Genomic DNA, 115343 nt, shown 5'->3' on the forward strand with positions numbered 1-115343 from the left:
TCGATTTCCCGGCGACGGGCGCGGCGGCCCTCCCTATCGCCAGGGTGGGCGAGCGCCGAGTGATGCTGTTCATGCGGCCCGTCCACCTGCTCGGCGGGCTTGACGGGGCAGTCCGCGCGGCCGGCGTCCCGGCGGACGGCCTGACCACCCGCCGGGACGCCCGGTCACGCCGGCGCCACCAGGACGGTCACCAGCGTGTCTCCGTCGCAGCCGGGGACCTCCCGCAGCGTCCACCGGCCGACCAGCCTGTCGCCGCTGAAGTTCGACTCGGCGTCGCGGTCCTCGACCTCGCCCCCGGCCAGGCTGAGCCCGGCCGCCGGATACGCCCGCTGCATGAAGCCGAGGGTGTCGCGGAAGCGCTGGGCCGTCACCGCCGTGACGATCAGCCGCTTCCCCTCGCGCAGTTCGGTGCCGGTGACGACCGCGTCCGGCGGCAACGGGACCTGCGTCGGTAGCGCGCTCGGCCGCGGAACTGCCCGCGCCGCCTCGGCGCAGACCGCAGCGGCGGTCGGGGGCACCGCCAGGTCCGGCTCGTCCGGGCCGCTCGGCTTCGCCCCGTCGGCGCAGCCGACGAGCATGCCAAGCAGGACGGCGGCGGCAACCGCCCGGATCACTTCTTCTTCGCCTTCGCCGTGGTGACCGGGTCGTACGCGGCAAACAGCGTCCTGCCGCCGCTCTGCCTGGCGATGGTGGCCAGCGCGTCGAAGTTCTGCGCCCCACCGGTAGCGCAGGCGCCGGTGCACCCGTCGGCGTATCCGACGAGGACCCGGCCCTGCTTGTCGATCTGGACGTCCATGAAGTCGAGCAGGTTCCGGTCCGTGCCGCAGGTGGTGCCGCCGGTGCAGATCGAGCCCTTCTGCACCGGATCCTGTGGAGTCGCGTCGGTCAGCGACCACGTGACGCCGCCGTCGTAGGTGACGGCGACGTACAGGTGCCACTCGCCGGTGAAGTTCTGCGGGTCCTGGTAGTTGCCGCCGGTGGTGGTGCCGAGGAACGCGAATGCGGCGCGGTCCGGGTCGCCGGCGACCACCGCCGGGAAGACCACGTTCTTCACCCCGAGCGCGGCGCCGACGTCCTGGTCGCTGTCCCAGGTTCGGCCATGATCGTGGGAGACCGCCACATGGGCGTGGCCGTCGGCGTTCTGGTAGCCGAAGTACACCGTGCCGTCGGCGGCGACGCCCACCGACGGGTCGCTGTCGGCCGGCAGGCTGCTCGGCACCGGACGTACCTGCCAGGTCAGGCCGTTGTCCTCGGAGACCGCCACCGCCTGGCTACCGCCGCAGCCCTTGTTGGGCACGTACACGGTGCCGTCCTTGGGCGAGACCTTCACGTGACCGTGCAGGCCACCGCAGTCCAGCAGGGTGTACATCGGCACGGCCGGGCCGAAGGTGAGGCCGCCGTCGCGGCTGCCGGCACAGAGCGCATCGGCGATGTCCTGCGAGCAGTAGTAGACGGCGTTCGGGTAGAGACCGACGCCGCCGACACCGTTGGGCGACCAGCGCCCACCGCCGACGGTCTGATGGTCGACGCCGGAGTTGATGCCCCCGCCCTGCGACAGCGTCCACGTCTCGCCGTCGTCGTCCGTGAAGCACATCAGCGAGGTCTTGCCGGCGAGCTGGGACTCGAAGGTACGACCGGTGTCGTGGTCGGTGTACAGGATCGGGTCCAGCGAGGCGTTGGCGGTGCAGCTGGGCAGGTGGGCACTCTTGTCCTCCCACACCGACGTGGCTGGGGCGCTGCTGTCGTCGAAGCTCACCCGGTAGGTGTCGGTGTACGCCTGGTACATGACCTTGCCGGTCTTCCAGTTGATGCCGATCGAGGGCTCCCCGGCGTCATGGGCCCGGGGCAGCGTCCCGGGCGCCGGGTAGGTGGCGAACGAGGCGGCGCCGACCGGCCCGGGCGTTGACGCCGGCTTCGCCACCAGCTCCGCGGTGGCCGAGTAGGTGTCACCCAGCGGGGTGAACGGCACGACCCGCACCCGGTACGTCCCGCCCACCGGCGGCACCACCAGGGTTTCCGGGTCGGAGGTGGTGGCCGCCTGGCCCACCTCCGCGCCGGACGCGTCGTACAGGTAGATGTCGAAGTCGGCGGCGGTGTCCGGCCAACTGACCTTGACCTTGAGATCGTGGTCGGTGTCGTAGCCGGCCGGGACGTCGACGGTGAGCGCGTAATCGTCGCAGGGGGTTGCGGCGCCGCAGGTGAGGCTGCCAGTGGCCGCGCTGACGTTGGGCAGTGCGAAGGGACCACCGGTCCAGGAGGCGCCCGAACTGGTGGTGGAGACGGTTCCGGCGCCGGGGCTGGCCGCACGGGCCGCGGTCGTCGCGCCGCCGACCGTCGCCAGCAGCATGGCGGCGACCAGCGCCATCGGACGACGTATCCATGATCTCGATGGGTGTAGCTTCATCACATCCCTGCCTTCCTCGGCCCGCTTCCGAGCACGCCGACATTGACGACATCGCTCATCTGAACGGGGATGCAACCCTCAGGGTCGATGAGGGTTGTGGTACGCCAGGCGGACCGCCGCAGGCGGGCCTACAGTGTGGGCATGTGGGAGCCGCTGGCCGCGTCGATGGTGGGCCTGACCGCCGCCGCGATGCTGATCGCCCCGACGCCGGCGCCTCCGGTCGACGCGACGCCGGTGCTGACCACCACGCCGTTCGGCGCCCTGCCGGGACAGCAGGTCACCCACACGGTGACGATCTCCGGTACGGCGACCCTGACCGCCGGACGGATCACCTTCACCACCACGGCCGACCTGGACGACGTCACCGTGCACGCCACGCCCGGCCAGTGCGAGGTCTCCCCCCGTACCGTGACCTGCGACCTGGGTGACGTGCGGCTGGCCGCCGGTGCGGCACCGCCCCGGATCACGATCACCGGCCGCATCCGCGCCGGCGCGGACCCGGGCGGCCTGGTCCGCAACCGGGTCACCCTCACCGCGGCGGAGTTCGCCGACGACGACGCGCAGGTCGCCAGCAACGCGTACCTGCTGCCGGGATCGGAGCCCACCAGCGGCGAGGTGTCCCGTCAGGCGGCGACGCTGCCGTCCGACCCGCCGCACCGCCGGTCGGCCGTGGTCGCGGCGCTGGCGGTGCTGCTGGCCGGCGCCCTCGTCGTGGCCGCGGTGCTGCTGGCACGTCGCCGCCGGCCTCCGGGAGAGGGTCCGCCGCCGCAGGTCCCGCCGCCTGTTGCGGCGGGACGGCCCGACCCGATGTAGCAGGTGACGGGAACGGCGGCAGGAGTGCGGCAATGGGGCGACGGCGGCGACGGGCGACGTTGACGGCGGCCACCGCGGCGATGACGGTGACGGTGACGGCGCTGAGCCTGCCGGCCTCGACGGGCAGCGCGGCGGCCGGAACCGTGGGCCCCCTCCCCCTGCCCAGCGTTTCGCTGTCCGTGTCGCTGCCGCTGCCCCTGCCGTCGGTCACGCTGTCCCCGATCAAGCCCCCGCCACTGCCGCCGCTGCCGCCGCCGATCCTGCCGTCACCGACCTCCGCACCGACCAGCCGGCCCGGCACACCGCCCCCCACCGCCCCCTCGACCGCCACCGGCGCGCCTCCCTCGGCCGCCCCGGTCCCGCCCGGCGGCCCGCTGGTGAGTCCCGGTAACGCCGCCGGGCTGATCACCGCCGACCCCGGGGCCGACCTGTATCCCCAACCGCCCGTCGACGCCGCCACCACCCCACAGGCCCGGCAGGTCGCCGCGCTGGCCGAGGTCCAGCACCGGATCCAGTACCTGCAGAACATCCTCGCCCGCACCCGCGACGACCTCGACCGGGTGCGGCGGGAACCGGATCCGGTGCTGCAGTTGCTGACCGCGCTCACGGCCGGCGGGGATCCTGGCGTGGCACCGCCCATCGCCGTGGCGGACTCCGCGAACCTGGTGGACACGCCCACCGGGCGGGCCGCCGCGCTGTCCGCCGCGATCGCCTCCGGCCAGGCGGAACTCGCCCGCCGCCAGCGGGAGGAGGCGACGGTCCGGCAGGAGATCGATCGCTGGCCCGGCACCGTCCAGGCGGCGGCTCCGGGCCGCGAGGTCACCACGCGGGGCGGCGGGCGGCTGGGCCGTCCGCTGGCGGGCCGGCTCACCAGCAGGTTCGGGGTCCGGCTGGACCCGTACTACCACGTGTGGCAGCTGCACCCCGGCGTGGACCTGGCCGCCCCGACCGGCACGCCGATCGTCGCGGCGGCGGACGGGCGGGTCACCCGGGCCGGGTGGTACGGCGGCTACGGCAACTACACCTGCATCGACCACGGCCGAACGGACGGCCAGCGGCTCTCCACCTGCTACGGCCACCAGTCACGACTGCTGGTGTCGCCGGGACAGCGGGTCCGGGCCGGCCAGGTGATCGGCCTCGTCGGGTCCACCGGTGCGTCCACCGGCCCCCACCTGCACTTCGAGGTACGCCTCGGCGGCCGGCCGGTGGATCCGCTCTCCTGGCTGTCAACTACCCGCCCATGAATGGGCAGGCTTGCGGATCACTGTCCTCGCTGGCTGCGAGGTTAGGCCGCGTGCGGGCGATTGACTGCGCCCCAGCTCACGACACCACGTGAAGCGATGTTGCGAGCCGCATTGTGGTCGGCGTGGGCAACGACCCCGCACGACCGACAGATGAAGGTTTCCTGGTTGGGTCGGTTCCGTTTGTCCCGATACCCGCAAGCTGCACAGGTCTGGGAGGTGTACCGAGGGTCGATCTCGACCAGCGGAACACCGGCCCGGCGCGCCTTGTAGATCAGGAACGCGCCGAGTTGCTGGAACGCCCAAGAGTGCAGCGTGACCCGTTGGGGCTTCCTCAGCCGGACCCGGTCGCGGATCCCCGTCAGTTTCTCGACGGCAATTCCGCGGCCGGTGCGTGCAGCCTCGGTCACGATGCTCTTGGCGATGGTGTGGTTGATGTCCGCGGCGTGCCGCGTTTCCTTCCGGCGGCGGCGGGCCAGGAGCCGTTTCGCCGACTTGGTGCCTTTCTCCTGCAACCGCTTCCGGAGCCGCTGCTGGCGGCGCCGGTAGCCGTTGAGCTTGGTTCCGGCGTAACGGGTGTCGTCGGAGTCGTAGGCGATGTTCGCGATCCCCATGTCGACACCGAGGAATCCGTCCGGCTCATAGACCTGCGGCTCGTCCACCTCAACCGTGGCGTACAGGAACCACATGCCGTCCCGGTGCACCAGGTCGGACTCGCCGACCGGATGGGTTTCGACGGCCTTGATCTGGTCGGGGGAACCGGTGAACGCGACCTGTTTGAGCCGCCCTTGCACGGTCCAGATGGAGACGACGCGGGCGTCGTGCTGCCACGACAGCATTCTTGCGTCGTAGGGCTGGGCGGCGTCCCAGCGGAACATGATGGGGTTGGTCTCGACCTTGCGCCGGCGCGTCGATCCGGGCTTGCCATAGTTGCCGGCCTTGAGGTTGCCCGCGAGCGTCTTGTAGACGTCGGCGACCTTCTTGATGACGTGCTGGGCGGCCTGCGCGCCGAGCCCGTAGTCGTCCTTGATGCCGTGGTAGGCGTGCCGGCGCAGGTCGTAGTTGCGGTAGCAGTCGATCTCCCGTGCCATCACCGCGACGTCGGATGCTGCGGCGTTGCAGGCGCGCAGGGTCGCCTCCAGCGCCGCAGCCTCGTCAGGCGTCGGCAGGAGCTTCACCTGCACCACCAACTTCACACCATCATCATATCGTTTGGTCTATGTCACCACGATGGACCCCAGACCCGGACGTTCGCCGGGGACGCACGGTTGTCCACAACCTTCACGCGCACTTGGTCTTCACCACGAAGTACCGGCGCGGGGCGCTCACGGATCCGATCCTCACCCGCTGCCAGCAGGTCATGGCCGACGTGTGCCGGGACTTCGGCGCCGAACTGCGGGAGTTCAACGGCGAGGACGACCACGTGCATCTGCTCGTCCACTACCCGCCGAGCGTCGCCCTGTCGCGGCTGGTCAACAGTCTCAAGGGCGTCTCATCTCGATACCTGCGCCGCGAGTTCGCCGGACACCTGCGCAAATATCTGTGGGGCGAGCATCTGTGGTCGCCCTCGTACTTCGCCGGGTCATGCGCCGGCGCGCCCCTCACGATGGTCAAGGAGTACATCGAGAACCAGAAACGCCCCGGTCCGTGACGGCCTTCCTCCCGACCGTAAACGGCCAGGGTTCCCGCCTTCTCAACCGCTGAACGTCCCAGCCGGGCTCAGTGCGCGGCCACGGCGACGGCGCTCGCCTCGACGTCGGTCAGCCGGGCCGGCCCGACGACGGTAAGCAGCACGGCCATCGCCGCGAGCATGCCGCCGGCCACCACGGCGGCCATCGCCATGCTGCCGGTGCCGAGCACCCCGACCAGCGGCGCCGCCACCGCACCGACCCCGAACTGCACCGCGCCGAGCAGCGCTGCCGCCGTACCGGCCGCCTCCCCGTGCCGGGACAGCGCCAGGGCGGGCGCGTTCGGCAGCGCGAGCCCGGCGGCGGCGAGCACCACCCACAGCGACGCCAGGATGGCGGCGAGGCCACCGAAGCCGGTGGCGGCGAAGGTGACCAGCACCAGACCGGCCGCCGCCCCCACGCCGAGCGCGGTGACCAGGATCCGCTGCGGAGAGTACCGGCGCAGCAGCCGCACGTTCCACTGGGTGGCGCCGATCAGGCCGACGGCGCCCGCGCCGAAGGCCAGCCCGAACTGCTGCTCGTCCAGCCCGTACCGCTGCTGGAAGACGAACGACGAGCCGGACACGTACGCGAACAGCGCCGCCATGGCCAGCCCGGCGACCAGGACGAGCCCGACGAACGTCCGGTCCCGCAGCAGGGCCCGGTAGTCCCGGAGGATGGTGGCCACGCCGCCGTGGCGGCGCCGGTCCGGCGGCAGGGTCTCGGCGAGCCCGAACACGGCGACCGTGACCAGCAGGACGCCGAACACCGCCAGGGCGGCGAACACGCCCCGCCAGTCGGACCAGCGCAGCAACCCGCTGCCCAGGGTGGGGGCGAGGATCGGCGCCGCGCCCATCACCAGCATCAGGCGGGAGAAGAGCCTGGCGAAGGCGGCGCCGCTGAACAGGTCGCGGACGACCGCCATGGCCACCACCGAGGCGGCCGCGACGCCGAGCCCCTGCAGCACCCGCAGCACCCCGATGACCGCGATGTTCGGCGCGAGGACGCAGAGCACCGAGGCGAGGATGTGCAGCGCGATGCCGGCGAGCAGGGGCAGGCGACGGCCGACCGCGTCGGAGAGCGGGCCGATCAGCAGCTGGCCGAGGGCGAGGCCGGCGAGGGTGCCGGTCAGGGTGAGCTGCACGGCCGCCGAGGTGGTGTGCAGGTCGAGGGCGATGGCGGGCAGCGCCGGCAGGTACATGTCGATGGTCAGCGGCCCGATCGCGATCAGCGAGCCGAGGACGAGGACGAGCCGCAGCCGTTGCCGCGCGCTCATCAGGTCACCTGGTGTGTCGATCGGCTCGGCGGCGGTCACGTCCGTGGCGGGGATTTCTGCAACGCTCACACCTGGCAGCAAATCCCCATCGGGTGATCTGATTCCACGGACCGGGGAAACGTGCCCCAGGTCACACCGCCGCTGGTCCGCCGACGACCCTCCCGCCGCGCCGATCGTTGAACCGATGCCCCGATCAACGAGTGGAGGAGCCGGTGCCGGACTATCCGAAGGCGATCGCCACGGTCGACCGTGTCGAGCCGGTGCCCCGCCGGATCCGCGCGTACCTCGCCGGCGAGCCGGTGCTGGACACCACCCGGGCGCACTACGTGTGGGAATGGCCGTTCTACCCGCAGTACTACGTCCCGGTCGCCGACGTGCGCCGCGACCTCCTCGTCGACGAGGGCCGCGCCGAGCAGTCGCGGCGCGGCACCGCCCACGTGCACGGCCTGCGGGTCGGCGACACCGCCCGGGACTCCTGCGCCCGCTGGTACGCCGACGACGCGCTGCCCGGGCTCGCCGACACCGTCCGCTTCGAGTGGGCCGCCCTGGACGCCTGGTTCGAGGAGGACGAGGAGGTCTTCGTCCACCCCCGCAACCCGTACGCCCGGGTGGACGCGCTGCGCTCCACCCGCCGAGTGCGGGTGGAGCTCGACGGCACGGTGCTGGCCGAGTCCAGCTCGCCGGTGCTGGTCTTCGAGACCGGCCTGCCCACCCGCTACTACCTCAACCGCACCGACGTGGACTTCGCCCACCTCGTACCGTCGCAGACCCGCACCGCCTGCCCGTACAAGGGCCGGACCAGCGCCTGGTGGTCGGTCCGCGCCGGCGACGCCGTCCACCCGGACCTGGCCTGGTCGTACGACTTCCCCACCGCGGCACTGCTGCCGATCGCCGGGCTGGTCGCCTTCTACAACGAGAAGGTGGACCTGATCGTCGACGGGGAACGACTGCCCCGACCGAAGACGCACTTCTCCTGATCGGCCGGCGCGGCAGGGCCACGCGTGTCGCCCGGCGTGCCTAGGGTGAGGCGGACACCCCCATTCGGAGCACCAGCGAGGACGGGAGGAACGCCACCGTGACCGCCACTGACTGGACCACCGACGTCGAGGGCACCGGCCAGTACGCCGACGTCAACGGCATCAACCTCTACTACGAGGTGCACGGCACCGGACGGCCGCTGATCCTGCTGCACGGCGGCCTCGGCGCCGGCGAGATGTTCGGGCCGGTCCTGCCCCAGCTGGCCGAGCACCACCAGGTCGTCGCGGTCGACCTGCAGGGGCACGGCCGCACCGCCGACATCGACAGGCCGCTCGACCTGCAGTTCATGGCCGACGACATCGCCGCGCTCATCGACCACCTCGACCTGGCCAGGCCCGACCTGGTGGGCTACTCGCTCGGCGGCGGCGTCGCGCTGCGCGCCGCCGTGAAGTACCCGGACAAGATCCGTCGGCTGGTCGCCGCCTCGGCGCACGTACGCTCCGACGCGATCTATCCGGAGATGCGCGCGCAGCAGGGCCAGGTGGGCGCGGCGGCCGCCGAGTTCATGAAGGACACCCCGATGTACCAGCTCTACCAGCGGGTGGCGCCCCGCCCGGAGGACTTCCCCCGGCTGCTGGACAAGATCGGCGAGCTGATGGCGCAGGACTTCGACCTCACCGAGGACGTCCGCGGCCTGCGGGTGCCGACGCTGATCATGGCCGCCGACGCGGACATGGCCCCGCCGAGCCACTACGTCGAGGTCTTCAAGCTGCTCGACGGCGGCCTGCGCGACGGCGGCTGGATGAACGAGGGCCGGCCGAAGGGCGGCCACGCCCTGGCGATCCTGCCCGGGCTGACCCACTACAGCATCTTCAGCTCGCCACTGTTCGCCGCCGCCACCGTCGCCTTCCTCGACGACCAACCGAGCTGACCGGGCCGGCCCTGGTCCACCCGTGCCGACCCCCGGCCCGCCCCGCCGTCGCCGGGGCGGGCCGGACGGTTCACGGGATGCTCAGGCCGTACGCGGCGAGGACCTCGGTGATCGGCTGGTAGTAGGTGGTGCCCCCGGTCGTGCAGTTCCCGCTGCCGCCGGAGAGGATGCCGATGACCGTGCCGGTCGAGGCCACGTAGAGCGGGCCGCCGCTGTCGCCGGGCTCCGCGCAGATGTTGGTCCGGATCAGCCCGGACACCGAACCCTCGGCGTAGTTGACGGTCTGGTTCAGGCCGGTGACCGAGCCGCACCGCACGCCGGTGGTGGCGCCGCTGCGGCAGACCGCCTGTCCGACGTACGCGTTGCCGGCCCCGTAGACGGTGAGCAGGCCCGGGTAGGTGTAGATCGCGCTGGGATGGGCGACCGTGCCGGTGTAGCGCACGAGGCCGTAGTCGTTGCCGGGAAAGCTGCTGCCGGTCCGGGTGCCGAGGACGGTGGTGTAGCCGCTGTCGGCGTACCAGGTGGCGGCGACGCTGGTGCAGTGCCCGGAGGTGACGAAGTAGTACGTGGTGCCGCTGCGGACGTTGGCGCCGAGCGAACAGCGACCGCCGCCGCCGTAGATCGCCTGGCCGCCGGCGATCAGGGTGCGCAGCCGGCCGGGCTCGCGGCGCAGCACGGCGCCGGCCCGGGCCGCCGTGTCGCGCAGCGCCGCCAACTCGGCGCCGGTGACGGTGTCGTCGACGGTGAGGGTCATCCGGCCGGTGGCGGGGTCGAAGCCCCATCCGGTGCCGGGCGTACGCACCTGGGCGAGCACGGCGCTCGCCCGGTCGGGCCCGGCCTGCGCGGCGGCCGGGGTGCCGGTGAGCAGAGCGATCAGCACGAGGACGACGAGCGAGGGACGGCGCATCACACCCCTCCTTCAATCGCTGGATGTCGATGCATTTCCAGCATCCACCCATGCCGTCCCGCTGCTCAAGGCCCTGGCTGCCACCGGTGAGGAAAGTACAGTTGTCAAGGTCCTGGCCCCACGACCCCGGCAGGTCGCGGTCGCACCGTCCAGTGGAGACCGTCCTGACGACCGGAAGGAGCACAGTGAACCGACGACTCAGCAAGGCACTCGGAGTCGCCCTGACCGCCACCCTCGTCGCCACCGTCCCCCTCGCCCCGGCCCGCGCGGACGACCGGCTCGGCCAGCCCGCCGTCGTCGCCCTGCCGGCCGGCTTCCAGCCCGAAGGCATCGCCGCCTCCGGCCGGTACGCCTGGTTCGGCTCCCGCGCCACGGGCGCCATCTACCGGGCGGATCTGATCACCGGCCAGGGCGACCAGCTCAGCCCCGCCACCGGCACCCCGTCACTCGGCCTCAAGATCGACCCGCGCGGCCGGCTCTTCGTCTCCGGCGGCACCGCCGGCGACGCCCGCGTCATCGACGGCGGCACCGGGGAGGTCCTCGCCCGGTACCAGTTCGCGAGCGCGCCGACCTTCGTCAACGACGTCGTCCTCACCGGGGAAGCCGCCTGGTTCACCGACTCCAACAAGCCGGTGCTGTACCGCCTGCCACTCGACCCGTCCGGCGCGCTGCCGCCCGCCGACGGCTTCACCACACTGCCGCTGAGCGGGGCCTACCAGCAGGTCGACACCGGAGTGAACCTCAACGGCATCGCGCGAACGCCGGACGGCGAAGCCCTCATCGTCATCCAGTCCAACACCGGGACGCTGTTCCGGGTCGACCCGGCCACCGGCGTCACCACCGTCGTGGACGTACCCGGCCACACCTTCGTCAACGGCGACGGGCTGCTGCTCCTCGACCGCACGCTGTACGTGGTGCAGAACCGGCTCAACCAGATCGCGGTGGTGGAGCTGAACGACGCGGGCACGGCCGGCACCCTGACCGGGACCATCACCGACCCGGGCTTCGACGTCCCGACCACGGTCGCCAAGGCCCTCGGTCGCCTCTACCTGCCCAACGCCCGCTTCACCACGCCGCCCACGGCCACCACGCCGTACACCGTGGTCACGGTCGACCCGCGCTGACCGCACCATCCGCCCGGGGTACGCGCGGCCCCCGCGTACCCCGGGCGCCCTTGGCGCCACCGCCGCCGGTTCCTCCGGGGGAGCCGCTGGACGACATCGCCGCCGGATATGCCGAGTTCCTTCATCTTGCGGACGGGCTCACCTGTGGCGGCACCGGCGAGATCGGGTTGTGGTCCGCGGCTTCTCTTAGGCAGCAGCGATGGCTGGCGGATGATCTGCCGGCGGTGCCGCACGGTGGTGGTACGGCTGGCCTCGTCGCTACCCTCACCGGCGGCCACGCGCAGCCTAGGGCCGGATGTCGAGGGCGCCGATCAGGCCGTCGCGAAGGGTGAAGCGGTGACGCAGCCGGACCGGGCTGCCCGGGAAGGTGCCCGACACGAGCGCCGTCACGACGATGTTGCCGCCCGCCTCCTCCTCGACCGCCTCCGGAACGGCCTGGTAGTCGTAGTCGGCCACGGTCCGCTCGCGCCAGGCCCGGATCGCCGCCGGGCCCTCGTGGGTGCGGTTCTCGTCGGCGACGATCGCGTCGTCGGTGAAACACGCGACGAAGGCGTCCACGTCGGGTCCGCCGATCAGCTGGTAGTAGCGGGCGATCACGTCGGGAATCGTGACGGTCATGTGTCTCTCCTCAGGTCGGAGCCCGGTCGTCGGGCTGACTACCACGAACGCGCCGGGGTAGGCGTCGGGGCGCGCGCCACCCTCAGCCACCCCGCGCGGCGGAGATCGGCGGTGCGGCGGTGCGGCGCAGCGCCACCGTGACGGTCGAGCCGGGGGCGAGCGGGAAGGATTCGTCCCGGACGGCCACCGGGACCGGCTGGTCCGCTCCGGGGGCGGCGGTGATCCGCAACTGTTCGCGGTCCACGTGCAGGGAGATCATCTGGTGGCGGTACCGGATCACGAAGTCGAGGCGGTCGAGCCCGTCGGGCAGTAGCGGGTTGAGCCGGAGCACGTCGCCGCGGATCTCCAGGCCGGTGTAGCACCGTTGCAGAATGTCCAGCGTGCCGGCGGTGGCACCGAGGTGGATGCCGTTGCGGGTCGAGCTGTGCTGCGGATCGGCGAGGTCGGTGCCGAGCGCGCTCATCAGCATCTCCGCGGAGCGGCGGCGGTCCGTGCGGGCCAGCACCCAGGCGTGCGCGACCCGGCTCAGGGTCGAGCCGTGGCTCGTGCGGGACAGGTAGTAGTCGACGGTGGCGGGGATCCGGGCGGGGTCGAAGTCGTAGCCCATGCTGCGGATCAGCGTGGTGAGTTCCTCCGCGCTGAACAGGTAGAGCAGCATCAGCACGTCGGCCTGCTTGGAGATCTTGTAGCGGTTCGGATGGTCCCCCTCGGCCTGCAGCAGCGGCCCCAGCTGCCGCAGGTCGCCGTACTTGCGCCGGTAGCGGTCCCAGTCCAGCTCCGCAAGGTCGTCGTACCCTTCGAACTGGGCGAGGATCCCGTCGTCGAGGAAGGCCAGCCGCAGCCGGCGGGCGACGTGCGCCCACCGGCGCCGCTCGTCGTCGGTGAGGACGACCTCCCGCCACGGCGCCACTCCGGGGTGCCGGCCGACGATCGCGCAGGCCTCCTCGGCACGGCCGAGCACCCACGCGACCATCACGTTGAGGTACGCGCAGTTGTCCAGCCCCTGGCCCGGCCGGCCCGGGTACCCGTCGTGGAACTCGTCCGGCCCCATCACCCCGCGGATGTCGTACCGGTCGTCGGCCGGGTCGTAGGTGGCCAGACCGGCCCAGAACCGGGCCGTCTCGACCAGCAGCTCCAGCCCGCTCTGGGCGAGGAACGACAGGTCTCCCGTCGTCTCCCAGTGCCGCCACACGCTGTGCGCCACCGCCAGGTTGACGTGCCGCTGCCGGCCGGTCCAGTCCTCCATCCACTCCCCCGTCACCGGGGAGGGCGAGCGGGACGGGCTCTCGTCCCGGCCGCTGTCGCCGCTCTGCCAGGGAAACAGGGCACCCGGCAGGCCCGCCGCGGCCGCCTGCCGCCGCGCCCAGGTCAAGCGCCGGTGCCGGTACGCCAGCAGGGCCCGGGTCAGTTCCGGCATCCGCAGATCCAGGTACGGGTAGACGAACAGCTCGTCCCAGAAGATGTGCCCGTGGTAGCCCTCGCCGTGCAACCCCCGGGCGGGCACCCCCGCGTCCAGGCCGCTCACGTGCGGCGACAACGTCTGCAGCAGATGGAAGGTGTCCACCCGTACCGGCAGCTGCCAGGCGTGCTCCTCGCCGACGTCGAGCCGGAACCGCGCCCACAGCCGGTCCCACGCGGCGACGTGGTCGGCCAGCGTCATGTCGAAGGGTCCCGCCTGTCGCAGCTCCTCCCGGGCGGCGGTCAGCGGGTCGGACACCACCAGGTCGCGGTTGGAGAAGATCGCGACGGCCTTGTCCACCACCACCCGGTCCCCTGGCCGCACGTCGATCCGGAGCAGCTGGCTCACGTCCTTCTGCCCGTGGACCGGCTCACTGCTGTGCGCCACACCGTCGGTGATCCTGGTGCGGGCCGCCACGGCCACCTCGTGTCGTGACGTGGTCGTCACCGCCGTCAGCCAGACGACCTCGGCGTCGTCCCCACCGGTCACCACGTCGGTGAGGTGACAGCCGCAGCTGCCGGCGTCCGCGGGCGCGTTCGCGTTGACCACCCCGCCGTCGATTCCGGACCTGATCTCCAGCCGGCCGGACCAGTTCTCCGGGAGGATGCTCGTCTCCAGCGCCGCCAGGTGAGGGCTCGCCATCGACACCAGCCGCCGCTGCCGGATCCGCGTCCGGCGCCCGTCACGGTCGACCACCACCAGCTCCCGCAGGTACAGCCCGCGCCGCAGGTCCAGCATCCGGTGCTCGTGCAGCCGTCGCCCCCGCCCGGGGGCGAACCAGTCGCCGCCGGCGGGGCGGAAGGTCATCGGCAGCCAGTTGGGCAGGTTGACGATGCTCTCCTCACCCTGCGGCGAGAGCCGGTTGTGGAAGCCGGCCAGGTAGGTGCCCGGGTAGTGCGTGTCGTCGGCCGACGCCTCGGGAGCCGCCCCACGGGTGGCCAGGTACCCGTTGCCCAGGGCCAGCATGGTCTCCCGCGTGCCTTCCTCGCCCGGCGCCTCAGCGGCCGGGTACGCCAGCACCCAGCCGGCCGGCGGCGGCCTGCTGCACAGCTCGCACCCCGGGTCCACGTCCGCCGGCGCCCCGTACTCCTCGTTCACGGCGCGGTGCCGTTTCCCCGTTCCGGGCTCGACAAACCTCAGGCGGAGGGTGGGCGTGGTGCGGTGATCAGGTGCGCGAAGAGGTCGGCGACGTCGTCGAGGAGCTGCCGGTCGTCGGTGATCAGCAGGTCCAGCAGCAGGCCGCGGGTCGCGGCGAGGCCCAGCCGGGCTCGCTGGCGGGCTTCGGCGGGGTCGTAGCCGAGCTGGACGAACATCTCCTCGACGGGGCCCGTCCAGGCGGCGATCACCGAGGCACGGAACGACTCGGTCCAGGCGCGGCCGAACAGCGCGTGGGCGTAGATCTCGAAGAACAGCCGCTCCGCCGGGGCCAGGGCCGGGTCGGCCAGGCGCTGCCAGAAGCGCCGGCTCACCTCGACCGGGTCATCCGTCTGCGTGGCGAGCGCGGCGAGTGCGGCGCGTTGCTCGGCCTCGATCCGCCGGACCACCTCGGCGAGCAGGCCCTCCCGGCTGCCGAAGTGGTAGATCAGCATGCGGTGGCTGGTGCCGGCGCCGGCGGCGATCTCGCGGAGGCTGAGCTGGCTGAACCCGCCCTCTTTCAGGAGGGTGACGCAGCGGTCGAGCAGCGCCTCGCGGGCGTCACCGGCCACCGGTGGAGGCGGCGCCGTCGTCCGCCGCCGCCGCGGCGGCGCCGGCCTCGGCGGCCGCCTTGAGCCCGGCCGCCTCCATCCGCAGGTAGCGTCGGGTCCGCGCCGTGAGGAGCAGCGCGGCCAGCCAGGCCAGGGCGCCGCTCTGCCGGATCCCGATGCGGATCCGCGTTGTCCCGTCCGGCTCGCGGTCCACCCGGTGATAGCCGACCGTGTGCACTCCCGGAGCATGCGCGTCCCAGGCGAAGGACACTCCCCGGCGTACGTCGCAGACGCGCCACACGGTCGGCGGCAGGCCGGGCTGCCGGATGCGGAACCGGTTGCCCAGCTCCAGAGCCGGGCCGTCCAGCGGCTCCACCGTCGACATGGACGCGGTCCACTGGGGATAGGTGGTGACGCCCTCCAGCGCGGCCCAGGCGTGATCGAGACCGGCCGTGGTGGTGATCGTCTCGTCGTAGTTCATGTACCAGATGGTACACAGCCGGTGGCCGCACAGCCGGTGGCGGTGTCAGTAGGTGCGCACGCCGCCCAGCTGTGCGGCCACCCGGTCGTGGAGCGCGGTCAGCGCCGGGCTCACCGTGGCGGTCAGCGGGACCGGATCCGCCAGGCGGCGCGCCGCGTCGGGCAGCCAGGCGAGATCCGCCGCGAACCGGTCCCGGGCGGCGCGCACCTCGCCCGCCGGATCGGCCGCCTCGAGGCGACGGCCGCCGCGCATGACCGGCACGAGCAGCGGTTCCCGGCCCGCCGCCGGCGGCGGCTCGTCCCGCAGTCCGACGACGTCACCGCTGGCCCCGGTGGGATCCCGGAACACCTGCTTCGGGCCGGGCAGGGTGGCCTTGCCGGGCGACAGCTTGAGCACCGGTCGCTCGCCGTAGGCGACCAGCTTGTAGGCACTGTCCAGGGAGGGCGCGTCGTAGGAGACACCCATCCTGGTGCCCACGCCGTATCCGTCGATCGGCGCGCCCTGGGCGACGATGCCCGCGATGACGTCCTCGTCCAGGCTGCCGCTGGCGACGATGCGGGCGTGCCGCAACCCGGCCTCGTCCAGGATCGCGCGGGCCTGCCGGGCCAGTGCCGCGAGGTCCCCGGAGTCGAGCCGGACCGCGACCGGCCCGGTCAGCCCGAGCTCGGCGATGACGTCGACGGCCGCCCGGACGCCGGCAGGCGTGTCGTAGGTGTCGACCAGAAAGATCGGGTTCGCCGGGAAGTCGGCGGCGAACGCCCGGAACGCCGCCCGCTCGTCGGGGAACGCCTCGACGTACGAGTGGGCCATCGTCCCGGACGGCTGCAGGCCGTAACGCCGGGCGGCCTCGACGTGACTGGTCGCCGCGAAGCCGGCGATGGCCGACGCCCGCGCCACCCCCGCCCCCGCCTCGATGCCGTGGGTACGGCGGAACGCGAAGTCGATCAGCTGCGCGTCGCCGGCGGCGAGCCGGCAGCGGGCCGCCTTGCTGGCCACCGTGGTGTGGAAGGTGATCAGGTTCAGCACGCCGGTCTCCACCAGCTGCGCCTCCGCGATCGGCGCGGTGACCTCCAGCAACGGCTCGTCGGCGAAGACCACGCGGCCTTCCGGAACCGCCTGGACGTCGCCGGTGAACCGCAGCCCGGCCAGCGCCGTCAGGGTCGGCTCGTCGAGCCCGACCTCGTCACGCAGGTAGCCCAGCTCGTCGTCGTCGAAGGCGAAGCTCTCCAGGAAGTCCAGCGCCTCGGCCAGGCCGGCCGCGACCAGGAAGCCCCGCCGGTGCGGCAGGCGGCGGACGAAGAGGCTGAACGTGGCCGGCTCGGTCATCCCGCGGCGCAGGTAGCTGGCGGCCATCCGCAGCTCGTACAGGTCGGTGCGCAGTCCGGTCATGCCGCCTCCTCGGTCGCCATCATGGTGGTCGGCCGGCAGACGCCACCCGGTCTCGTGCCGTACTCCCCGGAAAGGTGGACCGGCGGTCAGTCCTCCGGCTCCGGACCGAGCAGCCGGACCTCCTCGATGTCGATGGCGGCCTGCACCTGCCGGTGCACCGCGTCGTCGATCTCGTTGCGGTCCCGCAGCCGGGTGATCTCCCGCCGCTTGTGTTCCAGCACCCCGAGGCGCAACTGCCGCTCCAGTTCGCCCTGCCGTTCCTTCTCCTCGGTACGCGGCGCGCGGACGTCGTCCAGATGGTCCTGGTAGTCGGCGCGGAGCCGGTCCACCGCGTCCGGCGACACGCCGAGTTCGGCGGCCACCTGCGGCAGCGCGTTGAGGCCTGCCTCGGTGGCCCGGATCCGCGCGCAGCGCACCTCGTCCTCACGCTCCCGGTCGCCCCGCAGGCCGGCCCAGTTCGCCACGAGGGGCAGGGTGGTGCCCTGCACCAGCATGATCAGCACGATCACCACGACGGTGACGAAGATGATCAGGTCGCGCTCCCGTACGGGAGTGCCGGCGTGGGTGGTGACGGGTACGGCGAGCGCGGCGGCGAGGGAGACCGCCCCACGGAAGCCGGCCCAGCCGGCGGCGGTGCGCACCCGGAAGTCGAACCGGCGGGCCTGGCGGGACTCCCGCCGGTCGATGCCCTGCAGGGTGGACACGGACAGCTGCACCCAGGCGAGCCGGACGAGCACCACGACCAGGGCGACCAGCGCCGCGATGCCCAGCGACTGCAGCGGCCCGTGGCTGGTGATGGCCCGCAGCGAGCGGGGCACCTGCATGCCGAGCAGCACGAAGAGGCTGCCGTTGAGCATGAAGGTGGAGATGTCCCAGAACGCGTACGCGGTGATCCGGGAGCGGGCCCGGATCACCCGGGGCCCGGCGTACGTCAGCAGCAGGCCGGCCACCACGACGGCCAGGACGCCGCTGGCGTGCACCACCTCGGCGAGCAGGAACGCCACGAACGGGGTGAGGATGCTCAACCCGCCCTCGCGCAGCGGGTCGTCGACGTGCTTGCGGATCAGGATGACCGCCCCGCCGACCAGCAGCCCGGCCGCGATCCCGCCGAGGGACTTGCCGACGAACTGGCCGCCCAGGATGAGCGGCCCGGGGACCATCCCACCGGCGATCACCCCGACGGCGACGGTGAAGAGCACCAGGGCCGTACCATCGTTGATCAGGCTCTCCGCGCGCAGCGTGGTGAGGATGCCGCGCGGCATCCGCTTGGCCAGGCCGGCGACGGCGGCGGCGTCGGTGGGCGCGAGGACCGCGCCGAGCACCCAGGCCGCCGCCGGGTCCACCCCGAGGGCCCTCGCCGCGTACGCGACGGCGACCATCGTGATGATCACCAGCGCGACGGCGAGCAGGGCGATCACCGCGAGGTTGGCCCGGATCTCGCGGAGGCTGATGACCAGGCTCTCCCGGTAGAGGATCGCGGGCAGGAAGAGCAGCAGCACCACCTCGGGTTCGAGGATCACGTGCTGGAACGGCGGCAGCAGGCCGAGCAGGGCGCCCATGGCGATGAGCAGCACGGGCGGGGCGACCCGGTACCGGCCGCCGATGGTGGTGCCGATGAGCACGGTGGCACCCAGCACCGCGATCAGCACGAGTGCGCCCACGCCGTACCCCCGTCAGCCGCCCGCCGCGTTCCACCGTGCCCCACCGCGACGGCGCGGCGGGGCCGAACGGCCCAAGGACTACTCGAAGCGGGACGGGTCGCCGGCGCCCCGGCGCAGGATCTCCGTCTCCGGGCCGGACAGGTCGACCACGGTGGTGGGCTCCAGGCCGCAGTCGCCGGCGTCGACCACCGCGTCGACCTGATGGTCGAGGCGTTCCTTGATCTCCCAGCCCTGGGTCATCGGCTCCTCCTCGCCGGGGAGCAGCAGGGTGCTGGACAGCAGCGGCTCGCCGAGTTCGGCGAGCAGCGCCTGGGTCACGGTGTGCTTCGGCACCCGCACCCCGACGGTGCGGCGGCGCGGGTCCTGCAACCGGCGAGGCACCTCGGCGGTGGCCGGCAGGATGAACGTGTACCGGCCCGGGATTGCGGCCTTGACCTGCCGGAACACCGAGTTGCTGAGCTTGACGAACTGGCCGAGCTGGGCGAAGTCCGCGCAGACCAGGGTGAACGGGTGCCGGTCGTCGAGCTTGCGGATCTCCCGGATCCGCTCGACGCCGGACCGGTTTCCGAGCTGGCAGCCCAGGGCGTAGCAGGAGTCCGTCGGGTAGGCGACGACGCCGTCGTCGCGCAGCAGGTCGACGATCTGCCGGAGCACCCGGGGTTGCGGGTTGTCCGGATGCAGGTCGTAGTACCTCGCCACGTCGGAAAGCCTATGCCGCAGCCGGCCGGGCCGCGAGTGGCGAAAAAAGTCGGCGGGACGGGGTTTGGCGCGCCGGCGTACTGGAAAAGGTGGGGCCGCTCGAAGAGGGGGGACACATTCATGTCCGAAGCCAGCACAGACCGCGCCGATCGTCCGGCCGAGGTGACCGACCCGCTGCTGTGGGGCCTGGCCGCCGCGGTGGCCGACGCCCACCAGCCCGACGACGGCGTGTGCGTCAGCCCGAGCTGCGTCGGCGCGGCCTGGCCGTGCGCCGCCTGGAACAGCGCCCAGGAGGGCCTGCGCGCCGCCCGGGCCCCGCAGTCCGCCCCGGCGGCGCCCGCCGGGGTCACCGACGAGCGCCGCGACGACCCGGCGACCGGGTGGTCCACCGACCCGGCCGCCGGGGCGGAGGCGGCGGTGCCGGCCCCGCGGGACCAGCTGGCCGTCACCTCCGCCGCCTGAGGTCACCCGACCGGTTGCGGCCGGACGATCAGGCGTGGGTGCACTGGCGCAGGCTGTCGAGGTTGTTCGGGGACGCCGCGTCGGCGGCGGTCCGCAGGTACGGGCGGCCCCGGCGCGGCCGGACCACCCGGAGGGGGGTACGGCTGGTGCCGGGTTCCTCCACGAAGAACGCGAACCGTCCGCTGCTCATCAGCTCGATCGCCTCGGGCACGGGGATGAGGAAGTGCGTGCCGTCGCCGTTGAACCCGCCGACGGCCACCACGGTCCCGTTCACGCTGCGCACGCAGCTGACCCGCACCGGCACCGCCTCGTCCTGGTACTCGGTGTCCGCGACCAGCGCCACCTGCAACCAGCCCTCGCTGGCCATCGACGGCTCGTTGGGCAGCAACGCGTCCGCCGTGGCGGGCGCCACGGCGTCGGAGCGCCACTGACCGGGCCGGTCCCGGCGGTGCCAGTACCAGGAGCCGCGCACGTCCTGCGGCAACGGCAGCCGGGTGGTCTCCAGGTCGTGCAGCACCGGGCCGTACCGCAGGGCCGGGGAGAGCCGGGACAGCGCCCGGGCCGTCCACTCGCGGACCAGCCCCACCGCCTTCTGCGGCACCAGGCCGGCCGTGACGTGCACGTCCGAGCCGGGCACCATGAGCAGCGTCAACGGCACCGGCACCCCCGGGTTCACCGTGAACACCCCGGAGGTGTCGACGTACGGGGAGGTCAGCGGGTCCGCGCCGGGCGCCGAGCTGACGCCGCTGTCGTCGGGCAACCCGGGCGCGAGCAGGGCCACGGCCGGGTCGACGATGTGCAGCCGGTCCATGTCGTCACCCACGCAGTAGGCCAGCAGCCCGTCCTGCGCCCGGGAGAGCGTGCCCAGCCGGACCGGGATGCCGGTGGTGGCGTTCTCCGGGGGCTGACGCGGATCCTCCACCTCGACCTTCAGGTACGCCCGGACCACAACCACCGGGCGGCCGAGCAGCAGCGCCAGGTGCTCGTCGCCGGCCCGGCCGGTCACGTCGACCGTCCACCGCGTGGTGTCCAGCACCCGCAGCAGGGATTCCAGCGCGCTCTGCGCGGCGCCGGCCGGGTGCCCACCGGCCCGGGCCACGGCGAGGGCCTGGTCGGCGGCGAGCATCCGGTCGGCGAACCGGGCCAGCAGCGGGTTCGGCAGGAACCGGCTCGGCGGCGCGCCGAGGGTCGCCGGCCGCCCCGGGTCCTCCTCCCAGGCGGTCACCGTCTCCGGGTCCGGGCGCAGCCGCCCGTAGCCGGCGCCCTTGTCGTCGAAGAACTCCAGCGTCCGGTCCACCAGTGACGGCACCAGGTAGCCGCAGACCGGGCTGACGCCCGCGTCGGCGTCCCGGGGCGCGCCGGAGGCGTCGGCGAAGCGCAGCAGCACCCGGGCCGGGGCGGTGAACCGGGGGCGCAGCGCCGCCAGGTCCGGGTGGCCGGGCACGGCCAGGGTCACTCCGTGCGTCACCGGCGCGGGCTGCGCCACGTCGGGGCCGAGCACCTCCAGGTAGCGGCCGTAGCCGTCGACCAGGCGGGCCCGGTCCAGCCGCAGGAAGCCGGCCCGCAGGGCGACGAAGTCGGCGGCGCGGGGCGGCTGCGGCGGCTGGGCGGAGTCGCTGGCGGTCGGGGCGTCCACGATGAGGCCGGTCGCGTCGCGGCGCAACTGTTCGGCGATGCCGACCAGCTCACCGGAGAGCAGGTCCCGTTCGGCGTCCTCGCCGCCGACGGTCCCGTCGAGCAGCGCCGCCGTAGACGCGGACAGCATCACCCGGCCGCGCAGGTTCCGGCCGGTGTCCGGGGCCGGCTCGGTCACCACCGGCGGCAGCCCGAAGTCGATCTCCCCCAGCGGCCAGTCGTGCGCGCCTCGCGGGCAGGGCAGATAGGTGGCCGACCATTCCAGCAGCAGCGGGTTCCACGGCCGGCTCGGCGGGGTGACCCCCACCGGGCTGGGCAGCGCGCCCTCGACGACGGCCCCGGCCGGCGGCACGGTCGGGTCGGCCACGCCCGGGTCGAACGACGCCCACCAGGCGGCGCGGGCCGCGGCCACCGGCGACGGCTGGGTGGCCGTGGACCGGTCCAGGTCGGGGGCCGAGCCGGGGTCGATGCTGGCCAGTTCGACGAGCAGGTCGGTGGCGACGGCGGGCACGCCGTACTCGGGGCGCAGCCCGGCCAGCGGGGTCGGTGGCAGCACCGCGGCGCCGCGGCCGGGGTCGCCGCCGGCGACGCCGAAGCCGCGTACGGTCTGCCCGTCCAGCCGGCACAGCAGGTGGCCGAGGGTGGAGTAGCGGCCGTCCGCGCCGTGCTTCGGGCTGCGCCCACCGCCGGCCACCACCAGTGCCGGCTCCAGCGCGTGCCACACCCGCGGCCGGGTCCGCTCGACCTGCACGAACGACCCGCCGCCGGCGGCGCCGGCCGCACCGGTCGCCGGCTGCCAGATGTACTCGTTGCCGGCGGCGGCCGGCGCCGACCCGAACCGGCTCTGGTGCAGCGTGGCGTCGAGCCGGGCGGGGCCGTCGGGTCCGGTGACGTCGGCCAGGGCGTTCTGCAGCAGCGCCTCCACCATCCGGGCGGCGTCGGCGGGGTCCTCGGGTTCGGCGGCGACCGCCGCGAGCGCCTCGGCGAGGGTCTCCCCCAGGGCGAGCGCCACCGTGTCCGGGGTCGGCCGGTAGTCGATCTCCCGGCCGAGCAGGCCGCCGTCGCCCGTCCACCGCGGCTCGGGCCAGCCGATGGAGACCGCGGCGGCGTGGTAGACGGACCGGTCGGGCAGCGGCTGGCTGGGCAGCCGGGGCGGGAAGATCTCCCAGCCGAGCTGCTCCATCCGGTCCTGGTGCGCCACCTCGCCGACCGCGTCGTGCAGCGGGTCGCGGGTGAGGTCGGTGTACCAGCCGAGCACCAGGTAGGCCACCGGCCCGGTCACCCCGGTCAGCTCGTCGTGCAGGGCGAACCGGTTGGTCACGTTGTCGTAGTAGCCGGCCCAGCCCAGGTCGCCGTGCCCGAGCGCGGTGAGCGGGGACCGCGGCGCGGCGCCGGGCGCCGGCAGGGTCGGACCGGTCAGCGCCCGGTCCACCCGGACCGGCTCGATCAGCCCCGCGTACGGCAGCAGCCACGCCTCCACCGCGCGGGGCCCCGGCCCGGCCGGGCCGGACAACCGGACCACCAGCCACCGGTCGGGTACGGGCGGGAAGGTGGTCGCCCCGCTGTCGTCGGCGACGCCCCGGGTCAGCCCGTCGGGCAGGCTCCAGTGCAGGTGGGCGCCGGGCGGCCGGGCGTCCTCCCGGGCGCTGAACGGGGCGGGCAGCAGGTCCTGCCGTACCCGGCCGCTGGCCGGCGGGGTGGGCCGGGTCAGGGCGGTACGGGCCCAGTCGTCGGGGACGCCCGGCTCCCGCACCATCAGCACGTCGAGCGCGACCGGGACCAGAAGAGTTGTCACGCAGGGGCTCCCTTGCTCGGGGCGGGCCTGACGGCAGGCCCGGGGACGGTCGGCGGCGCGGCGGTCACGGCGTCGGCGGGGTGGAGGCGCCGAACCGTTGCCGGGACGGCGCCTGCAGCAGGGACAGGGCGACGGCGGCGCCGCCGCGCGGGTGGGGCAACGGACGCGCGGCGTCCAGCGCGTGGGCCAGCCCGGTGACGTCGACGACGCCCGCGCCCCGCATCGGCACCGGGACGCTGGCCACCTCGCGGCCCGCGGCGTCCCGGATCGGCACCCGCCATCCGGCGCCGTCCTCCTCGAGGCCGAACTGGACGCTCTGCGGCGGCTCCTCCAGCCACACCAGCCGCGGCACGCCCCGGAAGAGGGCCAGCAGCACCGACGGCGACAGCCGCTCCAGTCGCAGCAGCTCGACCACCAGGTCGGGCCGGGTGCGGGCCAGTTCGTCCGGGTCGGCCCCGGACGGCACGTCGGCCAGCGAGTCGCTGGTCCAGGCCCGTACCTCCATGGCGGGCCAGCCGCTGACCAGCGCCGAGCGCAGCAGGAATCCGGTGACCGGAACCTCCGCCTCGGCCGCGGTCAGCTCCCCGGTCGCCCGGGCCTGCGCGAGCAGGTCGGCCGCCACCGGGATCGACATGCGGGTCCGCTGCACCTCGCGCACCAGCGGCAGCTGCTCGGTCACCGCGGCGGTGACCTGCGGCAGCAGCGTACGGACCCCGGCGCGCTCGCGGCTGCCGTCGCCGCCGACGGCGAGCGCCCCGGCCCGCAACTGCGCCAGCCAGGCGGTGTCGAGGCGGAAGAACCGGATGGACTCGGCCGGCAGCAGCCGGGCGTCGGGCACGAGGTACCGGAACGGCAGGTCGTGCAGGAGGCTCCAGCGGGCCAGCAGGTGCTCGACGTACGCGGGCAGCGGCGGCGCCGTGGCGTCGGTCGCCGTGACCGTGGCGGTCGCGGTCAGGGTACGCGCCCGCGGGCCTGGCCCGGCCGGGCCGAGCAGCGCGCCCAGCCGCTCGGCGAGCAGCCGGCCACCGGAGGACAGCTCGGTCGTCACGACTCTTCTCCTTCTCGACGCAACTGGCGGGGGACGAGCCCGGCCCCGCCCGGGTGGGCCTGCCACAGGTCGGCGCGGGTGGTCCGGGTCAGCAGCCGCTGGGCGAACGTCACGCCCAGTTCCGCCAGCGGGTCCTCGTCGACGGGGGCGGCGGCGGCCCGGCGCAGGGTCGGGCCGGTGGCGGCGTACGAGCGGACGCTGTCGGTGCGGACGCCGGCCGCGTCGGCGGAGCGGGCGGCCTCGTCGGTGGCGCGGTGCCAGGCGACCACCTCGCGGATGAACCGGCCGTCGGCGGCGGCGAGCAGCCGCCCGAGCTCGAACGCCGCGTCGGCGGTCACGTCGCCCGGCCCGTCGGGGAGCGGGTCGGGCGCCGCGCCCAGCAGCGGTGAGCGGTAGCCCATCGTGGTGGGCGTGCCGTCGCGGCGGGTGCCGGCCAGGCCGAGGGCGCCCGCGGCGTCCACGAGAGCCGGCTGGCCGGCCGGCGGCGCGCCGAACCCGCCCAGGTCCAGGTGGGCGGCGAGGTGTTCGAAGGTGCCCCCGGCGGTGCTGGTGGTGAACGGCCAGGAGGCGAGGACCAGCAACGTGGGCGGGCTGCCCGTCGTGGTCGACCAGGCGTCGTCGCGGGCCTCCAGGGAGACCAGGCAGGCGGTGTACGTCACCGGCGCCGCCCCGCCCAGCGGCAGCCGGTTGGCGGTGACCACGGCGAACCAGCCGTCGTCGTCGCGGCCGGCCAGCGCGGTGTCGGCGACGTTGACCTGGCGGACGTGGGTGAGCAACCCGACGTCGGTGCGGCTGGGCAGCAGCGCCCGGAAGGTGGGCAGGTCCTTGGCCCGCAGCCCGACGACCGTCCGGTTGCCGTCGACCGGCTCGGTGGCGTTGAGCTTGTTGTAGACCGGGTCGCCGACGACGGTGCGCAGCGGCCCGGTGACCAGGGTCGCCTCGTCGGCGCGGACGAGCAGCAGCGCCAGCCACGGCGTGCCGTCGCTCAGCCGCCGTTCCCACGGCAGCGTCCGCCGGCCGAGCACCACGTGCGGCAGCCGGTCACCGAACGCGCCGACCGCGTCGCGGGGCGGGTGCTGCGCGGTGACCTCGCTCGCGTCCAGGGTGAGCCGCGGCGCGCCGACCTGCACATGGGTGACGTGTTCCGGCGGGGCGGTCTGGGCGGTGCCCAGCGTGACCTTGCGCACGTCCAGGCTGCTGCGGAAGCGGTAGACGCCCGCCGTCAGCGACGGCGTCACCTTGTCGTGCAGCCGGATCGAACCGGCAGCGATGGGACCCTCGGGCATCACGCCTCCGTCTCGTCGTCGTCGAAGGCGACGTACGCCGCCGGTGGTGCCGGTGCCGCCGGCTCGGGTTCGGCCTCGGCGACCGCCGCCCGCCGGGCCGGGCGGGCCGCGGCGTGCGCCGCCCGGGGCGCCGCGGTGGGGGCGGCGACCCGGGCCAGTTCGAGTCGGGCCGCCGGGTCGTACGGGTCGGCGACGTCGTCCGGCGTGCCGATCACCCCGGAGACCTGCCAGCCCTCCCCCGCGACGACCTGCACCGACACCGCGCGGGCCGTCTTCTCCGCCTCGACGGTGAGCACGATGCGGTGCCCGGCGCCGTCCTCGGCGACGTCCTCCCGGCTGTCGACCCGCACCCCGTCCAGCTCGACGCGGACGTCGTCGAGGCGCGCCCCGGCGGTGACCGGCTCCAGCGACACCACGACCGTGCGGGTACCGGCCGGCAGCTCGGTGACCAGCCCGTCCACGGCGGCGGTGAGCAGCGCCGCCGGCACCGGCACGTGCTCACCGGCCCGGCGGTAGCGGGCCGGCGGGGACCACGGCCGCGGCAGCAGCACCGTGGCGCCCGGCGCGACCAGCACGCCGTCGGTGACCGGGACCAGCGGGGTGTCGGCGGCCCAACCGGCGGCGGCCCCGACGGCCGGGGTCACCACCACGCGGGCCGCCTCGGCCGGCACCCGGGCCCCCGGCCGGGCCGGTCCGTCGCTGACCGGCGCGCCGGTGCTGGTGAAGGTGACCAGCCGCAGCGGCGTACGGCCCTCGTCGAGGCGCAGCCGCAGCCCGCCCGTACCGGAGGTGTCCCAGATCTGGGTGCTGCCCACCGGCAGCGCCGTACCGGTGTCCCGGGCGGCGCGGGCCCGGGCGACGGACGCCCGCGCGGCCGCGCCGCGCCGCTGCTCCGCCGAGACGGTCGCCCGCAGCGTCGGCGCCATCGCGACCGCCGCGCGCAGGCCCGCCTCGACGGTGTCCGACGGCGGCGGTTCGGCCGCGGCCATGCGGCGCAGGACGGACGGCGCGACCGTCGGCGTCCCCGGGACCGACAGCGGCAGGTGCCGCTGGGCCTCCTCCTCGATCATGGTGGCCAGCGCCACGTCCGGCAGCGCGCCGGTGGCCTCGGAGACGGTGACCGGGGCGGCCAGGCTCACCGACGACAGCGCGCGGATCATCGTGGGCCGCGACCCGCTGGTGTTGCCGCCGGCGAGGGTGCCGTCCCACAGGGCGGCCGGGAACCCGGTGGTGGCGGTCGCGGGTCGCAGCGTCTGCAGCTGCGCCGTGGGCACCGCCACCCAGCCGGTGCCGCTGCGCTGCTCGACGGTGACCACCAGGGCGGCGCGGACGAAGCCCACCTTGTTGCCGGTGGGCACCGCCTCCACGTTCCGCCCGTCGGTGCCGTCGTCGGCACGGCCGCTGCCGGTCAGGCGCCACGCCGCCAGCGGCATCAACGACTCGACCCGTACCGCGAACTCCGGCGCCACCGACCAGGGACGCTCCAGCGAGCCGTCCGGGCGGGTGCCCAGGGCCGGCGGGAGGGTGCCGGCGGTCACCGTGGCGGCCGTCGCCGGCTTGGCCGCGTCGCCGCCGCTGAGGTACTTGGTGGTGAACTGCGCCCAGTCGAGGTAGTTCTGCGACTCCGTCCGGCCGAAGCGCACGGTGACCGACGCGATGGCCAGGTCGACGGTGACCGTGCCGCGCAGCGGCGGCCCCTCCAGGTGCACGTACGCGCCGAGCGAGACGCTGACGTTGATCCGGGCACAGGCGAAGAAGCAGACCTTGATGGTGAACCGGGCGCCGACGCTGACGCTGACGTCGACCGAGTAGGCCAGCGGGTCCCAGCGCACGATCATGTCCAGGGCGGCGGTGAACCAGACCCGGACCGGCGAGCGGTCGTACGACGCCTCCAGCCGGCCGCCGAGCATGACCGCCGCCGGGGTCAGCGTGAAGTACGCGTCCCCCTTGACGACCACGCCACCGCCGACCGACCAGTGGAACCCGACCCGCGGCACGTCCGGGTAGTGCGCCGGCTTGGCGAACCGGGGGTGGTAGCCGCCGATGGACAGCAGCACCTCCGGCCGGTCGAACCACACCACGAACGCGAACCCGCCGGTGAGCTGGCAGTCCCGGCTCAGCAGCCACGAGTTGCGGGTCAGCGCGGCCCGCACCGACAGCACCTTGTCCACTGTGCTGTAGCGGGCGGCGAGCGCCAGCTCGACGTTCAGCACGGCGGCCTGCGAGTCCGGCAGCGCCATCCGCATCAGGCCGAGCAGCCCGACCTCCAGGCCCCGGTCGGCCGTGACGTACGCGAGCGCCGTGGTGTGCAGCAGCTGGAAGGTGGTGAACTTGACCCCGGCGGCCAGCCAGAACGCGCCCCGGGCCGGCGGGATGTCCTTCGACATCCGGGCCAGCGCGCCCATCGGCCCGCCGGCCCCGCCGAACCCGCCGTCGTCGATCGCCTTGACCAGCGGGAACGCCGGCACGCCCTGCGGATCGCGCGGCACCAGCAGCTTCCGGTTGTAGCCGGCGCCACCGCCGAGACCGAGCACGTACAGGTACGGCGGGCCGCCGAGCGGGAACCCGACGGACAGGAACACGAACAGGGAGGTGTACTCGCCGAGGTCGTCGCGCGGCCGGGCGTACGAGCCGACCGCGGTCAGGCCGCGACCGGCCAGGTCGACCGAGAGCATGCCGTCGTACTGGACGCCGTTGGCGCCGGTGACCTTGACCAGCCCGCCCGCGACCGACACCCCGGGCGAGGTGAACGACAGCGACAGGCCGGTCAGGTCCACCTCCCAGGCACTCAGGTCGGTGGGGTTGCGCAGCGGCACCAGCAGCGACAGGTCGTCGACGTCGACGGTGAGCCCGGCGATGGCGACCCCGCCGTCGACGGCCACCCCGACCTTGCCCGGCCCGCCGGTGGCCGCCTTGTACAGCAGCGCCAGCTCGGCGATGTGCAGCGGCCCGTACGTCCGGTTGATCTCGAACCGGGCCTCCGTCTTCCCGCCGAACAGCACCACCCAGCGGCCCCCGCCGCGGGCCACCAGCACGTCGATCGGCGGGTTCGCCGGGGTGCCGTCGCCACCGCCCCCGGTCTGCAGCAGCGACGCCGCGACCGGGTTCGACCCGCCCCCGCCCGGGGCCATCGGGAACCCGAGCCCCTCCACGGTGACCGCGCCGTCGACCACGGCCGGCCGGGTCAGCGCCCCGCTGCCGGTCAACGCCAGGTCCACCCGGACGTGGGCGCTGGCCGCCCCGAGGCGGAACCCGCCGGTCTCCACCAACGCCTTGCCGGACGCGGCGGCCGCCACCCGCAGGCCCAGCCCGCCGAGGCGCAGCACCGGACGCAGCTGCGGGGTGGCCGGGTCCGTCAGGTCCAGCAGCAGCAGGCCGACGCCCCGCCCGGCCGCGCCCCAGCCGAAGTCCTGCCCCCCGGGCAGCCCGAACCGCAGCTGCACGGCGGTGTCCCCGGCCGGCAGCGTCATCTCGCCACCGAGGACGATGCCGTACCGGGCGCCGTCGGCGACGACGGACAGGGCCAGCCCGCCGGGCACCGGCACGGCCACCCCGGCGACCGCGTCCAGCGCCCCGCGCAGCAGCCCGACCGGGGTGGGCAGCGCGGGCGCCATCCGGATCCCGTCCGCGGCCTCGACCGCCACGCCGGCGCCGGTGAGGATCTGCGCGGCGGTACGCCCACCGGACCACAGCGGCCGGCGCAGCCAGGGCTCGGCGGCCCGCAACGCGAGGGTGCCCGCCATCGGCACGACCAGCCGCTGGGCCAGCTGCGCCAGCTCCGCCGGCCCGGGCAGCCGCACCACCGGGGCGAGCTGGACGGACAGTTCCCCGGTGCCGGCGTCGTCGGCGCCGAGCAGCCCGAGCCGCACGGCCAGCCCGGCCGCGGTGGCCTGCACGGACAGCCGGGCGCGCAGCGCCACCCCGAGGCCGGTGTCCACGTACGCCCGGGCGGCCAGTTCGGCGGTGACGTCCGGGTGGGCGTAGCCGACCACCACGTCGGCGGTGAGCGCGCCGGCGGTCACGTCCCGTACCGCCAGCCGCAGCGCCGGTCGCGTCGCCGCCAGGTCGGCCCGCAGCTCCACGGTGCCGCCGAGCACGGCGACCCGGACCAGCACCTCGCCGGGGCTGGTCGGCGCGGGCACCTGGGCGGCGCCCAGGACGCGGCGCAGCAGCGCCACGGCGGCGGAGGCGATGGCCGGCCCCGCGGCGGCGAGCCGTCCGGCGGCCAGGTCCTGGACCAGGTTCGCCAGCGCACCGGCGCGGGCGGCGAAGCCGTGCGGGGCGGCGGCCGGATCGTAGACGCCCAGCGCCCCGGCCACGGACAGCGCGTCGTCCAGCGCCGCCGGACGCGGAACCCGCGCACCGACCCCCTCGACCAGCCGGTCCAGGACCTCCGGCAGCAGCCGCGCCCCGGCCGCCTCGACCAGGGCGTCCATGCCGGACACCGTCGGCAGCAGGGTGAGCGTGGCCCCCAGCGCCGCGGGGGTCACCGCCACCGACAGGCCGCTGGCGTCCGCGCCCAGCCGCACGTCGAGCGCACCCCAGTCGCCGGGCAGCGGCAGGTGCAGGGTCAGCTCGCCGCCGGGCCTGACCTGCCGTGCGCCGTCCACGTCCAGGTGCAGCGCCAGGTCCAGGGTCGCCGGGGCGGCACCGTCCTCCCACAGCACGATCGGCTCGTCGGTGGCGAGCAGCACCCGCAGCGTCCGCGCGTCGGCGGGACCCACGTCGAGCAGGTCGACCGCGATGCCACCGGGCAGGGTGAGCGGGTGTGCCGGATCGGCGCTCAGGCCCAGCGGGGCCGCGGCCAGGCGCAGCAGGTCGGCCAGGGGCGCCGCCTGCGGGGGCGCGCCGGGGGTGCCGGCGAAGGTGCGCCGCAGCCAGCCCGCCGGGTCGGTCAGCAGCCCGTCGAGGGAGGCCACCCGGATGTTCCCGCCCGCCACCTGTTCCAGCAGCACGCCCAGGGCCGCGCTGGTGAGCAGCCGGGGCAGCAGCGGAGCCAGCCGCGCGGGCAGGTCCGGGGCGGCCGGCGACAGCCGGACCGGCTCGGTCAGCCACGGGGCGACCAGCGACACCGCCCCGCCGACCCGGCTGAGGGTGACCCCGCCGACGGTGAGCGCCGCCTGCACCTGGGGTGCCGGGTCCGCCAGCGGGACCGTCGACGAGCCGGTCAGCGTCACCCCGTGGCCGAGCCGCAGGCCGGCGCCGGTGGTGCGGGCGGTGAACCGCCACGGTTGCGCCTCCAGCACCAGCTCCACCGGAAGCCCGGCGAAGCGCCGCCGCCAGGGGCCGCCGCCAGCGGCGGCGCCCGCGTCGCGCACCAGGCCGAGCAGCCCGGCGGCCCGGTCGACCAGCGCCGGCAGCCGCGGCGCCAGCCACGCCGTGGCGTCGCTCCGCAGCGCGGTCACCGCGTCGGCCAGCACGGCGGCCGGCCGGTCGGCGCTCGCGCGGTTGATGACGCCGAGGGCGGCGAGCTCGTTCAGCAGCCGGGTCAGCCGGCCGCCCGGGGCCGCCACCCGGTCCAGCTCCCGCACCAGCGCGTCGAGCAGTTCCGGCGCCCGGGGGTCGAGCAGGTCGACGGCCGCCGACGCCTCGCCGCGCAGGGCCGCGTCGTGCAGCACCACGTCGACGTCGGTGACCGGGCCGGCGGCACCGGGGTGGACGCTGGCCCGGACGGTGAACGCGCGCACCCGGGCGGCCAGCGGGGCGCCGGTCCCGGGGCCGCCGAGCAGCCACCCGTCGGGCCGGCCGACCCGGATCCGCAGCTGCGCCGACGGCGCGCCGGCCGAGGACGCCGGGTCCAGCGACACGGCGCCGAGGCCCAGCCGGACGTCCACGTCGACGTCCGGGTCACCGGCCACCGGGGCGCCCAGGTCGAGGGCGAGCCGTACCGCGGCGACCGCCCGGGTGGGCAGCTCGGCCGGGCCGGCCTCGGCGACGGTGTGGCTGGTCAGCGCGGCGACGAGGGCCGCGTGCAGGTCACCGGCTCCCCCGCTGCCGTCGACGTCGCCGAGGCTGCCGAACAGCGCGAGCGCCGGCACCCCCGACAGATCCACCGGGGTGGCCGGCCAGCGGGTGAACGCGGCGGCCGGCAGCGGGGCGGGGAGGGGCTGCTGACCGGGTTCGACGGCGGCGTACCCGTCAAGCAGCCGGCGGTGCAGGGCCAGGGCCGTGTCCAGCAGCGGCGCGTCCGGCAGCCCGGCCGGGGCCAGCAGTCCGGCCAGCCGGACCCCGTCGGCGATCGTGGGCGCGTCCAGCGGCAGCAGGGCGCCGTCGAACGCGGTGCCGACCGTGACCAGGCCCAACACCTGGCTGGGCACGGCCGCGGCGAGCTGCCGGGCGACCAGGCCGAGGTACGAGTGTCCGACCAGGACGGTGCGGACACCCGGACGGGCGGCGCGGACGGCGTCGTGCACGTGCCGCAGCGCGGCCAGCGCCGTCGCCGTGGGGAGGGTGCCGTCGTCGGCGAGGTCCACCACGTACCACCGGGCGGCCGGCAGGGTGCCGAGGTCGACCAGGTTCGGTGGGGTGCCGGGCACCCGCAGGTCCACCGTGGCGACCTGCTCGGCGGGTACGTCGGCGAGCAGGTCGGCCCACGGCTGGGGGCCGGCCAGCGGGGGCGCGAGCAGCAGCACCGCCCACTGGTCCCCGGCCGCGGCGGTCCGCGCCGTCACCTCGTCGCGGATCTGCGCGACCGTGCCCGGCGCGACGGTGAGCGTGTCGTGGGTGGCGGCGACCGGGGCGCCGACGCGCCAGCCGGGCTCCGGTGGCGGGGCCGCGCCGGCGGGCACCAGTCCGTCGCCCTCGACCAGCAGGGTGGACAGGGCCCCCAGCGCCGCCGCCGCGTGGCCGGGGTCCACCCCGTCCAGCGCGTCGGCGAGGTCGGGCAGGTACGCCCCGGCGACCTCGGCCACCTCCAGCACGTCGGCGCCGGTGACGGAGACGGCGTCCACGTCGTCGGAGTCGGCCGCGCCGTACCGCTCGGCCAGCGGGGCGACCGCCCACTGGGCCGGCGGGCCCTGCGGTTCCAGCCAGGCGACCAGTTCCACCGCGTCGTCCCCGGCACGCTGCACCGGCACCCGCCACGGCACGCCCGGGGTGCCGCCGCCGGTGACCGGCAGGTCCACCGGGGGCAGGTCCTGCCCGGGCAGGGCGGGCAGCCGGTCGGTCAGCGCGGCCTGGAGCAGCTGCAACAACGCCCGCAGGTACGGCACGCCGCTGTCGGTGCGCGCGTTCTCGTCCCGGGCCAGGTCGGCCAGCCAGCGCCGCACCGCGGCGGCCGGGTCGGCCAGCAGGGTGGACAGGTCGGCGGGGTCCGGCGGGGTGAGCGGCGGCAGCCCGGCGAGCGGGCCGGTGGTGGCCGGGCCGGCGATGCCGACCAGCGCCAGCAGGTCCCGGACGGTCGGGCCGGCCCACGACTCGGCGACCCGGGCGAGCAGGCCGCGGGCCGCACCCCACAGGGCGGCCGGGTCGACGCCGAGGCCGAGGTCGGCGGCGGTGGGGTCGAGCGGGCCGGCGGGCGGCAGCGTCAGGTCGCCGAGGACGTGGGACACCCCGTCGACGGTGACCGCGAGGTCGTCGACGGTGGCGGTGACGGTGACCGGCGACCCGAGCGACCAGCCGACGTCGACGCGTACCCCGGCGGTGGCGACCCGGACCGGCGCCTCGGTGGCCAGGGCCGGCGGTGCGAACGCGACGGTGGCGCCGACCCCGCCCAGCCAGGCCGGACCGGTGACGCCGTCGAGCGGGATCGACGCCAGGGCGGCCCGGACGTCCGCCCGCCAGGGCAGGTCCACGTCGAGGTGCCCGCCGGCGCGCAGACCGAGCCCCAGCTCGAGGACGGGTTGGGCGCTGCTGCCCGAGTCCCACAACAGCAGCTCCAGCACCAGCGGGGCGCCGTCGGCGGCGGCCAGTGCCGGCAGCGCGACCCGCCACGGCTCGGCCGCGCTGCCGGTCCCGGTCACCTCCGGGATGGCGCTGCCCGCCAGCCGCGCCACGTCCCGCAGGACGCCCGGCCAGCCGTCGGGCTCCTGCCGCAGCCGCCGGTAGTAGGCGGCCAGTGCGCGGGTCGGCGCGGTGGTCAGCAGGCCGACGTCGATGCCGGGGGTGGTGCCCAGCCCGAGCAGGCGGCGCAGCGCGGCGACCGGGCCGGCGGCCGGGCCGAGGCCCGCCTCGATCGCCTCGGTCAGCAGCGACTGGGCCGCGGCGGTCAGCGAGCGGGCGTCGGTGAGGTCCACCAGGGCCAGGTGGTTCGGCTGCCCGCCGATGGCGACGGTGACATCCCGCAGCTCCAGCAGCGGGGTGATCTGGCCGGTCGAGGCCAGGTAGCGCAGACCGGCGCGCAGCCCGCCGACCTGCACGGCGCCGGCCGGCTCGCCGGCGGCCGGGTAGAGCCGTCCCGCCGAGGCGGGCGCGGCGACCAGCACGTCGAGGCGTTCGAAGAGGGTGGCCGGCGCGGTCCCGCTCAGCGGCACCACCAGCAGCACGGCGTCGCCGAGCACCGTGGCGTCCAGCGCGGCGCCACCCGCGTACGCCACCCGGGCGCCGACCACGAGGGCGGGCGCGCCGGTCGCCGGGTCGGTGCGCACGGCCACCGTGAGGTCGACCGACGGCGGCCCGGCCACCACCGGGATCAGCAGCGGGTCGGCGTCGGTGGGCAGGTCGGCGCGCTTGGACGGGTCGGCGCCGAGCAGGCCGGCGATCGAGTCGAGCCAGCCGACGAGGCCCGGCACCCCTTCGGGGGTACGCGCGGCGACCAGCGCGGCCAGCCACGACCGGAACGCCGCGGGGTCGGCGGCAAGGTCCCCCAACGGCAGCGGCACCGACCCGGGGGTCAGCCCCAGCAGCCCCGGCAGGTTCGCCGCGACCAGCTGCACCGGGACGGGCACGTCGTCGCCCACCTCGGCGAGGACGTACCGCAGCAGCGCCGTGACCAGCAGGGCCAGCTGCGCGCTGCCGGCGGCGGGGTCGAGCACCAGCGGCTCCGTGGTGCCGGGCAGCCCGCGTACGGTCACCGTGATCCGGCTCAGCGCCTCGTCCGGCGGGGCGACCAGCAGGACGGCGGCCTCCACGGTGGCGCCGGTGTCGCCGAGCGGGGCGCGCGCCCGCAGCCGGACCGGGTGGTCCTTGCTGGCGGCGACCGGGGTGACGGTGCCCCCGGCGGCCACCAGCAGGTCCAGCCGGGCGGTGACGGCGGGGCCGCCGGCGACCGGCCCGGCCTCGGCGGCGACGGCCAGGGTCAGCGGCGCGGACGCGGCCAGCCCGCTCCGCTCGACGACCAGGAACACCTGTCCCTTGCCGCCCTCCTCCAGCAGCGGCACGTACCGGGCGGGCCGGCCGAGCGGACCGCCGCCGTCGGCGAAGCGGGGCCGGGCCTCGGGCAGCAGCCCCTCGATGGCCCGCACCAGCGCGGCGCGCTGCACGTCGTTGGCGACCAGCTTGCCGACCCGGCTCCACGGGTCGGCGAAGAACTCCTCGACCAGCCGCACGCCGCCGCTCGACGGAGCGAGCAGGCCCAGTGCGATGCCGAGGTCCTGGACCTCGGCGGGAAGTCCGGCAACGTTGATCATGGCCCCACCCACCCCGCGAAGCTGCCGGGTTCGGGGTCGAGCCCGGTCCAGTTGTGGTTCTTGTCGAAACGGTCGTGCAGGCCGGTGATCCGCATGTCCCGCTCGGCCTTGCCGACGAGGTCGCGTTCGGCCAGATAGTTGATCTGGAACAGCCGCAGCCACTGGGCGCGCAACGGCCCCGAGGTGCCCTCGTCGAACGGCCGCAGCTCGCTGCGGACCGGTTCGGGCATCCGGGCGATCGCCCGCTCGGTACGGTCGATCGCCCGGTCGATGGCCGCGGTCACCCAGAACGGCGCGTTGATGTGCTGGTCGATCATGAGCGCGGCCGCGTACTCCGAGGTGGCGAAGTCGCGGATGCGGTACGACCGGCCGCGAACCACCAGCGTGGCCTTGTCCAGCGGTTGCCGGGCCAGCCGTTCGAAGCGCCACACGGCGGTCCACACCTGCACCACGTTGTACGGCACCGAGCAGAGCGAGGCGAGGCGGATCCGCCCGCACCACTCGGGGCCGATCGTGTACGCCTTGCCCTTAGCGGTCACCCCGAAGAACGCGTGCCGGGGCAGCACCTCGACGACGCTGTCCGGCGGCTCGGCGAGCCGCTGCCGGCCGCCACCCGGCGGTACCCGGAACAGGGTGGCGTACCGCAGCGCGTACTCCTTGCCCTGCTTGGCGGCACCGCCGGCGTCGAACGCTTCGGGGTTGGCGGCGCGGACCGCCGCCGGGTCGGCGACCTCGGCCGCCGCCTCCTTGCCGCCGACCCGCCACCACGGCTCGGGCTGGAGCCCGTACATGCCGAAGAAGAGGTCGTAGTGGTCCGGTGCCGCCCGCTTGAACCGGGCGAGCAGCACGGGCAGTTCCTCGTTGAGGTGCGCCGACCACTGCTGGATGCCGGTGGAGAGCGTGCCCTTGTCCGCGCCCCGGGCCGCGTCCAGCCGCCCCTCGTTGGGGGCGATCAGCTCGACCACCCGCAGCCGGGCCCGCTCCGCGTCGCTGGTGAACCCGATCGCCGCGGCGTTGGCCTGGATGAACTGGGCGGGATCCAGCCGCCCGACGTACGCCGGTCCGGTCCAGCTGGTCCCGTTCTTCTGGGTGTAGCTGTCGGTGACTCCGATGCACAGGTCGCGGCCGAGCACCATGGTGTGCCGGCCGCCCGGGTTCTCCGCGGCCACCTTCCACGGCACCACCAGGCCCTGCGGGGCGGGCTTCTTGCCCTTCACCGGCGGGGCCGGGGGAAGCGCGGTCAGCTCGTCGGGGAGCACGGTCGGGCCCAGCACGTCCGGTGCCTGCCAGGCGCCGGAACCGGTCCGGGTCAGGCCGAGCGTGGGACCGAGCAGGTCGCGGGCGTCCTCGGCGTCCCCGTCGTCGCTGGGCCCGACGAGGGACCAGAGCCGGCGCAGCAGGGCGTGCCCGGCGGTCACCCCGGCCAGGGTGGACAGTTCCCACTGTGCCAGCCGGCTGGTCACCTCGGCGGCCAGGTCGACGGCGTCGCCGGCGTCGTCCGCCACCACCTGGCGGAGGATCTCGACGATCCGGAACACCGCCTCGAACGGGTTGCCCACCAGGTCCCGTTCGACGGCGTCGGCCACCTCGTCGAGGTCCCGGCCGGCCAGCCAGGCCGCCACCTCGGTGGTCAGCGCGGCCGGCTCGGGCAGCGGCAGGTGCTGGGCGGGGGTGTCCAGCGCCACCCCGAGCGGGGCGGGCAGCTGGTCGGCCCACCCGCCGACGGTCTCCCAGTCGGTGACCCACTGCGCGCCGTCCGCCGCGACCTCCACCGGCACCGGCAGCCACAGCCCGGTGCGCCACGCCGCCTGGCCGCCGAGCGCCGTCAGGTAGTCGCGGTTCCACGCCCACAGGGCCGTGGCCACCCGCATCTCGTCGTACGGCGTGGCGTCCGGCGTCCCGCTCGGCCTGACCGTCCGCAGCAGCCAGTACGCGATACCGCGCAGCGTCGCGCCCGGGCACAGGAACAGTGACAGCGTCGGCCGCTGCGTTGCGGTGCGCCGGCCGCCGACGGTGTTCTGCAGGGCACCCCGCACCACCGTCGGCGTGCCGGCGGCCGCGCCGGCGGGCACGCGCAGCAGCACGTTGTACGTCATCGGCGGGGTCGCCCCCGGCTGGTCGGTCACCAGCCCGGCGGCGGCCACCGCCTCCGCGACCCCGGTCACGACCCGACCATCCGGCCGCCGCGATCGGCACGCCGTTCACCCGAAACCATGGTCCCCCCTCGTCTCCCGCCCTCCTGTGGGATCTGGCGCGGGAGTTCCCGGAGGCTACGAGTGATCGACCACGGCGAACTGTCGTCCACCGGACGGTACGCCCCGTAGCGCGACCGAGACGGACCGAAGCTCCACTCACGATCAACCATTGGCTGTCCGACGTCGACGGACGCCGGGCGGGCCGACACACGATTGCCCGACGGCAAGCACCGATCGGACGGTGCCGGCACCCGGTCGGTCAGCGATGACGCCAAAAGCCGACTCTCCCCTTGCCGAGACGGACCCCCGGTCCCGAAGGTGTGCCCACCACAGCCGTTGGCGACCGCGACCACTGACGGTGCGACGCCGCGCCACACCGAGGCGGGGAGCTCATGACCCAGACCATCGACGAACCGGGCGTGCTGGGCGCGGTCCTCGCCACCGTCGGATCCCGACGACCGGTCGAGACCACCGCGCCGCAGGACCTCACCTGTCGGATGCCGCACGACCTGCTGCTGCCGGAGCTGCTGGCGGCCGTCGACGAGCTGGTGCCGTACGCGACCGAACTGAAGCCCGTCCGGCGCCGGCTGTACGCGATGCACAATCCCTCCCCCGACGACCCGGTGCCCACGCCCGCGCAGATGGCGAGTCGGGTCCGCGGCGTCGAACGGGCCTGGGTGATGACCGTGACGCTCGGGCCGGCGCTGCGGCAGCTCGCCGAACTGGCCCGCCCCGGCCGGTACCTGCCACCGTTCGACCTGGCCCTGCGCGGCATGCTGTGGCAGGCCCGCGCGGCGTACTGCGCCGCGATCGCCGAGGCGCTCGCCGACCGGCCGCCGGCGCGGATCGAGTTCCGGCAGGACACCGGCGACCAGCTGGTCGGCGCCTTCCGCGTCGAGATGCCGCGCCTCTACCTGTACGACCGCCGCGGCCTCGAGACGACCATCGGTCAGCTGGCCGCCGAGGTGACGGACCTGCTGGCACTGCGCGCCGAACGGGGCTCGGACGCGCTGGCGACCCGGGCCGCGGACGCCGAGGCGGGCGTGACCATGACCACCACCGGCGCCGACTGGTTCCTGCGCCGTCCCCTGCTGGCCGAACTGCAACGGGTACGGGACTACCCGTTCCACGACTACCTGGACCCGTACGTCCGCTTCAGCCAGAAGCTGCAGATCATCGGCCTCCTGGTCCTGCTGCTGTCCCGACGGGAGCAGCTGTCCTGGCTCGCCGACCAGCCGGTGCTGCCCAGCGCCGCCGCCGACCGGCTCGACGGGTACGTGATCGAGCTGGCCGTCGCGCTCAGCCACGCCGAGGCGAGCATCAGCCGGTTCAAGCAGGGCCGGTACGTCGAGGCCGCGGAGGCGTACCGGCTGGCGGTCGCCGTGCTGGAGGGGGTCACCGGCCGCCGCGAGTACCAGGACGACGTCACGGCGCTCACGAAGATCGTCGAGGTCCAGAAGATTGCCAAGGCCGTGGCGGCCGGGGTCCTCGTCGGCCTGGTCAGCGCGGTCACCGCCGGGGCGGCGGGCGCCGCCGCCGGGATGGTCCTCGCCACGGTCATCGACACCACGACGGTGGCCGGCTCGCTGGTCGTCGCGGCCGGCACGGTCGGCGCCCGGCTGATGTGGGAGACGGTGGTCGCCCGGGCCGGGACCGAGCTGCTGCTCGGACCGGACGCCATCACCGGCTCCTCGTTCCTGGAGGACCTCGGCTGGCAGGCCGCGCAGACCGCCGCGGTCCGGGTCGTGCTCAGCGGCTCCGCGGGGATCTTCACGGCCGCGGCCCGCTCCGGCGAACGGACCGAGCAGGTCGCCCGACTCGCCGTCGAGCAGATCGCCACGTTCGGCTTCGGCGAGGTGCAACACCTGATCAAGACGGGCGAGCTGCGCAGCCTGCGGGACAGTCTGGTGGCCGCGGTGCAGCAGGTCGCCACCACCGGCGTCGTGCTGACCGCCGGGCTGGTGGCGACCTCGTTCGTCGAACGCTTCGGCGACGCCCGGGGCGGCCTCACACCCGCCGACCAGCAGGCGCTGGCCACCCTCGACCAGACCCGCGCCGCCGTGCACGCCGACTTCGCCGCGGTGCGGGACGGGACCGCCACCCCGGCCCAGGTCCAGTCGTGGCTCAGCCGCGCCGCGGACGCCTGGAACGGCTTCGTGACACTGCTCGACAGACTCCCGATGGGCGCCGAGCGGGACGCCGCGTTCGCCCGCGCCACCGCCGCGAAGGCGGAGATAGAGCTGCGCCTGGCCGAGGTGGGCATCACGGCGACCCTGACCCTGCCGGACGGCCCGCCCACCTTCCAGTCCCTGCTGCCCGGCCTGGTGGCGGTCAGCGGGGACGGCGCGCCCACCCTCGACACCGTCCACCCGCCCGCCACCCGCGCGCCCGGCGCCAGCTCCGACACGACGATCGTCACCGGTACGGGCGGTCGGCGGTTGCTGTTCCTGCCGGCGAGCGCGCTGCCGGACCGGCCGGCCACGCCGGACCGGCTGGTGCACGTCCCCGAGGTCGCCACCCGGCTCGGGCCGCCCCCGGAGCCGGTGGTGCTGCCCGGCGCGCCGAGGGTCGGCCTGTCTCGGCTGCAGACCGCGTTCGGCGCGGACAAGGTCGCCGAGATCCTGGGTAATGCCGCCCGGGGACGGGAGCAGGTCCTGAGCCTCGTGGCCCACCCGGAGTTGGAGAACGTCGGCCGCCTCCGGGCCTACGCCACGGAGCTGCGCGGGCTGGCCGCGGATCCGCACTCGGTCGCCTTCGGCCGCCGGTGGGGTCCGGTGCTGGTCTTCCAGGTGCGCCGGAAGCTGGGCACCGACGGGCTGAGGAACGCCCTCGACCGGTTCGCCGCGCTGCTGGAACAGGTGCCGCCCGCCGAGCGGCCCGCGCTCATCGCCCGGCTGCTGGGCTTCCACGCCAGCCGGCTCCGCCGGGAGCTGGAGCTCGCCCCGCCGCTGCGCCCACCGGGCCCCCGGCCTTCGCCGCGCAACATGGGCGTCGACCGCGGCGACCCGGTGTGGCCGGCGATCCTCGACGAGGTGATCCGGTCCTTCGGTGACCTGACCGAACCCCAGCAGCAGGTGATGGCCGACTGCCGGCAGGTTATCGAGCGCGCCGAGGGCGGCGCGTTCCACCGGTACCAGCCGCAGACCCGGCTCGGCATGATCGACAGTTTCGAGCAGATGATGGTCGCCGGCCAGATCCGTGGCCTCACGGCGGTCGCCAACGGGATGCGCGGCCGGCTCGCCGAGCACCTCTTCCTCGGGCCGCTGCCCGTCCTGCAACAGACCATGTGGCTCGGCGGCCGGCGCACCTACACATGGCTGAAGGACCGGTCCAACATGGACGGGCACTGGATGACCGGCACGGTGCCGGAGTTCCTGGAGCTGAAGTCCGACGAGATCCACCTGCAGAGCGCCGCGGAGCAGCGCGCCACCGCGCAGCTCTACCTCCAGCACGCGCGGTTGGACTTCACGAACATCCCCGCCGGCTCCCGGTACCATCTCTGGTTCATCCGGGACCCGGGCGCGGACGGGCGGAGCCGGATGCTGGAGGTCCTGATGCCGTCCGGCGGGCCGATCACCGGGGTGTACTTCGGGCCGCAACCGCCACCGCCGGCGCCGCAGCGCTGACCGCCTCCCCCGCCGCCGGACGGGCCGTCCGGCGGCGGGAGCCCCTCAGTGCTGCGTGCCGCGGGTGTTCAGCACGATGGCGGTGGTGATCAGCCCGGCACCGACGAGCCCGGTCACGCCGAGGCGATCACCGAGGAACAGCGTCGCCAGGAGGGTGGCGACGAGCGGTTCCAGCAGCGCGATCAGCGCTGCCGTACCGGCCTGGGTGGTACGCAGGCCCCGGAAGTACAGCGCGTAAGCCACCGCGGTGGGCGCGGTGCCCAGCAGGAGCAGCAACCCCAGGGCAGCGGGAGTCGGGACGAAGCCCATGCCCGAGGTCACGATGGCCGCGGGGGCGAGCACGGCCGCGCCGATCGCGAAGCTCACCCCGGTGGCGGCGAGGTCGTCGAGACCGGCGACGGGCCGGGTGCCGATGAAGGTCATGGTGGCGAAGCCGGCCGCCGACAGCAGCGCCAGTCCGGCACCGGCGAGCGTGTCCGCGGCGGTGCGGCCGCCGGACGGCGTGCCGACGAGCAGGGCCAGACCGCTGACGGCCAGCGCCAGCGTGGCGAGCGTCAGCGGGCCGACCCGTCGCCGTCCGCTGATCCATTCGGCGGACAGCACCAGGGCAGGTGAGGCCCCGATGGTGAGCAGGGTGGCGAGGCTGACGTTGGTGACGGACACCGCGGCGAAGAAGCAGGCCTGGAAAAGGGCGGCGAGCAGCCCGTTCACGACCATCCGGGCCCAGGCGCGCCGGCCCCGGGGCAGCGGTTGCCGGGTCAGACAGACCACGGCGATGAGGAGGCTGCCGCCGGCGGCGAGCCGGTAGGCGGCCACCGCCAGCGGTGACAGCCCCGCTTCGTGGGCGAGCAGGCTGCCGGTGGGGCCACCGGTGCCCCACAGCACGCCGGCGAGGACGAGCAACCACAGGCCGGTGGCGGAGCGTCGGGCGGTCGCCACCGGTTGTTCGGAGACAAGCATGAAGAAATCGCTCCTGCGACGAGAGGAATGGGGTCGCGGAAGCGGGGCGTACCGGACTCAGCGCTGCACGGACCGCGCGTCCAGCCGGCACAGGCTGGACACGATGAGCAGCGGCGCCCCGCTCAGGAGCGCGGCGGGGAGATGATGTCGAAGGTCCGGCCCATGATCCGATCCTAACCACAGCCCGGGGTACGACACCAACCGTTCCCACGAGCGCCGCGGAAGCGGTTCAGGGGAGCCTGGTTGACCTAGCCGGCGCCGGAAACTGATCATCGCCCTTGGCTGCCGAACCGCGAGTGCAGCCGGGCCAGTCCGGCTTCGCTGCCGATGTGGCGCCGTTCATCGGGCTGCTCCACGTAGTCGCGGATCACGTTCGCGAAGAACGCGGAATCCACCTGGAACGAACCCACCGGAATCCTGACGGGTCGTAGTCGACGGCCGGGGGCGACAGCGCGCTGCAGGATCAGGTCGTTCGCCCGACGTCCGGCGGGCGGCGGCGGGCCGCCGGGCGCCAGCTCGTCCCAGGAGACGCGCTGCCTGGTCGTCGTTAGCTGCACCGTGAGCCCGTCCGGGTCCAGTGCGACGCGCGGCCGGTCGCTGAGCACCAGCACGACGGCGACCACGAAAAGCAGTCCCACCAGGAGGGCCGACGTCAACGCGGCGAAGTCGAACTCGGCGAGGCGTATCCCGTCACCGCCGGGCACCCGCTCGGTCAGCAGCGATCCGCCCGCGACCCACAGCACGATGATGGCGAAATCGCCGATGAAGTGCGGTGCGGCGGGGACGACGAAGCCGCCGTGTCGGTCGTCGAGCCGCAGCGACGCGGGCCGGCGCGGGACGGAACTGAGGACGGTCAGGTGGTACAGGCCGACCGGAACCGCCGCGCTGACCGCAAGAGCCGTGACTGCGGCCAGCACCCCCATCGGCCCCGAGTGCAGCTGCCAGGTCAGCGGAGTCACCCAGAACGTCTCCACCACCCGTAGCGCGAACGCCAGCAACCCGAAGGGCAGCGCGAGGACCCGAGTCCGATTCACCGACACGCCGGCAGTGTAGGGCCGCCGTACTACCGCGACGGCTGCCCGCTTCGGACTCAGTCCCAGCGGCGGGCGGTGGCGGCGAACAGCTCGGGATCGCTGGCCACCGGGATGACGCAGAGCAGGTGCCCGCCGGGCGCGCGGAGCACCTGGCAGTCCTGCCAGCGGGAGACCGGCGTGGCACCGAGCCGGACCAGCCGGTCGACCTCGGCGGCCGGGTCGTCGGTCTCGATGTCCAGGTGGTAGCGGGGTGCGTCGTCCACCGACTGGATCGCGGTGACCAGGCCGGGTACGACGTCGGGCAGGCCGGTGAACTCCGGCTCGGCGGGGTCGACCCGCGGCGACGTGCCGAGCGCCGCCGACCAGAAGGCGACGGCGTCCGGCGCGGACCGCTCGGAGGCGTCGACGATCAGGGCAAAGAGGCGGGACCGGTGCATCCGGCGAGTCTAGCCACGATCACCGTCGATGGCAGTCCGGCACGGTCAGGAGGGGTGCAGGTGGACGCGGCGCGCCTTGCGGCCCGTCTCGTACGCCTCGCGGGCCGCCCGCGTCGCCGCCACCGTGGACACCTCGGCCACCGGCACGTCCCACCAGGCCCCGCCGTCCGGCCCCGGCTCCATCGGGTCCGTCGCCACGTACACGACGGTGGTGCGGTCGGCCGCCTTCGCCGCGGCCAGCCCGGCGCGCAACTCGGCCATGGTGCCCGCCCGGATCACCTCGGCGCCCAGGCTCGCCGCGTTCGTCGCCAGGTCGACCGGCAGCGGATCACCGGCGCGGTCGCGGTAGGCGGTGCCGAGCCGCTGCGCGCCAACGCTCTCCGACAGCCGGCCGATCGAGGCGAACCCCTGGTTGTCGACCAGCACCACGATCAGTTTGACGCCCTCGGCCACGGCGGTGACGAGTTCGCTCGGCAGCATCAGGTAGGAGCCGTCGCCGACCAGGACGAAGACCTCCCGGTCCGGCGCGGCCAGCTTCACCCCGATGCCGCCGGCGATCTCGTAGCCCATGCAGGAGTAGCCGTACTCGACGTGGTAGCTCTTGGGGTCGGTGCTGCGCCACAGCTTGTGCAGGTCGCCCGGCATCGACCCGGCCGCGCAGACCACCACGTCGCGGGGGCCGGCGGCGTCGTTGACCGCGCCGATCACCGCCGCCTGGGTCGGCGCGGCGTCCGGCGCGGCGTGCCGGGCACGATCCACCACGGCCGTCCACCGGGCGGCCAGGTCCGCGACCGTCGACCGGTACGCGGCCGGGGTGGCCCAGTCACCGCAGGCGGCGTCCAGCGCGGCGAGGCTCTCCCGGGCGTCGCCGACCACCTGGGTGCCCGACAGCTTGGCCGCGTCGAAGCCGGTCACGTTGAGGTTGACGAAGCGGGCGTCGCCGAAGAGGGTGCCGGAGGCGGTGGTGAAGTCGCTGTAGCGGGTGCCGATCCCGACCACCACGTCGGCCTCCGCGGCGACCGCGTTCGCCGCGGACGTCCCGGTCACCCCGACCGCGCCGAGGCAGAGCGGGTGGTCGTCGGGCAGCGCGCCCTTGCCTGCCTGGGTCTCCACCACGGGTACGCCGTGCCGCTCGGCGAACTCGCGCAGCGCCTCCGTGGCGCCGCTGTAGATCACCCCACCGCCGGCCACCAGCACCGGCCGCCGAGCCGCGGTGACGATCTCCGCCGCCCGCCGGACCGCCGCCGCGTCGGGGCGCGGGCGGGGCACGTGCCAGACCCGGTCGACGAACAGCTCCTCCGGCCAGTCGTACGCCTCGGCCTGCACGTCCTGCGGCAGCGCGAGGGTGACCGCCCCGGTCTCCACCGGGTCGGTGAGCACCCGCATCGCCGCCAGCAGCGCCGCCGGCAGTTGCTCGGGCCGGTTGATCCGGTCCCAGTAGCGGGAGACCGGGCGCAGCGCGTCGGTGACGCTGACGTCGTAAGAGCGGACGTCCTCCAGCTCCTGGAGCACCGGGCTGGCCGGCCGGGTGGCGAAGATGTCGCCGGGCAGCAGCAGCACCGGCAGCCGGTTGATCGTCGCCCCGGCGGCGCCGGTGACCAGGTTCGTGGCGCCCGGCCCGATGGAGGTGGTGCAGGCCAGGGTGCTGAGCCGGTCGGTCATCCGGGCGTACGCGGCGGCCGTGTGCACCATGCCCTGCTCGTTGCGGCACAACCGGTACGGCAGGTCGACGCCCGCGGCGGCGGCGCCGGCGAGGGCCTCGCCGAGCCCGGCGACGTTGCCGTGCCCGAAGATGCCGAAGCAGGCCGGGATGAGCCGGCGGCGCCGGCCGTCGCGTTCGGACCACTGCCGAGCGAGGAACGCCACCAACGCCTGCGCCACGGTCATCCTGGTCATCGGCCGCCTCCCGCCCGGGTCAGCGGCAGCCGGGGATCGGCCGGCTGCCCGGCCCAGCTGTCCCGGATCCAGCCGTGCCGCGGATCGTCCACGAACGCCATCGTGCGGGCCGGACCGGGGCCGGCCAGCACGTTGAGGTAGTAGAGGTGGTAGCCGGGTGGGGCCATCGACGGCCCGTGGTAGCCGTGCGGGACGAGCACCACGTCACCGGTGCGCACCTCGGCGAGGACGTCGACGGGACGCTCGCCGGTGCCGTAGACCCGCTGGTAGCCGACCGGCCCGCCGTCGCCGGGCGCCCCACCGGCCACCTCGAAGTAGTAGATCTCCTCCAGCCGCGCCTCGATGCGGCCGTCGTCGTGCACCCGGTCGTCCTCGTGCTTGTGCGGCGGGTACGACGACCAGTTCCCGTCGGGGGTGAGCACCTCGACGGCCACCAGGCGGTCGCAGTCGAAGACCTCCGGGGCGCAGAAGTTGTTGACCTGCCGGCTGGCCGACCCGGCGCCGCGCAGCTCCACCGGCACGTCCCGGGCCGCGCCGTAGCGGGGCGAGAGCCGGCGGCGGGCCCGGGCGGACGGCAGCGCGAAGCGTCCCTCGCCGGTGACGGTGACGGTGGCGTCGCGGGGCAGGTACGCGAAGTCGGTGACCGCCGCGAAGACCGACGACCGGCCGGCCAGCTCCATCCGCAGCCCGTCGCAGTGCACGGTGGCGGACCCGGCGAGGGGCAGGACCAGCATCTCCTCCTCGCCGGTGGCGAACGTGACCTCCCCGGCCGCCGGCAGCACCAGCACCCGCAGTCCCGCGTACGTCCAGCCGGCCCGCTCGGGGGTGACCTCCAGCGCCCACGGCTCCCGTGCGGCCGACCCCCACGGCAGGTGGAAGCTCATGCTTCCTGCCTCGTGGGCAGCAGGGAGTGGGCCAGGTCCACCGCGGCGGCCACGTCGTCGTCCGGCGGGTACAGCAGCGCCCGGCCGACCACCAGGCCGCGCACGCCGGGCACCCGCAGCGCCCGCTGCCACCGGGCGTAGACCACGTCCGGGGCCTCGGTCGGGTCGCCGCCGAGCAGCAGCACGGGCAGCGTCGTCGCCGCCATCACCCGGTCCATCTCGTCGATCGCTGGCAGCTTCAACCAGGTGTACGCCGAGGTCGTGCCGAGCGCCTGCCCGACGCTCACGCTCTTGATCACTGCCTCGGGGCTCAGGTCGACGGTGACCCGGCCGCCGGCGCGGCCCACCCACAGCGGCTCCACCATGGCCACCGTGTGACGGGCGGCGAGCGCGCTGACCGCCCGGGCACACGCCTGCAGGGTGGAGGCGGTGCCGTGGTCGTCGGGGTCGATGCGGCAGAGCATCTTGCCGCCGTCGTAGCCCATCGCGGCGATGGTGTCCGCGTCGTACGCGGTGAACCGGTCGTCCAGCTCGAACGCGGCGCCGGAGAGGCCGCCCCGGTTCATCGAGCCGATCGCCAGCCGGTCCTCCAGTGCGCCGAGCAGCAGCAGGTCCTCGAGGATGTCCGGGGTGCCGAGCACCCCGTCGACCCCGGGGCGGGACAGGGCGAGGCGCAGCCGGTCGAGCAGGTCCGCCCGCCCGGCCATGGCCATCGGCCGGTCCCGTACGCCGAGGGCGGCCCGCGCCGGGTGGTCGGCGGCGATGACGAACAGCGGCCGGTCGTGGTCGGGCCACGGTCGGCGGGTACGCCCGGCGGCGGCCTCGGCGATCGCCTGTGGCCGGTGCGCGCGGGTGAGGGTCAGTGCCTCGTACTCGGTGCTCACCGGTCTCCTTCCGTGGCTGGGGCCGGCTGTGTGCGGGCCGCCAGCGCCTCGGTCTCGGCCTCGTCGGGCATGGCGGACGAGCAGGCCAGCCGGGAGGCGACGACGGCCCCGGCGGCGTTGGCGAACCGGAGCGTGCGCTCCAGCGGCCAGCCGCGCAGCAGGCCCAGGCAGAGCGCGCCGCCGAAGGCGTCCCCGGCGCCCAGGCCGTTGACCACCTCCACCGGCACCGGGGGTACCCGCACCGTCTCCTCGGCGGTGCGGGCCAGCACGCCGTCCGGCCCGAGCTTGACCACGGCCAGCCGGGGGCCCCGGTCGAGCAGCAGCCGGGCGGCGTGTTCCGGGTCCCGGCTGCCGACCGCCACCTCCACCTCGTCGAGGTTGCCGACGGCGACGGTGACGTGGGGCAGCGCCTCGGCGTACGCGGCCGTTGCGGCGGCCGGTTCCGGCCAGAACATCGGCCGGTGGTCCAGGTCCAGGATGGTGTGGGGACGCCCGCCGCGGGCGGTCAGCGCGGCCATGTGCGTGTCCCGGCTGGGCTGCTGGCACAGCCCGGTGCCGGTGAGCCAGAAGATCCGCGCCGCCGTGATCGCGTCGAGGTCCAGCTCGTCGGGGTGGATCTGCAGGTCCGGCGCGGTGGGGGTGCGGTAGAACCAGATCGGGAAGTGGTCCGGCGGGAAGATCTCGCAGAAGGTAACCGGGGTGGGCAGCCCGGCGACGGGGCGGACCTGGCTGTCGTCGACGCCGAAGTCGCGCAGCGCCCGGTGCACGTACTCGCCGAAGGCGTCGGCGCCGGTGCGGGTGACCACCCCGGCGCGCAGGCCGTACCGGGCGGCGGCGACCGCGACGTTGGTGGGGCTGCCGCCGAGGAACTTGCCGAAGGTCTCGACCTCGGCCAGCGGCGTGCCGATCTGCAGTGGATAGATGTCCACCCCGACCCGGCCGATGGTGAGCACGTCGAGCATGCGGCGTCCTTCCGCCGGCCGGCGACGGCGTCACCGCCGGCTCGAACCTGGTCATTGATTGGTAACAGTGGCCGAGAGTTGTGTCAATGTGTTGTCCTGACATCCGGAGACTCTGTTCGGTGACCGCTTCGGTACAGTGACGCCCAACCACCGTGCCCCGACCCCCGGGCATCCGTGACGAGGAGGTCCCGTGTGACCGGCCCCGAGATCGTCGTCGACCGGAGCAGCCCGGTCCCCCTCTACTTCCAGGTGGCCGAGCAGTTCGCCGCCGCGATCCAGCGCGGCGACCTGGTGCCTGGCGACCGGCTGGACAGCGAGCTGCAGCTCGCCGACCGGCTGGGACTGTCCCGGCCCACCGTCCGGCAGGCCATCCAGCACCTGGTCGACAAGGGGCTGATCGTGCGCCGCCGGGGCGTCGGCACCCAGGTCGTCCGCGGTGAGGTACGCCGCGGGGTCGAGCTGACCAGCCTGCACGACGACCTGGCCCGGGCCGGGCGGCAACCGTCCACCTCGGTGCTGGAGCTGGCCACCGTGGAGTGCCCGGCGAAGGTGGCCGCCGCGCTCGGGCTGGCCGCCGGCAGCCCGGTGCAGCACCTGCGCCGGCTGCGGTTCGCCGACGGCGAGCCCCTCGCGGTGATGGAGAACTGGCTGCCGCCGGCCCCGGTGCGGCTCTCCCTGGAGGCCCTGCAGGCCCGCGGCCTGTACGCGATCCTGCGCGCGACCGGGGTGCGGGTCCGCAGTGCCCACCAGCGGATCGGCGCGCGGGCGGCCACCGCGGCCGAGGCGCAGATGCTCGGCGAGCGGCGCAACGCCCCGCTGCTGACCATGTCCCGCACCGCCTACGACGACGAGGGCCGCCACGTCGAGCACGGTGAGCACATCTACCGCGCCTCCCGGTACGCGCTGGAGGTGACCGTCGCGGAGCGGTGACGGTGGATGTTTCGCGCCGATTTCAGTGACAGGTATTTACGTCGTCAGGCTGTCATGACATTGTGGCCGACAAGCAGCGCCGGCACCGACCTGCGGCCGGCCGGCGACCCGCGAGTCTCTTCGAAGTCACCTCTTGCGAAGGGAACAGCCCATGTCAGTCACGCCGAGACGCGTCACAGGCGTGCTCGCCGCGCTCACCGCCGTCACCCTCACCGCCACGGCCTGCGGTGGCTCCGACGGTCCCGCCGGCAAGGACGCCAAGAACATCACCCTCACCATCGCCGCCAACTCCATCGTGGGCGGCAAGAACTCGACCGGTGCGGAATGGATCCAGAACTGGGTCATCCCCAAGTTCGTCGAGGCCCAGAAGGCCAAGGGCGTCACCGCCAAGGTGACGTTCGTGCCCAGCGGCGTCGACGACGAGCAGTACAAGACCAAACTGGCCCTGGACCTGCGGTCCAAGGGCGGCGCCGACGTGATGTCGATCGACGGCATCTGGGTCGGCGAGTTCGTCCAGGCCGGCTACCTCAAGCCGCTGTCCGAGGTGGCCGGTGACCAGGCCGACAAGTGGGACGGCTGGTCGCAGATCCCGGAGAGCGTGCAGGGCCTCGGCACGTTCGAGAACAAGAAGTACGGCATCCCGCAGGGCACCGACGGCCGGGTGCTCTACTACAACAAGAAGCTCTTCGCCCAGGCCGGCCTGCCCGCCGACTGGCAGCCCAAGAGCTGGCAGGAGATCCTCGACGCCGGCACCAAGCTGAAGGCGCTGCCCGGGGTGACCCCGATCCAGATCAACGCCGGCACGGCGATGGGCGAGGCGACCACCATGCAGGGCGCGCTGCCGCTGCTGGTCGGCGCCGGCGGGGAGATCTGGAAGGACGGCAAGTGGGCCGGCGCCAACCAGCCGGTCAAGGACGTCCTCGACTTCTACACCAAGATCTACGGTGGCGGCCTCGGCGACCCGAAGCTGCAGCAGGAGGCCAAGGGGCGGGACAAGTCCTTCGAGGAGTTCGCCGCCGGCAAGATCGGCATCCTGGCCGAGGGCGACTACTTCTGGCGCAGCGTCATCAACCCCAAGGACGGCACCGCCAAGATGGCCGACCGGGACAGCACCGTCGGGTACGCGATGATCCCGGCCAAGCAGCCCGGCGCGGGCATCCGCGGGCAGGACTTCGTGAGCATGTCCGGCGGTGGCGTCGACGTGCTGAACCCCAACTCGAAGTACCCGTCCCAGGCGTTCGAGCTGCTGGCGTTCATGCACTCGGCGGAGGCCACCAAGGCTCAGCTGGCCGGGGCGGCGCGGATCACCTCCCGCACGGACGTCAACAAGGAGGTCCTCGCGGGCGACCCGATGCTCAACTTCGTCGCCGAGAAGGTGCTGCCGCTGACCGCGTACCGGCCGCCGCTGGCGGTCTACCCGCAGGTCTCGGTGGCCCTGCAGGAGGCGACCGCGGCCGCGGCGTCGGGCAAGAGCGTCGACGAGGCGGCCTCGGCGTACCAGAAGAAGGTCGAGGGGATCGTCGGTGGTCCAGGTAACGTCTCGTCCTGACGAGACGGTCGAGGGAGCGCGCCCGGAAACGGGCGCCTCCCCGGCCCCCGACGCGGCCGGGCTGGGCCGGGCCCGGGCCGCCGGGTTCCTCGTCCCGAGCATGGTGCTGATCCTGCTCTTCCTGGTGCTGCCGGCCGCCTGGACGATCTACCTCGGCACCACCAACTACCGGCTCACCGGCCTGGCCGCGGCCCACCCGGAGTTCGTCGGCCTGGACAACTACACCACCGCGCTGGGCGACGAGCGGTTCCGCACCTCTCTGCTGCTGACCCTGCAGTTCGTGCTCGGCTCGGCGGTGATCGGGCAGGCCGGCCTCGGCTTCACGATCGCCTTCGCGCTGCGCGACCGGCGCGGGCCGCTGCGCCGGGTGGTCGAGGCGTTCGTGCTGCTGTCCTGGATCCTGCCCAGCTCGGTGGTCGCCTTCCTGTGGATCGCCCTGCTCGACCGGGACGCCGGCACCCTCAACGCCCTGCTGGGCACGCCCGGCGCCGCCTGGCTGCTCGACCACCCGATGCTGTCGATCATCATCTTCAACACCTGGCGGGGCACGGCGTTCTCGATGATGTTGTACGCCGCCGCGCTGGAGAACGTGCCGCGCTCGCACCTGGAGACCGCCCGGCTGGCCGGCGCGTCCACCTGGCAGCAGCTGCGCGACGTGGTGTTCCCGCGCATCCGCGGCCACGTGCTGACCAACCTGCTGCTGATCAGCCTCTGGACGTTCAACGACTTCACGCCGTTCCTGATCACCGCCGGCGGCCCCGAGCAGCGCTCGGAGATTCTGGCGGTCTACGTCTACAAGGTGGCGCTCTCCGGCGGCGAGCTGGGCTTCGGCGCCGCCATCTCGTTCATCATGCTGCTGATCAACCTGGTCATCGCGCTGATCTACCTGCGCATGCTGGGCCGCCGGAAGGAGCGGGCATGAGCGAGCGTCAGCGAGTGATTCATCAGAACGGCGCCGACATGAGCACCGTGACGGGCGGGGCCCGCACCGACCAGGCGGCCCGGGCGGCCGCACGACACGCGCTGGCCCGCATCGGCCGGTACGTCTTCCTCTGCCTGGTGCTGGCCTTCTTCGCGCTGCCGCTGCTGTGGCTGGCCACCGCCCCGTTCGACGACACCCCGACGATCGGCGTCTCGCTGCCGCGCTTCACCCTGGACAACTTCCGCACCCTGCTGGACAACCCGTACGCGCTGACCTCGCTGGTCAACTCGGTCTGGCTGGCCGGCGGCACCGCGCTGCTGGTGGTGGTGTTCGCCGCGCTGGCCGCGTACGCGCTGAGCCGGGTCCGGGTGCCCGGCCGCGACGCGCTGCTGTACGGCCTGCTGCTGCTGTCGTCGATCGTGACCGGCACCGCCACCATGGTGCCGCTGTTCGAGCTGGCGTTCCGGCTCAACCTGATCGACTCCCGGCTCGGGGTGATCCTCGTCCTCACCGGCGGCCTGCTCCCGGCGGCGATCTTCATCCTCAAGGACTTCATGGACGCCACCCCGACCTCGTACGAGGAGTCGGCCCGGGTGTTCGGTGCCAGCCCGTTGCAGATCATGCGGCACATCGTGGTGCCGGTCGTGCGGCCCGGCCTGGCCACCGTCGGGGTGTGGGCGGTGGCCAACGTGTGGGGCAACTTCCTGGTGCCGTTCCTGCTGCTGCGCGGCCCGGACAAGGCCCCCGCCGCGGTGATCATGTACACCCTCTACACCGAGGGCGGCCAGGCCGACCTGCGGCTGCTCTCCACCTTCTCGCTGCTCTACTCGCTGCCGGTGGCGCTGATGTTCGTCTTCGTCAGCAGCAGGTACGGCTTCCGCTTCCACGGAGGGATCAAGCGCTGATGTCCGCCATCACCCTGCGCGAGCTGACCAAGGTCTACCCCAACGGGGTACGCGCCCTGGACGCCCTCGACCTGGAGATCGCCGACGGCGAGTTCTTCGCCCTGCTCGGCCCGTCCGGCTGCGGTAAGACCACCCTGCTGCGCACCATCGCCGGCCTGGAACTCGCCTCCGCCGGCAGCGTGCACATCGGTGAGCGGGCGGTGACCAACCTGCCGCCGGGGCAGCGCGACGTGGCGATGGTCTTCCAGGACTACGCGCTCTTCCCGCACATGACCGTGCGGGACAACATCGCCTACCCGCTGCGGATCAAGAAGGTCGGCCGGGCGGCCCGGCAGGACAAGGCCGCCGCCACCGCCGACGAGCTGGGCCTGTCCGCGCTGCTGGAGCGGCGGCCCGGGCAGCTCTCCGGCGGCCAGCAGCAGCGGGTCGCGCTGGCCCGGGCGATGGCCTGCCACCCGCAGGTCTTCCTGCTCGACGAGCCGTTGTCCAACCTGGACGCCCGGCTGCGGCTGGAGGCCCGCACCTTCCTCAAGCGGCTGCAACGCGAACTCGGCGTCACCACCGTCTTCGTCACCCACGACCAGGCCGAGGCTCTCGCCCTCGCCGACCGGATCGCGGTGATGGAGGGCGGCCGGATCCGCCAGGTCGGCACCCCCACCGAGGTGTTCCGCCGCCCCGCCAACACGTTCGTCGCCGGGTTCATCGGCTCCACCCCGATGAACCTCGTCCCGGCCCGGGTGCACGGCGACGAGCTCGCCGTGGCCGGGGTGCGGCTGGCGGTGCCCGAGGAGGTACGCGGCCAGCTCGCCGAGACGGAGGACGTGGTCTACGGCGTGCGGCCCGAATACCTCGACTACTCCCCCGAGCCGGTGCCCGGCGCGCTCACCGGCCGGGTCGTCGTGGTGGAGAACCTCGGCAGCTTCTCCCTGGTGTCGCTGGACCTGCCCGCCGAGGACGACGCGACGACCAGCGTGCAGGTGGTGGTGCCGGAGGGCCGGGAACCGCAGCCCGGCGACACCGGCTGGGTGCTCCCCCGCCCCGGCCGCTCCCTGGTCTACCGCGACGGCGAACTGGTCACCGGCACGGCCGCGCCACCGGTGCCGGCCCCGCGTACCGGCGTCGGCGCGGAAGCCTGACCATGGTCACCCACCGGGGCACCTGGACGCTGCGGGACCGCGCCGAGAGCATCATGCGGGCCCTGCCGGTCACCGTGGCCCCGGGCGCCGCCGCGCTCACCGTACGCCTCGACCACCCCCGCGACGCCGGGGTGCTGGACCTCGGCTGCCTCGGGCCGGCCGGCTTCCGCGGCTGGTCCGGCGGCGCCCGCGACGAGTACACCATCACCGGCGACTGGGCCACCCCCGGCTACCTGCCGGGGGAACTGGAGCCCGGCGAGTGGCAGGTGCTGCTGCGGCTGCACCGCATCCCACCCGACAGGCTGCCGTACGAGGTCACCGCCACCACCAGCACCACCCCGCCCGCGCCGCCGGCTGCCGCGCCCGCGCCGCCCCGGCCGGACCGCCCGCCGCGCCGGGACCTGCCCGCGGTGGACGGGCGGCGCTGGCTCGCGGGTGACCTGCACGCGCACACCCTGCACAGCGACGGGGTGTCCACCGTCGACGAGCTGGCCGCCCTCGCCGTCTCGCGCGGCCTGGACTTCCTCGCCGTCACCGACCACAACACGGTCAGCCACCACCCCCACCTGCCCGCGTCCGCCGGCCGGTACGGCATCACCCTGCTGCCCGGGCAGGAGGTCACCACCGACCGGGGCCACGCCAACGTGTTCGGGCCGGTCGGCTGGATCGACTTCCGCGAGCCGCCCGACCACTGGCTCGCCGCGGCGGAACGGGCCGGCGGGCTGATGTCGGTCAACCACCCGCTCGGCGGCGACTGCGCCTGGCGGCAGCCGCTGGCCACCCGGACCCGGCTCGCCGAGGTGTGGCACTCCGGCTGGTGGGACCGCACCTGGGGCGCCCCGCTCGCCTGGGCGCAGGCGTGGCGGCCGGACGTCGTACCGATCGGGGGCAGCGACTTCCACCGGCCCGGCGCGGACGCGCTGCCCGGCGCCCCGACCACCTGGATCCTCGCCGACGGCGACCCGACCGACGAGGCCACCGTCCGCGCCGCCCTCGCGGCCGGTCGTACCGCCATCTCCGCCGGCCCTGACGCGCCGCTGCTGCTGCGGCTGGGCGACGAGCTGCTGGCCCTGGACGCGGACGGCGCGCTGCTGGGCTACCCCGACGGCCGGCACCGGGTCGTCCGGGGCGGCCGGTGCCTGCTGCCGGCCGCCGACGGACTGCACGTCCTGGAGTCCCACCGCATGGAGGTGATCGCACTGTGCAGCTGAGCGGACGTACCAGAGTGGCCGGCGCCCCGGTCAACTACGGCATCTACCAGCCGACCGACCCCGAGGTCGGTCCCGAGGACCTGCTCGCCTCGCTCGCCGCGGACGGCTACACCGGCGTGGACTCCGGCCCGATCGGCTACCTCGGCACCGGCGACCTGCTCGACCGCCGGCTCGCCGCGACCGGGATCGGGCTGGCCGGCGGCTGGGTCGACCTGCGCTTCACCGACCCGGACGGCTTCGCCGCCGACCTGGCCCAGCTCGACGCGGCGCTGGACGTGTTCACCGCGGTCACCGTCGACGACCCCCGGTTCGCGCCCCGCCCGACCCTGGCCTGCCCGGGCGACCCGGCCCGGATGGCCCGCCCCGGCACCCCGCCGGACCTGACCACCGCGCTGCCGGCCACCGAATGGCCCGGCTTCGCCGCCCGGGTGCAGCAGGCCGTCGACCGCTGCCGCGACCGCGGCCTGGAACCGGTGTTCCACTACCACCTGGGCACCCTGGTGGAGACCGAGGCGGAGGCCGACCGGCTGCTGGAACTCACCGACGTGGCGATCTGCCTGGACACCGGGCACCTGACCCTGGCCGGCGGCGACCCGGTCGCGGCGGCCCGCAGGTGGGCCGGGCGGATCGGCCAGGTGCACCTCAAGGGCGCCGACCTGGGCGTACACCGGCGGGTGCGGGACGCCGGGGGCGGCCTCACCGACGTCGTCGCGGCCGGCGGGTTCTGCCCGCTGGGCACCGGCGACGTGGACCTCGCCGCCGTGCTGCGCGAGCTGGACCAGACCGGCTACACCGGCTGGCTGGTGATCGAGCAGGACGCGCCCGCGCAGGGCCGGGACCTGGACCGGATCCGCGCCGACCAGCACGCCAACCTGCGCCGGCTGCAGGAGGCCCTGCGATGACCGAGCCGGGGAAGCGGATCCGGATCGCGGTGGCCGGGCTGGGCGTCATCGCCCGTACCGTGCACCTGCCGCTGCTGCAACGCCGCGCCGACCTGTTCGACGTGGTCGCGCTGAGCGACCTGTCCCCGACCCGGCTGGCCGAACTCGGCGACCGGTACGGCGTCGAACCGGACCGCCGGCACACCGACGCGGCCGGGATGCTCGGCGCGGGCGGCTGCGACGCCGTCCTGCTGGCCACCTCCGGCTCGCACGGCGACCTCGCCGCGACCGCGCTGCGCCACGGCCTGCCGGTGCTCTGCGAGAAACCGCTGGCCTACACCCTCGCCGAGACCGACCGGCTGGCCGGGGCCGACGCCGGCCTGATGGTCGGCTACATGAAGCAGTACGACCCGGCGGTGGCCGAGGCCGCCCGGCTGCTGGACGGCATCGGCGGCGCGGAGGCGGTGCACGCGGTCGAGGTGACCGTCCTGCACGCCGCCGGGGAGCAGCAGCTCACCTTCGCCAACCTGCCCCCGGCGCCCCGCGACCTGCCCGCCGAGGCGGTGGCCCGGCTGCGCGCGGCCGACGAACGGCTGCTGGACGCCGCCGTGGGCACCGACCCCGGCGCCCGCGCCCTCTACCAGATCCTGATCAACAGCATCTCGCACGACCTGTCGCTGCTGCGGCTGTTCACGGGGGCGCCGGCCACCGTGGACCACGCGGCGACCTGGCCGCTCCCCGACGGCCCGGCCGAGCCGTCGGTGGAGATCTCCGGCCGGCTCCCGTCCGGCGGCCGGTACGGCATCCGCTGGCTCAACCTGCCCGACGTCCCCGCCTACCGGGAGACGGTGACCCTGCACCACGCCCGGGGCGCCCTGGAACTGGTCTTCCCGTCGCCGTACCTGCTGAACGCGCCGACCACGCTGACCGTGGTGGACCGGCACGACGGCGGCGAGCGGCGGTCCGCGTTCCGGTCGGTGACCGAGGCGTTCGAGCAGGAACTGGTCGCCTTCCACGCGATGGTGACCGCGGGCGCGCGCCCGCTGACCGGCGTCGCCGAGGGCGCCGCCGACCTACGCACCAGCCAACAGGTGGTACGCCGCTACGGCGAGCTGACCGGCGCGGCGATCGGCGGAGAGGCGGGCAACTGATGCCGACGGAGATCATCGTGGTGCCGCACACCCACTGGGATCGGGAGTGGTACGAGCCGTTCCAGCGGTTCCGGCTGCGGCTGGTGGCGCTGCTCGACGAGGTGTTCGACCGGATGGCGACCGACGAGCGCCAGCGCTTCACCCTGGACGGCCAGCTCGCCGCGGTCGACGACTACCTGGAGGTCCGTCCCGAACGCCGGGCGCAGGTCGAGGCGCTGGTGCGGGCCGGCCGGCTGGCGATCGGGCCGTGGCAGATCCTGCTCGACGAGTTCCTCTGCTCCGGCGAGAACATCGTCCGCAACCTGGAACGCGGGCTGGCCCGTAGCACGGAACTCGGTGGGGCGATGCCGGTCGGCTACCTGCCCGACATGTTCGGCCACATCGCGCAGATGCCGCAGCTGCTGGCCGGCGCGGGCCTGGCCCACGCCTGCGTGTTCCGGGGGGTACCGGAGCGGGTGCGCTCGCACAGCTTCGCCTGGCGCTCCCCGGACGGCACCACGATCCGCACCGAGTACCTGCCCGGCGGCTACGGCAACGCGGCCGGGCTGATGGACGACCCTCGGCTGGTCACCCGCCGGGCCGCCGACCTGGCCGAACGGCTCACCGCCTGGCGGCCCGACGGGGTGGACACCCCGGTGCTGGCGATGTACGGCACCGACCACGCCGCGCCCGCGCCGGACGCCCCGGACCGGCTCGCCGCCGCCGACGTCGACGGGGTACGCCTGCGGCTGGGCACCCTCGCCGAGTACTTCGCCACCCAACCGACCACGGTGGACGGGCTGCCCGTGGTGGCCGGCGAGCTGCGCTCGCACGCCCGGGCCAACATCCTGCCCGGCGTGATCTCCGTACGCGCCCACCTGAAGCAGGCGATGGGCCGGGCCGAGCGGCGCGTCGAACGGTACGCCGAACCCCTCGCCGCGCTCTTCGGCGACCCGTCCACGCAGCGGTTCCTGGACATGGCGTGGACCCGGCTGATCGACGCGAGCTGCCACGACTCGGTGACCGGGTGCGGCTGCGACGAGACCGCCGAGCAGGTGGCCGCCCGGCTGGCCGAGGCGGACCAGCTCGGCCGGGCCGTCTGCGACCTCGTCGGGGCGCGGCTGGCCGCCGACGTGCCCCGCGACGGGTACCTGCTGTTCAACCCCACCCCGGCGCCCCGGACCGCCCTGGTCCGGCTGGACGTCGAGGCGCCGGCGGACGGGCCCGTCGGCCTGGTCGACGCGGCCGGCGCCGTCGCCCCGGCCCAGGTCCTCGACCGGGCCCGCACGCTGCTCGCCGACGACCTGGTGCCGGCGGCCGACCTGCCGGCGATCCTCACCCGGGTGCACGGCACCGAGCTGTACGGGCAGGAGATCACCGCCTGGTCGGTGTCGCCCGCCGACGCCACCCTCACCTTCGAGGTGGCCCGGCACGGCGACCCCACCTTCGACGTCGAGGACGTCCGGCTGGCCCTGGCCGACGCGGCCGGCCCGGACCGCTGGCGGGTCCGCATCGTCGCCGCCCCCCGGATGACCGTCGCGGCGCGGGTCACGGTGCCGCCGCTCGGTCTCGCCGGTTTCCGGCCGGTGGCCCTGCCCCACGCGGCGGCGCTGCCGGGACCGGCCGCCGGGCCGGCACTCGCCGACCCGTCGCGGGATGACGCCCCGCCGGTGACGGTGACCGGCCGGACCGTCGACAACGGCCTGCTGCGGGTCGAGGTCGCCGAGGACGGCACGCTGCGGCTGTCCACCCCGGACGGGCTGAGCGTCGACGGGATCGGCCGGCTCGTCGACGGCGGCGACGTGGGCGACAGCTACAACTACGCCCCGCCGGCCGCCGACGAACTGGTCGACAAGCCCCGGGCGGTGCGCACCGTCGTGGTGCACGACGGCCCGGTGGTCGCCGTGCTCGACGTGGTCCGCGAGTACCGCTGGCCGGTCGGCGCCGACATCGACGCCGGCTCGCGCCGGGTGGAACGGGAGACCACCCTCGTCACCACCCGGGTCGAGGTCCGCGCCGGCGAGCCCTTCGCCCGGCTGCGGCTGCACTTCGACAACCGCTGCGACGACCACCGGGTACGCCTGCACCTGCCGCTGCCGTCCCCGGCCCGCTCGTCGTACGCGGAGGGTCAGTTCGCGGTCGTGGAACGCGGGTTGACCGCCGAGGGCGGCGGTGGTGAGATGCCGCTGCCGACGTTCCCGGCCAACGGGTTCGTCGCCGCCGGGGGCGCGGACGGGTCCCTCGCGGTCCTGCTGACCCAGCCGACCGAGTACGAGCTGACCGACTCCGGTCGGGAGCTGGCGGTCACCGTGCTGCGCGCGATCGGGATGCTGTCGCGCAACCGGCACGCCCTGCGCGACGAGCCCGCCGGCCCGCAGTTGCCCACCCCGCAGGCGCAGTGCCGGGGCGGGCGCAGCGTCGACCTCGCCGTGCTGCCGTTCCGGGGCGACTGGGACTCCGCCGGGGTGGCGACGGCGGCCGAGGCGTACCGGCACGAGCTGCTGGCCTTCCCGGGCGGCGGCGACCCGTCGACGGCGCTGCCGGCGCCGGTGACCGGGCTGACCGTCGAGGGGGACGGCGTCACGCTGACCAGCGTCCGGGAGCGGGACGGCCGGATCGAGGCACGGGTGGTGGCGAGCCGGGACACCGCGGCGGTCATCGGCGCCGGCCGGCCCGTACGCGCCGGGTGCCGCGCCGACCTGCGCGGCCGGCCGGGCGAGGCGCTGCCGGTCGCCGACGGCGGGCTGGTCCGGCTGCCGTTGCGGGCCTGGGAGATCGCCACCGTCCAGCTCGATCTGGCCGGGTGAGGGGGCGGGGGTCGGGCGCGGCCCGACCCCGTCAGGCCGCCGGGGTGACCGCCCGCAACCACGCCTGGGCGATCAGCGCGTGCCCGAACGGGGTCGGGTGCACCCCGTCCCGGGTCCACACCCGCTCGTCCACGCCGGCGGCCTGGAACAGCTCGTCCACCGCGACCAGCGTCGCGTCGAACTCGGCGGCGAGCCGGCGCACCACGTCGACCTTCGGGTCCAGATCCTCCCGCCAGCGGCGCTGCTCGTCGTCGAGCGGAACCAGGAAGGGCTCGACCAGGACAATCCGCGCGCCCAGCCGGCGGGTGGACTCCAGGATGTGCCGGTAGTCGCGGGCGAAGTCGGCGGCGCTGGTGGGGTCGTCCCGGTCGTACCGCCGCCACATGTCGTTGACGCCGATCAGGATCGACACCACGTTCGGGGTGAGGGCCAGGCAGTCGCTCTCCCAGCGCGCGCGCAGGTCGCGTACCCGGTCACCGCTGACGCCCCGGTTGAGGAAGCCGACCCGGTGGCGGGGATGGCGGGCGGTGAACCAGGCGCCGGCCATCATCGCGTACCCGGTGCCGAGGTCGTCGCCGCAGGTCCGGTCCCGTCCGGCGTCGGTGATGCTGTCGCCGATGAACAGCACTCTGCCGCCGCGCGGCACCTCCACGGTCATCCGCCGTCTCCTCCCCACTGGACGCTGCTGCCATGATCATGCCGCAGCCGCCGGAGTCGTGCCGCACCACCCACGCGGGCAGCCGGTGACCGTCCCGCCGGCCCGCTCCCGACCGGTACGCCGGGAAAATTTCTCCGTCCGGCTGTTGCGTTCCGCCGGCCGGCACCGATGAAGCATTCGTGGCAAGGCGGCGGGCAGGGCGGAAAATTCACCCGAAGTTGACCTTGGCCGTTGCAATCAGCCCACAAACGGTGGTTGACTGCTCCACCATGCCAGAGCCGATCATCACGGACAGGCCGGTTATTTCGTGAGAAGCACCGACATCACCCCAGCAGCCTCGGCAGGTCGACGCCGGGCCACCTGGCGGCAGCGGGCGGCACGCTGGTTGGATCCCACCGTCGCCCAGTGGGCCGTCGCCCCACCGGAGCCCACCGAACCGCCACCCCCGGCCGACGAGCGCCCCAGCCCCTGGCCGGCCATCTGCGAGCAGTTCGCGATGCGGATCATGGCCTCGGCGTACCAGATGGGCTCCCACCTGGAGGCCGTCGAGGCCGACGAGCAGGACCCCGAACGGCTCGAGCGGCTCTACCGCATCGACCACGCGAACACCCGGATCCGCCGGCACGCGGAGAACCTCCAGGTGCTGCTGGGCCGCCGGGTCGAGGACGCCGACCCGCAGACCGTCACCCTGGTCGACGTGGTCCGGTCGGCCACCTCGGCCGTCGAGCACTACCCCCGGATCCGGGTCGGCCAGGTGGTGAACCTGGCGGTGGTCGAGTTCGCCGCCGACGACGTCATCCGGGTGCTCACCGAACTGCTCGACAACGCCACCCGGTTCTCCCCGCCCACCTCCCCGGTCATCGTCTCCGGCTTCATCACCGAGGACGGCAGCGTCCTGCTGCGCATCGAGGACGCCGGCGTCGGCATCCACCCCGACCACCTGACCCAGCTCAACCTCCTGCTCGGCGGCGCCCCGCACACCCCGGTCACCCTCGACCCGGCCGCCCACCTCGGCCTCGCCGTCGTGGCCCACCTGGCCGTCGCCCACCGGCTGCGGGTCACCCTCACCAACCGGCCCTCCGGCGGCACCACGGCCACCGTGCTGGTCCCCGGCGCGCTGCTCTGCGAGATCCCGGACCCGGCCGCCGCAGCCGCCTGGCCACCGTCGCCCGATCCGAACCCGGCCGCCGCCGCGCCACCCGCGCCCCGGTCGCCACGCCCCGGTCCGGTCCCAACCGGCACGCCACCGGCCTGGCCACCCCCCGCCACGCGCCGCACCGACCCCTGGAGCACGCCGATGCCCGCCGCGCAGGACAGCACGCACTCCCCGACCGTGCGCCTGCACACCGTCAACGGCACGGCCACCCCGTCCGAGCCCGCCACCGGCCTGCCCCGCAGGGTGCCCGAAAGCGTCCGCGACCACACCCCGATGCCCCGCCCCCCGGCCGAGCCCGGCGCCGGATCCCCGCCCGAGGCGTGGCCGGACGAGACGGCCGCGTTCGCCGCCGGGGTCAGCGACGCCCGCACCCCCACCGACCACGAAGGACGGCAGCAATGACCCACACGTACCCGGGCAACGGTACGGCCACCGCCGGCCAGGGGCTGCCGGACTGCGCCTGGCTGATCCGGCAGTTCGCCGAGGACGTACCCGGGGTCAGCCACGCGATGCTGGTGTCCCTCGACGGCCTCCAGCTCGCCGCCTCCCACGGCGTCGGCCGCGACCTCGGCGACCAGCTCGCCGCGCTGACCGCCGGCCTGCTCAGCATGGCCGACCGCAGCGCCGCCCTGCTCGACCTCGGCGCCTCCGAGTACCTGACCGTCCGGCTGCCGCGCGGGCACCTGCTGTTCATGCGGGTCGGCGAGTCCGCCGGCCTGGCGGTGGTCGCCGCCCCCGGCTGCGACCTGCGGATCGTCTCCTACCGGATGACCCAGTTCGTCGGTGCGGTGTGGCACGCCCTCACCCCGGCCGTCCGGCACGAGCTGCACCGGATGACCGCCAGCCAACCCCGCTGACCCGGCCGAAGGAAGCTGATCATGCCGATGAGGTACTGGAAGGTACGGCCGTACGTGCTGACCGCCGGACGCACCCGTACCCGCCAGCCGCTGCTGGTGCACACCCTGGTCTCGGTGCCCTACTACGACGCCGTGTTCGCCTCCGGCCTGCTGCCCGAGGCCCGCTCGCTGTACGAGCACGCCCGCCGGGCCGCGCGCTCGGTCGCCGAACTCTCCGCCGTCTGCGGGATGTCGCTGGGGGTGACCCGGGTCGTGGTGGACGACCTGGCCGCCACCGACCGGCTGCTCGTCCACCACGACCACGACAACGTCGACTTCCGCCTCCTGGAGAGACTGCGCGATGGCCTCCGCAAGCTTGCCTGACAATCCGCTGCTGACCTCGGCGAAGATCGTCATTGCCGGCGGCTTCGGGGTCGGCAAGACGACCTGCGTCGGGTCCATCTCGGAGATCCCGCCGATCAACACCGAGGCGTGGATGACCGCGGCCAGCGAGACCGTGGACCGGCTGGACCCGGGGATCGACAAGACGACCACCACCGTGGCGATGGACTTCGGCCGGCTGACCATCGGCCCCGACCTGGTGCTGTACCTGTTCGGCACGCCCGGCCAGCCCCGGTTCTGGCCGATGTGGGACGACCTGTGCCGGGGCGCGGTCGGCGCGCTGGTGCTCGTCGACACCCGCAACCTGGCCGCCTCCTTCCCGGCGGTCAACTACTTCGAGCAGGACAGCGACGTGCCGTTCGTGGTGTGTGTGAACCTCTTCGACGGACAGCTGCACCACCCGCTCGAGGACGTCCGCGCGGCGCTCGCGCTGCCCGCCCACGTACCCCTGACCGCCTGCGACGCCCGCGACCAGGCGTCGGTGGCCCGCGCGCTGCTGACGGTCGTGGAACACACCATGTCCCGCACCCCCCGGCCCACCGCGGGCGCCCTCGCGGCGCGGTAGCTCAACCTGGAGGAACCATGCGCAAGATCCTTGTCGTCGGGGCCGGACAGTCCGGTCTCCAGCTCGCCCTCAGCCTGCTCGCCGAGGGCTACGACGTGACCGTCATGTCCGCCCGCACGCCGGACGAGATCCGCCGGGGCTGGGTGATGAGCACGCAGGCGATGTTCGCCACGGCGCTGGGCACCGAACGTCGGTACGGGCTGGACCTGTGGGCGGACAAGGCGCCCCGGATCGAGGGACTGCACGTGTCGCTGTCCGCGCCGCCCGGCGAGCGGGCGCTGCGGATCGCCGCCCCGCTCGACGAACCGGCGCAGAGCACCGACCAGCGGATCAAGATGGCCGACTGGCTGGAACTGTTCGAACAGCGCGGCGGCACCGTCCTCTACCAGACCGTCACCACCTCCGACCTGGACGGGCTGACCCGGCTCGGCCGCTACGACCTGACCGTGGTCGCCGCCGGCAAGGGGGACCTGGTGGGCGTCTTCGACCGGGACCCGCAGCGCTCGGTGTATGACACGCCGCAGCGCGGGCTGGCCGTGGCGTACGTGCACGGCATGGCCCCGGACCCGCTGCTGCCGGTGCCGCACGTCGGCTTCAACGCCGTACCGGGCCTCGGCGAGCTGTTCGTCATCCCCGCGCTCACCCACTCCGGACCGTGCGAGATCCTCTTCTGGGAGGCGGTGCCGGGCGGTCCGCTGGACCTGTGGACCGAGCGGCGGGACCCCGCCGAGCACCTGAAACTCACCCTGGACCTGGTCCACCGCTACACCCCGTGGGTCTACGAGCGCTGCGCCGACGTCGAGCTCACCGACGGGCGGGCCACCCTCTCCGGCCGGTACACCCCGACCGTGCGCCACCCGGTGGCCGAACTGCCCTCCGGCGGGCTGGTGCTGGGCATGGCCGACGTGGTGGTGGCCAACGACCCGATCACCGGGCAGGGCAGCAACACCGCCGCGAAGTGCGCGTACTCCTACCTCGGGTCCATCCTGGAGCGCGGCGACCAGCCCTTCGACCGGGAGTGGATGACGCAGACCTTCGAACGGTTCTGGGCGGGCGCGGGCGAGGCCGTCACTGGCTGGACGAACGCCATGCTGCAACCGCTGCCGCCGCACGTGCAGCAACTGCTCGGCGCGGCCGCGCAGAACCCGACGGTCGCCCGCCGCTTCGCCAACGGGTTCAGCGACCCCAACGACTTCCGGGACTGGTTCATGACGCCGGACGCGGCCGAGCGGTACCTGGCCAGCGTCAGCGGCTGACCGGTCGGACCGGTATCGAGCCGCCCGCCGGGATCCCCCGCCCGGCGGGCACCCTCCGTGGCGGGCGGTCGGACCCACGTCCGGCTGCCCGCCGCGCCGGCACCGCGCGGAAACCCCGGTCCCGGGCCGGAACGATCGGCCACCCGCACTGCCGTTCATCAGGCGAAACAGTCCGTTCGGCCATGGTGGATGGACGCCGCACCTGCTGCCCTGGAGGACAGGACCAGTCGGTTGGTCACCAGGCCAGAATCGAGACCGGCATGGACAGCAACCACCTCCCGCGCGCCCGGCGCCACCCCATCCGTGCCCTCCTGGTCTGCGCCGGCACGGCGCTGGCGCTCACCGCGGCGGCGCCGGCCTCCGCCCACACCGCCACCGCCCCGGCCACCACCGCCCGCACGGCAGCCGTCGCGGCCACCGACCCCTCCCCCGGCAGCTTCACCGGGCTGGGCTTCGACGCGTGCACCGCCCCGTCCACCGCGACCATGCAGGCGTGGCTGGACGCCTCGCCCTACCGGGCGATCGGCATCTACTTCGGCGGCATCAACCGGGCGTGCACCCAGCCCAACCTGACCCCCTCATGGGTCGCCACCCAGCAGGCCGCGGGCTGGCACCTGATGCCGATCTACCTCGGACTGCAGGCGCCCTGCACGACGTCCACCAAGCGCTATCTCATCGACCCGGCGACCGCGTCGGCACAGGGACGCGCCCAGGCCGAGGACGCGGCCGCCCAGGCGAAGGCGCTCGGCCTGGCGCCGGAGAGCGTCCTCATCTTCGACATGGAGGCGTACCGGACCGACGATCCGGCCTGCCGCACCGCGGTGCTCGCGTTCATGAGCGCGTGGACGGGGCGGCTGCACGACCTCGGTTACCTCTCCGGCTTCTACAGCAGCCTGGCCTCGGGCGTCGCCGACCAGGTCGCCGCCTACCAGACGCCCGGCTACGTCCACCCCGACTACCTGGACTTCGCCCGCTGGGACGGCGTCGCGACGGTGTCCGACCCGGCCATCCCCGGCGCGTACTGGGCCCCGCAGCGGCGGATGAAGCAGTACCGGGGCGGCCACAACGAGACCTGGGGCGGCGTGACCATCAACATCGACAACGACTACCTGGACGTCGCGCCCATCCCGGCCACGCCCTTCGGCGACTTCACCGACAACGGCTGGTCCGACCTGCTGAGCCGCGAGACCGCCACCGGCAACCTGCGTCTCTACCACGGCAACGGGACGTCCCTGGTCAACCGCACCACGATCGGCACCGGGTGGAACGGCATGGACCTCATCATCCGCACCGACCTCACCCGGGACGGCCACGAGGACGTCATCGCCCGGAACAAGGCGACCGGCGACCTGTGGCTGTATCCGCACAGCCCGTCCGGGTGGGCCACCCGGATCCGCATCGGCACCGCCTGGAACACCATGCGCGAGATCACCCCCGCCCAGGACGTCGACGGGGACGGCTACCGGGACCTGCTGGCCGTGCAGACCTCCACCGGATACCTGTACCTCTACCCGGGCCGCGGCACGTCGTTCGCCTCCCGGATCGTGGTCGGCGCCGGCTGGAACAGCATGGACGAGCTCGCCGGGATCGGCGACGTCAACCGCGACGGCTACCAGGACCTGCTGGCCCGGCAGAAGTCCACCGGCTACCTCTTCCTCTACCCGGGACGGGCCGGCGGGTTCGGCGCCAGGCTGTCGGTCGGCGCCGGCTGGAACAGCATGCGCGACCTGGTCGCCGCCGGCGACTTCGACCGGGACGGCAACCCGGATCTGCTCGCCGTCGAGAAGGCCACCGGCTACCTGTACCGCTACCCGGGTCAGGGCACGAGCTTCCCCACCAGGATCCGCAGCGGCGCGGGCTGGAGCGGGATGCAACCCCTGCTGTGAGCTGACCTCGCTCAGGCCGTGACGTGGGCGCTGTCGCCGGCGGTCGCGGCGAACGAGGTGCCGCTGACCATCCGCGCCGCGTCGGAGGCGAGGAAGACCACCAGCGGCGCGACGTCCTCGGGCTGCACCCAGGGCACCCCGAGCGGGGTCTTCGCCCGCAGCGCCTCGACCGCGGTGCGCTCGTCGGCGGCGGCATCCCCGGACGGCGTCCGTCCGGCCTCGGCGATGGCCTGCGCGTACCGGTCCTGGTGCCGGGTCAGGGCGGTGTCGACCAGCCCGGGGATGACCGCATTCACCGTGATCCCGTGCGCGCCCAGCTCCAGCGCCGCCGACTTCACCAGCCCGATCAGCCCCCACTTCGACGCCGAGTACGCCGCCCCGTTCTTCGTGCCGTGCTGGCCCTGGGTGGACGAGGTGACGACGATCCGTCCGCCACCCCGGCGTACGAGCAGCGGGGCGAAGGTACGCAGCACGTTCGCGGTGCCGGTCAGGTTGACGTCGATCTGGTCGTGCCAGTCCGCGTCGGCCATCTCCAGCAGCGGCTTGAACGCCTGGATGCCGGCGTTGGCGAAGAGCACGTCGACGCCGCCGAGGTCCCGCTCGACCGCCTCGGCCACGGCCCGGACGGCGGCGATGTCCCGCTGGTCGGCGACGTGCGCGGACCAGCGCACGCCGGCCGCGGTGACCAGCCGGCCGGTCTCGGCCAGGTCCTCCGGGGTGGCGGGCGGGAAGTCGAGGATCGGGCTGACCGGACCGGCGACGTCCATGCCGGCCACGTCCGCGCCGGCCGCCGCCAGGGCCACGGCGGCGGCCCGGCCGATGCCGCGCGCGGCGCCGGTGACCACGGCGACCCGCCCGGCCAGCGGGCGCGCCGACGGCGTGCCTGAGGACATCGGCCCCTCACCTCCACACCGCCGTCGCGTCCGTCCACTCCCCTGGGTCGCCGCCTCGGCCGGTTCCCCGGGATGTCCGGACCGGGTCACCAGCTCTAGGGCGTCCTAGGAGGCTGGGTGGCACCGTCGGCCGGCCGTCCGGGCCCTTCTGCACCGTAGACCGCCCGGCCCGTCGCCGCCGGAGATCCGCCCGCACCGCAGGAGCCCGCACCATCGAGCCGGCGACCACAGGGCGCCACCGGGCGGACGGCGCCAGGCGGCGCACGGCAGACTGGGGGCATGGACAGGCGACGCCAGGAACTGCTCGGGGTGGACGTACCGGTCGCCGCCGCGCCGATGGCCGGCGGACCCACCACCGGCACGCTGGTCGCCGCGGTGGGCGCGGCCGGCGCGTTCGCGTTCCTGGCGGCCGGCTACAAGACCCCGGAGGCGGTGGCTGACGAGATCGCCGCGGCACGGGTGGGCGGCCTGCCGTTCGGCGTGAACGTCTTCGTGCCCACCCCGGTGCCCGTCGGCGAGGCCGACTTCCGCCGGTACGCCGGCCGGATCGCCGCCGAGGGCGCGCCCTACGGGCTGGACCTGGCGTCGGCCGCCCCCGTCGAGGACGACGACCACTGGGCGGCGAAGCTCGACCTGCTCGTCCGCGACCCGGTGCCGGTGGTCAGCTTCACCTTCGGGCTCCCGCCGGCCGCCGTCGTCCGGGACCTGCGCCGGGCCGGCAGCCGGGTCCTGGTCACGGTGACCGACCCGGCCGAGGCCGCGGCCGCAGCCGACCTCGGGGTGGACGGGCTGGTCGCGCAGAGCGGCCACGGCGGCGGCCACTACGGGACGTTCACCCCGGCCGCCCCGCCGCCCCTGCGGCCGCTGCCCGACGTGGTCGGCCTCGTCGCCGACCGGACCGGGCTGCCCGTCCTCGCCGCCGGCGGCGTCGCCGGGCCGGCCGACGTGCGGGAAGCGCTGACCGCCGGCGCGACCGCCGTGCTGGTCGGCACGCTGCTGCTGCGGGCGGCGGAGAGCGGCACCAGCCGCACCCACCGCGACGCGCTGGCCGACCCACGGCGGGACGGGACCGTGGTCACCCGCGCGTTCACCGGGCGACCGGCCCGCGGGCTGCGCAACGCCTTCATCGACCGGTACGACGCGGAAGCCCCGCTGGGCTACCCCGCGCTGCACCACCTGACCCGGCCGCTGCGCACCGCCGCCGCCCAGGCCGGCGACGCCGACCGCCTGCACCTGTGGGCCGGCACCGGCTGGCGGGCCGCCCGGGCCGCCCCGGCGGCAGAGATCATCGCCGACGTCACCCGCGATCTCTGACCCGCGGAAGCCGTCGTCTTCTCGCCCGAACACTCCATCGGACTGCCCAACCTCGGTCACCTCGGCTGCGCTTACCGCGAAGCCCTCGTCATCAGTGGGCCCGCTGGCGGTCAGATGCGGGCGGACGACACAGCCGGTGACGGCGGGTTCCGAACTCTGCAGGAGTCCGACGGGAGCCCTATGGGTTTCACTCGCTGGCACCGAGGCCGGCTCGAACAGGCGGAAGAGCAAACCCAGTCCCGAGCGAGCCGGGATTCGCCGTAGCGCATGGACGGCGGCATAGAGTTCGTGAAAACCACTGCGACTGCCGCCGTTCAGACGTCCATGCGGTCTAGCTCCGCGCAGCCGAGTCATCGTCGGTCAGGGCGGTTGCCCATTCGTCGGACCATCGGACGAGTGGACGTAACGCGCGATAGGCGCCATGGCCTAGCTCGGTGAGGTGGTAGGCGGCGTCTGGTTGCTGTTCGACGATTCGGGCGTCGAGTAGTTCGGTCAGCCGCTGTCGCAGGACGCTGGACGACATGTCGTCACAGCGCTGCTGAAGTGCCCGGAAGCCGAGCGCGCCGTGCTGCAGTTCCCAGACGATGCGCAGGTTCCATCGGCGTCCGAACAGGTCGAGCGCCGCCATCAGGGGTCGCCCAGTGCTTGACCCCCGAACCCGCCGTCCCGGCCTCGGCACTGCCATGGTTGCCACCTTCCGCTCCCCCTGGCGCTTCGGTTTCCGATACAGTATCGTCCCGCCCGGTGCTTCTGTTTCAGAAGCACGAGAGAGAGCGGAGGAAGTCGAGGATGATCATGCTACGCACTCCGCTGTGCGAGCGGCTGGGCATTGACGTGCCGATTGTCCAGGCGCCGATCGGCTCCGCCGCGGCACCACAACTAGTCGCAGCGGTCGCCGACGCCGGTGGTCTTGGCATGCTGGCATTGACCTGGCGGGGCCCTGAGCAAGCGCGCCGCGACATCGGCCTGGTGCGCCGCCTGACCGCGCAGCCGTTCGCAGCGAACCTGGTGCTGGACTTTCCGATGGCTGACACGTTGTCTGTCTGCTTGGACGAGGGCGTGCCGATCATCTCCACCTTTTGGGGTGACCCCTCACGCGTCAGCCGGCAGATTCATCAGGCCGGAGCACTGCACATGCACACGGTGGGCAGCGTGCCGGAGGCTGTCGATGCCGCCGATTGCGGCGTCGACATCATCGTGGCTCAAGGTTGGGAGGCCGGCGGCCACGTTCGCGGCACGACGACCACCATGGTCTTGGTGCCGGCCGTGGTCGACGCGGTGGATCCGGTTCCAGTCATGGCCGCGGGGGGAATCGGCGATGGTCGCGGTGTCGCCGCGGCGCTGACTCTCGGCGCGCAGGGCGTGTGGCTCGGCACGCGTTTTCTGGCAACCACCGAGGCATTCACCCACGACGTCTACCGGCAGCATCTCCTTGACGCCGCAGCCGAGGACGCCGTGTACACCCACTGTTTCGACGGAGGATGGCCGCAGGCGGCGCATCGCGCCGTGCGAAACGCGACCCTGCAGCGGTGGGAGGAGGCCGGATCACCCCCGGCGCCGCGACGGCCCGGCGAAGGCGACATCGTGGCCGTCGACGCTGCCGGTCATGCTCACCACAGGTACGAGGATCTGATGCCGCTGCCCGGCATGACGGGTGACGTTGGCGATATGGCTCTTTACGCCGGGCAGTCAGTCCAGTTCGTCCACGATGTTCCCCCAGCGGCGCGGGCAGTCCGCGACGTCGCGGCGCAGGCCGCCGCCACCCTCGAGCAGCTGGGTTACGCGACGCGGCACGTCGCAGATCGGACGCGGCAGCGATGATCGGTGAACGGGTCCGCCGGAAGGCTGTGCCCGTTTCCGATCAGCATCGTCAACACCTGTGTCCGCGACGATCGCGGTCGCCGCCCTCGGTGTCGCCCCGGACCTGCTCGCCCCCGGCGCCTGCGTCGCCTCACCTGACCGACCGCGGCGTCACCGACCTCAGCGTCGATATGGTCGACGCTCTCGGCAGCCCTGCCATCACCACCTCCACCGCCAAAGCCCGACCGGTCCGACGATTCTGGTAGGCGGCACGGCAACCATCACCCGCACCGCCATCCTCTGACCCGGCCAGTCCCGCCGCCGGCCGTCGCCGCCCTGCGCGAGCCGCAACTCCTCCGACGCTGCCGGCCACCAGTCGCAATGCCCTCACATCGGCGCCCGCCGCCATCCGTGGACAGCCGGCCGCGCTCCGTGACGCGCGGTCTGCGGCAGATGAGCGCAGGCCTGCCGGAGCGTCGACGACAAGCGCCGGAGGCGTTGGGGGCCGGCATACTTGGCCGGTGTTCGACTTCGGGATCGCCGGGTATCAGCCGCGTTGGTTGAACGGGAAAGACAAGGTCGCGAAGCATCACGGACGGCGTCTGGGCAGGCTTGTCGGCCGCGGGCTGACGGGCCCGTGGGTAGTGTGGGACACCGAGAGCGACGAGTGGTTTGCCGACTGCCCGGTGGTGCTCGACTTCGCCGGGGAGCGTCTGGAAGTCAATCACCAGAAGTTCGATGACCTGTCGATCACATGGAACTCGGTGGACGTGACCCGGCCACCGGTGTGGCCGACATCGGACGGCTTCCGGCTGGTCTGGCGCGATGACGTTCCCGCCGTGTTGGCTGCCCGGCCGGATCGTGCACCACCCGGTGCCCGTCGCTGATGACTCGGCGGGTGCCCGGGTCGACCGGGTCAGTGCCCGCCCAGCTCACCGGGGTCACGCCCAACTCCACCTCGAACCCGGACCGCCGGCGTACGCGGACCTCCCGCAGCGGTCCCCAGTCCGCCGACCGGACGACCTCGCCAGCGAGCAGGCCGGTCCAGACCTCCGGCTCGGCGTACCCCGCGTTGTCGGTGAGGACCACGACGTCGACATCGGAGTCCATCCGCGCGGTCCCGCGGGCCCACGAGCCGACGACGACCACCCCGCGGACGTCCTCGTGCCCAGCCGCCCACCCGGCCACCAGGTCGACCACCGATAGGGCTTCCCGGGATCGCTCCTCCGTCACCATCCGGCGAGTCTCACACGCACCCGAGACTTCGGGAACCGGTCGTACGTCCGGGCGGTCGAAGGATCTCGTGAAGGTCCGGCGGCGTCGCCTGCTCATCTGCGGAGCCCTTGCAGTTGTCCTGGTGGGAATCCTCGGCGTGGGCCACCACTTCACCTGGTGGGGCCCGGAGCCACCACGCGACCCGGCCGCGCTCGTGCTGCGGATCGAGTTCGTCAAGGGCATGTCGCTTTCCGATCGCCTCCACCTTGCCGTCCCCGACATCTCCGTGTACGGCGACGGGCGGGTGGTGACCACGGCGACCGATCTGACCCGGATGCCTGCCCGGAACGTGGTGCACGATCAGCGACTCACCCGCCTCGCGTACCGCCAGGTCTATCGCGACGCCCACCTTGCCGGGTTGGCCCTCTCCCGCACCTTCCACAGCGAGGAGCAGATCAGCGACGGTGGAACCACCGTCATCACGCTCCTAGCCGGCGAGCGGCGGCAGATCTCCACCGTGCACGTGGGGGCCGGTGGTGCCCGGGTCTGGCTGATCGACCGGCTTATTGCCCGGTTGCGGTCCCTGCCACGCGGTGATCTGGCCGCAGCGCCGGTGCCGTACCGTCCGGCGCGGATGGCGATCGTGGCGTGGCGCGCTCCGGAGAGTTCGACCGGCAGCTCGCCCGATATGGGGAACCCGACCCTGCCGTGGCCACTGCGGCCGCTCCAGGCCGGCCAGCAGGAGACCTGCGCCGTCCTGGCCGGGGTCGAGGCCGAAGCCGCGACGGGACTCGCCAGCGCCGCCTCGCCCAACACGCGGTGGCGCAGCGGCCCCGACCTGTTCACCGTGGTGTTCCGGCCATTGCTCCCGGACGAGAAGGACTGTACGTCGGTGACCCGATGAGCCCGACCGTTGCCGTATCCGGCAGCCCGCCGGACGGAGGGGCGTCGAGCCACCGGCTCCGCAGGGTCATCCGCCGAGGTTGGTCAGCAGTCGTCCCGGTCAGGGGGTGAGGCGGTGCAGCAGCCAACCCGCGTCCGGGTTCACCACGGCCTCGCCGCCGGCCACCACCGTGGGGACCGTCTCGTCGCCGCCGGTGACCGCCCGGACCGCCGCCGCCCCGTCCGGGTCACGCCAGATGTTCACCCAGTGCACCCGACCGGCGCGGCGGCCGAGCCGGCGGCGCAGCCGCAGGCAGTACCGGCAACCAGGCCGCCAGTACACGATCGGTCGGCCGTCGCGGGCGCTGCGTTCCTGGGCCTGCGCGGCGGTCACCGACCTCGGGAAGACCAGCGGCGAAAGCAGCACGGCCAGCACCGCGAAGACGACGAACTCCGCACCGGCCACCCACGGCTCGTCCTGGCTGGCCGCGACGAGCACCCCGCAGGCCAGCATCAGACCGGCGAACCACCAACTCCGTAGCACGCCGCGGAATGCTACGCGGCGGCGTGGCCGGTTCCGCCGGGCGGCTGCGGAAACCGGATGTCCGACGAAACCGGCACGGCCGGTCAGGCGGTGGCGTCGGCCAGGAGTTCCAGCAGGTGGCGGTAGGGCTGGCCGGTCGCCCGGGCCATCCCGATCTCGCAGGTGCGGTTCACCGACGCGTACCCGTCGAAGTGCCGCCCGGCGACCGCGGCGGCCTCGGCGCGGGTGGCCGAGGCGGTCAGCTCCGGGTGCAGCAGGCCCCGGTCGCCGGCGAAGCCGCAGCACTGCCAGCCGTCCGGCACCACCACCTCGTCGGCGACCGCCCGGGCCACGGTGAGCAGCGCCTCGTCCAGCCCCAGCCGGGTGGACGAGCAGGTGGGGTGCAGGGCCAGCGAGCCGAGCCGGTGCCGGACGGTGAGCCGGGGCAGCAGCTCGTCGGCGACGTACGCGACGGCGTCGACGACCCGCAGCCCACCGGCGTCGGCGACCAGCTTGGCGAAGCCCTCGGTGCAGGAGGCGGCGTCGCTGACCACCGGCAGCGCGCCGTCGCGGCTGGCCGCCCGCAGCGCCGGCGGCACCCGGTCCCGCATCGCCCGGTAGCCGGCGGTGAGGCCCTTGGAGGACCACGGGGTGCCGCAGCACATGCCGGCCACCCCGTCCGGCACGAGCAGGCGTACCCCGGCCCGGTCGGCGAGGGTGAGCAGCGCGGTGGCGACGCCGGAGCCGCCCTCGGCCGGGGCGAAGAGGGTGCCGAGGCAGGACGGGACGAAGACCGCGTCCGGGTCGTCGACCGGCCGGGGCCGGCGGACCGCGCCGCCCCGCGGCAGGTCGCGCCGCCACTGCGGGACCCGCTCGTCGCCGAGGGCCGCGCGGGCGGCCCGGGTGGCCGCCTCGGGCAGCGCGGGCGGCAGCGCGCCGGCCAGGTCGAGGCCGCGCGCCATCCCCCGGGTGGCCGCGCCCCACCGGTTCGCGGCGCCCCGCCAGCCGGACTGGGCGAGGCCGCCGTTGGCCTCCGTACGCAGCCGTTTCACCAGGTCACCGGTGTTGATGAGGACCGGGCAGGCGGTGGCGCACATGCCGTCGACGGCGCAGGTCTGCACCGCGTCGTAGTCGTACGCCGATTCCAGCTCGCGGGCCAGGGCGAGGTCGCCGCCGGCGCGGGCGGCGGCGATCTCCCGGCGCAGCACGATCCGCTGCCGGGGCGTGGTGGTCAGGTCCCGGCTGGGGCAGACCGGCTCGCAGTAGCCGCACTCGACGCAGCGGTCCACCTCCTCCTCCACGGTCGGCACGGTCTTCAGGTGCCGCATGTGGATCTCGGGGTCGTCGCTGAGCAGCACGCCCGGGTTGAGCACCCCGTCGGGGTCGCAGAGCGTCTTCAGCTCGCGCATCACCGCGTACAGCTCGTCGCCGAACTGGCGGCGGACGTACGGGGCCATCACCCGGCCGGTGCCGTGCTCGGCCTTCAGCGTGCCGCCGTGGCCGAGGACCAGGTCCACCATCTCCTCGGTGAACTCGGCGTACCGGGCCGGGGCCTCACCGTGGGAGAAGCGCTCGTTGAGCATGAAGTGCAGGTTGCCGTCCTTGGCGTGGCCGAAGATGACGCTCTCCTCGTACCGGTGCCGGGCGAACAGGTCGGCGAGGGCGGCGCAGGTGTCGGCGAGCGCGTCCACCGGGACGGCGATGTCCTCCAGCAGCGCCGTCGTGCCGGAGGGGCGGGCGCCGGCGACGGCCGCGTACAGGCCCTTGCGGATGTGCCAGAACGCGGCGCGGGCCGCGGCCTCGCCGCTGAGCCGGGCCGGGGCGGTCAGCGGCAGCTCGGCCAGCACCGGCCGGGCCTGCGCCACCCGCGCGGCCAGGGCGTCCGGGTCGGACTCCTGCCACTCCACCAGCAGCGCCGCGTGCTCCCGCACGGCGAGTCCGCGCAGCGCGGCGTCCGCCTTCGGGTCGGCCTGGGCGACGCGCAGGGCGGCGGCGTCGAGCAGCTCGACCGCCGCCGGCCCGGCGGCCACCAGCGCCGGCATCGCGGCCATCGCCGCGCCCAGGGTGTCGAAGACGAGCAGGCCGGTCGCGGCGTGCCGGTGCACGGGTACGGTGCGGAAGGTCGCCGCCGCGACGAAGGCGAGGGTGCCCTCGCTGCCCACCACGAGCCGGGTGAGCAGGTCGGCGGGCGAGTCGTGGTCGAGGAACGGGTTCACCCCGTAGCCCATGGTGTTCTTCATGGCGTACTGGGCGCGGATCCGGCGCACCGAGTCGGGGTTGCCGCGCACCCGGTCGCGCAGCCGCAGCAGGCCGGCGTGCAGGTCGGGTTCGGTGGCCCGCAGCCGGTCGTCGGCGTCCGGGGCGCCGGTGTCCAGCACGGTGCCGCTGGGCAGCACCAGCTGCACCGACTCCAGGGTGCGGTAGGTGTTGTACTCGGTGCCGCAGGTCATGCCGCTGGAGTTGTTGGCCACCACGCCGCCGACGGTGCAGGCCGACTCGCTGGCCGGGTCCGGGCCGAGCTTGCGGCCGTACGGGGCGAGCCGGGCGTTGACCTGCCGCAGCACCACCCCGGGCTGCACCCGGACCCGCCGGCCGTCGTCGAGGACGGCCAGGTCGCGGAAGTGCCGCCGGGTGTCGACGAGGAGCTGGTCGGTGACGGCCTGCCCGCTGAGGCTGGTGCCACCGGAGCGGAAGGTCAGCGGGGTCCCGGTGCGGCGGCTGTGCCGCAGCAGCGCCGCCACCTGCTCGGCGTCGGCCGGGGTGACCACCGCGCTCGGGTGCAGCAGGTAGTGGGAGGCGTCGTGGGCGAGCCGGAACCGGTCCGCCGCACCCGTCCGGACCCCGCCGGGCACCGCCGCCTCCAGTCCGGCCCGCGCGCTCGTGCTCAGCTGCACCATGGTCGCCGCACCTCCCCCGCCCACACCCTAGTCAGCTCCGCCGGCGCCCCGCCGACCCCTTGCCCTCCGCATCGACCCTGATAGATACTCGCGGCTACAGCGTCCGCCGAGGTCACACCCCGAACCGACCCCGGCGGGTACGGCAGGGACGCCGACGCAACCGGCGGCCTTCACCGTCCTAGGAGGAGACCGTGAGAATCCGCCGCAGTCGACTGACCCCCCTGCTCGCCGCGGCCGTCGGCCTGGTGGCCGCCGGCGCCTTCACCGTCCCGGCCTCGGCCGCCCCGGCCGGCTACACCGCCGCCCAGCTCGCCCAGGTCGACGCCGCCGTGGCGGCCTCCGGGGTCGACGGCATCGCCTGGCACGTGGACGCGGCGGCGAACCGGGTCGTGGTGACCGCCGACGAGAGCGTCTCCGCCGCCGAACTCGCCACGCTCAAGAAGAGCGCCGGCGCCCAGGCCGGCGCGATCCGGGTCGACCGGGCCAAGGGCACCTTCCGCCCGCTGCTCTCCGCCGGTGACGCCATCTACGGCGGCCAGTACCGCTGCTCGCTCGGCTTCAACGTCGTCAAGTCCGGCGTCTACTACTTCCTCACCGCCGGGCACTGCGGCGACGTCGCCAACACCTGGTACACCAATTCCAGCCACACCACGCTCATCGGCCCGACCATCGGCTCCAGCTTCCCGGGCAACGACTACGCGCTGGTGCGCTACGACAACACCGGGCTGACCCACCCCGGCGGCTACACCGCGGCCAACGCGTTCGTGGGTGAGGCGGTCAAGCGGACCGGCTCCACCACCGGCACCCACAGCGGCACGGTCACCGCGCTCAACGTCACGGTCCGCTACGTCGGCAGCGGCACCGTCAAAGGCATGATCCAGACCACCGTCTGCGCCGAGCCGGGCGACTCCGGCGGTCCGCTCTACGACGGCACCAAGGCGCTCGGCATCACCTCCGGCGGCAGCGGTGACTGCCGGTCCGGCGGCACCACCTTCTACCAGCCCGTCCCGGAGGCGGCCAGCGCGTACGGCGTGACCGTCTACTGATCCACCGCCGGCCCGCGCCGGCACCGGGGACCCGCATCCCACCCGGGGTGCGGGTCCCTTCCGTGTGCGGACCGGCCGGACGGGGCGCCGGGCGGCGGAGCCCGGCCGCCACCTGATCCGGCAGGCCGTGCCGTCGATCGGTCAGCCGACCCACCGCCCCGCGGCGGGGTGCGCCTCCACCGATCCTTACGGCCACCCCGCCGGTCGGCGGGCGCGCGTCCCGATCGGCGCGCCGCGCCCGCCACCCGGGCACCCCGAACGCTGATTGCCGACTCACACCTTGCCGCCGCTGTCCCCGCTTTCGACAGTGGATCCAGGCTGCGCCGCAGGTCAGCCGCGGCGGCCGAGGTGACGGCACGCCGGCGTGACGCCGAGCGCCGGCCCGAGCAGAGAGCGGAGGCACCGGGGATGGACACCGCCGTTGTGGACCCCGACTACCAGGTGACCGACTTCGAGGAGGACGACGACCCCGAGTCGCTGGTCGGGGACGAGATCGAGTTCGACCTGTCGGCGGACGAGGAGCAGTGACGTGAGCGCGCACCTGGCCCCCGCCCTGCGCGTCCTGCGCGACGAGATCAACACCCGGTGGCCGCACCGGGACCGCAGCTCGGACGGCTGGATCGGCGACGCCGCCCACCAGGCCCGCCGCTCGGACCACAACCCGGACGCCGACGACCGCTCGGTCAACGCCCTGGACGTGGACGTCGACGGCATCGACCCGCTGCTGGTGGTCCGGCACGCCATCACCCACCCGTCCTGCCAGTACGTCATTTACAACCGGGTGATCTGGAGCCGCACCCGCGGCTTCACCGCCGCCCGCTACACCGGCCCCAACCCGCACAACAAGCACCTGCACGTCAGCGTCAGCCACCAGCGGGCGCTCGAGGACAGCACGCGGCCCTGGGGCATCGTCACCGCGCGGACGACCAGGCTCGGCGACCGGGTGCTGCGGGACGGCTGCCGGGGCAGCGACGTACGCGAGCTGCAGACCCTGGCCAACCGGCTCGGCGCCGGCCTCGCGGTGGACGGCTCCTTCGGCCCGAAGACCACGGCCTGGGTGCGCACCTTCCAGAAGGCCCGGTCGCTGGCCGTGGACGGCGTGGTCGGCCCGGCCACCGTCGCCGCCCTGCGCAAGGCCACCACCACGCCGCCCCGGCCGCCGTCGGGGCACCGCCCGGGCTCCCGTACCGTCCGCTGCGGCTGCGCGGGCGAGGACGTCGCCTTCGTCCGGCGGTTCATCGGCAGCCGGTGCGGTGGGCCGGGCACCGACTTCGACGCCGGCACCGAGGCGGGTGTCCGCTGGTACCAGCGGATGCGCGGGCTCACCGCCGACGGGATCGTCGGCCCGCTCACCTGGAAGCAGATGGGCGTCCGGGTCACCTACTGACCCGGACGCCCGCGGCTCAGCTCTGGCGCAGCGCCGGCATCGGCACCGGGACGGCGAGGGCGGTCGCCCCGGCGCCGGCCCCCCGCTCGCAGGTGTTCGGCGGCACCGTGCCGATGCCCCGGGTCGAGGGACGCTCGGCGGCCCAGAACATGAAGCCGAGCATGCCGGCGGTGGCGCCCGCGCCGTTGGGCGCGACGCTCTGCACGTACGGGGCGGCGGCCTTCTGCACCGAGTTGGCGTAGTCGACGCACTCCGGCAGCGGCTTGCCGCCGTAGGCGATATAGACGCCGCCGGTGAACTTCGCCGGGGCGAGCGGCGGCACCGGGGGGCTGTACTGCGGCTTGCCGTCGACGTGCTCCTGCCAGCTGGCCTGCGAGGTGCTGGCCGAGACGGGGCGGGCGGACACCATCGCGTTGGCGTAGTCCAGGACCGGGGCGTCGGTGCGCAGCCAGTCGGCGGTGGCCTTGCGGTTGAGGTCGATCAGCCAGCGGTCGCCGGCGGCGACGTCGATGGTGAGCCGCGCCTCGGGCCGGGCGCCGGTCGCGTCGTACGGGTGGACCGCCCGGTAGGCGGTGATGAAGGACTGCAGTCCGGCGAGGTTCGGGCCGGTGTTCTGCTCGTAGTCGATCTCGATACCGACGCCGAGTTGGGTGGCGACCGCGGCGGCCCGCTGACCGAGCAGGGTGGGGTTGTCCGCGAGTGCGGCGTCCCAGTCGTCGGTGTAGGTGATGCCGCCGATGGAGAGCATCACCCGGACGCCGCGCGCGGTGAAGTACTGCACGATCTCGGCGGTCATGCCGCGCGGCACGCCGCCCAGGGTGGTGGCGTCGGTGGTCTGGTGCAGCAGGTCCAGCGGGTTGACGAAGCTCAGCACCACCAGGTTGACCGAGGGCCGCCCGTCGCCGCGGTCGATCAGCCAGTGGTTCTGGCTGTCGAACTCGGCGACCGTACGCGGGGTGGTCCAGGTGCAGTAGTCGTTGCCGCAGTGCCAGGCGCCGTAGATCTGGACGGGCGTGGCGGCCAGCGGCGTGGGGGCCGGTCGGGCCGGGGGCGCGGCGGCGGCCGGGGTGGCGGTGGCGAGGGTGAGCAGGAGCGCGGCCAAGGGTACCGAGCGTCGCATTGGGGACCTCCCCGATCGATCAGTACGCCTTGTTTACAGTAGGGCGCTGATCCACGTCAATGCATGGCGGCGACTTCGGCGCGCACCCACCGTTGGAAGGCCCGGGCCTCGGGTCCACTCGGCGCCGGGCCGCCCCGCCGGGCCGCGACCGCCCGGCCGATCAGGTCGGCGTGCCAGCCCCGCTCGACCAGCCACCGCCCGGCGTCCACCTTGCCCAGCCAGGTCCCGGTACGCGCCCGGACCAGCGAGCGGCAGGCGCCCAGCACGGCGTCCTCGGTGCCGGGCGCCGGGGCGTCGCCCTCCGGTGTGGGCAGCGCCAGCCACCAGTCCAGCGCGGTCACCAGCAGCCGGCGCAGGTCCGCCGGGGCGGGGTCGGCGAACACCTCGGACGCGGGCGGGCCGAGCAGAGCCAGCCCGGACTGGCGCAGGATGCTGCGGTCGAGGGCGTACCAGAACCGCCCGTCCGCGGCCGGCCGGTCGGCCGGGTCGTACGTGGCGCGGAACGGCATGGTCGCGCCGGTGTTGAGTTCGACCTCGAACCCCGGATCGGGCGTGCCGGAGGCGGCCACCTCCCGCCGGTAGACGACCAGTTCGAGGCCGCGCGCCGGGCAGCGGAGCGACTCATGCCGCAGCCGCGCCACCAGCGCCCGCTTCGCCGGCCCGGCCACCGGCCGGTCGACCACCAGGGCCACGTCCACGTCGCTGCGCCCCGGCTGGTACGCGCCCAGCCCCACCGAGCCGGCCGCGTACGCGCCGACCAGGTCGTCGCCGAGCACCGCCCGGGCGGTGTCGACCAGCGCGGCCAGGTAGTCGCGTACCTCCTCGTCCATGCCCGCCATCCTGCCCGCCGTCGCGGCGCCCGGTCAGTCCGCCCCGGCGTACGCCCGGACCGAGCCGCGCACGGTCACCCCGACCTGCGCCCCGGCGGGCAGCGCCGCGCCCTCGTCGAGGGTGCGGGCGGTGAGCAGGGTGCCGTCGGCCAGCCGCAACGTGGTCAGCGCGTCGTGCCCGTGGAAGGCCTGCCGGACCACCGTGGCGGCCGACCCGCCGGCGGGGGCGAGGCGGAGCTGTTCGGGGCGGATCAGCACGGTGGCGGCGCCGCCGACGGCCCGGCCGCGCAGCGGGAGCCGGCCGAGCGGCGTGACCGCCCCGTCGGCGTCGACGGTGGCCGGCAGCAGCACCGCGTCGCCGACGAACCGGGCCACCCAGGGGGTCGCCGGGTCCCGGTAGACCTCGGCGGGCGCGCCGTGCTGGACGATCCGGCCGGCGTCCATCACCGCCACGGCGTCGGCCATGGACAGCGCCTCGGCCTGGTCGTGGGTGACCAGCACGGCGGTCGCCCCGTCGGCCCGCAGCGCCTGCCGGACGTCGGCGCGCAGCTCGGCCCGCAGCTGGGCGTCGAGCGCGCTGAACGGCTCGTCGAGCAGGACCAGCGGCGGGCGGGGCGCGAGCGCGCGGGCAACGGCGACCCGCTGCTGCTGGCCGCCCGAGAGCTGGTGCGGCATCCGGGCGCCGTACCCGGACAGCCCGACCAGGTCCAGCACCTCCTCGACCCGGCCGCCGCGGCGCTCGGCCCGGTCCAGGCCGTAGCCGACGTTGTCGGCGACGGACAGGTGGGGGAAGAGCGCGCCGTCCTGTGGCACCACGGCCACCCGGCGCCGGTGCGGTGGAAGGTGGGCGTGCCCGTCGGCCACCTGCCGGCCGGCGACCCGGACCGTCCCCGAGTCGACCCGCTCGAAACCGGCGACGCAGCGCAGCAGGGTGGTCTTGCCGCAGCCGGACGGGCCGAGCACCGCGACCAGGTCACCCCGGGGGACGTCGAGGTCGACGCCGGCCAGCGCCGCCACCGCGCCGTACGCCTTGGTGACCCCGGCCAGGGCCAGCATGGGCTCGGTCATCGGGCGCCTCCGGTGAGTCCGGTTCGGACGGCGAGCAGCCAGGTCGGCACGGCCGCGAGCGCCACCAGGATCGCGGCGTACGGGGCGGCGGCCGCGTACGCCGAGGAGTTGGTGTGGGTCCACAGCTCGGTGGCGAGGGTGTCCATGCCGGTGGGGCGCAGCAGCAGCGTGGCGGGCAGTTCCTTCATGCAGGTGAGGAACGTCAGCGCCGCGCCCGCGCCGATGCCGGGGAGGGTCAGCGGCAGGGTGACCGTGCGGAACACGGTGAACGGGCCCCGGCCCAGCGACCGGGCGGCCTCCTCGACGGCGGGTGGGCTCTGCGCCGCGGCGGAGGCCACCGCGCCGACCGCGAGGGGCAGGAACAACGTGGCGTACGCCAGGGCGAGCAGCCAGACGCTCTGGTAGAGCGGGTACACGACGTTGACGGCGAAGAACACCAGGGACAGGCCGATCACCACGCCGGGCAGCGCGTGAGCCACGTAGGTGAGACGGTCGAGCGCGGTGGCGACCCGGCCGGGTGCCCGCGCGGTGAGCAGCCCCAACGGCAGCGCGAGCAGCATCGAGAGCGCGGCGCCGGCGAGGGAGACCGACAGCGACGCGCCGGCCGCGGTGGCGACCTCGGCGAGCGAGCCGGGGCGGGACACCCCGGCCGCGAGCCAGCGGGCCAGGCCGGCCGCCGGCACGCCCAGCGCGAGCCCGCTGACCGCGAGCACGCCGAGCAGCGCCGGCCCACGCCAGCGGGCCAGCCGCAGCCGTACGGGCGGTCGGGTGGTGCCGCTGGCGTACCGGGCGTCGCGGGTCCGGGTGCTCAGCTCGCCGCCGATGAGCAGGACGCTGAGCAGCACCAGGACGGTGGAGAGCACGAGCGCCCCGGTGCGGTCGAAGCCGAGGTTGAACGCGGTGAAGATGGCCCGGGTGAAGGTGTCGACCCGGACGATGGAGACGGCGCCGAAGTCGCTGAGCACGTAGAGGGCGACCAGCAGCGCGCCGGCGGCGACGGCCGGACGGATCTGCCGCAGGGTCACCCCGAACAGGGTGGCCCACGGCCCGCGGCCCAGCGACCGGGACACCTCCTCCTGGCCGGGGTCGGCCCGGTGCAGCGCCGCCACGGTGGGCAGGAAGACGTACGGGTAGGAGCAGAGGGTGAGCAGCAGCGCGGCGGCCCAGAAGCCCTCGAAGCCGGTGACCGTGGCGGTCCACGCGAACCCGGCGACGTACGTCGGCACGGCCAGCGGCAGCGCGGCGAGCAGGCCGACGGCCCGCCGGGCGGGCAGATCGGTGCGGGCGACCAGCAGCCCGGTGGCGACGCCGAGCACCGTGCAGGCGGCGGTGACCACGGCGGCGAGGGCCAGGCTCCGTCCGGCCAGCACGGCGACCCGCGCGGTGAACAGCTCGGCGACGATCCGGTCCGGGCCCGCCTCGGCGGCCCGTACGCCCAGGTAGACCAGGGGCAGCAGGGCGACCGCCACGGCGGCGGCCGAGGCGGCGGTGAGGGCGGGCCGGCGGATCAGCCGGCGCGCCGACCGCCGGGCGGATGCCCGACGGCCGCCGGCCAGGAGGGTGCTCAGGCCAGCCCCGCTTCCTTGATCATGGTGACGGTGGCGTCGAGGGTGTCCAGGTCGTTCAGGTCGATCTTCGGCGCCTCGAGGGTGGCCAGCTGCGGCAGGCCCGGCGCGGCGGGCACCCCCGCCGCCAGGGGGTACTCGAAGGTCTGCGTGGCGAAGTAGGTCTGCGCCTCGGTACCGAGCAGGTAGTCGACCAGCGCCTTGGCGTCCGGGTCCTTTTCGGACCGCGCGAGCACGCCGATGCCGGCCGCGTTGACCAGGCCACCGGTGTCGCCGTCGGGGAAGAAGTGCAGCTTGGCCTTCAGCGTGTCGGGGCTGCCGCCGCGTTCCTTGGCCAGCTCGTACACGTAGTAGTGGTTGACCAGGCCGACGGCGAGGGTGCCGGCGTCGATGTCGGCGACGATCTGGACGTTGTTCTCGCGGATCTGCGGCTGGTTGGCCTTGAGCCCGGTGAGGAACTCGCGGGCCTTGGCGTCGCCGTGCTGCACCCGCAGCGCGGTGACGAACGCCTGGAACGAGCCGTTGGTGGGGGCGACGCCGACCCTGCCCTTCCACTTCGGATCGGTCAGCTCGAACACCGACGTCGGCAGCTGGGCGGCGGTGACCTGGTCGGTGTTGTAGGCGAGGACGCGGGAGCGGCCGCTGACGCCGACCCACCGCCCCGCGTGGTCCCGGTACGCCGCGGGCACCCGGTCGAGCTGCTCGGCGGAGAGGGGCGCGAAGAGGCCGGCCTTGCCGACCGCGCCGAGCGCCCCGGCGTCCTGGGCGAGGAAGGCGTCGGCGGGGCTGCGCTTCCCCTCCTCCAGCAGCTGCGCGGCCATCTGGGCCGTGGTGCCGTAGCGCACGTCGACGTCGATGCCGGTGGCCTTCTCGAACTTCTCCAACACCGGCTTGACGAGGGCTTCGCTGCGGCCGCTGTAGACGGTGAGCCGCTTGTCGCGGGGCTTGCCCGGGTCGCCGTCGGAACCGCCGCAGGCGGTCAGGGACACGAGTCCGGCCAGGGTGCTGGCCAGGACGAGACTGAGACGCGTTCGCACAGGTAAGGCTTACCTTACTCATGCGGATCGAAGCAAGCCACCCCCCATTGGATGTTAGGTGAGGCTCCCCTAACCTGTCGCCATGCGCCCGCACCCCCGCACCGAGCCGGCGCCGTTCGTCCGCGCCCTGGCCGGGCACGGCGACCGGCCGGCACTGATCACCGCCGACGGCCGGCTCAGCTACGCCGAGCTGGCCGATCGGGTCGACGCGTTCGCCGCCCGGCTCGGCCCGGAACGCCGGCTGGTGCTGCTCGCCGGCGCGAACCGGGTCGAGGAGCTGGTCGCGTACCTGGCGGCGCTGGCCGGCGGGCACCCGCTGCTGCTGGTCCCCGGCGACTCCGGCGCCGCGACCGCCGAGCTGACCCAGGCGTACGACCCCGACGTGGTGATCCGGCGGGTCGACGGCGACCTCGTCGTCGACGAGCGCCGCCCCGGCACCCGGCACGAGCTGCACCCGGAGCTGGCGCTGCTGCTCAGCACCTCGGGGTCGACCGGCTCCCCCAAGCTGGTCCGGCTCTCCTCGGCCAACCTCCAGGCCAACGCCGAGTCCATCGCCGGTTACCTCGACATCCGCGACACCGACCGGGCCGCCACCACCCTGCCGCTGCACTACTGCTACGGCCTGTCGGTGGTGAACAGCCACCTGCTGCGCGGGGCGGCGCTGCTGCTCACCGGGCTCTCGGTCACCGACGGCCGCTTCTGGGAGCTGTTCCGGGCCGAGCGCGGCACCAGCCTGGCCGGCGTGCCGTACACCTTCGACCTGTTGGACCGGGGCGGCTTCGACCGGATGCGGCTACCGCACCTGCGCGTCGTCACCCAGGCCGGTGGCCGGCTCGAGCCGGACCGGGTGGTCCGGTACGCCGCCCTCGGCCGCCGCCGCGGCTGGCGCTTCTTCGTCATGTACGGGCAGACGGAGGCGACCGCGCGGATGGCGTACCTGCCGCCGGAGCTGGCCGAGCGCCGCCCGGAGGCGGTCGGGGTGCCGGTCCCCGGCGGCTCCTTCCGGCTGCGCCCCCTGGCGGACCACCCCGAGCCGGACACCGGCGAGCTGGTCTACACCGGGCCGAACGTGATGCTCGGCTACGCCGAGCGTCCCGCCGACCTGGCCCTCGGGCGCACCGTCCACGAACTGCACACCGGGGACGTGGCCCGACGCGGGCCGGACGGCCTCTACGAGATCGTCGGCCGGGTCGCCGGGTTCGTGAAGATCTTCGGCCTGCGGGTCGACCCGCACCGCGTCGAGGAGCGGCTGCGGCGCTCGGGCGTCGAGGCGTACTGCGTCGGCACGGACCGGGAGCTGGTGGTGGCCGCGACCGGCGGTCACCACCCCGAGCGGGTACGGCGGCTGGCCGCCGAGGCGGCCGGGCTGCCGGCCCGCGTGGTCCGCGCGCACCTGCTGGCCGAGCTGCCCCGGCTGGCCAACGGCAAGCCCGACCGGGCCGCCGTGCACGCCCTCGGTGCGCCGCCGCCGGCCGCTCCGACGCCCACCGGGGCCGGCACCGACCAGCTCTGCCGGCTCTACGCGGAGCTGCTCGACCAGCCCGAGGTGCACCCCGACCAGAGTTTCGTGGACCTGGGCGGCGACTCGCTGTCCTACGTGGCGGCCTCCGTCCGGCTGGAGGAACTCCTGGGCGACCTGCCCACCGACTGGCACACCAGGCCGATCCGGGAGCTGGCCCGGCCCGAGCCGGTCCGGCCCACCCGGCGACGCGCGCTGGAGACCAGCGTGGCGCTGCGGGCCCTGGCCATCGTCGCCATCGTCGGCTCGCACATCCCGGTCTTCACCGTCAAGGGCGGGGCGCACCTGCTGCTCGCCGTCGCGGGGTTCAACTTCGCCCGCTTCCAGCTCACCGCCGCGCCCCGACCGGCCCGGGTACGCGCGGCGCTGCGCGGCACCGCCCGCCTCGTCCTGCCGTCGGTGGTCTGGATCGCCCTGGCCGGCGCGCTCACCGGCGACTACACGCTGACCAACGCGCTGCTGCTCAACAGCGTCCGCGGCCCGCACGACGGGGCGACCGAGTGGCACTTCTGGTTCATCGAGGCGCTGGTCTACATCCTGCTCGCCGGCACCGCGCTGCTCGCCGTGCCGGCGGTCGACCGGATCGAGCGCCGCTTTCCGTTCGGGCTGCCGCTGGTCCTCGCCGGGCTCGGCCTGGTCACCCGCTACGACCTGCCCGGCCTCGCCCGGTACGGGCAGGTGCCCGACGCGTTGACGGTCGGCTGGCTCTTCGCGCTGGGCTGGGCGGCTGCCCGGGCCACCCGGACCGCACAGCGGGTGGTGGTCACCGCCGCCGCCGCGCTCACCGTGCCCGGGCTCTTCGGCCAGCCGTACCGGGAGGCGTTCGTGGTCGCCGGGTTCGCCCTGCTGGTCTGGGTGCCCCGGCTGCCCGGCCGGCCCGTGGTCAACCGGGTGGCCGCCACGCTCGCCGGCAGCTCGCTGTTCATCTACCTGACCCACTGGCAGGTGCTGCCGGTGGTGGGGTCGTGGTCCCGGTGGTTGGCCCTGGTCGCCTCGCTCGCCGTCGGGATCGGCGCCGCGGCAGGGGCCCGGCGGTTGACCCGGGCCTTGGCGGGACACCGGCCAGTCGGGGCAGCAGACGGTCAACGCGCCGGGCACGACCTTCACCTTGAGCCGCTTCGCCGTCGACCGCGCACCCCCGTCCAGCTCGTACGTCTTCGGGGCGGCGAAGCGCACCCGGACCTTGCGCCCGCGGGTGACGCGCACGAACGGTGAGTCCGCGGAGCGCCCGGCGGCCATCCGGCTCAGCGTCCGGGCCCAGTCGATGGCGCCGCTGGCGGTGGAGACCCCGATCTCCAGGGCACCGTCGTCGGGGCGGGCGTCGTCGAAGGCGGGGATGCCACCGGTGATCGTGCCGACGTTGCCGAAGAGCACGCAGCTCGCCTCGCCGTCGAACCAGTCGGCGCCGTCCACCCGGATCCGGGTGTGGACGCACTCGCCCCGCACGTGCCGCAGCCCGGTCCAGACGTACGCGACCCGGCCCAGCCGGCCCTTGAGCTTGCGGTCGGCCTCCCGGATCAGGTCGCCGTCGAAGCCCGCGCCGGCCATCACCGCGAAGTGCTCCCCGTTGAGCCGGCCCAGATCCAGCCTGCGCCGCCGCCCGTACAGCGCGATCCGGAGCGCCTCCGGCAGGTCCGTGGGGATGCCGAGGTTGCCGGCGAAGAGGTTGGCGGTGCCGGCCGGCAGGATCCCCATCGGCACGCCCACACCGGCCAGCGCGTCGGCGCAGCGCTGCACCATCCCGTCGCCGCCCCAGACCAGGATCAGCTCGGCGCCCTCGTCGAGCGCCCGGCGCACCTTCTTCGGCGCCTTGCGGCTCTTCGGCACCTCGTACCAGAGGAGCGTCCCGATCCCGGCCGCGACCAGGCTGGTCCGCAGCTCGTCGAGGCCGCCACCGAGGGTCTTTTTCCGGTGGGCGACGACCGCGACGACACCGGCCGGTGGGGCGGAGGGGGCGTCGGCGGGGCGGTCGACCGTGCGCGTGCTCATGGGCCCGGTGGTACCCAACGGCCACGACTCCCACGCCTGTCGCCAACACGACGCGCCCGTCGACGAGCCGCAGGCTGTGATCGGGCGACCGCTTTCGGTAGAGTACGGGCGTTGATCGTCGGCGCTGACCGGCGACCGGAGAGGGCCGGGATGACTCGACGGGGCGGGCAGCTGACGCGGGTCGCGCTGCGCCTCGGGCTGCTGCTCGGCGGGGTCGTCGGGGCGTGGGGCGCGCACGAGATCGCGACCGCCGACGCCGCGTACGCCGCCGAAGCGCCCGCCCCGGTCAGCACCACCGTCGACCTGGTCACCGACCTGCTCGGCCCGCTGCTCGACGCCGAGCAGATCGCCGCTCCGGCGGCACCGGGCCGCACGACACCCGAGCAGCCGGCGCCGGTCACCCGCACACCCCCGTCGCGGCAGGTGCCCACGGTCCGACCGGCCCGGCCCGCGCAGACGGACCGTCCGCCGACCCCGGCCGGGGCTCCCGGACCGTCGACGTCCGCCAGTGACCCAATCCGTCCGGTCACCCGGCCCGCGCCGGCTCCGGGCGGCCCGGCCGCCGGCACCCCGGGACCCGTCGCCGAGCCGGTGGGGGGCGGGGTGCTGGCCCCGGTCGCCGGCGCGCTGCGCCCGGTCAAGGAAGGCCTCCTCGCCCCGGTCGCCGGCGCGCTGCGCCCGGTGACCGGCCCGGTCACGAACGGGCTCCTCCCGCCGGTGGCCGGCGTCCTGCGCCCGGTGACCGGGCCGCTCGGGCCGGTCGTGGCGCCGGTGTGGGACGGGCTGAAGCCGGTGCTCGACCCGCTCGACCCGGTGCTCGACCCGCTCGACCCGGTGCTGGGGCCACTGCATCCGGGGCCGCCGGTCCGGCCCCCGGCCGTCGACCCGCCGGCGGCGCCGCCCGCCGCGCCCACACCCGTCGGCGAGGCGGCCGGCAAGGCATCCCCGACCCGGCCGGCCGTGCAGCCCGTCCTGGTGCCGGCGGCGGTTCCCGGACACGCCGCGGCACCGTCGAGCGCCACCCCGGACGAGCCGACCCCGGCCCGGCCGGGCCGACCGGGCCACCCCCAGCCGCTCCGGTCGGACCTCGCCCAGCTGCCCGGCACTCCCGCCCCGGGCCCGACCGGCGCCGGCGCCGCGGGCGCCGGGCACGGCGAGCTGGCCGACGCCTCCGCCTCCGACTGGGCGCCGCCCGCCGAGTCGGGACGCCGGTGCCACCCGAGCGGCGGCGACGTCCTCGCGTCCCGCTCGCCCCGACCGGGCACCCGACCCGCCTGACCGACGAGCCGGTGCGGTCCGCGCCCGCGGACGGCACCGGCGGCTCCGCGTACCTGCCTGCCTCACGGCCCCTGGTGGCCCGCGCCGGCCCGCGGAGAACCCGCGCCACGCCGGCGGTCCCTCCGAACTGACTTATCACGTTGTGACCAGGAGACACCCCATGAGCGTGAGCATGCCCGTCGTCCGGGCCCGGTGGTACGACACCGGTCGAATCGTCGATCTCGTCACCGATGCCCTCTCCCCGACCGCCCTCGGCGCCTGGCTCGTCCCGGACGGGCGGCAGCGGCCGGTGGTGCTCGCCGCCGCGGCCCGGATCTGGGTCGAACACGCGCTGCTGTTCGGCGACGCGTTCCTGCTCCAGGACGGTACGGCGGCGGCGGTCTGGTTCCACCGCTACCGCCCCATCCCGCCCCCGCCCCGGTACGCCGACCGGCTCGGCCAGGCGTGCGGCGCGTACCAGGAGCGGTTCCTCCACTTCGACCGGGCGCTCGCCGCGCGGCGCCCGGTCGAGCCGCACAACCACCTGGCAATGCTGGCGGCGCCGGGGCCGGACGGGATCCGGCGGGCCGGCGCGGTGCTGGCCGGCGCGCAGCGCTGGATGGACACGCTCAGCCTGCCCACCTACGCGGAGGCCCTCACCGACGCCGAGCGGGAGCTGTTCCGGCGGCAGGGCTACCAGGACCGGGACGTCTTCCCGGTCCCGGGCGACGCGGTCGCGTGGTCGATGTGGCGGCTGTCGCCGTTCTGGACCGGCCGGTCCAGCGGCAACGTCCGCTGGCCGGGCCGGCGGAGCCCGGTCCGGGGCCGCAACGGCCGGCCGGCGGCGGTGCTGAGACCGGCCTGACCGGCGGCCGGACAGGGCCGGGGCGGCCCCTCGCGAGGGGGACCGCCCCGGTCGTCGTCGGTCAGCGCAGCGGCGGATCCGCGTACGTCACCAGTTCGAGGGCCTGCTCGGGGAACCAGGCCCCGGCGGCCGGGTCGGCGATGCCGCCCCGGGCCGGGTCGTGCCCGGTGCCGGTGCCCCGGTCGCACTGCCCGTCGGACTGGCCGGGCGTCTTCACCCAGAGGAACGCGTCGGCGAGCGGGTCGCCGGTGGCGGTGGTGGGGCGCAGCCCCAGGCCCCGCCCGGGCGGGTTGCACCAGGTCTGCGGGTCGGGCCAGGACACCCCGGCCGGCGGCGTCCACGGGCCCCGTCCGTTGCGGCTGGTGTCCACCACGAAGTGGGCGAGCCGGTCGGCCGGCACGTCTCCGACGTTCTCCGCGTACCAGGCGTCGGTGCGGCCCCAGGTGCTGAAGTCGGCCGGGTCGGCCGGGTAGTACTGGCTGGCGCACCAGTCGAAGTGACCGCGCGCCCAGTCGGGCCCGGCGGTGCCGTAGTGGACGCACTTGGCGATCCAGTTGCCGAACTTGAGCTGCCGCTCGGTGGTCTCGTAGTTGGAGACGTTGAGGAAGAAGCCGTCGGCCTTGCCGACGCCCGCCTTGACCAGCCGGTCGGCGATGTCGCCGACGCCGAGCCAGGCGCTGTGCGTGCCGTCCAGGTAGACGCTGGTGCGGGGCAGCGCGGTCAGCACGTCGACGGCGTGGCGGAGCATGGCGAACCGGTCGGCGGCGGCGGTCGCCAGGTCGGCCTCGGCCGGCCGGCACCACTCCTGGTTGCCGTTGATGGTGGTGTACCAGGGGATGATGCCCAGCCCGTCCGGCTCCAGCATGACGGCCACCTCGTGGTCGCCGATGCCGGCCGCGAGGGCGTCGATCCACGCCTCGTACTCGGCCACCGAGGTGGCGCCCCCCGCCGAGTACTGCGCGCAGTCGCGGAACGGGATGTTGTACGCCACCAGCACCGGCACGGTCTGCTTGCCGGCGGCCCGGCTCACCTCGGCCTGGACGGACTGGGTCAGCGCGTGCCCGGAGCCGCCGGTCACCCAGACCGCCTGGGGCGTACGGATCATGGTGCGCAGCGCGGCCGCCCGCTGGTGCTGCCCGGCGGCGGTCAGCTCGGCGATCTGTGCGACGGCCCCGTGGTCGGGGCGCGGGGTGTAGAAGGTGACGCCGTCGGGGATGGCCGCGCCGGCCGGCACGGCGGGGACGGCCAGGGCCGCGGCGAGGGTCGCGACGGCGGCGACGCCGGTCGCGGCGCGCCGGCGCAAGGAGGTCAGGGCCACGTCGGTTGCTCCTGGTCGGACGGGGGAACGGTGCGTGGGAGCGTTCCCGCAGCTCGTCCGAGCGTGCCCGGTCCACCCGCCGGTGTCAATGTCTCGCGGTGTTTCGCGGCGAGGAGCTGGCCGCGCGACCGGGGTAGACCGCCGGCCGAGCGGAGCCGTCCTCGCCCGGCGACCCGCGACGAACGCCACACCCGGCGATGGCGGACGCGAGCGGCGTCACCGCAGCTCCGCTAGCCTGCAGGCCGAGCATGGACACGATTCGGCCGAGCAGTCGGAGGGTATCGGGTGCGGGTGCTGCCAACCGGTGACAACAACAACGCGGACGGTGCCACCGCCCCGACCCCGGGGCGGAAGCGCCGCCGCCACCGTCTGCTGATCTTCCTGGCGGTCTTCACGCTCCTGGGCGGCTCCGGCCTGGTCGCGGGGGGCTACTACTTCGACAGCGTGCCCACCCCCACCGACCTCAAACTCCCCGAGTCGACCACGGTCTACTACGCCGACGGCCGCACGCCGATGGCGAAGCTGGGCGCGGAGAACCGCACCATCGTCCCGTACGACCAGATGAACGACTCCGCCAAGGAGGCCATCGTCGCGGCCGAGGACCGCACCTTCTGGACCAACAAGGGCGTGGACTTCTCCGGCGTGCTTCGTGCCGCCTGGTCGAACCTGACCGGCGGCCAGCGGCAGGGCGCCTCCACCATCACCCAGCAGTACGCGCGGGTCGCCGCCGACCTGCGCGGGGTCACCTACTCCCGGAAGCTGCGCGAGGCGGTCATCGCCTGGAAGCTGGACGACAAGTACAGCAAGGAGGAGATCCTCGGCTTCTACCTGAACACCGTCCCGTTCGGGCGGGGCGCGTACGGCATCGAGGCGGCCGCGCAGACCTACTTCGGCAAGACGGTGCGCCGGGACGCGCCGCCGGCCCAGCAGCTCACCCGGGCCGAGGCGATGGTGCTCTGCGCGATGGTGAAGCAGCCGGAGGCGGACCCGAACGACCCCGAGGGCTCCCCCGGCTACGACCCGGCCCGCAACGCGAAGGCCAAGCAGAACTCGATCGACCGCTGGAACTACATCCGCGACGGCATGGTGAAGCTGGGCTACCTCACCCAGGAGGACGCGGCGAACCTGGCGTACCCGGACGACGTGAAGCCGATCGACAAGAACACCGGTCAGTCCGGTCTCGACCGGCCCACCGGCCTGGTGGTCAACCACGTGCTCGGCGAGCTGCGCCAGACCGAGCAGTTCAAGGGCAAGCCGGACGACGTCATCCGCGACGGCGGTTACCGGATCGTCACCACCATCGACAAGCGGGTCCAGGACGCCGCCGAGGCGGCCGCCGACATCCGCCGCGACACCGCGCCGGAGGCGGTCCGCGGCCAACCCGGCAACTGGCAGGCCGCGCTCGTCGCGGTGGAGCCGGGCACCGGCCGGGTGCTCGGCTACTACGGCGGCAACGGCGGCGCCAGCGGCGCCGACTACGCCGGCTGGTACGTGGACGAGAAGGGGCAGGCGCGCGGCTTCGGCCAGCACCCGCCGGGCTCGTCGTTCAAGGTGTACGACCTGGCCGCCGCCGTGGAGAACGACATCTCCGTGAAGCAGCGCTTCGACTCGCCGGACACCAAGGAGTTCCCCGAGTCGGGGCGGACCAAGGACAGCCCGGCCGGCCCGATCCGCAACGCCGAGCACGCGCCCTGCCAGCCGAACTGTGCCCTCTGGGAGGCCACCGTCGCCTCGCTGAACGTCACCTACTTCGAGCTGACCGAGAAGCTGGGCGTCGCCAAGGTCATGGACATGGCCAAGCGGGCCGGGGTCAACTCGATGTGGGAGACGGTCAAGGGCAACCCGCAGCCGCAGCGGGTGGACCTGCGCGACCAGCCGACCGAGGAGGTCGCCAAGCGGTTCTCCACCGAGGTCGGCATCGGCCAGTACGGCATCAGCGTGCAGGACCACGCCAACGGGATGGCCACCTTCGCGGCCGGCGGCAAGCGCGCCGAGGCGCACTTCGTCCGGTCGGTCACCAAGGGCGACGACAAGATCTACACCGAGCAGCTCAAGGAGACCGACCTCGGCCTGGACAAGGAGGCCATCAACCAACTCGACTGGACGCTGCGCCGGGTGAAGGCGGCCAAGCTGGACAACGGCTGGGACTCCGCCGGGAAGACCGGCACCTGGCAGGCCGGGCAGAGCACCACGCAGAACGTGCACACCTGGATGGTCGGCTGGACCGGAGCGCTGGCCTCCGCCGTCTGGCTCGGCACCACCGACGGCAAGCCGCTGAAGACCAAGAACGGCAGCTACGAGGTGTACGGCTCCACCGGGCCCGGACCGATCTGGCGGCAGTTCATGGAGCAGGCCACCGCGGCGATGAAGCTCGACCCGGACAAGTACCGGTTCGGCGAGCCCGCGTTCCCGAACGACGCCCCGACCGGCGGCCCGGCCTCGCCCGTGCCGGCCACCTCGGCCCCCTCGCCCACGGCGCAGCCCACGCCGAGCGCCGAGCCGTCCAGCCCCAGCCCCAGCCCGACCAAGCGGCCGACGCCACTGCCGACCTGGTCGCCGTCGATCAGCCCGCTACCGAGCCTGTCACCGTCGCGGACCAAGCGACCGGGAGGCTGAGCGCCCCGGCGGCCGTCCCCGTCGGGGCCCGGCCGCCGGCCGGCGGTGGCATGATCGGCTCGTGGAGCAGTCGACGGGGGACGCGGTCCGAGCCGCCTGGGCCGCGCTGGGTGGCGACCCGGAGGCCGCGGACGCGGTCGAGCTGCGCGGCCCGGCGGCCACCCTGCCGGCCCGGCTGCCGGTCACCGACCTGGCGGTGGCCTGCGTCGCGGCCGCCGGGCTGGCCGCGACCGAACTGGCCCGGGCCCGGGGCGGCGACCTGCGCGGTCCGCTGGCCGTGGACAGCCGGGCCGTGGCGGTCGCCTTCACCAGCGAGCGGCACCTGCGGGTGGACGGGCAGGCGTTCACCGGGTTCGCGCCGTTGTCCCGGTTCTGGCCGACCGCCGACGGCTGGGTCCGCACCCACGCCAACTACCCGCACCACCGACACCGGCTGCTGGCCGCGCTGGGCCTCGACCCGGACCGGACCGACGACGACCTGGTCGACCCGGTGGCGAAGCGGCTCCGCGAGCGACCGGCCGGCGCCGTCGAGGAGCAGGTGCAGGCCGCCGGCGGGCTCGCCGTCGCGACCCGTACGCCGGCCGGCTGGGACGCCCACCCGCAGGCCGTGGCGGTCGCCGCGGAACCGCTGGTCCGGCTGGCCGCCGACGACGCGACGGCACCCCGCCCGCTGCCTCCCGCACCGCCGGGCCTGCCCGCCGCCGGGGTACGGGTGCTCGACCTGACCCGGGTGATCGCCGGGCCGGTGGCCACCCGGTTCCTGGCGCTGCTCGGCGCGGACGTGCTCCGGGTCGACCCGCCCGGCCTACCGGAGATCGAGGCACAGCACCTGGACACCGGCCTCGGCAAGCGGTCCACCCTGCTCGACCTGGCCCGACCCGCCGACCGCGAACGCTTCGACGCGCTGCTCGCCGACGCCGACGTGGTGGTCACCGGCTACCGGCCGGCAGCCCTGGACCGGTTCGGCCTCGGCCCCGACGCGCTGCGCCGGCACCGGCCCGACCTGGTGGTGGCCCGGCTGTCCGCCTGGGGCCCGACCGGCCCGTGGGCGGACCGGCGCGGTTTCGACAGCCTGGTCCAGGCGGCCACCGGCATCGCGGAGGTGGAACGCCGGCCGGACGGCGCGCCGGGCGTGCTGCCGGCCCAGGCGCTCGACCACGGCACCGGCTACCTGCTGGCGGCCGCGCTGCTCCGGGCACTGGCCGAGCGCGAACGGCGGGGCGGCGCCTGGACGGTGGAACTGTCGCTGGCGCGTGTCGCGCGGTGGCTGCGGCACGAGCTTCCGGCACCGCCCGCGCCGGCCCCGGCGAACACCCCGGATCCAGCGCGCTGGTGCGACGAGCGGGACAGCCGGTGCGGCCGGATCCGGTACGCCCTGCCGCCAGTCTCGCTGCCCGGTGGGCCGCGGACCTGGGCGACGCCCCCGACGCCTCTCGGCGGTGACCCGCCGCTCTGGCTGCCCGCGTGACCCGTCTCGTCGGCACCGTACCGATTTCGGCTTGCCGATGGGCGCGAGGTTCCCTACGGTGCGTGGAGCACTTCCCGGTGCGCAGGTGACGGCTACTTCCGCTCATAACGGGGAGACGCGGGTTCGAATCCCGCCGCCGCCGACGGCGGTGTCGACCAGCGGCCCAGGTCACCTTGGCCCGCGAGGGCCGGTCGCCGTCGCCGCTCCGGTCTCGGGAGGTGCGTGCACGCCGCATACCCGGTGCGACGGACCCGGCTACTTCCCTGGCAAGGGGCCTGCGAAGCCCTGCGGTTCGAATCCGCTGACGCCGTGTCCGACCCTGATCTCGGGTGTGCGGCGTGCTCGGTTCCCGGCCCAAATGATGTTGCCGCCCCGCTGCCACGGCGCGTAGGTTGATGCCGCACTTCCCGGTGCGACGGTGACGGTTACATCTTGGAGGGGTCCACGACCCCGGTGAAGAGCCTGTCCGTCACCGGCTTCCGATCTCGGGAGGCGCGACCACACCGCACACCCGGTGCGCAGGCAACGGCTACTTCGGGATCCGCGGGTTGGGGGTTCGAGTCCCCTGAGGCCTTCGGGCTGATAGCTCAATCGGACAGAGCAGCGGACAGGCCCGTCGCCGACTTCTGATCTCGGGTGTGCGCTGTGGAGGCGTCTCCCCCTTCTTCGACCGACACGGGGGACGTCATGGCGAAGTTCAACCTCAAGCTGCGCCACAACCGGCACGCCACCGACCGGATCGTGACCGCCGAGGGCGCGCCGGGCTTCGCCCGCGAGCCGCGCGCCGAGCTGTTCCTGCTCGCCGTGTCGAACATGGTTGGCGAGGACACCTTCTACGAGGGCGCCGCTGAGCGGGACGCCCGGTTCCGTGAGCTGGTCGCCGCCGTCGCGGTCGCCGACCCCGAGTGGTTCGGCCGGTTCGTGCCGTGGCTGCGTACCGGCGCGTTGCTGCGTTCGGCGTCCGTGGTGGCGGCCCTGGAAGGGGCCCGGGCACAGGTCGCCGCCGGCGTTCCGGGTTCGCGGGCGATCGTGGACGCCGCGTTGCAGCGCGCCGACGAGCCGGGTGAGGCGCTGGCGTACTGGCTGGGTCGGTACGGCCGGGCGCTGCCCAAGCCGGTCAAGCGAGGCGTGGCCGATGCCGTCGTGCGGCTGTATCACGAGCGCAGCCTGCTCAAGTACGACACCGAGACCAGCGCGGTGCGGTTCGGCGACGTCATCGACCTGACCCACCCGGCGGCGAGGAACGAGCGGCAGGGTGACCTGTTCCGGCACGCACTGGACCGGCGCCACAAGCGCGACAACCCGCTGCCGGCATCGCTGACGGTGCTGGCGGCCCGGGCCGAGCTGATGGCCCTGCCGGTGGAGCGGCGCCGCGAGGTCACGGACCCGGCGGTGCTCGACGCGGCCGGTATGACGTGGGAGGCGCTCGCCGGCTGGCGCCAGACCACCATGGACGCCGCGGCGTGGGAGGCGATCATCCCGACCATGGGCTACCTGGCGTTGCTGCGCAACCTGCGCAACTTCGACCGGGCGGGGGTCAGTGACGCGGTCGCCGAGATGGTGGCGGCCAAGCTGTCCGATCCGGGCGAGGTCGCCGGGTCGCGCGTCCTGCCGATGCGTTTCCTGTCGGCGTACAACGCCGCGCCGAGCCTGCGGTGGGCGTACCCGTTGGAGAAGGCGTTGCAGCACGCGCTGGCGAACGTGCCCGCGCTGGACGCGCGGACCCTGATCCTGATCGACACGTCGGGGTCGATGCACAGCGCGTTCAGCAAGGACGGCACGCTGCGCTGCTGGGACGCGGCCACCGTGTTCGGCCTCGCGCTCGCCGCCCGCGCGCAGGACGCGACGGTGGTGTCGTTCTCCAACGGCACCAGGGTGTTCCCGGCCGTGACGGGCGAGTCGGTGCTGGCGGCGGTGCGCCGGTTCAAGGACGACGGCTACTTCTTCGGCGGCGGGACCGAGACCGAGAAGGCCGTACGGGCGCACTACCACGGGCACGATCGAGTGGTCATCCTCACCGACGAGCAGGCGCACTGGCACGGTTCGGCGGAGGTGGCCGCCGCGGTGCCGGCACCCGTTCCGGTGTACACCTGGAACCTGGCCGGGTACCGGGTCGGGCACACGCCGACGGTCGGGAACCGGTACACGTTCGGCGGTCTGTCCGACGCCGCGTTCGCGATGATCCCGCTCATCGAGACCGGGTCCCGCGACCATTGGCCGTTCTGAGGCCCGTCGCGGCTGTCGACCTCACCCGAGGCCGACAGCCGCGCGACGGGCCGGTCAGCCGGCCAGCACCAGCTCGCGCAGCCGGTCGTCGAGGGTGCTCGCGTCCACCCCGCCCGGCCAGCCGCGCAGCAGCGCGCCGCCCTTGGCGACCACCACCACGGCCGGCGGCTCGCGGACCGCGTACGAGCGCGCGACGGTGCCGTCGCCGTCGACCACGACGGGGTACTCCACCCGGTGCTCGCGCAGGTAGCGCTGCAGGTCCGCCGGTTGGTCCCCGGTGGCCACCCCGACGAGGACGACCTCGTCCCGGTGGCGGCGGGCCAGCTCGCTCAGGGCGTCCTGCCGCTGCGCGCACAGGTTGCACCACGAGGTGAAGAAGACCAGCACGACCGGGCGGTCGGCCCACAGGTCGGCGAAGGCGACCCGGCTGCCGTCGGTGAGCCCGCCGGTGACGGCCGGCGCGTCCGGCGCCCCGGACGGGGCGGGTCGCAGCGCGAGGCCCGCCGGCGCCGGGCCGGGCAGCGCCGCCGCTCCCCCGACGACCGGCTCCGGCCGGCTCGGCGGACCGTCGCCGCCGGAGCAGGCGGCCGTGGAGAGGACGCCGGCCAGCGCCAGCGCGACGGCGGCGACGGCGTACCGGCGGGTCACGACGGCACCACCGCGACCAGCGCCGGCCCCTCACTGCGGTTCGGGGTGAGGGTGATCGGCGGGTGGCCGTCGACGACCAACCGGTAGGCGTCCCGGGCGGCCACGTCGACCGGCACCGCGAACTCGCAGTACGTCGGCACGCGCGTCACCTCCAGGTCCTCGGCGAAGGTCGCCACGGAGGTGCCCGGCGACAGCGCCCCCTCGGCGAGCGTGTGGCCGGCGGCGTCGATCACCTGGAACGGCGCCCGGTTGTGGAAGTGGGTGTAGGGGCCGGTGCCGGCGCACTCCACGCCCTCCGGCCGGATGTTGATGTCCCGGACGAGCACCCGTACGGTCATCGCCGACCGTGCCTCCTCGGCGTCACCGCACGCGGCCAGCGCGCCGGTGAGCAACGGCGGCAGCACCAGCGCTGCCAGCAGGCGTCGCATCTGTCCTCCCAGGTCGTCGGGGCCACGGCCCGGGGCGGCGGGTCGCACCGCCCCGGGCCGTCGGGTGGCTCAGCCGAGCAGCGCCCGGGGTCGCTCGACCCGGCACTGGCTGGTCACGGTCCTGCTCGGGTCGCTCTCCGACGTGGCGGTGAGCGTCACCAGGGTGGTCGGGCTCGCGTCGCCGGCGGCGCCGACCGACACGGCCACCGGGGTGCTGGCGCCGAACTCGGCCGTCGCCAGCTCGTTCGGCAGCTGCACCCGCCAGCCCTGGCCGTCGACGGTCGCCGAGAGCCGGTACACGTCGGACTTCAGGTACGCGCTGGCGTCCTCCGGGTGCTGCTGCTCGCCGGCCACGTACGTCCCGGTGTTGGTCAGGTCGAACGTGCAGGTCGCGCCCTTGCCGTCCGGCTGTTCGCGGGTGACCAGGGAGCCCTTGGACAGGGCCACCCCGTGCTCGCTCGGGCCGGCGCCGTCGAGCGACCGGACCGCCACCGTGTACGACAGCACCCCGTCGGCGTCCCGGCGCAGGTTGAGCACGTAGAAGTGCAGCCGGTTGGCCTCGTCCACGTACTCGTACTCGCTGCCGGAATTGGCGCCGGCGTGGAACAGCGCGTCGGACAGCTGCCGGTAGTCGCCCATGGTGATCTTCTGCGGCGTGCCGTTCGGCTGGTAGAAGTCCACCATGTCGATGTCCTGCGGGTTGGCGTCGACGACCCACACGAACGGGGCCCGGTCGGCGTTCTTGGTCTTGCTGAGCAGCACGCCGTTGTCCGGGGTGAACGAGTCCGCGCCCATCCGGTCGACGACCTCGACCGTGTAGTTGTTGAATCCGCCACCGTCGCAGAGCGGGTCGGTGGTGGTGCTGCACGTCGGCGAGCGGTCCGCGTTCATCGCGATGTTGATGCCGGTCAGCCCGCCCGGGCCGGCGTCCACCGCACGGGCGGTGACGTCCGCGACCACCAGGCCGGAGCCGGCCAGCGCCTCCCGCGACAGCCGCAGCACGTGCTCCTCACCGAGCAGCCCGATCTTCAGCTTGTCCCGCACGGTGTGCAGCGAGCCCATCGAGCCGCCGTTGACCGGCGGGATCTGCCAGCGGGTGTGCGGGCCGCCCGGACCGTTGAAGGAGCCGCGCGACATCATGCTCCAGATGCCGGTGTACGCGCGGCGCAACGGGACGCCGTACGGGTTGTTGTAGTTGTCCCCGATGCTCAGCAGGTGGCTCAGCTCGTGCGCGTAGACGCCCATGCCGGAGCTCTCCGCCTGGGTGGAGGAGCCGCCGCCGGCGTTCGGCCAGATGGTGGCCGCCGCCTTCCAGGAGGTCCACTCGACGTACCGGGTCTTCGCGTAGTTGGGCAGGGTGGGGTCCGGCGGGCCCCAGGCGTCCGGCACGTCCTCCTTGGTCTGGAACATCATCTGGCCGAACTCCTGCCAGGTGGAGGACTCGTCCTGGCCGGCGGAGAGGATGAAGACCAGCTCGAAGCTGTTGGCCACGTCTTCGCCGACCGCCGCGCGCCAGGCGCCCAGCCCGTCGGTACGGATGTTCCGGGCGCAGGTCTCCCCGGACGGGCAGGCGCCGGGGTTGAAGCCGTTGTCGATGCCGTACTGGTAGGACTTCGACGGCATCTCGTACGGGCCGAAGCCGGTCAGGTCCACGCCGTACCGGCCGTTGGAGTCCTGCATCCAGTACTCGTGCAGGGTGTGTCCCCGGTTCAGGTCGCCGGGCTTGTTGAGGAAGTCGGTGTAGAACCGCGCGACCCGGTCCCGGGACACGTTCGCGGCGCTCGCCTGCGGGTTGCCGAAGACCGAGGAGCCGGCCGGCCTGGTGATGACGAACGGCTGGTCCGGGTAGTCGAGCGTGACCAGCGCGATCTTGAAGTTGCGGACCGATCCCCGCACGTTCGGGTCGGCCCAGTTCTTGTGGGGCACCGGCCGGTAGTCGTCCCAGGTCATCGTGTCCGGGTTCTGCCAGTGCTGCGGGTCGAGCACCTGGAACGGGGCGGTCCCGTCCGGCGGATCACCCGGCGCGGCGGAGGCCGTCCCGGCGGCGCCGGTCACGACCAGGACGGTCGTGACCGCGGCGCCCAGGACCGAGCGCCACACCGCACGCCTGTTGGGCAGAAGGTGCATGGGGTCACCTCTCAGGTCGGGGGCTCAGGGGGCGGGGCGATCGGGGCGGCGGTTCCGGGCCGCGGCGTCGCCGAGCCCGGGGGTCGTCGCGGTGCGGGCGCACGCGCCGTCCCGCATGATCAGTCCCGATGCCGAATCTAGGAGCCGGCTCGCGCGCCGGTCACCGTGCAGATGTCGGCAGGTGCAGCGACGACTTCCGACACGTGCAGGACGCAGTGGACGCGGCTACCCGGCGGCGGCCCGCATCGCCCGCCGCATGTCCCGGCACAGTTGCGCCTCGGTCTCGGGCGACAGCGCCCCGCGCGGCGGCCGGCACGGCCCGCCGTACCGTCCGGCCAGCCCCATCGCCAGCTTCACGGCCTGCACGACCTCCGGCTGGGAGTCCCAGCTGAGCAGGTGGTACAGCTGCCCGTACAGCGGTAGGGCCGCCGTCAGGTCGCGGGCGACGCACAGCCGGTGCAGGCGCAGGCAGAGCCGGGGCAGCGCGTTGGCGCAGTGCCCGATCCACCCGGTCGCGCCGCACACGGTCAGCTCCAACAACGCGTCGTCGGCCCCGACGAGGAGGTCGAGGTGGGGACAGAGCTCGCGGACCCGGTGCAGCCGGCTCACGTCGGTCTCCCGCACCGCCACGATGCCGTCGGTCTCGGCGATGCGGGCCAGCAGTTCCGGGTCCAGGTCCACCGGGGACTCGGTCGGGTCGTGCGACACCACCACCGGCAGCCCGACCGCGGCCACCTCGCGGTAGTGGGCGACGACCTCGGCGGCGGCGGCCGGGTACCCGACCGGGGGCGGCGCGAGCACGGCCCGCGCGCCCGCGTCCCGGGCCTGTTCGGCCCACTGCCGCGCCTGCCGGCTGCCGTACCCGCCGACGCCCGGCACCACGGCGCAGCCCGCCGGCGCCGCCTCGACGGTCGCGCGCACCACGTCGGCGCGCTCGCCGTCGGACAGCGCCCGGTACTCCCCCATCGGGCCGCACGGCGTCACGCCCTGGCAGCCCTCGTCGGCGAGCCACCGCACGTGCTCCTGGAGCCGGTCGTAGTCGACGGAGAGGTCGGCCCGGAACGGCGTGGGGACGGCGACGACGACGCCCAGCCAGGGCTTGGTTGCGGCCACCACGTGTTTCCTCCCGGTGCTCCGCGCGGGCGTACCCGCCCCGACGGGACGACCCGCCCCGGCCCGTCGGGGCCGGCATCCGCACACGTTAGGGGACGCCGCCGCGCGCGGTCTTCCGACAGATGCCGGAACCGCCGCGGCCGGACCGGGTACGGCTGTCGCGGCGCAGGTCGGGAGGAGGTGACCGCCGACGGGTCCGGCAGGGGCGGACCGCGGCGGGCTACCGGGGCGTCAACACGCAGAACTCGTTGCCGTCGGGATCGGCCATCGCCACCCAGCCGGCCTCGCACTGGCCGGTGTCGATCCGCGTCGCCCCGAGGGAGAGCAGACGGTCGACCTCCGCCTGCTGATCACCGTGGGCCGGCGGAGCGAGGTCGAAGTGCAGCCGGTTCCTGCCGGTCTTCGGCATCAGCGGTGGACCGCCCCAGGTGATCTTCGGGCCGCCGTGCGGCGAGCGGATCGCGGTCTCCTGGTCCTGATCCCAGACCAACGGCCAGCCCAGCGCTTCGCTCCAGAAGTAGCCGACCTTCTGCGTACCGTCGCAGGCCAGCGCGCCGATGAAGCCGCAGTCGGCAAGGAACTTGTTGCCCGGCTCGATGACGCAGAACTCGTTGCCCTCGGGGTCGGCGAGCACCACGTGGCCCTCGTCCGGGCGTTGTCCGACGTCGATGTGCCGTCCGCCGAGCGCCAGCGCTCTGGCCACCGTCTGCTGCTGGTCCTCCAGGGAGGTGCTCGTCAGGTCGAAGTGCATCCGGTTCTGGCCGACCTTCGGCTCCGCGGTCGGACGGAACCGGAGCCGGAACCCGGTGTCATCACTGGGCAGCAGCGCGGCGCCGTCGGGCAGGTCGTCGGCCAGCTCCCACCCGAGGAGCCCGGACCAGAACCGCGCGAGACGCGACGGTTGGCTCGCACCGATGCCGAGCGCGAACAGTTGAGAAGTCATCCCGCTGCCTCTCCGATCCACTGACCGACCGCTGTCGACCGGCGTCCTGTCCGCCCGCCGGACGGAAGCCTAGGGGTGCACCGCGTCGTGCGCAGCCGAGTATTCGCGGGCCGCCACCACCGATCACCGGCACGCGTGAGCCTACTGAGAGGTAACGGATTGCGCGGCCCACCAACATCTCGGAAGGTAGGGCAACGGTCCTACCAGCGACGTCCAGGCCGAGCCGTGCGGGGGACCGCCACGGCGGTCGGGCTGGTCCCGGGAGCAGCGCATGCGCATGGAACTGCAACGCATCGTCGACCGGGTCGCGGCGCGGGTGAAGCGGCCGGCACTGATCGAGGACCGCCGGCAGCGGGTCGTCGTCTACAGCGAACAGACGGGCGTGATCGACGGGGTACGGCGCAGCTCGATCCTGCGGCGGCACACCAGCCCGGAGGTGATCGCCTGGGCCCGGGAGATCGGCATCATGGAGGCCCGGCAGCCGGTCCGCACCCCGGCCTGCCCCGACCTGGACCTGCTCCCCCGGGTGTGCGTGCCGATCCGGCACCAGGACCTGCTGCTGGGCTTCGTGTGGTTCATCGACGCGGCCGACGGGATGACCGATGCGGACATCGCGGTGGTGGCCGAGGCGATGCCGGACCTCTCGCTGGCGCTCTACCGGGAGAACCTGCTCGGCGAGCTGACCTCGCAGCGGGAGGCGGAGGCGACGCGGACGCTGCTCGTCGAGTCGCCCGAGGCGCGGCGGGAGGCCGTCCGGTCGCTGCTGACCGACGGGGTGGTGGCCCGCGACGGTGAGGTCACCGCCCTGGTCGCCCACCTCGTCGTGGCTCCGGACGACGTGCTCGACGACGCGGCGCGAATCGCCCTGGAGCACGCCCTGGTCGCCACCCGCCAGTGGGTCGGGTCCCGGGAGACCCTGCACCTGGTCCGGCACGACCACGGGGTGCTGCTGCTCTGCGGCGGGCGCAGCGCCGGCCGGGTGGCGCCGGAGGACGCCGCCGGCCACCTCGACCAGGCGCTGCGCGGGGCCACCCGGGGGCTGGGGTCGGTGGCGCGTACGGTCCTCGGCATCGGGGACTCCCGGCCCCGCCTGTACGACAGCCTCCGGTCCTACCAGGAGGCCTTCCAGGCGGCCCGGGTCGCCGTCCAGCTGCCCGCCCTGGGTCCGGTCGTGCCCTGGTCCGAGCTGGGCATCTACCGCCTGCTGTCCGGGGTGGACGCCCGCCATCTGGACGCCGCGCGAGTGCACCCCGGGCTGGGCCGGCTGTTGGACGACGAGGCCCATCTGGTGCTGCTGGAGACCCTGGAGGCCTACCTCGACCTGGCCGGCAACGCCCATGCCACCGCGGAACGCCTGCGGCTGCACCGGACGACGCTGTACTACCGGCTGCAACGGGTGGAGCTGCTCGCCGGCACCGACCTGAAGGACGGCAACGAGCGGCTCTGCCTGCACCTGGCCCTGAAGCTCGGCCGGCTGACCGGCCAGTACCAGCCCACCCGTTGACCAGCGCCCGGACCGGCGCAGGCCGGCGGGGCAGGCCGGGCGGGGCGGGGCGCCGGTGCCGGGCGCCCCGCCCCTGGCTCCTACAGTCCGGCCGCCTCGGCCGCCGCCCGCCCGCCGACGACCGGCAGCGTGATCCGGCTGCGGTCGAAGTGGACGGTGATGTGCGCGCGGGTCTGCTTGGCCCGGCTGCTGTATCCGGAGTACGAGCCGAGCAGCACCACCCCGATCTGGTGGCCGGCGTCGAAGACGTAGTCCTCGGGCAGCAGGTTCAGGTCGACCGCGGTCCTCAGCCCCGGCACCAGCGGCACCGACGTGGACAGCGAGTCGAGGTTGAGGCCGTCGATGACACCCTTGGTGACCAGCTCCTGCGGGTTGGCCGCGACGTTCTTCGCCACCTTCCGGTAGCAGGCGTCCTCGGCGAAGCCGCCCCAGTCGGCCGTCCCGCCCCAGCAGTCCTCCTCAGTCAGCGTCCGGACACCGTCCCCGGCGGTGCTGAACCGCTCACGGGTGCCGTAGTCGACGAGCAGCCCGGCGAAGCTGGTGTCCTCGCCGTCGACGGTCGCGTTGATCCGGACCACCGGAGTGCCCGAGATGTGCAGCGGCGCGGTCAGCGGCCCGGAGAGGAAAACCAGCCGGTTCTCGGTGTTCGCGAGTGGGTCCGACGGGTGGCGGATCGCGTTGCTCTGGCTCATCGTCGGGGTGTCCTGGAAGGTCGCCGACGCGTTGCCCGGGCCGGGCCGGACGGACAGCCCGCCCGCGTTGCCGGCGGCCGGCGCCTGGAGGAACACCTGGGTGGGCTGGGTGTCCGGCAGCGGCCAGGTGGGAGCCGTCTCCCAGACGTCGGGCGCCCGCTCGAGGTCGACGGCCGGCTCCCGCATGATCCCGTTGTCGATGCCCTGCAACCAGTGGTCGAACCATCGGTGCAGGGTGTCCACCCAGGCGGCGCGCCGGAAGTCGAACGGGTCGACGTGGCCGGTGCCGGTCAGCCAGAGCTTGCGCGGCACCCCCCGCTCGCCCAGCGCGGCCCACCACTTGCTGAAGTGGTCCGGGCGGACGTTGTCGTCGTTGATCCCGTGCACCACGAAGACGCTGGCCGTGACCCGGTCGGCGTGCGGCAGGTAGTCCCGCTCCGCCCAGAAGTCGTTGTAGTCCCCGGTGACGTCGTCGCCGGCCGGACCGAGGGCCGCCCGCACCGGGGCGCAGTACGCCCGCCGGGCCGGGTTGGTGACGGTGTTGGCGAGGCTGCCCGAGTAGTTGTTCGCCCGGGTGACCAGACCGTTGCTGCGGGAGTAGTCGTACCAGCTGGAAATGGCGGAGATCGGCACGATCGTGGTCAGGCCCTCGACCCCGCTGGCCGCGGCGGCGTTGGCCAGCGTGCCGTCGTACGACTTGCCGATCATGCCGGTCCGGCCGTTGTGCCAGTCGGCGACGACCTCGCGACCGGCGGCGTCGTGCCCGGGCCGGCGTCCGTTGAGCCAGTCGATGGCGGTCGGCGCGCTGATGTTGTCGGCCCGGCCGCCGGTGACCGGGCAGCCGGTCGAGTTGTTGGTGCCGATCATGTCGAGCAGGATCACCGCGTAGCCGCGCGGGACGAAGTAGTTGTCATAGAAGAGGGGCCACCGGTCGTTCAGCCCGTCGCCGTCGACGTCGGCCTTGCACTCGCTCTCGTTGCCGCGGCACACCGTCGAGTAGTACGGGCTGGCGTCCATCACCACCGGCACCTTGAGCCCGTTCCCGCTGACCTTCGGCCGCATGATGTCCATGGCCACGACGTCCCGCGCGCCGTCGCCGTCGGTGTCCACGTCCGAGGTGACGAAGATCCGCTCCCGGATCGCGTCGGCATAGCCGAAGACCGGTTGGGTGACGCCGCCCTCGATCACCAGTCCGGGCCGCTCGTCCGCGCCCGGCCGGGCCGACGCGCCCGTCGCCGGCAGGCCGGTGGCCACGACCGCCAGCGCCACCACCGCGGCCCGCCAGGCAAGTCTTCCTCTTCGCATCCGCGTGCTCCTCCTCCCCGCACCGGCCGTCGACCCAGCGGGTACGACCCCTCGTTCCGGTGGGGAGGCGACGCCGCCGCGACGGTCGCACCGAACCTACGAATCGACGGACGTCCGGGTCATCGGACACCTGTGGCGAATGACCGGGGCCTTCTCCTACGCCTGTCGCACCGTCACGGCCGGGTCGTCGCCCCTGACCCGGGGTCGCGGGCGCCGAGGTAGGGCAGGCTTGGCTGGCTGGCAGAGGCGGTCGGCGATCGGCAGGATGGGCCGGTGAGCACAGAGGTAGGGAGCAGGGACGGCGTCGTCGAGGCGGCGTCACACGGCGGCGAGCCGCACCACGCCGGCGGCCTCGCCAGCCGGTTGAACTGGCTGCGCGCCGGGGTGCTGGGCGCCAACGACGGCATCGTGTCGGTGGCCGGCATCGTGGTGGGCGTGGCCGGCGCCACCCCGGCCCGTGGGCCGATCTTCACCGCCGGCCTGGCCGGTCTGGTGGCCGGCGCAGTGTCGATGGCGCTCGGCGAGTACGTCTCGGTGAGCAGCCAGCGCGACAGCGAGCGGGCCCTGCTGGACAAGGAACGCGCCGAGCTGCGCGACATGCCGCAGGTCGAGCTGGCCGAGCTGGCCGCGATCTACGAGGCGAAGGGGCTGCGGCCGGAGACCGCCCGGCAGGTGGCGGTCGAGCTGACCGCGCACGACGCCCTGGCCGCGCACGCCGAGGCCGAGCTGAAGGTGGACCCGGAGAACCTGGCCAGCCCGGGCCACGCGGCGTTCGCCTCGGCGGTGGCGTTCGTCACCGGCGCGCTGCTGCCGCTGCTCGCGATCCTGCTGCCGCCGCCGGCGCTACGGCTGCCGGTGACGATCGCGGCGGTGCTGCTGGCCCTGGGCATCGCCGGGGCGGTGAGCGCGCGGATCGGCGGCAGCAGTCCCCGGCTGGCGGTCACCCGGGTGGTGCTCGGCGGCGCGGCCGGCCTGGCCCTGACCTGGGGCATCGGTCACCTCTTTGGCACCGCGGTGAGCTGACGCGACGGTGCCGGGCACGGGAGGCGTCCCGTGCCCGGCACCTGCGGAGGACCTACAGGTCGCGGACCCGTACGTCGCGGAACTCGATCAGGTCGTTCGTGCCGTGGTTCTGCAACCCGACGAACCCGCTGAGGAACTGGCGCAGGTCGGTCGGCGGGTCACCGGCCCGGGACGACGCCTTGCCCGGCGTGTTGTCGAACTCGTTGATCACCACGCCGTTGCGGATGATCGTGTAGTGCTGTCCGACCACCCGGACCTCGTAGTCGTTCCACTGGCCCTTCGGGGTCACTCCGGCCTTGTCGAGCCCCTGCGGATCGAAGTTGTAGATCGACCCGGTCTTCTGCGGCTCGCCGGTGGGACCGTCGTAGATCTGGATCTCGTGGCCGCAGTAGATCGCCACCCACGCCTGCGAGGAGCGGGCCGAGCCGACCGTGCCGCAGCTGCCCTCCGGCCGCTGGTCCAGCGGCGTACGCGGGTCCGGGAACCGGGTGAAGACCCCGCTGTTGGCGTACGTGCTGCCGGCGGAGACGTCCCGGAACTTCAGCCGCAGCGAGAAGTCGGCGAACTCGTCCTTGGCGTACCAGAGCATGCCGAGCCCACCCGAGCTGCGGATGGTCCCGTCGGACTGCAGGAGGAACGAGCCGCCGGGCGCCTGCCGCCAGTCGGCGAGCGACGCCGCGGTGCCGTCGAACAGCGACCGGTACCCGGGGATCTTGCCGATCTGCGACTGGGCGGCGGCGGTGTTGAGCTTCGTCGCCTCCTTGTTGTCCAGCACGCTGCCGCGCAGGTCGTTGACCACGTCGGCGACGTGGCTGACGAACTGGCCGTGGTTGGTCCAGCTCCGCTCGTCGTCGATCAGGTCGTTGACCGTGCAGCCGCCGCCGACCTCGTGGTTGGCCACCCCGGTGTCGGTGTCCAGCAGCTGGACGGTCTTGTGGGTGTCCGGCGCGGGGCAGCCCGTGGTGACGGTGATCTTCGCGGTGGAGACCTGGCCGTCGGCGTACGTCACCTTGAGCGTGGCCTCGTAGCTGCCGTAGCCCGCGTAGGTGTGGGTGGGGTTGGCCTCGTGCGACGGCGCGCTGCCGTCACCGAAGGTCCACTCCCACGCCACGCCGCCGGACCGGGCCGACGAGAACGCGATCGTCCTGGGCTGGCTCGGGGTGACCGGCCGCCAGGTGGCGTCGCTGGCCCGCGGCGTCGCCTCGCCACCGGTGTACGTGACTCGGATCAGCTTCTGGTTGCTGTGCAGGCTGAAGAAGCCACCGGCGTAGTCCAGCATGTACAGTGCGCCGTCCGGGCCGAACTTGGCGTCCATCCAGGACTGGAGCTGGGTGCCGCCGTTGCCGCCACGGATGATCTGGCGCAGGTCCTCGGCGAACGCAGGCGGGCCGGCGGTGGCCACCTTGTCCGGGTCGACCGTGACGGCGATCCGGTTGTTGGCGTTGGACTCGTCACCGATGAACCACTTGTTGTCCCAGTACGCCGGCCAGGCGACACCGCTGTTCGTGTCGACCTTCTCCCGCTGGTACGTCGGGCCGTCCATGATGGCCTGGCCGCCGCCCTTGAGGTACGGCTGGGTGAAGGTCTCCTCGCCCAGGACGTACGAGGGCAGCCCGCTGCCGTCGGTCCGCTTCGGGAAGACCGGGCCACCGCCCTGCGGCGAGTACCAGATCATGTTGTTCCGGGCGGGCGGGATGTTGACCAGGCCCGTGTTGCGCGGCGAGGTGTTCTTCAGGTTGTCGCAGTCGTACCAGCCGGTCAGCACGTTGGCGTCGGTGTTGCTGCGGTCCCGGTACGGCTGCTTGTTGCCCATGCAGTACGGCCAGCCCTGGTTGCCGGCGGAGGTGATGATCGTGGCGGTCTCGTACTTCGCCGGGCCCAGGTCCGGGCTGGGCGCGCCCGCGTCGGGGCCGACCCAGGCGGCGGTCAGCCAGTGGTTGACCGGGTCCCAGGCGATCCGGGCGATGTTCCGCACGCCCATCACGTAGATCTCCGGGCGGGTCTTGCCGCCGCCCTCCTCCTTGCCGGTGAACAGGTTCCCGGCCGGGATGGTGTACGTGCCGTCGGCCTCGGGGTGGATCCGCAGGATCTTGCCGTTGAGGTCGTTGGTGTTGCCGGACGTACGCCGGGCGTCCTGGAACGAGGTGCCCTTGTAGTCCTGGGTCCAGTTGTTGCCGGAGTAGCCGTTGGAGCCGCCGGAGGAGTTGCTGTCACCGGAGCCGATGTAGAGGTTGCCGCTCTCGTCGAACGTCATCCCGCCACCGGCGTGGCAGCAGCTGTGGATCTGGGTGTCCCAGTGCAGCAGGTCCTTGCGGGTGCTCTGGTCGATCGTCTGCTTCGCCGCGTCGTAGGTGAACCGGGACACGGTGCGCTGGCCGATCCGCCGGTCCCGGTCGATGGACTCGTGCGGCATCCAGTAGACGTACACCCAGCCGTTCTCCGCGAACTTCGGGTCGAGGGTGATGCCGACCAGGCCCTCCTCGTTCTTGACCAGCTCGCTGCCGCTGCCCCGGTTGCCCATCACGGCGAGCGTGGTGAGCAGCTTGACCTGCTTGCTCTTCGGGTCCCAGCGGTGGATGGTGCCGCAGCCGAGGCCGACCTTGGGGTCGTCCCAGCTGACGATCGGGCCGCTCGGGCAGGCCGCCTTGCCGATGTAGAAGACCCCGCCGTCGGGGGCGATGGTCAGGCCGTGCGGCTCGCCGATCTGGTCGAGCTGGCCGGGCTGGTTGGTGGTGGTGAGCCGCTCGATGCGGTAGTTCGCGGCGATGGTGGCCTGGCAGTCACCGCGGACCAGGCCGGCCGTCCACTTTATCGCGCCGGCCAGGTGGTTCTGGAACCGCTCGTCGCTGGTCCAGCTCGCCTCGGTCCGCCCCATGCCGGTGTAGAAGGAGCGCCCGCCGTCGTAGTCCTGGCACCAGGAGATCGGGTGGAACGCCCCGTTTCCGCTCAGGCCCGCGTTGTAGGTGTTCTCCTCGACCTGGGCGACGGTGTGCACCCGGCCGATCGGGCTCGGGTCCCAGTTGATCCACTGGTCGGACCGGGTCCACGTCAGCGGCAGGCCCTTGTTCGCCGGGTGCTGCCGGTCGGTGACGTCGATCGTGGCCTGCTGCACGGTGGTCTCCGGCGCGGGGCCGGCGTCCGGGCCGATCAGCCACAGCTCGGCCAGTTGGATCAGCGGTTCCCCGCTGTTCTCGGTGACGTTGAGCCGGTAGTGCTGGTAGGCCGTGGTGTTGGTGAAGCTGTACTGCTTGGTCTGGAACCGCTGCGGGAAGGTCTCGTTGCTGCGGGTGTCCAGGTCGGTCCAGGTGGTGCCGTCCTGGGAACCCTGCAGGGTCCAGTTCTTCGGGTCCCGGCCGGGGAAGTCGTTGGCCGAGGTGAGCGCGTACCGGCTGACCGCGACCGGCTTGGCCAGCTTCACCGCCAGCCAGCCGGTCGGCGAGAAGGTCAGCCACTTCGTGCCGGTCGACCCGTCGATGGCCCGCGCGGCGGTCTCGTTCGGCGGGTTCTCCCCGCTGGCGGTGGCCGAGACCGCCTTCTCCGCGTTGGGCAGGCCGGCGGCCGGGCGGGTGCCGATCAGGCCGGTGAACCAGGACGACTCCGGCTGGGCGCGCGCCGCGTCGTGCACGCCGACGAAGCCGCCGCCGTTCTTCACGTACGCCTGGAAGGCCGCCTCCTGCGCGTCACTGAGGGTGACGCCGTTGGCGGAGAGGAACACCACCGCCCGGTAGCGGGCCAGGTTGCCGAAGCTGAACACCGCCGGGTCGGCGGAGTCGTCGACGGTGAAGCCCTGCTGCTCGCCCAGCGAGCGGATCGTCGTGGTGGCCTTGGCCACCGGGTCGTCCTGCTTGTCCACCGGGCCGTGGAAGACCAGCACCTTCACCGCGGCGGCGGCCTCGGCGGCGGCCGCCGGCGTCGGGGCGAGCGTCTGGCCCGGCAGGGCCAGCAGGCCGAGCCCCAGGGCGGCGCTGAAGGCCAGGGCCCCGACCCGGCGGCTGGTGCCGGGGCGACGCGGAGCGATCGACGGGGACGGGGTGGGTGTGATCGGTCCCGTCGGGTCGGCGCCGAGGCGACCGATCCAGCGGGAGAACCGGAAATGGCGTCTGTGGGCCATCTCGACTCCTTCTGGTTGAAGGTTTCCGGGTTCGTCGATCGGCCGGTGAGAGTGAGGCGCTCACCGGACGAGGGCGTACGGGTCCACCGGCGCCACCCCTGTGCGGGTGGCCGGTGCGGCGGTGCGGGTGGCGGTGCGGCCCGGTGGCTGCCGGTCCTCGACGCTGAGGCCGGCAGCCACGGACCCGTCAGTTGTGCTGGTGCGCGCCGCCGTCGGCGGCGGGCGCGGCGGCCGCCGCCGGGGCGGCGGCGCCGTGCTCGTGGTCCATGCCGGGCGGCATGTTCCCGTTCTCGTCCAGGACGTGCAGCATCGTCGACATCCCGGCGTCGGAGTGGAACTGCATGTGGCAGTGCAGCATCCAGTGACCCGGCCCGACCGAGTCGCCGGCGACCACGCTGAACCCGAACGTGTCGCCCGGGCCGAGCGTCTTGTTGTCGATGACCGCCACGGTGTCGGCGAACGGCTGCCCGTTGGGCACCGTGCCGGTGCGGGTGTCCGCCCAGGAGTGCCCGTGCAGGTGGAAGGTGTGCATGTCGTTGCCCATGCCGACCACCACGAACTCCACCCGCTCCCCCTTGCGGGCGACCAGGCAGGTCGGGCCGGGCTGCGGGTTCACCTCGGTGCAGGTGTCGGTCGCGGTGCCGCGGCGCAGGTTGATGCTCTGCCGGTCACCGAAGACCACCGTGTAGGTGCGGTCCGGCTTCGGGTCGCCGGGGCGGCGGACCACCAGGCCGCCGAAGAGACCGGCGGAGAGCCCCTGGGTGCCGTGCGGGCCACCCACCACGTGGTCGTGGTACCACCAGTACCCGGCGGTGCCCTGCGCCCCGGTCTTGGTGTTCCGGGGCTGGGCGTACCAGGTGTAGGTGCGGGAGCCGCCGGACGGGACGTACGACCCGCTCTGCACGGTGCCGTCGGAGTCCTGGGTGTACTTGACCCCGTGCACGTGCAGGGAGACCCCCAGCGGGTGGCTCGGGTCGGTCCGCAGCGCCGCCAGGGTCGCCTCGGGCACCAGGTTGTGCAGGGTGATGGCGAGGCACTCCCCCTCCATCATCTCCATCAGCGGGCCCGGGTAGGAGGCCGTCTCCGGGGTGAGGCCGTAGCCGAGCCGGATCTGGGTGCCGTCCTTCGGCAACTCCACCGCGTACAACTGGATGCTGCGGTCCGGCTTGACGCAGCCGTCCGGACGCTCGGCGAACATCCCGGTCCGCGCGGCGGCGAACCCGCCGGCGCCGACCAGGGTGAGCAGCACGACCGCCGCGACCACCAGGATCCGCCGGGCACCGGTACGCGACCGCGCCGGCCGGTCCTCCGCCGGCTCCGCCGACCCGGCCGGCTCGGGCGCCGGGTCCTCGACCAGTCGCCAGGCGCTCATCGGGTGCCCCGCAGCTCGATCATGCGCTGGTAGCTGCGCTCCGCCGCGCCCAGCGAGCCGGGCGGGTTGGGCTGGGCGCCGGGCGCGGAGTCCTGTTCCCAGAGGAACTCGAAGCGGCCCCGGCCGGTCAGCTCGCCGAAGAACTCGGCGAACGGGATCACGCCCGCGCCGAACTCCACGTCGGCGTAGGAGTTGCCCTGCTGCGGGTTCGCGAACGGCACGCCGTCCTTGACGTGGAACAGCGGGTAGCGGTCCGGGTGGGCGTTGACGTAGTCGACCGGCCGGAAGCCCGGGTACTTCCGGGCCCCGCCGTACGCCCACAGGATGTCCATCTCCAGGAACACGTACCGGGGGTCGGTGAGCTCCAGGAAGAGGTCGTAGAGCCGCACGTCCGGGCGGTCCGTGGCGAAGGCGAACTCGATGGTGTGGTTGTGCTGGTAGAGCTTGAGGCCGCGGGCGGCGGCGGCTTCGCCCCAGGCGTTGAACTCGGCGGCGGCCGCCTGGTAGCCGGCGATCGTCCGGTTGCCGGTGGGCGCCTCGGCGGTGCCGAGGGCGGGCATGCCGAGGATCTCGGCGACGTCCAGCTCCCACTCCAGGTTGGTGCGGAAGTCCCGCAACCCCCGGTGGCTGCCGGCCGCCTTCAGCCCGTTGTCGTCGAGCAGCCGGCGGATCTGCTCCGGGGTGATGGCGCCGACGGCACCCTGGGTGTAGCCGGCGAACTCCACCTCCCGGTAGCCGATCCGGGACAGCTCCTCGAACACGGCGGCGAAGCCGACCTGGGCGATCTTGTCCCGGACGCTGTAGAGCTGGATGCCGACGTGCCCCTGCGGGATGAGCTTGCCCTGGCCGCCCTGGTCGGCCCCGGCCGGTAGCGCGCCGGCCAGGCTGGCCGCGCTGACCGCGACCGTGGAGCCGGCGAGCCCGCGCAGCAGGGTCCTGCGGTCGATCCTGTTCCTTGCCATCATGTGATCCCTTCGCTCGCTCAGCAGCAGGTGTTCCCGGCGCCGCCCGGGCAGCAGGCGGTCAGCGGGGCGATCCGCACGTTCCGGAAGCTGACGACGTCACCGGTGCCGTGGTTCTGCAGGCCGACGTATCCGCTGGCGCTCTGCCGCCCGGCGCCGCCCGGGTCGTCCGCGCGGGGCGGGCTGAAGACGGCGTCGGGGGTGTTGACGTACTCGTTGATCAGCACGCCGTTGCGGAAGACGGAGTAGTGCTGGCCGACCACGCGGATCTCGTAGTCGTTCCAGGTGCCCTTCGGGGTGACGCCGGCGCCGGCCAGGTCGACCCGGTCGAAGCCGTACACCGAGCCGCTCTTGTACTGGTCGCCGTCGGGCCGGTCGAAGATCTGGAGCTCGTGGCCGTACTTGATGGCGACCCACTCGGGCCGGGACTCGGTCGGGTGGTTCCGCACGTCGGGGAAGCGGACGAAGACCCCGCTGTTGGCCCGGCCGTCACCGGGGGCCTCGTCCCGCCACTGCAACTTCAGGGAGAAGTCGCCGTACGCGGAGACCGGGTACCAGAGCATGCCGAGCCCCGGCTCCGCCTTGCTGGTGACCGACCCGTCGGCGTTGCGGCTGAAGCCGCCCGCGCCGACGTGCTGCCAGCGGCCGAAGGAGGCGGCGGTGGAGTCGAGGATCGGCTGGTAGCCGTCCTTGCCCGCCGGCTTGCCGACGCCGGAGCGGCCGGCGGCGCTGACCAGCTTGCCGTGCTCGGCGTGGGTGATGACGCCCAGGTGGTGCAGGTGCTCGGCGACCGCGGTGACGTACGAGACGAACTCGCCGTGGTTGGCCCAGCTCCGCTCGTCCTCGATGACGTTGTTGATGGTGCAGTCGCCGTCGACCACCCGGTTCGGTACGCCGCTGTCGACGGTGCCGAGCCAGACGGTCGGCCGGGTGTCCTTCACGCAGTCCGGCTGCGGTCCGCTGGCGACCACGGTGAACGCGACCGAGGCGGCGGCGGAGGTGTTGCCGGCCTTGTCGGTGGCCCGGTAGCTGACCGTGTGCTGGCCCGGCCGGTCGACGGTGACCGGGACGGCGTAGCGGGTGTAGAGCTCCCCGTCGAGGGAGTACTCGATCCGGTCCACGCCCGAGCCGCTGTCGGCGGCGGTCAGGGTGACGGTGGCGCTGCCCACGTACGCCCCGGTGTCGTCGAGCTGCCCGGCGAGGGTGGCGTTGACGGTCGGTGGCGTGGTGTCCGGCGCGGGCGGGTCGACCACCGTGAACGACGCCGTCTGCGGCGACGAGGTGTTGCCGGCCTTGTCGGTGGCCCGGTAGCTGACGGCGTGCTGGCCGACCTGGTTGACCGTGACCGGGGCGGTGTACGCGGCGTAGGGCTGCCCGTCGAGCGAGTACTCGATGCGGTCGACCCCGGAGCCGCTGTCGGTCGCGGTCACGGTGACCGTGGCGCCGCCCACGTACGCCCCGTTGGTGTCCCGCTGGCCGGTCACGGTGGCGCTGGCCGTCGGCGGGGTGGTGTCGGCCGGGGCCGGCTCCACCACGGTGAACGACACCTGCTGCGCCGGCGAGGTGTTCCCCGCCTTGTCCGTCGCCCGGTAGCTCACGGTGTGCTGCCCCGCCTGGTTGACGGTGACCGGTGCGGTGTAGGCGGCGTAGGCGCCGCCGTCGAGCGCGTACTCGACCTTGTCCACTCCGGACTGGGTGTCGGTGGCGGAGAGGGTGACCGTGGCGCTGCCCACGTACGCCCCGTTGGTGTCCCGCTGGCCGGTGACCGAGGCGGTCACGGTCGGCGGGGTGGTGTCCGTCGGGGCAGGCTCCACCACGGTGAAGGACACCTGCTGCGCCGACGAGGTGTTCCCCGCCTTGTCGGTCGCCCGGTAGCTGACGGTGTGCTGGCCCGGCTGGCCGACGACGACCGGCGCCGAGTAGGCGGCGTACGGCTGGCCGTCGAGCGAGTACTCCACCCGGTCGACGCCCGAGCCGCTGTCCGACGCGGCCAGGGTGACCGTGGCGTTGCCGACGTACGCCCCGTTGGCGTCCTTCTGGCCGGTCA

Annotated in this window: 82 protein-coding genes and 1 pseudogene (1 of these 83 cut by a window edge); 36 read left to right on the forward strand and 47 right to left on the reverse strand. The window is 74.2% G+C overall.

All coding sequences use genetic code 11. The features are described 5' to 3' along the window. Window positions 1–164: 164 nt before the first annotated feature. Both ACGFI9_RS10035 and ACGFI9_RS10040 read right to left on the reverse strand, forming a co-directional pair. Complete coding sequence (locus ACGFI9_RS10035) at window positions 165–614, reverse strand: hypothetical protein (protein ID WP_393177090.1); 450 nt, start codon at window positions 612–614, stop codon at window positions 165–167. Beyond that, window positions 611–2365, reverse strand: coding sequence for a sialidase family protein (locus tag ACGFI9_RS10040; RefSeq protein WP_393177092.1), 1755 nt, complete (start codon window positions 2363–2365; stop codon window positions 611–613). Before ACGFI9_RS10040 ends, ACGFI9_RS10035 begins: the two co-directional genes overlap by 4 nt. 180 nt (window positions 2366–2545) lie before the next feature. Here ACGFI9_RS10040 and ACGFI9_RS10045 point away from each other — a divergent pair, with 180 nt between their 5' ends. Beyond that, window positions 2546–3217: a hypothetical protein gene (locus tag ACGFI9_RS10045; RefSeq protein ID WP_393177094.1), complete on the forward strand. Its 672-nt coding sequence runs from the start codon at window positions 2546–2548 to the stop codon at window positions 3215–3217. Between the two features lie 32 nt (window positions 3218–3249). Beyond that, window positions 3250–4461 (forward strand): M23 family metallopeptidase, encoded by a 1212-nt coding sequence (locus tag ACGFI9_RS10050; RefSeq protein WP_393177096.1) that lies wholly within the window; start codon window positions 3250–3252, stop codon window positions 4459–4461. 41 nt (window positions 4462–4502) lie between these two features. Here ACGFI9_RS10050 and ACGFI9_RS10055 read toward each other — a convergent pair whose 3' ends face one another. After that, window positions 4503–5654 (reverse strand): RNA-guided endonuclease InsQ/TnpB family protein, encoded by a 1152-nt coding sequence (locus ACGFI9_RS10055; protein ID WP_393177098.1) that lies wholly within the window; start codon window positions 5652–5654, stop codon window positions 4503–4505. A 23-nt stretch (window positions 5655–5677) separates the two neighbouring features. On the opposite strand from ACGFI9_RS10055, the gene tnpA reads away from it, so the two are divergent. Beyond that, the gene (gene tnpA / locus ACGFI9_RS10060) at window positions 5678–6109 is read left to right on the forward strand and encodes an IS200/IS605 family transposase (RefSeq protein WP_393177100.1); all 432 of its coding nucleotides are present in this window, start codon (window positions 5678–5680) and stop codon (window positions 6107–6109) included. A 68-nt stretch (window positions 6110–6177) separates the two neighbouring features. Here tnpA and ACGFI9_RS10065 read toward each other — a convergent pair whose 3' ends face one another. Beyond that, entirely contained in the window at window positions 6178–7401 is a 1224-nt protein-coding gene (locus ACGFI9_RS10065; protein ID WP_393177863.1) for a multidrug effflux MFS transporter, read from the reverse strand. A gap of 212 nt (window positions 7402–7613) precedes the next feature. Between ACGFI9_RS10065 and ACGFI9_RS10070 the strand changes: the two genes are divergently transcribed. Together ACGFI9_RS10070 and ACGFI9_RS10075 are read left to right on the forward strand one after the other, a co-directional pair. Beyond that, the gene (locus ACGFI9_RS10070; protein WP_393177102.1) at window positions 7614–8378 is read left to right on the forward strand and encodes a DUF427 domain-containing protein; all 765 of its coding nucleotides are present in this window, start codon (window positions 7614–7616) and stop codon (window positions 8376–8378) included. Window positions 8379–8476: 98 nt separating this feature from the next. Further along, window positions 8477–9310, forward strand: coding sequence for an alpha/beta fold hydrolase (locus ACGFI9_RS10075; RefSeq protein WP_393177104.1), 834 nt, complete (start codon window positions 8477–8479; stop codon window positions 9308–9310). A gap of 70 nt (window positions 9311–9380) precedes the next feature. Here the strand turns inward: ACGFI9_RS10075 and ACGFI9_RS10080 are convergent, their stop codons facing one another. Beyond that, window positions 9381–10217, reverse strand: coding sequence for a S1 family peptidase (locus ACGFI9_RS10080; RefSeq protein ID WP_393177106.1), 837 nt, complete (start codon window positions 10215–10217; stop codon window positions 9381–9383). 185 nt (window positions 10218–10402) lie between these two features. Here ACGFI9_RS10080 and ACGFI9_RS10085 point away from each other — a divergent pair, with 185 nt between their 5' ends. Beyond that, window positions 10403–11341, forward strand: a complete 939-nt coding sequence (locus ACGFI9_RS10085) for an SMP-30/gluconolactonase/LRE family protein (protein ID WP_393177108.1) — start codon at window positions 10403–10405, stop codon at window positions 11339–11341. A 285-nt stretch (window positions 11342–11626) separates the two neighbouring features. On the opposite strand, the gene ACGFI9_RS10090 is transcribed toward ACGFI9_RS10085, so the two are convergent. The 7 genes from ACGFI9_RS10090 to ACGFI9_RS10120 form a co-directional block, all read right to left on the reverse strand. Next, on the reverse strand, window positions 11627–11959 hold the full coding sequence (locus ACGFI9_RS10090) for a nuclear transport factor 2 family protein (protein ID WP_393177110.1): 333 nt from the start codon (window positions 11957–11959) through the stop codon (window positions 11627–11629). Window positions 11960–12041: 82 nt separating this feature from the next. Further along, the gene (locus ACGFI9_RS10095; protein WP_393177112.1) at window positions 12042–14516 is read right to left on the reverse strand and encodes a glycoside hydrolase family 65 protein; all 2475 of its coding nucleotides are present in this window, start codon (window positions 14514–14516) and stop codon (window positions 12042–12044) included. Between the two features lie 38 nt (window positions 14517–14554). After that, complete coding sequence (locus ACGFI9_RS10100) at window positions 14555–15124, reverse strand: TetR/AcrR family transcriptional regulator (protein WP_393177114.1); 570 nt, start codon at window positions 15122–15124, stop codon at window positions 14555–14557. Beyond that, entirely contained in the window at window positions 15114–15584 is a 471-nt protein-coding gene (locus ACGFI9_RS10105) for an SRPBCC family protein (protein ID WP_393177116.1), read from the reverse strand. The genes ACGFI9_RS10100 and ACGFI9_RS10105 overlap by 11 nt, the downstream gene beginning before the upstream one ends. Before the next feature lie 45 nt (window positions 15585–15629). Beyond that, window positions 15630–16973 carry a nicotinate phosphoribosyltransferase gene (locus ACGFI9_RS10110; protein WP_393177118.1) on the reverse strand — a complete coding sequence of 448 codons (1344 nt, stop codon included), beginning with the start codon at window positions 16971–16973 and terminating at the stop codon, window positions 15630–15632. An 86-nt stretch (window positions 16974–17059) separates the two neighbouring features. After that, a complete protein-coding gene (locus ACGFI9_RS10115) occupies window positions 17060–18634 on the reverse strand; it encodes a Na+/H+ antiporter (RefSeq protein WP_393177120.1) in 1575 nt (524 codons plus the stop codon). Window positions 18635–18712: 78 nt separating this feature from the next. Beyond that, a complete protein-coding gene (locus ACGFI9_RS10120; protein WP_393177122.1) occupies window positions 18713–19333 on the reverse strand; it encodes an L-threonylcarbamoyladenylate synthase in 621 nt (206 codons plus the stop codon). A 120-nt stretch (window positions 19334–19453) separates the two neighbouring features. Between ACGFI9_RS10120 and ACGFI9_RS10125 the strand changes: the two genes are divergently transcribed. After that, window positions 19454–19795 (forward strand): hypothetical protein, encoded by a 342-nt coding sequence (locus ACGFI9_RS10125; RefSeq protein ID WP_393177124.1) that lies wholly within the window; start codon window positions 19454–19456, stop codon window positions 19793–19795. Window positions 19796–19823: 28 nt separating this feature from the next. Here ACGFI9_RS10125 and ACGFI9_RS10130 read toward each other — a convergent pair whose 3' ends face one another. From ACGFI9_RS10130 to ACGFI9_RS10150, 5 genes are all read right to left on the reverse strand, one after another. Next, window positions 19824–23225 (reverse strand): DUF3892 domain-containing protein, encoded by a 3402-nt coding sequence (locus ACGFI9_RS10130; RefSeq protein ID WP_393177126.1) that lies wholly within the window; start codon window positions 23223–23225, stop codon window positions 19824–19826. Window positions 23226–23289: 64 nt separating this feature from the next. Continuing rightward, complete coding sequence (locus ACGFI9_RS10135; RefSeq protein ID WP_393177128.1) at window positions 23290–24273, reverse strand: hypothetical protein; 984 nt, start codon at window positions 24271–24273, stop codon at window positions 23290–23292. Further along, window positions 24270–25559, reverse strand: coding sequence for a hypothetical protein (locus ACGFI9_RS10140; protein ID WP_393177130.1), 1290 nt, complete (start codon window positions 25557–25559; stop codon window positions 24270–24272). The genes ACGFI9_RS10135 and ACGFI9_RS10140 overlap by 4 nt, the downstream gene beginning before the upstream one ends. Then, window positions 25559–35125, reverse strand: a complete 9567-nt coding sequence (locus ACGFI9_RS10145; protein ID WP_393177132.1) for a DUF6603 domain-containing protein — start codon at window positions 35123–35125, stop codon at window positions 25559–25561. Before ACGFI9_RS10145 ends, ACGFI9_RS10140 begins: the two co-directional genes overlap by 1 nt. Next, on the reverse strand, window positions 35122–37290 hold the full coding sequence (locus ACGFI9_RS10150) for a hypothetical protein (RefSeq protein ID WP_393177134.1): 2169 nt from the start codon (window positions 37288–37290) through the stop codon (window positions 35122–35124). Before ACGFI9_RS10150 ends, ACGFI9_RS10145 begins: the two co-directional genes overlap by 4 nt. Before the next feature lie 422 nt (window positions 37291–37712). On the opposite strand from ACGFI9_RS10150, the gene ACGFI9_RS10155 reads away from it, so the two are divergent. Continuing rightward, window positions 37713–40946, forward strand: a complete 3234-nt coding sequence (locus ACGFI9_RS10155) for a hypothetical protein (protein WP_393177136.1) — start codon at window positions 37713–37715, stop codon at window positions 40944–40946. A gap of 45 nt (window positions 40947–40991) precedes the next feature. On the opposite strand, the gene ACGFI9_RS10160 is transcribed toward ACGFI9_RS10155, so the two are convergent. The 7 genes from ACGFI9_RS10160 to iolC all read right to left on the reverse strand — a co-directional run bounded on the left by ACGFI9_RS10160 (window position 40992) and on the right by iolC (window position 48003). Continuing rightward, window positions 40992–41906, reverse strand: a complete 915-nt coding sequence (locus ACGFI9_RS10160) for a DMT family transporter (RefSeq protein ID WP_393177138.1) — start codon at window positions 41904–41906, stop codon at window positions 40992–40994. Window positions 41907–42175: 269 nt separating this feature from the next. Further along, window positions 42176–42829 carry a hypothetical protein gene (locus tag ACGFI9_RS10165; protein ID WP_393177140.1) on the reverse strand — a complete coding sequence of 218 codons (654 nt, stop codon included), beginning with the start codon at window positions 42827–42829 and terminating at the stop codon, window positions 42176–42178. Between the two features lie 167 nt (window positions 42830–42996). Beyond that, the gene (locus tag ACGFI9_RS10170) at window positions 42997–43377 is read right to left on the reverse strand and encodes a VOC family protein (protein ID WP_393177142.1); all 381 of its coding nucleotides are present in this window, start codon (window positions 43375–43377) and stop codon (window positions 42997–42999) included. 45 nt (window positions 43378–43422) lie between these two features. After that, window positions 43423–45273 carry a 3D-(3,5/4)-trihydroxycyclohexane-1,2-dione acylhydrolase (decyclizing) gene (iolD, locus tag ACGFI9_RS10175; protein ID WP_393177144.1) on the reverse strand — a complete coding sequence of 617 codons (1851 nt, stop codon included), beginning with the start codon at window positions 45271–45273 and terminating at the stop codon, window positions 43423–43425. Beyond that, window positions 45270–46157: a 5-deoxy-glucuronate isomerase gene (iolB, locus tag ACGFI9_RS10180; RefSeq protein WP_393177146.1), complete on the reverse strand. Its 888-nt coding sequence runs from the start codon at window positions 46155–46157 to the stop codon at window positions 45270–45272. Before iolB ends, iolD begins: the two co-directional genes overlap by 4 nt. Beyond that, window positions 46154–47041, reverse strand: a complete 888-nt coding sequence (locus ACGFI9_RS10185; protein ID WP_393177148.1) for an aldolase — start codon at window positions 47039–47041, stop codon at window positions 46154–46156. Before ACGFI9_RS10185 ends, iolB begins: the two co-directional genes overlap by 4 nt. Continuing rightward, on the reverse strand, window positions 47038–48003 hold the full coding sequence (gene iolC / locus ACGFI9_RS10190; RefSeq protein WP_393177150.1) for a 5-dehydro-2-deoxygluconokinase: 966 nt from the start codon (window positions 48001–48003) through the stop codon (window positions 47038–47040). The genes ACGFI9_RS10185 and iolC overlap by 4 nt, the downstream gene beginning before the upstream one ends. 192 nt (window positions 48004–48195) lie before the next feature. On the opposite strand from iolC, the gene ACGFI9_RS10195 reads away from it, so the two are divergent. The 9 genes from ACGFI9_RS10195 to ACGFI9_RS10235 all read left to right on the forward strand — a co-directional run bounded on the left by ACGFI9_RS10195 (window position 48196) and on the right by ACGFI9_RS10235 (window position 59474). Continuing rightward, window positions 48196–48933 carry a GntR family transcriptional regulator gene (locus tag ACGFI9_RS10195; RefSeq protein ID WP_393177152.1) on the forward strand — a complete coding sequence of 246 codons (738 nt, stop codon included), beginning with the start codon at window positions 48196–48198 and terminating at the stop codon, window positions 48931–48933. Between the two features lie 151 nt (window positions 48934–49084). Then, window positions 49085–50482, forward strand: a complete 1398-nt coding sequence (locus ACGFI9_RS10200) for an extracellular solute-binding protein (RefSeq protein ID WP_393177154.1) — start codon at window positions 49085–49087, stop codon at window positions 50480–50482. Beyond that, window positions 50457–51404, forward strand: a complete 948-nt coding sequence (locus tag ACGFI9_RS10205; RefSeq protein ID WP_393177156.1) for a carbohydrate ABC transporter permease — start codon at window positions 50457–50459, stop codon at window positions 51402–51404. The genes ACGFI9_RS10200 and ACGFI9_RS10205 overlap by 26 nt, the downstream gene beginning before the upstream one ends. After that, a complete protein-coding gene (locus tag ACGFI9_RS10210) occupies window positions 51401–52309 on the forward strand; it encodes a carbohydrate ABC transporter permease (RefSeq protein ID WP_393177158.1) in 909 nt (302 codons plus the stop codon). Before ACGFI9_RS10205 ends, ACGFI9_RS10210 begins: the two co-directional genes overlap by 4 nt. Next, on the forward strand, window positions 52309–53445 hold the full coding sequence (locus tag ACGFI9_RS10215) for an ABC transporter ATP-binding protein (RefSeq protein ID WP_393177160.1): 1137 nt from the start codon (window positions 52309–52311) through the stop codon (window positions 53443–53445). The genes ACGFI9_RS10210 and ACGFI9_RS10215 overlap by 1 nt, the downstream gene beginning before the upstream one ends. Before the next feature lie 2 nt (window positions 53446–53447). Then, window positions 53448–54656, forward strand: coding sequence for a CehA/McbA family metallohydrolase (locus ACGFI9_RS10220; RefSeq protein ID WP_393177162.1), 1209 nt, complete (start codon window positions 53448–53450; stop codon window positions 54654–54656). Further along, on the forward strand, window positions 54647–55558 hold the full coding sequence (locus ACGFI9_RS10225) for a sugar phosphate isomerase/epimerase family protein (RefSeq protein WP_393177164.1): 912 nt from the start codon (window positions 54647–54649) through the stop codon (window positions 55556–55558). Before ACGFI9_RS10220 ends, ACGFI9_RS10225 begins: the two co-directional genes overlap by 10 nt. Beyond that, window positions 55555–56688: a Gfo/Idh/MocA family protein gene (locus ACGFI9_RS10230; protein WP_393177166.1), complete on the forward strand. Its 1134-nt coding sequence runs from the start codon at window positions 55555–55557 to the stop codon at window positions 56686–56688. Before ACGFI9_RS10225 ends, ACGFI9_RS10230 begins: the two co-directional genes overlap by 4 nt. Then, window positions 56688–59474, forward strand: coding sequence for a hypothetical protein (locus ACGFI9_RS10235; protein ID WP_393177168.1), 2787 nt, complete (start codon window positions 56688–56690; stop codon window positions 59472–59474). The genes ACGFI9_RS10230 and ACGFI9_RS10235 overlap by 1 nt, the downstream gene beginning before the upstream one ends. Window positions 59475–59505: 31 nt before the next feature. On the opposite strand, the gene ACGFI9_RS10240 is transcribed toward ACGFI9_RS10235, so the two are convergent. Further along, complete coding sequence (locus tag ACGFI9_RS10240; RefSeq protein ID WP_393177170.1) at window positions 59506–60132, reverse strand: SGNH/GDSL hydrolase family protein; 627 nt, start codon at window positions 60130–60132, stop codon at window positions 59506–59508. A 307-nt stretch (window positions 60133–60439) separates the two neighbouring features. Between ACGFI9_RS10240 and ACGFI9_RS10245 the strand changes: the two genes are divergently transcribed. From ACGFI9_RS10245 to ACGFI9_RS10270, 6 genes are all read left to right on the forward strand, one after another. After that, a complete protein-coding gene (locus tag ACGFI9_RS10245) occupies window positions 60440–61690 on the forward strand; it encodes a sensor histidine kinase (protein ID WP_393177172.1) in 1251 nt (416 codons plus the stop codon). Beyond that, the gene (locus ACGFI9_RS10250; protein ID WP_393177174.1) at window positions 61687–62145 is read left to right on the forward strand and encodes a roadblock/LC7 domain-containing protein; all 459 of its coding nucleotides are present in this window, start codon (window positions 61687–61689) and stop codon (window positions 62143–62145) included. The genes ACGFI9_RS10245 and ACGFI9_RS10250 overlap by 4 nt, the downstream gene beginning before the upstream one ends. 21 nt (window positions 62146–62166) lie before the next feature. Continuing rightward, window positions 62167–62508, forward strand: a complete 342-nt coding sequence (locus ACGFI9_RS10255; RefSeq protein WP_393177176.1) for a DUF742 domain-containing protein — start codon at window positions 62167–62169, stop codon at window positions 62506–62508. Continuing rightward, entirely contained in the window at window positions 62486–63091 is a 606-nt protein-coding gene (locus ACGFI9_RS10260) for an ATP/GTP-binding protein (protein WP_393177178.1), read from the forward strand. Before ACGFI9_RS10255 ends, ACGFI9_RS10260 begins: the two co-directional genes overlap by 23 nt. Before the next feature lie 17 nt (window positions 63092–63108). Continuing rightward, the gene (locus ACGFI9_RS10265) at window positions 63109–64347 is read left to right on the forward strand and encodes a styrene monooxygenase/indole monooxygenase family protein (protein ID WP_393177180.1); all 1239 of its coding nucleotides are present in this window, start codon (window positions 63109–63111) and stop codon (window positions 64345–64347) included. A gap of 260 nt (window positions 64348–64607) precedes the next feature. Further along, complete coding sequence (locus ACGFI9_RS10270) at window positions 64608–66233, forward strand: glycoside hydrolase domain-containing protein (RefSeq protein ID WP_393177182.1); 1626 nt, start codon at window positions 64608–64610, stop codon at window positions 66231–66233. A gap of 11 nt (window positions 66234–66244) precedes the next feature. On the opposite strand, the gene ACGFI9_RS10275 is transcribed toward ACGFI9_RS10270, so the two are convergent. Further along, window positions 66245–67126, reverse strand: coding sequence for an SDR family NAD(P)-dependent oxidoreductase (locus ACGFI9_RS10275; protein WP_393177184.1), 882 nt, complete (start codon window positions 67124–67126; stop codon window positions 66245–66247). Window positions 67127–67405: 279 nt separating this feature from the next. Here ACGFI9_RS10275 and ACGFI9_RS10280 point away from each other — a divergent pair, with 279 nt between their 5' ends. After that, window positions 67406–68440 (forward strand): NAD(P)H-dependent flavin oxidoreductase, encoded by a 1035-nt coding sequence (locus tag ACGFI9_RS10280; RefSeq protein WP_393177186.1) that lies wholly within the window; start codon window positions 67406–67408, stop codon window positions 68438–68440. Between the two features lie 331 nt (window positions 68441–68771). Here the strand turns inward: ACGFI9_RS10280 and ACGFI9_RS10285 are convergent, their stop codons facing one another. Next, the gene (locus ACGFI9_RS10285) at window positions 68772–69068 is read right to left on the reverse strand and encodes a winged helix-turn-helix transcriptional regulator (RefSeq protein WP_393177188.1); all 297 of its coding nucleotides are present in this window, start codon (window positions 69066–69068) and stop codon (window positions 68772–68774) included. Between the two features lie 116 nt (window positions 69069–69184). On the opposite strand from ACGFI9_RS10285, the gene ACGFI9_RS10290 reads away from it, so the two are divergent. After that, the gene (locus ACGFI9_RS10290) at window positions 69185–70261 is read left to right on the forward strand and encodes an NAD(P)H-dependent flavin oxidoreductase (protein WP_393177190.1); all 1077 of its coding nucleotides are present in this window, start codon (window positions 69185–69187) and stop codon (window positions 70259–70261) included. Window positions 70262–70990: 729 nt separating this feature from the next. Here the strand turns inward: ACGFI9_RS10290 and ACGFI9_RS10295 are convergent. Next, window positions 70991–71476, reverse strand: coding sequence for a nucleotidyltransferase domain-containing protein (locus ACGFI9_RS10295; RefSeq protein ID WP_393177192.1), 486 nt, complete (start codon window positions 71474–71476; stop codon window positions 70991–70993). A 121-nt stretch (window positions 71477–71597) separates the two neighbouring features. On the opposite strand from ACGFI9_RS10295, the gene ACGFI9_RS10300 reads away from it, so the two are divergent. Beyond that, the gene (locus ACGFI9_RS10300) at window positions 71598–72359 is read left to right on the forward strand and encodes a hypothetical protein (protein WP_393177194.1); all 762 of its coding nucleotides are present in this window, start codon (window positions 71598–71600) and stop codon (window positions 72357–72359) included. A gap of 99 nt (window positions 72360–72458) precedes the next feature. Here ACGFI9_RS10300 and ACGFI9_RS10305 read toward each other — a convergent pair whose 3' ends face one another. Further along, window positions 72459–72881, reverse strand: coding sequence for a glutaredoxin domain-containing protein (locus ACGFI9_RS10305; RefSeq protein ID WP_393177196.1), 423 nt, complete (start codon window positions 72879–72881; stop codon window positions 72459–72461). A gap of 83 nt (window positions 72882–72964) precedes the next feature. Further along, window positions 72965–75757, reverse strand: coding sequence for an FAD-binding and (Fe-S)-binding domain-containing protein (locus ACGFI9_RS10310; RefSeq protein ID WP_393177198.1), 2793 nt, complete (start codon window positions 75755–75757; stop codon window positions 72965–72967). A gap of 191 nt (window positions 75758–75948) precedes the next feature. On the opposite strand from ACGFI9_RS10310, the gene ACGFI9_RS10315 reads away from it, so the two are divergent. Continuing rightward, window positions 75949–76803, forward strand: coding sequence for a S1 family peptidase (locus tag ACGFI9_RS10315; RefSeq protein WP_393177200.1), 855 nt, complete (start codon window positions 75949–75951; stop codon window positions 76801–76803). A 529-nt stretch (window positions 76804–77332) separates the two neighbouring features. Beyond that, window positions 77333–78190 (forward strand): peptidoglycan-binding protein, encoded by an 858-nt coding sequence (locus ACGFI9_RS10320; protein WP_393177202.1) that lies wholly within the window; start codon window positions 77333–77335, stop codon window positions 78188–78190. Window positions 78191–78206: 16 nt separating this feature from the next. Here the strand turns inward: ACGFI9_RS10320 and ACGFI9_RS10325 are convergent, their stop codons facing one another. From ACGFI9_RS10325 to ACGFI9_RS10345, 5 genes are read right to left on the reverse strand one after another with little or no spacing between them, the layout of a single operon-like run. Beyond that, a complete protein-coding gene (locus ACGFI9_RS10325) occupies window positions 78207–79310 on the reverse strand; it encodes a hypothetical protein (RefSeq protein WP_393177204.1) in 1104 nt (367 codons plus the stop codon). Between the two features lie 56 nt (window positions 79311–79366). Beyond that, entirely contained in the window at window positions 79367–80140 is a 774-nt protein-coding gene (locus ACGFI9_RS10330) for a nucleotidyltransferase domain-containing protein (RefSeq protein WP_393177206.1), read from the reverse strand. A 33-nt stretch (window positions 80141–80173) separates the two neighbouring features. Beyond that, the gene (locus ACGFI9_RS10335) at window positions 80174–81208 is read right to left on the reverse strand and encodes an ABC transporter ATP-binding protein (RefSeq protein ID WP_393177208.1); all 1035 of its coding nucleotides are present in this window, start codon (window positions 81206–81208) and stop codon (window positions 80174–80176) included. Next, entirely contained in the window at window positions 81205–82719 is a 1515-nt protein-coding gene (locus ACGFI9_RS10340; RefSeq protein WP_393177865.1) for an ABC transporter permease, read from the reverse strand. Before ACGFI9_RS10340 ends, ACGFI9_RS10335 begins: the two co-directional genes overlap by 4 nt. Before the next feature lie 53 nt (window positions 82720–82772). Then, window positions 82773–83810, reverse strand: a complete 1038-nt coding sequence (locus ACGFI9_RS10345; protein ID WP_393177210.1) for an iron ABC transporter substrate-binding protein — start codon at window positions 83808–83810, stop codon at window positions 82773–82775. Between the two features lie 82 nt (window positions 83811–83892). Between ACGFI9_RS10345 and ACGFI9_RS10350 the strand changes: the two genes are divergently transcribed. Then, window positions 83893–86544 (forward strand): AMP-binding protein, encoded by a 2652-nt coding sequence (locus tag ACGFI9_RS10350; protein ID WP_393177212.1) that lies wholly within the window; start codon window positions 83893–83895, stop codon window positions 86542–86544. On the opposite strand, the pseudogene ACGFI9_RS10355 reads toward ACGFI9_RS10350, so the two are convergent. Beyond that, window positions 86464–87318, reverse strand: a pseudogene (locus ACGFI9_RS10355) (diacylglycerol/lipid kinase family protein); the annotation flags it as partial. The gene ACGFI9_RS10350 and the pseudogene ACGFI9_RS10355 sit on opposite strands and share 81 nt — an antisense overlap. A 150-nt stretch (window positions 87319–87468) precedes the next feature. On the opposite strand from ACGFI9_RS10355, the gene ACGFI9_RS10360 reads away from it, so the two are divergent. After that, the gene (locus ACGFI9_RS10360) at window positions 87469–88596 is read left to right on the forward strand and encodes a hypothetical protein (RefSeq protein ID WP_393177214.1); all 1128 of its coding nucleotides are present in this window, start codon (window positions 87469–87471) and stop codon (window positions 88594–88596) included. Window positions 88597–88756: 160 nt separating this feature from the next. After that, the gene (locus tag ACGFI9_RS10365; protein ID WP_393177216.1) at window positions 88757–89440 is read left to right on the forward strand and encodes a hypothetical protein; all 684 of its coding nucleotides are present in this window, start codon (window positions 88757–88759) and stop codon (window positions 89438–89440) included. 61 nt (window positions 89441–89501) lie between these two features. Here ACGFI9_RS10365 and ACGFI9_RS10370 read toward each other — a convergent pair whose 3' ends face one another. Beyond that, complete coding sequence (locus ACGFI9_RS10370; RefSeq protein WP_393177218.1) at window positions 89502–90758, reverse strand: glycoside hydrolase family 6 protein; 1257 nt, start codon at window positions 90756–90758, stop codon at window positions 89502–89504. 285 nt (window positions 90759–91043) lie between these two features. On the opposite strand from ACGFI9_RS10370, the gene ACGFI9_RS10375 reads away from it, so the two are divergent. The 3 genes from ACGFI9_RS10375 to ACGFI9_RS10385 all read left to right on the forward strand — a co-directional run bounded on the left by ACGFI9_RS10375 (window position 91044) and on the right by ACGFI9_RS10385 (window position 97068). Beyond that, the gene (locus tag ACGFI9_RS10375) at window positions 91044–93374 is read left to right on the forward strand and encodes a transglycosylase domain-containing protein (protein ID WP_393177220.1); all 2331 of its coding nucleotides are present in this window, start codon (window positions 91044–91046) and stop codon (window positions 93372–93374) included. Window positions 93375–93435: 61 nt separating this feature from the next. After that, window positions 93436–94842 carry a CoA transferase gene (locus ACGFI9_RS10380; RefSeq protein WP_393177222.1) on the forward strand — a complete coding sequence of 469 codons (1407 nt, stop codon included), beginning with the start codon at window positions 93436–93438 and terminating at the stop codon, window positions 94840–94842. Window positions 94843–95529: 687 nt separating this feature from the next. Beyond that, window positions 95530–97068 carry a TROVE domain-containing protein gene (locus ACGFI9_RS10385; protein ID WP_393177224.1) on the forward strand — a complete coding sequence of 513 codons (1539 nt, stop codon included), beginning with the start codon at window positions 95530–95532 and terminating at the stop codon, window positions 97066–97068. A gap of 54 nt (window positions 97069–97122) precedes the next feature. Here ACGFI9_RS10385 and ACGFI9_RS10390 read toward each other — a convergent pair whose 3' ends face one another. The 5 genes from ACGFI9_RS10390 to ACGFI9_RS10410 form a co-directional block, all read right to left on the reverse strand. Continuing rightward, entirely contained in the window at window positions 97123–97716 is a 594-nt protein-coding gene (locus ACGFI9_RS10390) for a TlpA family protein disulfide reductase (RefSeq protein ID WP_393177226.1), read from the reverse strand. Then, window positions 97713–98144, reverse strand: a complete 432-nt coding sequence (locus ACGFI9_RS10395) for a hypothetical protein (RefSeq protein ID WP_393177228.1) — start codon at window positions 98142–98144, stop codon at window positions 97713–97715. Before ACGFI9_RS10395 ends, ACGFI9_RS10390 begins: the two co-directional genes overlap by 4 nt. Window positions 98145–98213: 69 nt before the next feature. Continuing rightward, complete coding sequence (locus ACGFI9_RS10400; RefSeq protein WP_393177230.1) at window positions 98214–100271, reverse strand: M6 family metalloprotease domain-containing protein; 2058 nt, start codon at window positions 100269–100271, stop codon at window positions 98214–98216. 225 nt (window positions 100272–100496) lie between these two features. Continuing rightward, a complete protein-coding gene (locus tag ACGFI9_RS10405; RefSeq protein ID WP_393177232.1) occupies window positions 100497–101384 on the reverse strand; it encodes a dihydrodipicolinate synthase family protein in 888 nt (295 codons plus the stop codon). Between the two features lie 220 nt (window positions 101385–101604). Next, window positions 101605–102327: a VOC family protein gene (locus ACGFI9_RS10410; protein ID WP_393177234.1), complete on the reverse strand. Its 723-nt coding sequence runs from the start codon at window positions 102325–102327 to the stop codon at window positions 101605–101607. A 271-nt stretch (window positions 102328–102598) separates the two neighbouring features. Between ACGFI9_RS10410 and ACGFI9_RS10415 the strand changes: the two genes are divergently transcribed. Then, the gene (locus ACGFI9_RS10415; protein WP_393177236.1) at window positions 102599–103831 is read left to right on the forward strand and encodes a PucR family transcriptional regulator; all 1233 of its coding nucleotides are present in this window, start codon (window positions 102599–102601) and stop codon (window positions 103829–103831) included. An 80-nt stretch (window positions 103832–103911) separates the two neighbouring features. Here ACGFI9_RS10415 and ACGFI9_RS10420 read toward each other — a convergent pair whose 3' ends face one another. Beyond that, entirely contained in the window at window positions 103912–105828 is a 1917-nt protein-coding gene (locus ACGFI9_RS10420; protein ID WP_393177238.1) for a Xaa-Pro dipeptidyl-peptidase, read from the reverse strand. A gap of 273 nt (window positions 105829–106101) precedes the next feature. Here ACGFI9_RS10420 and ACGFI9_RS10425 point away from each other — a divergent pair, with 273 nt between their 5' ends. After that, window positions 106102–106851, forward strand: coding sequence for a VIT family protein (locus ACGFI9_RS10425; protein ID WP_393177240.1), 750 nt, complete (start codon window positions 106102–106104; stop codon window positions 106849–106851). Window positions 106852–106903: 52 nt separating this feature from the next. Here ACGFI9_RS10425 and ACGFI9_RS10430 read toward each other — a convergent pair whose 3' ends face one another. The 4 genes from ACGFI9_RS10430 to ACGFI9_RS10445 all read right to left on the reverse strand — a co-directional run. Further along, complete coding sequence (locus ACGFI9_RS10430; RefSeq protein ID WP_393177242.1) at window positions 106904–110962, reverse strand: ThuA domain-containing protein; 4059 nt, start codon at window positions 110960–110962, stop codon at window positions 106904–106906. Window positions 110963–111149: 187 nt separating this feature from the next. Next, window positions 111150–112334, reverse strand: coding sequence for a multicopper oxidase domain-containing protein (locus ACGFI9_RS10435; protein WP_393177244.1), 1185 nt, complete (start codon window positions 112332–112334; stop codon window positions 111150–111152). Beyond that, window positions 112331–113296, reverse strand: a complete 966-nt coding sequence (locus ACGFI9_RS10440; protein ID WP_393177246.1) for a sugar phosphate isomerase/epimerase family protein — start codon at window positions 113294–113296, stop codon at window positions 112331–112333. Before ACGFI9_RS10440 ends, ACGFI9_RS10435 begins: the two co-directional genes overlap by 4 nt. Window positions 113297–113316: 20 nt before the next feature. Beyond that, window positions 113317–115343: the 3' portion of an OmpL47-type beta-barrel domain-containing protein gene (locus tag ACGFI9_RS10445; protein ID WP_393177248.1), read on the reverse strand. The gene runs 1096 nt beyond the window's last position; the window shows 2027 of its 3123 coding nt (coding positions 1097–3123); the start codon falls outside the window, past its right edge — the gene reads right to left on this strand; the stop codon is at window positions 113317–113319.

The organism is Micromonospora sp. NPDC048930, from assembly GCF_043197935.1.
GTDB lineage: Bacteria > Actinomycetota > Actinomycetes > Mycobacteriales > Micromonosporaceae > Micromonospora.

Bases quoted from the DNA above. Each gene is read 5' to 3' on its own strand.
- ACGFI9_RS10040 (WP_393177092.1), bottom strand. From the start codon at position 2,365: ATGGCGCTGGTCGCCGCCATGCTGCTGGCGACGGTCGGCGGCGCGACG.
- ACGFI9_RS10045 (WP_393177094.1), top strand. From the start codon at position 2,546: ATGTGGGAGCCGCTGGCCGCGTCGATGGTGGGCCTGACCGCCGCCGCG.
- ACGFI9_RS10050 (WP_393177096.1), top strand. From the start codon at position 3,250: ATGGGGCGACGGCGGCGACGGGCGACGTTGACGGCGGCCACCGCGGCG.
- tnpA (WP_393177100.1), top strand. From the start codon at position 5,678: ATGTCACCACGATGGACCCCAGACCCGGACGTTCGCCGGGGACGCACG.
- ACGFI9_RS10065 (WP_393177863.1), bottom strand. From the start codon at position 7,401: ATGAGCGCGCGGCAACGGCTGCGGCTCGTCCTCGTCCTCGGCTCGCTG.
- ACGFI9_RS10080 (WP_393177106.1), bottom strand. From the start codon at position 10,217: ATGCGCCGTCCCTCGCTCGTCGTCCTCGTGCTGATCGCTCTGCTCACC.
- ACGFI9_RS10090 (WP_393177110.1), bottom strand. From the start codon at position 11,959: ATGACCGTCACGATTCCCGACGTGATCGCCCGCTACTACCAGCTGATC.
- ACGFI9_RS10105 (WP_393177116.1), bottom strand. From the start codon at position 15,584: ATGAACTACGACGAGACGATCACCACCACGGCCGGTCTCGATCACGCC.
- ACGFI9_RS10110 (WP_393177118.1), bottom strand. From the start codon at position 16,973: ATGACCGGACTGCGCACCGACCTGTACGAGCTGCGGATGGCCGCCAGC.
- ACGFI9_RS10125 (WP_393177124.1), top strand. From the start codon at position 19,454: ATGTCCGAAGCCAGCACAGACCGCGCCGATCGTCCGGCCGAGGTGACC.
- ACGFI9_RS10140 (WP_393177130.1), bottom strand. From the start codon at position 25,559: ATGCCCGAGGGTCCCATCGCTGCCGGTTCGATCCGGCTGCACGACAAG.
- ACGFI9_RS10145 (WP_393177132.1), bottom strand. From the start codon at position 35,125: ATGATCAACGTTGCCGGACTTCCCGCCGAGGTCCAGGACCTCGGCATC.
- ACGFI9_RS10155 (WP_393177136.1), top strand. From the start codon at position 37,713: ATGACCCAGACCATCGACGAACCGGGCGTGCTGGGCGCGGTCCTCGCC.
- ACGFI9_RS10160 (WP_393177138.1), bottom strand. From the start codon at position 41,906: ATGCTTGTCTCCGAACAACCGGTGGCGACCGCCCGACGCTCCGCCACC.
- ACGFI9_RS10165 (WP_393177140.1), bottom strand. From the start codon at position 42,829: ATGGGGGTGCTGGCCGCAGTCACGGCTCTTGCGGTCAGCGCGGCGGTT.
- ACGFI9_RS10170 (WP_393177142.1), bottom strand. From the start codon at position 43,377: ATGCACCGGTCCCGCCTCTTTGCCCTGATCGTCGACGCCTCCGAGCGG.
- iolD (WP_393177144.1), bottom strand. From the start codon at position 45,273: ATGACCAGGATGACCGTGGCGCAGGCGTTGGTGGCGTTCCTCGCTCGG.
- iolB (WP_393177146.1), bottom strand. From the start codon at position 46,157: ATGAGCTTCCACCTGCCGTGGGGGTCGGCCGCACGGGAGCCGTGGGCG.
- iolC (WP_393177150.1), bottom strand. From the start codon at position 48,003: ATGCTCGACGTGCTCACCATCGGCCGGGTCGGGGTGGACATCTATCCA.
- ACGFI9_RS10200 (WP_393177154.1), top strand. From the start codon at position 49,085: ATGTCAGTCACGCCGAGACGCGTCACAGGCGTGCTCGCCGCGCTCACC.
- ACGFI9_RS10210 (WP_393177158.1), top strand. From the start codon at position 51,401: ATGAGCGAGCGTCAGCGAGTGATTCATCAGAACGGCGCCGACATGAGC.
- ACGFI9_RS10215 (WP_393177160.1), top strand. From the start codon at position 52,309: ATGTCCGCCATCACCCTGCGCGAGCTGACCAAGGTCTACCCCAACGGG.
- ACGFI9_RS10220 (WP_393177162.1), top strand. From the start codon at position 53,448: ATGGTCACCCACCGGGGCACCTGGACGCTGCGGGACCGCGCCGAGAGC.
- ACGFI9_RS10230 (WP_393177166.1), top strand. From the start codon at position 55,555: ATGACCGAGCCGGGGAAGCGGATCCGGATCGCGGTGGCCGGGCTGGGC.
- ACGFI9_RS10235 (WP_393177168.1), top strand. From the start codon at position 56,688: ATGCCGACGGAGATCATCGTGGTGCCGCACACCCACTGGGATCGGGAG.
- ACGFI9_RS10240 (WP_393177170.1), bottom strand. From the start codon at position 60,132: ATGACCGTGGAGGTGCCGCGCGGCGGCAGAGTGCTGTTCATCGGCGAC.
- ACGFI9_RS10250 (WP_393177174.1), top strand. From the start codon at position 61,687: ATGACCCACACGTACCCGGGCAACGGTACGGCCACCGCCGGCCAGGGG.
- ACGFI9_RS10255 (WP_393177176.1), top strand. From the start codon at position 62,167: ATGCCGATGAGGTACTGGAAGGTACGGCCGTACGTGCTGACCGCCGGA.
- ACGFI9_RS10260 (WP_393177178.1), top strand. From the start codon at position 62,486: ATGGCCTCCGCAAGCTTGCCTGACAATCCGCTGCTGACCTCGGCGAAG.
- ACGFI9_RS10265 (WP_393177180.1), top strand. From the start codon at position 63,109: ATGCGCAAGATCCTTGTCGTCGGGGCCGGACAGTCCGGTCTCCAGCTC.
- ACGFI9_RS10270 (WP_393177182.1), top strand. From the start codon at position 64,608: ATGGACAGCAACCACCTCCCGCGCGCCCGGCGCCACCCCATCCGTGCC.
- ACGFI9_RS10275 (WP_393177184.1), bottom strand. From the start codon at position 67,126: ATGTCCTCAGGCACGCCGTCGGCGCGCCCGCTGGCCGGGCGGGTCGCC.
- ACGFI9_RS10280 (WP_393177186.1), top strand. From the start codon at position 67,406: ATGGACAGGCGACGCCAGGAACTGCTCGGGGTGGACGTACCGGTCGCC.
- ACGFI9_RS10285 (WP_393177188.1), bottom strand. From the start codon at position 69,068: ATGGCGGCGCTCGACCTGTTCGGACGCCGATGGAACCTGCGCATCGTC.
- ACGFI9_RS10295 (WP_393177192.1), bottom strand. From the start codon at position 71,476: ATGGTGACGGAGGAGCGATCCCGGGAAGCCCTATCGGTGGTCGACCTG.
- ACGFI9_RS10310 (WP_393177198.1), bottom strand. From the start codon at position 75,757: ATGGTGCAGCTGAGCACGAGCGCGCGGGCCGGACTGGAGGCGGCGGTG.
- ACGFI9_RS10325 (WP_393177204.1), bottom strand. From the start codon at position 79,310: ATGCGACGCTCGGTACCCTTGGCCGCGCTCCTGCTCACCCTCGCCACC.
- ACGFI9_RS10330 (WP_393177206.1), bottom strand. From the start codon at position 80,140: ATGGACGAGGAGGTACGCGACTACCTGGCCGCGCTGGTCGACACCGCC.
- ACGFI9_RS10335 (WP_393177208.1), bottom strand. From the start codon at position 81,208: ATGACCGAGCCCATGCTGGCCCTGGCCGGGGTCACCAAGGCGTACGGC.
- ACGFI9_RS10350 (WP_393177212.1), top strand. From the start codon at position 83,893: ATGCGCCCGCACCCCCGCACCGAGCCGGCGCCGTTCGTCCGCGCCCTG.
- ACGFI9_RS10360 (WP_393177214.1), top strand. From the start codon at position 87,469: ATGACTCGACGGGGCGGGCAGCTGACGCGGGTCGCGCTGCGCCTCGGG.
- ACGFI9_RS10365 (WP_393177216.1), top strand. From the start codon at position 88,757: ATGAGCGTGAGCATGCCCGTCGTCCGGGCCCGGTGGTACGACACCGGT.
- ACGFI9_RS10385 (WP_393177224.1), top strand. From the start codon at position 95,530: ATGGCGAAGTTCAACCTCAAGCTGCGCCACAACCGGCACGCCACCGAC.
- ACGFI9_RS10395 (WP_393177228.1), bottom strand. From the start codon at position 98,144: ATGCGACGCCTGCTGGCAGCGCTGGTGCTGCCGCCGTTGCTCACCGGC.
- ACGFI9_RS10400 (WP_393177230.1), bottom strand. From the start codon at position 100,271: ATGCACCTTCTGCCCAACAGGCGTGCGGTGTGGCGCTCGGTCCTGGGC.
- ACGFI9_RS10410 (WP_393177234.1), bottom strand. From the start codon at position 102,327: ATGACTTCTCAACTGTTCGCGCTCGGCATCGGTGCGAGCCAACCGTCG.
- ACGFI9_RS10415 (WP_393177236.1), top strand. From the start codon at position 102,599: ATGCGCATGGAACTGCAACGCATCGTCGACCGGGTCGCGGCGCGGGTG.
- ACGFI9_RS10420 (WP_393177238.1), bottom strand. From the start codon at position 105,828: ATGCGAAGAGGAAGACTTGCCTGGCGGGCCGCGGTGGTGGCGCTGGCG.
- ACGFI9_RS10430 (WP_393177242.1), bottom strand. From the start codon at position 110,962: ATGGCCCACAGACGCCATTTCCGGTTCTCCCGCTGGATCGGTCGCCTC.
- ACGFI9_RS10435 (WP_393177244.1), bottom strand. From the start codon at position 112,334: ATGAGCGCCTGGCGACTGGTCGAGGACCCGGCGCCCGAGCCGGCCGGG.
- ACGFI9_RS10440 (WP_393177246.1), bottom strand. From the start codon at position 113,296: ATGGCAAGGAACAGGATCGACCGCAGGACCCTGCTGCGCGGGCTCGCC.